At 68.6% G+C, this 86,069-nt stretch carries 75 protein-coding genes and 4 pseudogenes; 43 read left to right on the top strand and 36 right to left on the bottom strand.

Annotation, left to right across the window (positions count from 1 at the left end; genetic code table 11):
- From ACIP9H_RS39390 to ACIP9H_RS39375, 4 genes are all read right to left on the bottom strand, one after another.
- A partial coding sequence (locus ACIP9H_RS39390) for an amino acid adenylation domain-containing protein (protein ID WP_401963759.1) occupies positions 1-2,669 on the bottom strand: 2,669 nt, incomplete at its 3' end.
- Positions 2,670-2,865: 196 nt separating this feature from the next.
- Entirely contained in the window at positions 2,866-3,678 is an 813-nt protein-coding gene (locus ACIP9H_RS39385; RefSeq protein ID WP_401597874.1) for a thioesterase II family protein, read from the bottom strand.
- A complete protein-coding gene (locus ACIP9H_RS39380; RefSeq protein WP_401597871.1) occupies positions 3,675-3,881 on the bottom strand; it encodes an MbtH family protein in 207 nt (68 codons plus the stop codon). The genes ACIP9H_RS39385 and ACIP9H_RS39380 overlap by 4 nt, the downstream gene beginning before the upstream one ends.
- Positions 3,882-4,398: 517 nt before the next feature.
- Entirely contained in the window at positions 4,399-4,737 is a 339-nt protein-coding gene (locus tag ACIP9H_RS39375; RefSeq protein ID WP_401963756.1) for a LuxR C-terminal-related transcriptional regulator, read from the bottom strand.
- A gap of 406 nt (positions 4,738-5,143) precedes the next feature.
- On the opposite strand from ACIP9H_RS39375, the gene ACIP9H_RS39370 reads away from it, so the two are divergent.
- Both ACIP9H_RS39370 and ACIP9H_RS39365 read left to right on the top strand, forming a co-directional pair.
- Positions 5,144-5,899, top strand: a complete 756-nt coding sequence (locus tag ACIP9H_RS39370; RefSeq protein WP_401597866.1) for an SAM-dependent chlorinase/fluorinase — start codon at positions 5,144-5,146, stop codon at positions 5,897-5,899.
- Positions 5,900-6,027: 128 nt separating this feature from the next.
- The gene (locus ACIP9H_RS39365; protein ID WP_401597864.1) at positions 6,028-6,849 is read left to right on the top strand and encodes a class I SAM-dependent methyltransferase; all 822 of its coding nucleotides are present in this window, start codon (positions 6,028-6,030) and stop codon (positions 6,847-6,849) included.
- Between the two features lie 230 nt (positions 6,850-7,079).
- On the opposite strand, the gene ACIP9H_RS39360 is transcribed toward ACIP9H_RS39365, so the two are convergent.
- Positions 7,080-10,124, bottom strand: coding sequence for an AfsR/SARP family transcriptional regulator (locus ACIP9H_RS39360; protein ID WP_401963754.1), 3,045 nt, complete (start codon positions 10,122-10,124; stop codon positions 7,080-7,082).
- A gap of 884 nt (positions 10,125-11,008) precedes the next feature.
- Positions 11,009-11,497: a hypothetical protein gene (locus ACIP9H_RS39355; RefSeq protein ID WP_401597859.1), complete on the bottom strand. Its 489-nt coding sequence runs from the start codon at positions 11,495-11,497 to the stop codon at positions 11,009-11,011.
- A gap of 595 nt (positions 11,498-12,092) precedes the next feature.
- Between ACIP9H_RS39355 and ACIP9H_RS39350 the strand changes: the two genes are divergently transcribed.
- The 12 genes from ACIP9H_RS39350 (at position 12,093) to ACIP9H_RS39295 (ending at position 24,823) form a co-directional block, all read left to right on the top strand.
- Positions 12,093-13,310, top strand: coding sequence for a cytochrome P450 (locus ACIP9H_RS39350; protein ID WP_401963752.1), 1,218 nt, complete (start codon positions 12,093-12,095; stop codon positions 13,308-13,310).
- A 47-nt stretch (positions 13,311-13,357) separates the two neighbouring features.
- Positions 13,358-14,140, top strand: a complete 783-nt coding sequence (locus tag ACIP9H_RS39345; protein ID WP_401597853.1) for a glycosyltransferase — start codon at positions 13,358-13,360, stop codon at positions 14,138-14,140.
- Positions 14,141-14,232: 92 nt separating this feature from the next.
- A complete protein-coding gene (locus ACIP9H_RS39340) occupies positions 14,233-15,150 on the top strand; it encodes a phosphotransferase (protein ID WP_401963750.1) in 918 nt (305 codons plus the stop codon).
- Between the two features lie 41 nt (positions 15,151-15,191).
- Positions 15,192-16,217: a Gfo/Idh/MocA family protein gene (locus ACIP9H_RS39335; protein WP_401963749.1), complete on the top strand. Its 1,026-nt coding sequence runs from the start codon at positions 15,192-15,194 to the stop codon at positions 16,215-16,217.
- Positions 16,210-17,310 carry an NAD(P)-dependent oxidoreductase gene (locus tag ACIP9H_RS39330; protein WP_401963747.1) on the top strand — a complete coding sequence of 367 codons (1,101 nt, stop codon included), beginning with the start codon at positions 16,210-16,212 and terminating at the stop codon, positions 17,308-17,310. Before ACIP9H_RS39335 ends, ACIP9H_RS39330 begins: the two co-directional genes overlap by 8 nt.
- Positions 17,311-17,623: 313 nt before the next feature.
- Positions 17,624-18,430 (top strand): FkbM family methyltransferase, encoded by an 807-nt coding sequence (locus tag ACIP9H_RS39325; protein WP_401963745.1) that lies wholly within the window; start codon positions 17,624-17,626, stop codon positions 18,428-18,430.
- A 40-nt stretch (positions 18,431-18,470) separates the two neighbouring features.
- The gene (locus tag ACIP9H_RS39320) at positions 18,471-19,208 is read left to right on the top strand and encodes an SPASM domain-containing protein (protein WP_401597840.1); all 738 of its coding nucleotides are present in this window, start codon (positions 18,471-18,473) and stop codon (positions 19,206-19,208) included.
- A gap of 535 nt (positions 19,209-19,743) precedes the next feature.
- Complete coding sequence (locus ACIP9H_RS39315) at positions 19,744-20,811, top strand: hypothetical protein (protein ID WP_401963743.1); 1,068 nt, start codon at positions 19,744-19,746, stop codon at positions 20,809-20,811.
- On the top strand, positions 20,789-20,923 hold the full coding sequence (locus ACIP9H_RS39310) for a DUF3761 domain-containing protein (RefSeq protein WP_401597834.1): 135 nt from the start codon (positions 20,789-20,791) through the stop codon (positions 20,921-20,923). The genes ACIP9H_RS39315 and ACIP9H_RS39310 overlap by 23 nt, the downstream gene beginning before the upstream one ends.
- An 871-nt stretch (positions 20,924-21,794) precedes the next feature.
- On the top strand, positions 21,795-23,675 hold the full coding sequence (locus ACIP9H_RS39305) for an Ig-like domain-containing protein (RefSeq protein WP_401597831.1): 1,881 nt from the start codon (positions 21,795-21,797) through the stop codon (positions 23,673-23,675).
- 541 nt (positions 23,676-24,216) lie between these two features.
- Complete coding sequence (locus ACIP9H_RS39300; protein WP_401597829.1) at positions 24,217-24,450, top strand: hypothetical protein; 234 nt, start codon at positions 24,217-24,219, stop codon at positions 24,448-24,450.
- 1 nt (position 24,451) lies between these two features.
- A complete protein-coding gene (locus ACIP9H_RS39295) occupies positions 24,452-24,823 on the top strand; it encodes a toxin Doc (RefSeq protein ID WP_401597826.1) in 372 nt (123 codons plus the stop codon).
- A gap of 139 nt (positions 24,824-24,962) precedes the next feature.
- Here ACIP9H_RS39295 and ACIP9H_RS39290 read toward each other — a convergent pair whose 3' ends face one another.
- Positions 24,963-25,406 carry a hypothetical protein gene (locus tag ACIP9H_RS39290; RefSeq protein ID WP_401597823.1) on the bottom strand — a complete coding sequence of 148 codons (444 nt, stop codon included), beginning with the start codon at positions 25,404-25,406 and terminating at the stop codon, positions 24,963-24,965.
- Positions 25,407-26,739: 1,333 nt separating this feature from the next.
- On the opposite strand from ACIP9H_RS39290, the pseudogene tpg reads away from it, so the two are divergent.
- Positions 26,740-27,286 (top strand): annotated as a pseudogene (tpg, locus tag ACIP9H_RS39285) (telomere-protecting terminal protein Tpg).
- Between the two features lie 222 nt (positions 27,287-27,508).
- On the opposite strand, the gene ACIP9H_RS39280 reads toward tpg, so the two are convergent.
- The 3 genes from ACIP9H_RS39280 to ACIP9H_RS39270 form a co-directional block, all read right to left on the bottom strand.
- Positions 27,509-29,026, bottom strand: a complete 1,518-nt coding sequence (locus ACIP9H_RS39280; RefSeq protein ID WP_401963740.1) for a GMC family oxidoreductase — start codon at positions 29,024-29,026, stop codon at positions 27,509-27,511.
- Positions 29,027-29,131: 105 nt separating this feature from the next.
- The gene (locus tag ACIP9H_RS39275; protein WP_401963738.1) at positions 29,132-29,569 is read right to left on the bottom strand and encodes a hypothetical protein; all 438 of its coding nucleotides are present in this window, start codon (positions 29,567-29,569) and stop codon (positions 29,132-29,134) included.
- 296 nt (positions 29,570-29,865) lie between these two features.
- Positions 29,866-30,255 (bottom strand): hypothetical protein, encoded by a 390-nt coding sequence (locus ACIP9H_RS39270; RefSeq protein WP_401963736.1) that lies wholly within the window; start codon positions 30,253-30,255, stop codon positions 29,866-29,868.
- 885 nt (positions 30,256-31,140) lie between these two features.
- Here ACIP9H_RS39270 and rsgA point away from each other — a divergent pair.
- Entirely contained in the window at positions 31,141-32,379 is a 1,239-nt protein-coding gene (gene rsgA, locus ACIP9H_RS39265) for a GTPase RsgA (RefSeq protein WP_401963734.1), read from the top strand.
- Positions 32,380-33,080: 701 nt separating this feature from the next.
- Here the strand turns inward: rsgA and ACIP9H_RS39260 are convergent.
- Positions 33,081-33,254, bottom strand: coding sequence for a hypothetical protein (locus tag ACIP9H_RS39260; protein WP_401963732.1), 174 nt, complete (start codon positions 33,252-33,254; stop codon positions 33,081-33,083).
- Between the two features lie 430 nt (positions 33,255-33,684).
- Between ACIP9H_RS39260 and ACIP9H_RS39255 the strand changes: the two genes are divergently transcribed.
- Positions 33,685-34,335 (top strand): cysteine hydrolase family protein, encoded by a 651-nt coding sequence (locus tag ACIP9H_RS39255; RefSeq protein ID WP_401963730.1) that lies wholly within the window; start codon positions 33,685-33,687, stop codon positions 34,333-34,335.
- A 26-nt stretch (positions 34,336-34,361) separates the two neighbouring features.
- Here the strand turns inward: ACIP9H_RS39255 and ACIP9H_RS39250 are convergent, their stop codons facing one another.
- Positions 34,362-34,748 carry a hypothetical protein gene (locus ACIP9H_RS39250; protein ID WP_401963728.1) on the bottom strand — a complete coding sequence of 129 codons (387 nt, stop codon included), beginning with the start codon at positions 34,746-34,748 and terminating at the stop codon, positions 34,362-34,364.
- Between the two features lie 355 nt (positions 34,749-35,103).
- Here ACIP9H_RS39250 and ACIP9H_RS39245 point away from each other — a divergent pair, with 355 nt between their 5' ends.
- Positions 35,104-36,183 (top strand): hypothetical protein, encoded by a 1,080-nt coding sequence (locus ACIP9H_RS39245; protein WP_401597374.1) that lies wholly within the window; start codon positions 35,104-35,106, stop codon positions 36,181-36,183.
- A gap of 197 nt (positions 36,184-36,380) precedes the next feature.
- On the opposite strand, the pseudogene ACIP9H_RS39240 reads toward ACIP9H_RS39245, so the two are convergent.
- Positions 36,381-36,531 (bottom strand): annotated as a pseudogene (locus ACIP9H_RS39240) (transposase); the annotation flags it as partial.
- Positions 36,532-37,478: 947 nt separating this feature from the next.
- On the opposite strand from ACIP9H_RS39240, the gene ACIP9H_RS39235 reads away from it, so the two are divergent.
- A complete protein-coding gene (locus tag ACIP9H_RS39235) occupies positions 37,479-41,288 on the top strand; it encodes a S8 family serine peptidase (protein WP_401963726.1) in 3,810 nt (1,269 codons plus the stop codon).
- Positions 41,289-42,008: 720 nt separating this feature from the next.
- Here ACIP9H_RS39235 and ACIP9H_RS39230 read toward each other — a convergent pair.
- Together ACIP9H_RS39230 and ACIP9H_RS39225 are read right to left on the bottom strand one after the other, a co-directional pair.
- On the bottom strand, positions 42,009-42,506 hold the full coding sequence (locus ACIP9H_RS39230) for a hypothetical protein (protein WP_401963724.1): 498 nt from the start codon (positions 42,504-42,506) through the stop codon (positions 42,009-42,011).
- 323 nt (positions 42,507-42,829) lie between these two features.
- A complete protein-coding gene (locus ACIP9H_RS39225; RefSeq protein WP_401963722.1) occupies positions 42,830-43,264 on the bottom strand; it encodes a DMT family transporter in 435 nt (144 codons plus the stop codon).
- A gap of 66 nt (positions 43,265-43,330) precedes the next feature.
- Between ACIP9H_RS39225 and ACIP9H_RS39220 the strand changes: the two genes are divergently transcribed.
- Positions 43,331-43,867 carry a hypothetical protein gene (locus ACIP9H_RS39220; protein WP_401963720.1) on the top strand — a complete coding sequence of 179 codons (537 nt, stop codon included), beginning with the start codon at positions 43,331-43,333 and terminating at the stop codon, positions 43,865-43,867.
- 96 nt (positions 43,868-43,963) lie between these two features.
- Here the strand turns inward: ACIP9H_RS39220 and ACIP9H_RS39215 are convergent, their stop codons facing one another.
- The 3 genes and pseudogenes from ACIP9H_RS39215 to ACIP9H_RS39205 all read right to left on the bottom strand — a co-directional run.
- Positions 43,964-44,863 (bottom strand): universal stress protein, encoded by a 900-nt coding sequence (locus tag ACIP9H_RS39215; protein ID WP_401963718.1) that lies wholly within the window; start codon positions 44,861-44,863, stop codon positions 43,964-43,966.
- A gap of 235 nt (positions 44,864-45,098) precedes the next feature.
- Positions 45,099-45,716, bottom strand: coding sequence for a hypothetical protein (locus tag ACIP9H_RS39210; protein WP_401963716.1), 618 nt, complete (start codon positions 45,714-45,716; stop codon positions 45,099-45,101).
- A gap of 214 nt (positions 45,717-45,930) precedes the next feature.
- Positions 45,931-46,120 (bottom strand): annotated as a pseudogene (locus tag ACIP9H_RS39205) (hypothetical protein); the annotation flags it as partial.
- Between the two features lie 125 nt (positions 46,121-46,245).
- On the opposite strand from ACIP9H_RS39205, the gene ACIP9H_RS39200 reads away from it, so the two are divergent.
- Both ACIP9H_RS39200 and ACIP9H_RS39195 read left to right on the top strand, forming a co-directional pair.
- A complete protein-coding gene (locus tag ACIP9H_RS39200) occupies positions 46,246-47,961 on the top strand; it encodes a SulP family inorganic anion transporter (protein ID WP_401963714.1) in 1,716 nt (571 codons plus the stop codon).
- Between the two features lie 178 nt (positions 47,962-48,139).
- Positions 48,140-49,849, top strand: coding sequence for a GAF domain-containing protein (locus ACIP9H_RS39195; RefSeq protein WP_401963764.1), 1,710 nt, complete (start codon positions 48,140-48,142; stop codon positions 49,847-49,849).
- A 3-nt stretch (positions 49,850-49,852) separates the two neighbouring features.
- Here the strand turns inward: ACIP9H_RS39195 and ACIP9H_RS39190 are convergent, their stop codons facing one another.
- Complete coding sequence (locus tag ACIP9H_RS39190; RefSeq protein WP_401963712.1) at positions 49,853-50,833, bottom strand: Acg family FMN-binding oxidoreductase; 981 nt, start codon at positions 50,831-50,833, stop codon at positions 49,853-49,855.
- 101 nt (positions 50,834-50,934) lie between these two features.
- Entirely contained in the window at positions 50,935-51,636 is a 702-nt protein-coding gene (locus ACIP9H_RS39185) for a response regulator (protein ID WP_401963710.1), read from the bottom strand.
- Positions 51,637-51,825: 189 nt separating this feature from the next.
- On the opposite strand from ACIP9H_RS39185, the gene ACIP9H_RS39180 reads away from it, so the two are divergent.
- Positions 51,826-52,401 carry a hypothetical protein gene (locus tag ACIP9H_RS39180; protein ID WP_401963708.1) on the top strand — a complete coding sequence of 192 codons (576 nt, stop codon included), beginning with the start codon at positions 51,826-51,828 and terminating at the stop codon, positions 52,399-52,401.
- A 43-nt stretch (positions 52,402-52,444) separates the two neighbouring features.
- Here the strand turns inward: ACIP9H_RS39180 and ACIP9H_RS39175 are convergent, their stop codons facing one another.
- On the bottom strand, positions 52,445-53,344 hold the full coding sequence (locus ACIP9H_RS39175; RefSeq protein ID WP_401963706.1) for a universal stress protein: 900 nt from the start codon (positions 53,342-53,344) through the stop codon (positions 52,445-52,447).
- 76 nt (positions 53,345-53,420) lie between these two features.
- Positions 53,421-54,083 (bottom strand): pyridoxamine 5'-phosphate oxidase family protein, encoded by a 663-nt coding sequence (locus ACIP9H_RS39170; RefSeq protein WP_401963704.1) that lies wholly within the window; start codon positions 54,081-54,083, stop codon positions 53,421-53,423.
- A 443-nt stretch (positions 54,084-54,526) separates the two neighbouring features.
- Between ACIP9H_RS39170 and ACIP9H_RS39165 the strand changes: the two genes are divergently transcribed.
- Complete coding sequence (locus tag ACIP9H_RS39165) at positions 54,527-55,012, top strand: CBS domain-containing protein (RefSeq protein WP_401963702.1); 486 nt, start codon at positions 54,527-54,529, stop codon at positions 55,010-55,012.
- Here the strand turns inward: ACIP9H_RS39165 and ACIP9H_RS39160 are convergent.
- Genes ACIP9H_RS39160 through ACIP9H_RS39150 form a run of 3 tightly spaced genes read right to left on the bottom strand, consistent with a single transcriptional unit; the run spans position 54,993 to position 57,575 of the window.
- Complete coding sequence (locus tag ACIP9H_RS39160) at positions 54,993-55,718, bottom strand: FAD:protein FMN transferase (protein ID WP_401963763.1); 726 nt, start codon at positions 55,716-55,718, stop codon at positions 54,993-54,995. The genes ACIP9H_RS39165 and ACIP9H_RS39160 overlap by 20 nt on opposite strands.
- 34 nt (positions 55,719-55,752) lie before the next feature.
- Positions 55,753-56,199: an FMN-binding protein gene (locus tag ACIP9H_RS39155; protein WP_401963700.1), complete on the bottom strand. Its 447-nt coding sequence runs from the start codon at positions 56,197-56,199 to the stop codon at positions 55,753-55,755.
- Positions 56,200-56,210: 11 nt separating this feature from the next.
- A complete protein-coding gene (locus ACIP9H_RS39150) occupies positions 56,211-57,575 on the bottom strand; it encodes a ferric reductase-like transmembrane domain-containing protein (RefSeq protein WP_401963698.1) in 1,365 nt (454 codons plus the stop codon).
- A 155-nt stretch (positions 57,576-57,730) separates the two neighbouring features.
- Here ACIP9H_RS39150 and ACIP9H_RS39145 point away from each other — a divergent pair, with 155 nt between their 5' ends.
- Both ACIP9H_RS39145 and ACIP9H_RS39140 read left to right on the top strand, forming a co-directional pair.
- On the top strand, positions 57,731-58,468 hold the full coding sequence (locus tag ACIP9H_RS39145) for a response regulator transcription factor (RefSeq protein ID WP_401963696.1): 738 nt from the start codon (positions 57,731-57,733) through the stop codon (positions 58,466-58,468).
- Positions 58,465-59,889 carry a sensor histidine kinase gene (locus ACIP9H_RS39140; protein ID WP_401963694.1) on the top strand — a complete coding sequence of 475 codons (1,425 nt, stop codon included), beginning with the start codon at positions 58,465-58,467 and terminating at the stop codon, positions 59,887-59,889. Before ACIP9H_RS39145 ends, ACIP9H_RS39140 begins: the two co-directional genes overlap by 4 nt.
- 44 nt (positions 59,890-59,933) lie before the next feature.
- Here the strand turns inward: ACIP9H_RS39140 and ACIP9H_RS39135 are convergent, their stop codons facing one another.
- The 4 genes from ACIP9H_RS39135 to ACIP9H_RS39120 form a co-directional block, all read right to left on the bottom strand.
- A complete protein-coding gene (locus ACIP9H_RS39135; RefSeq protein WP_401963692.1) occupies positions 59,934-60,173 on the bottom strand; it encodes a TrkA C-terminal domain-containing protein in 240 nt (79 codons plus the stop codon).
- A gap of 70 nt (positions 60,174-60,243) precedes the next feature.
- Positions 60,244-60,375 (bottom strand): cation transporting ATPase C-terminal domain-containing protein, encoded by a 132-nt coding sequence (locus ACIP9H_RS39130; RefSeq protein WP_401963761.1) that lies wholly within the window; start codon positions 60,373-60,375, stop codon positions 60,244-60,246.
- A 249-nt stretch (positions 60,376-60,624) separates the two neighbouring features.
- Positions 60,625-61,320 (bottom strand): CBS domain-containing protein, encoded by a 696-nt coding sequence (locus ACIP9H_RS39125; RefSeq protein WP_401963690.1) that lies wholly within the window; start codon positions 61,318-61,320, stop codon positions 60,625-60,627.
- Positions 61,321-61,471: 151 nt separating this feature from the next.
- Positions 61,472-62,155 (bottom strand): CBS domain-containing protein, encoded by a 684-nt coding sequence (locus ACIP9H_RS39120; protein WP_401963688.1) that lies wholly within the window; start codon positions 62,153-62,155, stop codon positions 61,472-61,474.
- Between the two features lie 339 nt (positions 62,156-62,494).
- Between ACIP9H_RS39120 and ACIP9H_RS39115 the strand changes: the two are divergent.
- Both ACIP9H_RS39115 and ACIP9H_RS39110 read left to right on the top strand, forming a co-directional pair.
- Positions 62,495-63,046 (top strand): annotated as a pseudogene (locus ACIP9H_RS39115) (glycoside hydrolase family 65 protein); the annotation flags it as partial.
- 49 nt (positions 63,047-63,095) lie between these two features.
- Complete coding sequence (locus tag ACIP9H_RS39110; protein ID WP_401963686.1) at positions 63,096-63,374, top strand: glycosyl hydrolase family 65 protein; 279 nt, start codon at positions 63,096-63,098, stop codon at positions 63,372-63,374.
- A 282-nt stretch (positions 63,375-63,656) separates the two neighbouring features.
- Here ACIP9H_RS39110 and ACIP9H_RS39105 read toward each other — a convergent pair whose 3' ends face one another.
- Positions 63,657-64,541, bottom strand: a complete 885-nt coding sequence (locus tag ACIP9H_RS39105) for a universal stress protein (protein ID WP_401963684.1) — start codon at positions 64,539-64,541, stop codon at positions 63,657-63,659.
- A gap of 179 nt (positions 64,542-64,720) precedes the next feature.
- Between ACIP9H_RS39105 and ACIP9H_RS39100 the strand changes: the two genes are divergently transcribed.
- The 5 genes from ACIP9H_RS39100 (at position 64,721) to ppk2 (ending at position 68,274) form a co-directional block, all read left to right on the top strand.
- Positions 64,721-65,407: a CBS domain-containing protein gene (locus ACIP9H_RS39100; protein WP_401963682.1), complete on the top strand. Its 687-nt coding sequence runs from the start codon at positions 64,721-64,723 to the stop codon at positions 65,405-65,407.
- A gap of 62 nt (positions 65,408-65,469) precedes the next feature.
- A complete protein-coding gene (locus ACIP9H_RS39095) occupies positions 65,470-66,132 on the top strand; it encodes a helix-turn-helix domain-containing protein (protein ID WP_401963681.1) in 663 nt (220 codons plus the stop codon).
- Between the two features lie 154 nt (positions 66,133-66,286).
- Positions 66,287-66,751, top strand: a complete 465-nt coding sequence (locus ACIP9H_RS39090) for a Crp/Fnr family transcriptional regulator (RefSeq protein ID WP_401963679.1) — start codon at positions 66,287-66,289, stop codon at positions 66,749-66,751.
- Between the two features lie 39 nt (positions 66,752-66,790).
- Positions 66,791-67,423 carry a CBS domain-containing protein gene (locus tag ACIP9H_RS39085; RefSeq protein WP_401963677.1) on the top strand — a complete coding sequence of 211 codons (633 nt, stop codon included), beginning with the start codon at positions 66,791-66,793 and terminating at the stop codon, positions 67,421-67,423.
- A 38-nt stretch (positions 67,424-67,461) separates the two neighbouring features.
- Positions 67,462-68,274 (top strand): polyphosphate kinase 2, encoded by an 813-nt coding sequence (ppk2, locus tag ACIP9H_RS39080; protein WP_401963675.1) that lies wholly within the window; start codon positions 67,462-67,464, stop codon positions 68,272-68,274.
- A gap of 112 nt (positions 68,275-68,386) precedes the next feature.
- Here ppk2 and ACIP9H_RS39075 read toward each other — a convergent pair whose 3' ends face one another.
- The 3 genes from ACIP9H_RS39075 to ACIP9H_RS39065 all read right to left on the bottom strand — a co-directional run bounded on the left by ACIP9H_RS39075 (position 68,387) and on the right by ACIP9H_RS39065 (position 72,658).
- On the bottom strand, positions 68,387-68,899 hold the full coding sequence (locus tag ACIP9H_RS39075) for a universal stress protein (protein WP_401963674.1): 513 nt from the start codon (positions 68,897-68,899) through the stop codon (positions 68,387-68,389).
- Positions 68,900-69,492: 593 nt separating this feature from the next.
- On the bottom strand, positions 69,493-71,010 hold the full coding sequence (locus ACIP9H_RS39070) for a multicopper oxidase family protein (RefSeq protein ID WP_401963672.1): 1,518 nt from the start codon (positions 71,008-71,010) through the stop codon (positions 69,493-69,495).
- A 1,024-nt stretch (positions 71,011-72,034) separates the two neighbouring features.
- Complete coding sequence (locus ACIP9H_RS39065) at positions 72,035-72,658, bottom strand: hypothetical protein (RefSeq protein ID WP_401963670.1); 624 nt, start codon at positions 72,656-72,658, stop codon at positions 72,035-72,037.
- A gap of 495 nt (positions 72,659-73,153) precedes the next feature.
- Between ACIP9H_RS39065 and ACIP9H_RS39060 the strand changes: the two genes are divergently transcribed.
- The 4 genes from ACIP9H_RS39060 to ACIP9H_RS39045 all read left to right on the top strand — a co-directional run bounded on the left by ACIP9H_RS39060 (position 73,154) and on the right by ACIP9H_RS39045 (position 76,853).
- Positions 73,154-73,888, top strand: coding sequence for a hypothetical protein (locus ACIP9H_RS39060; protein ID WP_401597257.1), 735 nt, complete (start codon positions 73,154-73,156; stop codon positions 73,886-73,888).
- Positions 73,889-74,506: 618 nt separating this feature from the next.
- Positions 74,507-75,757, top strand: coding sequence for a hypothetical protein (locus ACIP9H_RS39055; RefSeq protein WP_401963668.1), 1,251 nt, complete (start codon positions 74,507-74,509; stop codon positions 75,755-75,757).
- A gap of 109 nt (positions 75,758-75,866) precedes the next feature.
- Positions 75,867-76,316, top strand: coding sequence for a transposase (locus tag ACIP9H_RS39050; RefSeq protein WP_401597266.1), 450 nt, complete (start codon positions 75,867-75,869; stop codon positions 76,314-76,316).
- 249 nt (positions 76,317-76,565) lie between these two features.
- Positions 76,566-76,853, top strand: coding sequence for a hypothetical protein (locus ACIP9H_RS39045; protein ID WP_401597251.1), 288 nt, complete (start codon positions 76,566-76,568; stop codon positions 76,851-76,853).
- A gap of 111 nt (positions 76,854-76,964) precedes the next feature.
- Here ACIP9H_RS39045 and ACIP9H_RS39040 read toward each other — a convergent pair whose 3' ends face one another.
- Positions 76,965-77,741, bottom strand: coding sequence for a hypothetical protein (locus ACIP9H_RS39040; protein ID WP_401963666.1), 777 nt, complete (start codon positions 77,739-77,741; stop codon positions 76,965-76,967).
- A 464-nt stretch (positions 77,742-78,205) separates the two neighbouring features.
- On the opposite strand from ACIP9H_RS39040, the gene ACIP9H_RS39035 reads away from it, so the two are divergent.
- Both ACIP9H_RS39035 and ACIP9H_RS39030 read left to right on the top strand, forming a co-directional pair.
- Positions 78,206-78,556, top strand: coding sequence for a hypothetical protein (locus tag ACIP9H_RS39035; protein ID WP_401597245.1), 351 nt, complete (start codon positions 78,206-78,208; stop codon positions 78,554-78,556).
- A gap of 329 nt (positions 78,557-78,885) precedes the next feature.
- Positions 78,886-79,824 carry a hypothetical protein gene (locus ACIP9H_RS39030; RefSeq protein WP_401597242.1) on the top strand — a complete coding sequence of 313 codons (939 nt, stop codon included), beginning with the start codon at positions 78,886-78,888 and terminating at the stop codon, positions 79,822-79,824.
- A gap of 34 nt (positions 79,825-79,858) precedes the next feature.
- Here the strand turns inward: ACIP9H_RS39030 and ACIP9H_RS39025 are convergent, their stop codons facing one another.
- On the bottom strand, positions 79,859-80,059 hold the full coding sequence (locus tag ACIP9H_RS39025; protein WP_401597239.1) for a hypothetical protein: 201 nt from the start codon (positions 80,057-80,059) through the stop codon (positions 79,859-79,861).
- A gap of 388 nt (positions 80,060-80,447) precedes the next feature.
- Between ACIP9H_RS39025 and ACIP9H_RS39020 the strand changes: the two genes are divergently transcribed.
- Entirely contained in the window at positions 80,448-80,846 is a 399-nt protein-coding gene (locus ACIP9H_RS39020) for a DUF4279 domain-containing protein (RefSeq protein ID WP_401963663.1), read from the top strand.
- A 263-nt stretch (positions 80,847-81,109) separates the two neighbouring features.
- On the opposite strand, the gene ACIP9H_RS39015 is transcribed toward ACIP9H_RS39020, so the two are convergent.
- Entirely contained in the window at positions 81,110-83,620 is a 2,511-nt protein-coding gene (locus ACIP9H_RS39015) for a Helicase associated domain protein (protein ID WP_401963661.1), read from the bottom strand.
- Between the two features lie 316 nt (positions 83,621-83,936).
- Here ACIP9H_RS39015 and ACIP9H_RS39010 point away from each other — a divergent pair, with 316 nt between their 5' ends.
- The 3 genes from ACIP9H_RS39010 (at position 83,937) to ACIP9H_RS39000 (ending at position 85,774) form a co-directional block, all read left to right on the top strand.
- On the top strand, positions 83,937-84,257 hold the full coding sequence (locus ACIP9H_RS39010; RefSeq protein WP_401963659.1) for a hypothetical protein: 321 nt from the start codon (positions 83,937-83,939) through the stop codon (positions 84,255-84,257).
- Between the two features lie 168 nt (positions 84,258-84,425).
- Positions 84,426-85,118 carry an SMI1/KNR4 family protein gene (locus ACIP9H_RS39005; RefSeq protein WP_401963657.1) on the top strand — a complete coding sequence of 231 codons (693 nt, stop codon included), beginning with the start codon at positions 84,426-84,428 and terminating at the stop codon, positions 85,116-85,118.
- Positions 85,119-85,600: 482 nt separating this feature from the next.
- Positions 85,601-85,774 (top strand): hypothetical protein, encoded by a 174-nt coding sequence (locus ACIP9H_RS39000; RefSeq protein ID WP_401963655.1) that lies wholly within the window; start codon positions 85,601-85,603, stop codon positions 85,772-85,774.
- Positions 85,775-86,069: the final 295 nt, after the last annotated feature.

Raw genomic sequence — 86,069 nt, 5'->3', positions numbered from 1 at the left:
TCCCGGACGACGACTGCTGCCTGGGCGACGTTGTCGAGTGCGGCGAGTGCGGTTTCGATTTCGCCGGGTTCGATGCGGAAGCCGCGGATTTTGACCTGGTCGTCGGTGCGGCCGACGAAGAGGAGTTCGCCGTCGTCGTTCCAGCGGACGAGGTCGCCGGTGCGGTACATGCGGGTGCCGGGGGGGCCGTAGGGGTTGGCGGGGAAGCGTTCGGCGGTGAGGGCGGGGCGGTTGAGGTAGCCGCGGGCGAGGCCGGTTCCGGCGATGTAGAGCTCTCCGGGTATCCCGGTCGGGACGGGTTGGAGGCCGTTGTCCAGGACGTACACCTGGGTGCCGTCCATGGGGCCGCCGATCGGTACCGTGTCGGTGGCCTCCGCGGGTGACCGCAGTGGATGGCAGGTGGCGAAGGTCGTCGTCTCCGTTGGACCGTATCCATCGGTGACCACGATGCCCGGGCAGGCCTCCAGGACCCGTCGTGCCATCGCGGGCGGTACCAAATCGCCGCCTGTCCACACCTCGCGCACGCCGGCGAAGGATGCCGGGGACTCCTGCGCCAGCAGGCGGAACAGACCTGCGGTCAGCCACAGTGCCGACACTCCGTGATCGGTGATCGTCTTCTCGAGTGCGGTGGCGTCGAGGTCGCCGGGCGGGGCGATGACGATGGTTCCGCCGGAGAGGAGAGGTGTCCAGATCTCGTAGGTGGAGGCGTCGAACGCGTGGGGGGAGTGCATCAGTACGCGGCGGTGTGCGTCGGTGTCGAAGCGCCGGTCCCCGGCGAGGGTGACCACGTTGGTGTGGGTGACGGCGACGCCCTTCGGGACGCCGGTCGATCCGGAGGTGTACATCACGTAGGCGAGCTGCCCGGGGTGTCCTGCCGGTGCCGGGTCGTGGGAGGGCATGTCCTGCGGTTCCGCGGTGTCGTCGACCACCACCACTCGTGCGGTGTGGTCGAACGTCACGTGCCGGGAGGCCCGGTCGGTCAGCAGTACCGAGGCCCCCGTGTCGGCCATCACCGCCCGCAGACGCTCGGCCGGGGACCTTCCGTCCAGCGGTACGTAGGTCCCGCCGGCCTTCAGCACCGCCAGTGTCGACACCACCAGGTCGACCGACCGCTCCTGAAGGACGGCCACCGGGTCCTCGGTGCCGATCCCGGACCTGATCAGCAGGTGCGCCAGCCGGTTCGCGCGTGCGTTGAGCTCCGCGTAGCTCAGCTCCTGCCCCTGGAAGACCACCGCGGTCGCCTCAGGACTCCGCACCACCTGCGCCTCGAACAACCCGGGGAGCAGGGCGGTCTCGTCGGCCGAAGTCGTCGCGCCGGCCGCCCGAACGGACAGAAGACGCGTTCGGTCGTCGGCGTCGAGGAGGTCGATTCGACCGATCGGTGTGTGGGGGTCGGCCGACGCGATCGATTCCAGGATCCGCAGGAAGCGTTTGTGATGGGAGGCCACTTCCGACTCGTCGTAGAGGTCCGAGTCGGCGTCGAGAATGACCGTCAGACCCTGCCCGTCGGATCGTTCCAGAACGGTGAGCGCAAGTCCGTCGACGGGGCCGTTGGAGATGTTGTGGGCGGTGACGGAGTGCGTTCCGAACCGCAGGTCGTAGTCGAACGGCATGATGTTGACGGACAGGCCGAACACACCTGCCCCATTGTCGACGAGTTTCAGGTCGCGGCGTATGTCCTCGTACCGGTATCGCTGGTGGCGCAGCGCCTGCCGGACCTCCTGCGAAACTGCCCGGGTGAGCTCGGACAGCGATGTCCCCGGGTCGATGGAGAATCGCAGCGGCACCTGGTTGGACGTCACCGCGGGAATGTTCCGCACGGCGGCCGGCTTGGCCGCGACCACCATGCCCAGGGTCAGATCGCCGGCCGCTGTCATCCGGTGCAGATACGCGGCGGCGGCGCCGATCGCCAGCGCCGACCAACTCGTGCGGGCCTGGCGTGCGCTGTCGCGCAGGGAGTCGAGGGTGTGCTGCGACACCTGTGCCGTGCTGCGCAGACGCCCTCGCGAGGACCCCCGCTCCGATCGCATGGCCAGGGTCGCGACGCTGGGCATACCCGCCAACCGGTCGCGCCAGAAATCGCGATCACGCCGGAATCGCTCCGAACCGCGGTAGGACGCGTCGTCCTCCAAGAGCGTGTGAAGCCGTCCGAACGCATTCTCCGGGTTCGGCGCATCTTCGGAGAGTGCGGTGTACTCCTCGGCCAGGCGGCGAAGAAACGCTGCTCCGCTGAAGCCGTCGATCAGAATGTGGTGGTAGCGGTAGTAGAGGAAGAACCGGTCGTCCGCTGCCTTGAGCAGCGCCATCCGCCACAAGTCGTGCTTGATGAGATCCACGGGAGTGGACGTGTCGGTCCGCATCCAATCCCAGGCGGCCGCCACCGGATCCTCTTCGTCGCTGAAGTCCAGTACGTCCAGGACGAATTCGCTCCCGTCCTCGAGCCACTGGTAGGGCCCGTCAGCGTTTTCTCCCAGCCGGACACGCAGGGTGTCGACGTCGGCCACGGACCGGCGGAGAGCGGTCCGGAGCAGGTCGGAATGCATCTGACCCTGAATTTCCACGCATTCGCTGATGTTGTAGGCGAACCCGGTCGGGTCCAGTTGGTGCGCGAACCAAATACCGGTCTGCGGTAGGGACAGCGGCCAGGAACCGTTACGCGAGAAAGACATCGTCATCAACTTTCGAGGAAGAGCTGCTGAGGAGGCGAGTGCGTGAGGCCCACGGTGCCGCCGGCGGTTGGCTCACCTGAATGCCTGCGCCTGGTGTGGCCGGTGGGGTGTGAGAAGGGGCGGTGCGAGGACCGCTGGTGCTACGGCCGGAGAGGCTCGCCGGATCTCATGCGGCGAACCTCTCCGGTCACGGGTCCTAGCAGGGAATGCGGGAGGAGATCTCCTCGGCCAGGACGGCCGAGTGGGGTATGAAATAGAAGTGGTCTCCTGGGAACCTGAGGATCTCGAAATCGCTTTCGGTAACCTGGTTCCAGGTGCACAGTTCTGTCGGTGTGCAGCCCGGATCCATGTCGCCGCCGAACGCGCTGACCGGTGCTCGCAGCGGCACGAGCCGGGACGGACGGTAGGTGTCCAGCAGGCCGAGGTCGCTCCGCAGGGACGGCAGCAGCAGGTCGCGCAGTTCCGGGTCGGCGTAGACCTCAGCTGTCGGACCGCCCAGCTCGGCCGCCCACGCCGCCAAGGCCTCGTCGTCCGCCAGGTGTCCGGTGCCGAGCGGGCCTCCGGCGGGGGCAGGGCGGCCCGAGACGAAGAGCCTGACCAGCGCGTTCGGTTTCCATTCCTCGATCCGCCGAGCCACCTCGTAGGCGACGGCGGAGCCCATGCTGTGGCCGAACACCGCCACCGGCAGATCGAGGTATTGCAGCAGCTGTTCGGCGATGTCCTCCGCGAGATCCTCAAGGCTCGTGGGGAAGGGATCATCCAGCCGTTCCTGGCGGCCGGGGTACCGGACGGCGAGCATCTCGATGGTGGGTGCCAATGATCGGGGCCAGCCGTGGAACACGCCCGCAGTGCCGCCCGCGTGAGGCAGGCAGAGCAAGCGGGCGACGGGGCGCCTGACCGGATATCTGCGGAACCACGGGTCGCTGCTGTCGACGACCGGCTGCCACGGCGTGCCGGCAGGAATGCCTGCGCCCGGCGGATCGGAGACCGGCAGGTAGGGCGCGGTCATCCCACGCCCTCTATCAGACTCTTGGGTCGCAGGTCGGTCCAGTTGGCTTCGATGTAGTCCAGGCAGGACTGCTTGGTGTCCGCCGGGTGTACCACCGTCCAGCCCGCGGGAACCTCGGCGAACTCGGGCCACAAGGAATGCTGGTTCTCGTCGTTGACCAGGACCAGAAAGGTTCCGTCAGCGTTGTCGAATGGGTTGCTCATGATGACTGGCTCCTCGGTCACCTGATGGGGGTTGTGTGCACACGGACGCGGAGAGGTGCGGACCGCGGCAGTCGACATCGGTGATTCGACTGCCGAAATCCCGAGTTGATGTCTTGATCGACAGTTCGCGCACGTCTCCGCCCGGACTTGCGATCGCGGGGCAAGCGGTTCCGTAGCCGCGACTATCAGACCGCGAGGGGCGCGAACCCAAAAGTCCCGAAGAGGCGTTACTTGACAGCGCCGGCTGTCTCGGATCCAGCCGGATCACTCTTCTGCTGCGCTCTTGGCCCGGGGGCAAGCAGGGCAGGGTCCATGGATCGCTGCGTGACCTGTGCTCCGTGAACCGGTCCCATCAGGGCCGGGACCGAGCGTGCGTGTGTGCCCGTCCCGCGGCTCGGACGGGTGCGAACGTACGAGGGCGGACCGAACGGCCGGCGCGGGCGCCTGACGCGCCGACAGCCGGGCTGCGGGGCGGCGAGATGATCCGGTTCCTTCCTCCGGGAGAGGCTGAGCAGTGTCAAGAAGGAGTGCTGCGCCGCACCCGCTGCGGCGCGGACGGCGACTGCGCCGGATCGGAAGCGCATCCCGGGAGTGCCGCGCCGTGCATGTGGGCCCCTAGTGCGACACCCAGCTGGAAGCGGTTGTCGACGCCGAGGCGGTTCATCATGCCTCGCAGGATGTTGGTCACCGTGCGGGGGCTGATCGCGAGTTCTTCTGCCGCGCTGGCATCGGTGTGCCCGGCGAGCAGGAGGAGGACGAGCCTGCGCTGCCGTTCGTCGAGAAGAAGGCGGGGCGTTGACGACTTCCCTGACCGATTGACGGCACGAGGAGTCGAATACGGGTGCAACGTGCCCATTGTCAAGCCTCCGATGCCTCTCGATCTGCCGCGACCCCGTCGGTGCTGTCGACGCCGCCGGCTTCCCGCCGTCAGGTCGCGTGCACGAGCCTTGCAGGGGACGATCTGCGGTAGATGGCAGCCGGATCAACGCCGAATGCGCACGTCCGGTCCTGCTCCGGGTCCGGGGCGGCAGCGGATTCTGCTGAATCCGGAAAACTCAGTGGCGACCGGGGTGTGCTGCTCTGCTTGAATCTGCTGTGGCGGATGCCTCGTCCGGCTGTGTGGACGACAGAGCCGGGGCCGTCGGTCGTCTTGGACCACAGGTGTGAGGGTGGGGGCCGGCACGAGCGATCCGGGCGCTTCCGCTCTGGCGGGTCGAACAGCACATCGCATGACAACTCGTGGAAGGACGCTTGAGGGAGACATGGCGTCGCGCATCGTCATTGTGTCGGACTGTAGTGACGTCGCTTTCGTGGAGATGCGTCTGGTCATCCAGAAGGCCGCGGAGGCGATCGATCCCGGAGTCGATGTGAGAATCGAGCCGCTGGTCATCGCTCAGCCCTTCTCGGAGATCAACGCGGCCTTCCTGGTGCGGCTGGTGGCGGAGAGTGCTGCTGAGGGAACTGTGATCATGTGTGTGCTCAACAGCGCACCCGTCAGATCGGAGCGGCTCGTGGGTCGCACCGAGCGAGGCGGTCTGATCTTCGTGGGGGCCAACACGGGCGCTCTGGGATGGCTGGCCGCGGACTTCGGTGTGGCGGAGTGCTTCCAGATGGCGGATCCCGGATTCGTCCCGTTCGGCGGCAAGGCGGTCCACGCGCCAGTGGTGGGGGCTCTCGCAGCCGGCCGGCGCCCTGCCGAGGTGGGCGAGCCGTTCTCCGTGGACGCCGTGCGACGCCTTCCGCTGTCACAGGGCCTTGTGGTCCATGTCGACAACTTCGGGAACGCAAAGTTCGCCTTCGATCCCGCCGGTGTGCAGGAGGGCGATCATGTGACGGTCTCATGTTGCGATCACACATTTGAGGCCGTCTACGGGGAGCGCATGATGGATCATCAGGAAGGTGTGTGGGTGGTCTATCCCGGCAGTTCCTTCGGACTGCACGAGCTCGGCCAGGTTCGCTCCAGGGGCATGCTGGACCTCGACTGCGGTGTGGGATGCGTCCTGGACGTGCACCACTGACCCACCTGCTGTTGAGCTTGGCGAAATCTATGGCAGGGGCACGTCAATAGTGCATGGTGCTGGGGCGAGGGCAGCGCGGGGGAAGGGTGTGTGCCACGTTGGACAGGTATGAGGATCCGTCAGCCACGGTGCGGGACTTTTTCGAGCGCAAGGCCTCCGGTTACGACGAGAACTGGCGGGGCGCCCACGGACGGCTCGTGGATGCCTTGCAGTGGGCGGCCTTGGAACTGTCCGTCTTCTCCCGCCTGCCTCCGGGATTCCGGTTCCTGGATGTCGGGGGCGGGGCCGGGCGGTGGACTCACCGGATCGCCACCCAGTACCCGGCCAGCAGCGGCATGCTGTACGACCTGACAGCCGGGATGATCGACCAGGCCAAGGACAGGGCCGTCCGTCATGGTTACGACCATCGGGTCGTGCATCTGTGCGCTGATGTTCACGACGCGGCGGTCCTCCTGGAAGGGCAGACCTTCGACCTCGTCTTCAACAGCCACCATCTGCTCGGCTTCGTTCCCGACCCCGGTTCGGTGATCGCGTCGCTCGCGCGACTGCTCTCGGTCGACGGGCTGATGGTGTCGTTCCTGCCCAGCCGCTGGCACGCGGCGTTCGAGGAGCTGGCACTGGGAGCGACCGAACAGATCGAACGGAGCCTCGAAGGCCGGCACTGGCCAACCAACCCAGCGCCGTACTGTCACCTGTTCACCCCCGGGGAGATTCGCGCCACGCACGCAGCGGCGAATCTCAATGTCGATCTGCTGACCGGGTTCCCCAGCCTCATCTACCCGGACGTCGGTGCAGGTCCGGGCTCGAAGTCGGAACGGCTGCTGCAGAACGAAGAATTGTTCCAGCGCGTCCTCGCAATGGAGAAGGAGATGCTCATCGATCCCGACTCGGGAGGCCGGGGAGCCAATCTCTTCGTGGTGGCCTCACATGCCAGACCCGATCTCCGGTGAGTGCGGTGTGCCGGGTCGCACACCGGGCGCCGGCCCCACCGGCAGGCCGAGGTCGGGTACGGGAGCGAAGCCGCGCGACGACCCCCGGGGCCGCCGAGGTGAGATGTGCCGAGGCGCGGTCGGGGCTCCGGCACACCGCCTGTACCCCTGCGCCGGCCGGCCCGGTGTCGTGGGAGTGATCATCACGCCCCGTCCCGTCGAGCGTGACGCCGCTCCGTACGGTCCCGGTCTCACGGACGGTTGCCGGTCTTGCCGCCGGACAGGGTGGTGGGCACGGAGGACGGCTCCGGCGAGAGCGGCAGGCTCGAGACGAGTTCATCGGCGCGGGTGAGGCACTCGTCGGCGGCGGACTCCTGGCCGAGAGTCCGGAGTGTCTGGCCCAGCACCCTCAGTGCCTGACCGAGCTGGTGCGTGTCGGCCATGTCCTCGTACAGCTCGACCGAGAGCCTGGCTTGCTCGGCGGCCCGGTCGTACAGTTGCATGGCCGCCAGTGACTCCGCCAGCCGCAGCCGGGTGTGGCTTTCGCGAACCCGCAGGCCACCAGCGGTGCACAGGGCGAGGCAATTCTCGAACCAGGTCACCGCCGATTCGTACGAGCCGAGACGGTGGTGGGCCAGACCCAGCACGTAATGGACGTAGGCGGTACCGGCGGCGTTGCTCTGCGGGACCAGTTCGGCGAGCACTCGCCGGCAGATCTGTTCGGCCTCGCCCGGCTCGCCCATGTGCACCTTCAGCAGCGCGACATTCACGGTGGTGATCAGCTCTCCCCGTGCGTGGCCGAGCCGCCGCGCCAACTCGATGGCTCTGTCGTAGCACTCGATGGCGCCTTGGAAGTCTCCCCGGTTCTGTTTGGCGAGTCCGAGGTCGTTGAGTGCCTGGCGCATGATGACAGGGTCGTCGGAGTCGTCGCACATCCTGACCGCCTCGGACGCCCGCTGTTCCGCTCGGACGTAGCGGCCCATGGCCAGGTCCACACCGGCGTACAGGAAATGGACCCTGCCCATGGCCCGCAGGTCCCGTGACTGCGTCACGGCCGCCTGTAGGACGTCGAGGGCGTCCTGGAAGAAGGAGTAATTGAGCGTTTGCCACTGTGCACCGAGGACGATCAGCAGGTCGACGCAGGAGCGCAGCCGCGACAACGCATCCTGCGGCGGCCCGTCCCACAGTGCCCCGCCCGCCGAGGCCGTTTCCATTCGGGCCAGTTGCCGCACCAGGCCGAGCGCGCACTCGCCCTCCTCCGCGGCCCAGCCACGGGCCTCTGCGGCGTTCGCGAATCGCCGGCCCACGGATCGAGTCGGGCTGAGCGCGCTCTCCATGGGGTCCGCGACCACCTGGGCGAAGGCGTTCTTCGCAGAAGCGAGGAGGAAATCCAGCAGCCGCGTGACCGCCTGCCGCTGCTCCTCCGGGTGGGTCTTGCGGCGTGCGAAGTCACGCAGCAGCGCGTGGAACCGGTAGCGTCCGGGGGCTGGTGACTCCAGCATGGCCTGGTCGACGAGGGCGTCGAGCAGTACCTCCGCGTCGTTCTCCGCCATGTCCATCAGCGCCGCTGCGCACGTCAGCGAGAGCGAGGGACTGTCCACGGTCGCTGCCCTGCGCAGCGCCTTTGCCTGGTCCTCGGGCAGATGCCGGTAGGTGAGGTCGAAGACGGTGGAGAGGGTCATGCTTCCCGACCGGAGTTCCTCGATGCGTTTGAACTCGTCGGAGAGGCGATTGCTGAGCGAACGCAGTGACCAGTGGGGCCGGGCGGCCAGCCGGGCGGCGACGATCCGAATGGCGAGCGGCAGCATCGCGCACGACTCGATCATCTCCAGGGCCGCCGTGCGCTCGGCTTCGACGCGTTCGGCACCAAGCGTCCGCTTCAGCAGGTCCAGGGCCTCGGAGGGGTAGAAGGCGGGCACTTCCACGTGCAGGGCCGCCAAGCCCGCGAGCCGGGTGCGGGTGGTGATGAGCACGCCGCACTCCGCCGAACCGGGGAGCAGGGGACGGACCTGCTCGACGTCGACCGCGTCATCCAGGACCAGCAGCACACGACGTCCGTTCAGCACCGTCCGTAGCAGCGCGGTGCGTGCCTCCAAGGTCGCCGGGACGTCGTCCGGACAGTAGCCGAGGGACACGATGAAACCCGCCAGTACGTCGTCCGGCCGTACGGGACCGCCGTCGCCGGCCCGCAGGTTGGCGTAGAGCTGGCCGTCGGGGTACGAGCTTCGGATGGTGTGGGCGACATGTACCGCAAGGGCGGACTTCCCTACACCCGCCATGCCCAGCAGCACGCTCACGGGCAAGGCGGACCGCTGCGGCGAGTTCAGCAAGGAGGCGATCGTCAGGGTGAGATGGGATCGACCGGTGAAGTCTATGAGGTCGGGCGGAAGCTGGGCCGGATGATGGCTTGGGAGGTCCTCGCGGCCCGGTGGGGTGGACGTCGGCTCGTCCGCCGTCGGAGAAGGCTCGGCGGCGGCCGGGGATGCGTGCTCGACCGTGTTTGCGATGACATGGGGCTTGCGTGAGGGCGCCGCATCCAGCAGTTCCTCGCATCCCGCCAGTACGCGCTGGTGCAACGCGTGCAGTTCGGGCCCGGGCTCCACACCCAGTTCGCCGACCAGCACATCGCGAGCCCTGCGGTAGGTGTCGAGCGCCTCGGCTCTCCGCCCGGACTGGTACTGCGCGTGCATGAGCAGCGTGTACAGCCGTTCCCGAAGCGGATAGCGGTCGATCAACCCCGGTAGCTCCGACAGGTAACGGATGCCGTGGCCGAGCGCGAGACCGGTCTCCATCAGCTCCTCCTGCAGAACGAGGCGGACTTCGTTCAGCCTGTCGCGCTGCAGAGTTGCGAACGGGCCGGGAATCGCGGCCAGGGGCTCACCACGCCATAGCGCGAGCGCCGCCTCCAGACGATCGTAGGCCCCTTCGAGGTCGTCGACCCGGCGGGCGTGATAGGCGCTGCGCGCCAAGTGTTCGGCGTCCAGAAAGTCGACGTAGTCGCCGTCCAGAACCAGTCGGTAACCGTCTCCCACCGAGACCAGCGTGCTGGGGAACCTGCTGTCTTCCTCGAGTATCTTGCGCAGGCGCCAGGCATAAGTGCGCAGCGTTCTCCTCGCCGAGGCCGGCTCGTTGTCGCCCCAGAGCGCTTCGATGAGGTTTCCGGCGGTGGCGGTCCTGCCCTCACGCATGAGCAGGGCGACGAAAAGAGATTGCTGCTGTGGGCTGCCGAGATCGACCTGTGTTCCGTTCCGGTGCAGTTGAAGGAGCCCGAGGATGGAAACCCGAAGGTTTGGCACGCTTCGTCCTTACTGCGATGGGGACTTGGCTTGGAGAACGTATAACCGGAGCCGTCTAGCGGTGGTCAGAGTAACGGATCGGACTCGTCGGCGACGCGTGAACCTTGACCCACTTTCGGTGGATGAAAGTTGACCCCCGCTGTGTCCCGTGATGTTGGTCATTCCCTGGTGTCGGCAGCGGATACCCGCCGAGGTCGCGGCCGTGCATGCAAGAGCGGTCGCTCGTGGGCGAGTTGCTTGTGGTGCGGTGGACGAGGCGGGTCGTGCCGGTCCCAGGTGGCCCGGGGATCGGGACCGGTGAGGATCCGATGGCAGGCCCGTCCGCGGGCATGGCGGGCGGCCTCGACGCCGTCGTAGGTCACCAGGACCCGGTCCAGCTCGGCGGCCACGGCGATGTGGCGGCCGACTGCCGTCCACGCCGGTCGCCACTCCTCCCGGCCCGACTCGACGACCCGAACCTCCTGAAGGGGATTCCCTCTCAAGCGCCGCCACCGGTCCCTTTTCGCCTGTCGGCGACACGGACTCGCGGCCGAATCGCGAAGGCGGCCAGTAGGCGCGGCCTCACATCAGGAGGGTGAGACGTCATGTCATCCATCGGAAGGGTCTGCCCCGCCCGGTTGCCTACCTCTGGTGGCCGCTGGACGTGTGCCTGAGCGACCACTCCGCTGACGTGGGCGATCACGGGATGCCGGCTGTGCAACGCGATGCCCTGGGGGTACGGGAACGTCGCGGAGGTGGAAACCGTCTGTCGAGAGGAGCTGACCGGGCCTTGGGCGCTCGTTCAGACAAGCGGCCGACGGCGGGCGGGACAGAGGCCCGACTTGACGACGACCGGGGCCGTTGGTGCGGCAGATTTCCGGACGGTGGGACCGGGTGTGATCGCCTCAGGTACGGCCCCACTGCTCCTGCGCCAGGTGCAGGTGCGGTGCCTGCGTGGCCCAGGACACCTGCCGAACGGGCCAGCCTGCCGCTCGGACCGATGCGACGACCGCGTCGTCGTCCTCCACTACGAGGTCGATGCGACGGATCCGCGCCAGCTCCGCCAGCCAAGCTGTCTTGAGCACACTGGCGGGACGGTCGTCCCCGTCCGGACGCATGGAGAGATGCACGACCGGCAGATTCTGTGCCCGGAGCCATTCGGTGGTCATGGAGCGGATGCGTTCCGGCCGCCCGGTGATCCATGCCACCTCATGGGTGGCCATGAGCTCCGACGCCAGGGCGACTCCCGCACGCAGAGGGGCGTCGCTGCCCGCCAGGGAGAAGAAAGCCTCCCAGTCGGGTGGCGAAGCGGTCAGATGGACCACGCGGTGAGCGACGTCAGCCACCACGCCGTCGATGTCGAAAACGGCCCAAGGGCGTCGGGTCTCGGTCACGCGGATCCTCCAGGCAGGTGTCAAGGGCAGAGTACGAAGGGGCCGGCTACCGGCGGGAGAGGGGGCGATCGAGAACGGCACGAGACCGCTGAGGGGTCCCCGGACAAGCAACGACGCAGCACGAAGTGGCGTCAGCTGTGCAAGAGGCGCGCCGCCCTGCATCCGCTGCCGCACCGACGGTGCCGGCCGCGCCGAAGCAGGGGTCTCCCACACGGGCGAATGCCGTGCTGAGCGGGCTGGTACGCCCCGCCGTGATCCGGTGAGCTCCTCGTCGGCCGTCAATATGGCAGGCGTGACGCCGCAACGCCAGTCACGAGAAGCCGGGACATCTCTCCGGCCAACCGGCGCCAGGGGGCGCGACCACGTGTCCCGCATTCGCGGTACCTGACCCTCGTGACTTGGGCGGCGCCCGCGGGCCGCCAATCATGGATGCCACGACGACTTGTGGGCCATGTCCACGGTTCCCGTTCGCGGGCAGGAGCCTGCGACCGCGGCCGCCGTGTCGCCCGCGGAAGACGGCAGCCTGCCGGGACAGCCGGGTGAGCCGTCCAGTGCCGGCCACGCCACGTCCCGTAGAGAAGGGGAACCCCGTCCCATGCCCACACAGACTGACGCGACCCGGGCTCCCCAAGCTGTGGCGCCCCATGGGCCCGAGAAGCAGCATCAGCTGTTCGTCCCTGACGACCCGCTCATCTGGTTCGACGACGCCCGCAGAACATCGCCGGTGCTCTGGCACCCCGAGACGGCGTCCTGGTACATCACGCGCTTCGACGATGTCTGGCGGCTACTGCTGGACGACCGGCTCGGTGCCCGCAGTCCCGAGCCTTTCCTGCGTGAGCTCGCCGAACCGCAGAGGGCGGCCGCCCGGCCGTTCGTCGAATTCCTCTCACGGTGGCCGATGTTCCTCGACCCGCCACGCCACACCGTCATCCGCAAGGTCATGCGGCCCGCTTTCACGCCGGACGAGGTTTCCCGCGTGGCGGGAATCGTCCAGGACAGCATCAGCCCGGCTCATGACGGGGCGGCAGGGGCCGATCTGGTGCAGACACTGTTCCAGCCGGCTTGCCGGACGGCGCTGAGCGCACTGCTCGGGATTTCGGCTGCCGACTTCCCGCGTCTGGTCGACTGGTCCGAGCGGCTGATGGAGTTCGTGGGCCGTGGCAGTATCGACCTGGCGCTGGTGGACGAGGCCGAGAAGGCATTGGACGAGCTGACGGACCTCACGCGAAGGACGCTCGCCGCCGGGGGGAGCCCTCTTGCGGCCTCCGTCGGGAGAGCCGTGGACGCCGGCGTCGTCGGTCTGGCCGACGCGGTGGCGATCTACGCTCAGATCGTCACCGGGGCCCTGGAGCCCACCGTGGCCGTTCTCGCCGTGGCCGTCGAAGCTCTCGGCGGCGGACCGGCTCATGTCCACGGGTACCGCACCGACCCCGACGGATTCGTCACCGAGGCCGTCCGCCTGGCGACACCCTTCCACCTCGCGCCCCGGCGTGCGGCACGCGACCTGGACGTGCGCGGCAAACGCATCCCCGCCGGGGACAGGGTGGTCCTGGTCCTGGTCGCGGCCAACCGCGACCCCGAGCGATTCCCGGAACCCCTGAGTTTCCGCTGGGACCGTACCGGCGCTCACGTGGCTTTCGGTCGTGGGCGGCACGCCTGCCTCGGAGCCAGAGTCGCCCATCACACCATCCGCCCGGTACTCGATGCCTACGTGTCCCGGTTCCGGCTCGCCCCGCCGCCCGTCGCTGTCCGTTGGAGCATCGGCATGGGCATGCGTACCCCGCTCGGCATCACCACCCGGATCACGGTGTGACCCGCCCCGTCGATGTGGCGGCCGCGCCACTCCCGAAAGGCAACACTATGCCCGTCTACATGTACTGGTCGGGACAGGACTTCGACTTCGGCAACTTCCTTGCCGTGGCCTCCGCGGGCCTGCATACACCCGACCGGGTCGTGCTGCTGGTCGACGAAGTTCCGGTGGACAACCACTGGTTCTCCCTGTTGGCCAAGGTACCCCGGATCAGTGTGGAGCCGGTCGACGCCGAGTCCCGCCTGACCCCCGAACACGCCGCGCTGTACCGCCGCATGACCTACGTGGCACACCGTTCGGACCTCATCAGCTTCTGGGCACTGGCCCATGGAGGCGGCCTCTACCTCGACACGGACACCCTGACCACCCGCCCTCTGGACGACCTCCCGCACCGGCTGCTGCTCGATGACGGGAAGATCGTTCACATTGGCGTCATGGGGTTCCCGCCCGGCGATCCGTTGCCCGCGGCCATGGTGGACGACCTGCTGTTGATGCCCCCGCAGGACCTCGATGTCTACCAGAGCATCGTCTACCGCTGGACCAGACTCGTACGTCAGACAGCCGAGCCCGGTGACTTCGCCGACCTGAGGAGTTTCTTCCCCCGCCATTGGAAGGAATGGGAGGAGATCTTCACCCGGCCGGCCCGCGCGGGAGAGACGGACTCCATCCGCATCCTGCACCACTACGGCTGGTTCAGCCGTCACTACACCGCCTCAATGGACGTGGCCTGGCTGCGCTCGCACCCGTGTCTGTTCAGCGAGCTCGCCCTGCCCGTCGTAGCGGCGCTCGAAGATCACCTCGGTGATCTGGACCACGTGGGAGCGCTGTCGTGAGCCGGCTCCCTGGTGCCGTCACCGAGGCCGTCTCAGCCGGTGCGGCACACCCGATTCCCGTGGCACGGGCTTCCCGCCTCCCCTGGGCCGCCATGCCCGAGGCGGTCCGCAGAGCTGTCGAGTACCGGCTGGGCTCCCCGGTGGTGGCCGCCGAGCCGCAGACCGGAGGCTTCTCCCGCGGCGTAGCGGCACGCCTACGTTGCGCCGACGGCTCGCGGGCCTTCGTCAAGGCGGTCGACCGCGAGGCGGACCCGGTCACCGTCGCACTCGCGGAGCAGGAGGCCGTGGTCGCGGCTGCCCTCACCCCTGACCTTGGACTGCCCGCCCCCGCATTTCTCGGGCGTGTGGACCACGGGACGTGGACGGCGCTCCTCTTCGAGGACGTCGCCGGTCGCATGCCCGTAGTGCCCTGGAGGCAGGACGACCTGACGAGAACCATCGATGCGCTCACCGCGCTCACCGCGCTCACCGTCCCGGCGATTGCGAACCTGCTGCCGGCGCTGCCTGTTTGGGGCGGCAGCCTGGAGGAATGGGAGGGCTGGAACTCGCTCCTCGACGCCGACGACTCCTTTGACGACGTGCCCTCATGGGCGCGCCGCAATGTGCGCAACCTGGCCGCTGCGGAGACGGAGTTCCCCGCCGCGGCGGCAGGTGGCACCCTGCTCCATTCCGACCTGCGCTCCGACAACATCCTGATCACGCGTGATCGGGTCACCTTTGTCGACTGGGCATGGGCCGCCCAGGGCCAGGACTGGATCGACCCGATGATCTTCGCTCTGTGCGCCGCGGTGCAGGGCCATCCAGACCCGCAGACGATTTTTCTGGCCCACCCTGCGGGGCGGTCCGCCCCGCCCGCCGCCGTGGACAGTGTGCTTGCCGCGCTCGCCGGCCGGTTCGTGGTTGCCGCCCGTCAGCCGGCCGTTTGGAACACCGCCTCCATCCGGGCCTTTCAGCGGGCCGAGGCGGAGACGTCGATTCGCTGGCTGCGTACGCGGACGCGCTGGAACTAGCCGGGCGTCCGGCCCAGGAGACACAGGAGACGAGGAACGTCATGACCAACCGAGTGTGGAAGCTGGCTCTGATCGGCTGCGGTGACGCCGGCGCCGCGCACGCCACGACCGTGGGCCGGCTCCCCAACGCCCGACTCGTGGCCGCTCTGGACGCCGAGGAGGAGCAGGCGAGGACACTGTGCGCGGAGCACGGTGGCCAGGCGGTCACCTCCATCGCCGAACTGGTCTCGCACAGACCGGATGTGGTGATCGTCGCCACCGGACCGCTCGGACAGCCGGGCGTAGTGGCCGAACTGGCCGCCGAAGGATTCGATGCCGGACTGCTGTGCGAGAAGCCGCTGGCCACCGGTGTGCCCGCGGCCCGGCGGCTGCTGGAGACTGCGGCAGGGGCCGGTATGACGGTGGCGGTCAACCACCAGCGTCGCTTCGGTCTCGCCGTACGCCGGGCGATCGAGACGGCCCGCGGAGGACACCTGGGCCGCCCCGTCCGCGTCGAGGGCTACGCGAAGGACGCGACCCTCTTCGACTGGGGACCGCATTGGATCGACATTGCCCACCTCGTCGCCGACGACGCACCGGTCACCTGGGTGGACGCCGCCATCGACTTCACTGATGGGCGGACCCATGCCGGTCTGCGTCTGGAAGGCCGTGGCCGCCTCGTCTGGGAGTACGCCGGCGGTCTGCGCGGCCAGTTGGAGTGCGGCGCCGACGTCGCGGGCCAGCCGCTGCTGCGCATCATCACCACCGACGCTGTGATCGAGTTCGCCAGTGTGGTGCCGGAGGGGGAGGGCTGGGCCCGCGGTCCGGTCCTTCGCGTCCTCGGCCCCTCCACCGGCTGGCAGGAGATAGAGACGGGGGAGAGCGCTCTCGCCGCCCAGCAGTGGTTGCGGTCCCTGGCCGAGCTGACCGACGCGCTCGCCGATGGCCGCGCCCCAGTCCACGACGGAGCCCGGGCCGTGCGCGCTCTGGAGGTCTGCGTCGCGGGTTACCAGGCAGCCCGCACCCGAGGTCCGGTCCGGCCGCAGGACGCCCGGGAGACAGACATCAGGGAGGTGCTTGGTGACTGATCCGGACCGTCCGCGCGCGCTCGTTGTCGTCGATGCCTTCGCAAAGCGGCATCTGGTGGACGAAGGGGCCCTCGAACGCCTCGCCCGCAGCGCGCAGGTCACCGTCCTGCCCCACACCGCGGACGAGCGTGTGATGGAGGCCGAGCTGCGTCGCAGCAGTGCGCTGTTCGTCCTGGGGTGGGCCATCGACTCGCCGGAGCTGGACGAGCAGCGCCTCGCGAGCGCTCCCTACCTGCGGTACATCGGTGCCACACAGGACGGCCGCTGGCGGTTCCTCGATGTGTCCGCCGCTGTGAGCCGCGGCATCGCGTGCTGCGACGCTTCCGGGGCCATGGGCCGCGTCGTCGCGGAGTTCGCCTTCGCCCTGTGCGTGAGCACGCTGCGCGACCTCCCCCGCAAGCACAGCCTGATGGCTGCCGGCGGATGGTGGGACGGCTGGGAGGACGGCGGAGACCCGAGCGGGGGGAAAGTCCTCCCGCGGACAAGTGTCTTCGGCAGCCGGGTCGGCATCGTCGGGTTCGGCGGCACAGGCTCGCACGCCGCGGACCTCTTCCTGGCGGCCGGTGCCGATGTCATCGTCCACTCCTCGTGGTTGTCCGAACCGGAATCCCGGAGTCGAGGGCTTTCGCTGGCGGCCTCGGTGCAGCAGCTTGCGGAGAACTCCGACATCCTCGTCGTCGCGACCCAGCCTCGCCACGACACCGTCGGCCTGGTCAGCGCCGACGTGTTGGCCGCACTGCCGTCCGGGGCGGTGGTGGTTCTCGTAGGACGCGCTTCCACGGTCGACATGGAGTCGCTGCTCGACCAGGTCGCCGTGGGGCGTCTGCGTCTTGGCATCGATGTCTACGAAGAAGAACCGCCGGCAGTCGGTCACCGGGTGCGGGGCATGCCCGGCGTGGTGCACACCCCTCACGTCGCAGGCCGGACGCTGGCGGGCCATCGTCTCATCCTCGACGAACTGGTGTCGGACTTCGAACGGGTCCTCAACGGCACGGCTCCTGCGTGGGCGACCACCATGGACCGGTGGAAGCGTGTCATCACAGGACGCGGTTCCAGGGCTGCTCGCACCGCGGTCGAGAGCAGCGACTCATGAGCGTCGGCCGAGCAGGACGATCCACAGGCAGCATCCGCCCCCGACACCGTGGCGCGCCACACGTGCGGTGGGCCCCGGCTCCGGGTGGCGATGCCGCGCGGTTTCGTGGTGAAGCCTTGCGCCCGCGCGTCGGACCCCCTCAGCAACGATCCTGCCGCGCCGGTCGCCGTCCTGGTCCTCGACCCGGCGGACCGCACGATCGAGAAGGCATCACGACCCTTCCCCCAGCTCGAAACCGTCTGATCGCACCGCCCGGCAGCACTGGCGTGTGGGAGGGGCACGGCGAACACCGACACACCGGAGGCATGCTTCCATGACCACTCACTCGACCACTCGCCTCGACGGATCCGACATGGACCCGGTGGAGTTGGAGAGCGTCGTCGGCTCGCTGCTCGAGCCGGACTGCGCACCTGCCGGCACTGTCCGGCTCGGACCCTGGACACTCGAGTACGTTGCTCCGCGTGCTTTTGCGCACACTCTTCGGCTGTTGTTCGGCGCGCGCATCTACGATGTCGACCCCCTGTCCGGTCCGGCACGGATCATCGACGGCGGCGGCTGGCTCGGGCTGAGCGTGCTGCGATTCCGGCAGCTCTTCCCGGACGCTCACATCACCGTGTTCGAGCCCGATCCGGCCATCTTCCAGTTGATGTGCCGCAACATCGAACGCAACGGTCTGCAGAATGTGACGACGGTTCAAGCGGCGCTCAGCGGCCGCGACGGCCAGCAGACCTTCACTGCAACCGGTAGCGACAGCGGAAGTCTTGTGGCGGCGGCACGAGGAGACGTCGTCGCCGTACCGACCCGCCGCCTGAGCCCTTATGTGGATGAGCCGGTCTCGTTGCTGAAACTGAATGTTGAGGGTGCGGAAGCCGACGTAATTTCTGAGTTGGGGAACCGGCTGGCCGCGGTTGACCAAGTGCTCATCGAATACCATGGTTTTGCCGAGCTCCCGCAGTCCCTGCACGCGATATTGGCTGCTCTTCACGAGGCCGGTCATACCTATGTCGTCAGCCACTTCGACGAGAGCAACAAATCCTGCGTCCCACCGCTGCGCGTGACCGAGGACTACCGGTACTTCCTGCTGATCTACTCGCGCCGGCTTCCCTCCCGCGCGAGCTGAGGCCCGCTCGTCACTTTCGGAACAATGAAGGAGTTCAGGCATGGGAACTTTCTCCGACTATCAGCCGATGTTCGTGGAGGTCGAGACGACGACCTACTGCAACCGACGGTGTGACTACTGCCCCAACAGCATCTTCGACCGTGGACTTCGGGCCAACGAGGTGCGCATGTCCGACGAGCTGTTCCACAAGATCGTGTCCGATCTCGGGCGCAACAACTTCTGCAACCAGTTCAGTCCCCACAATTACGGCGAGCCGCTGGCAGACCCCAGGATGCCGGCGTTGCTGAAACTCTCCAGGAGTGAGATGCCGTTGGCCCGCATCGCTCTCTACACGAATGGTGATTTCCTCACGCTTGACCTCTTCCATGAGCTGAGTGAGTCCGTGGACGCATTCATCGTGACACAGCACGGTGACCGCATGCCGCGTGGCGTGAAGGACATCATGAAGCGGTACGACAACAGTCCTCCGAAATTCCGGTACAAGACCAGCCAGCAGATCAAGGCGAATGCCTCGAACCGGGCCGGCCTCATTCCGCTGGAGGTCAAGGCCAGGAAGTCGTGCGGCGTCGTGATGAACGAATTGCACATCAACGCCCACGGCCAGCTCATTCTCTGTTGCGAGGACTACCTGGCCCAGAAGGTGTTCGGCAATATGAAGGAAATGACGATCGAGGAGGCGTGGACGCTGCCCGAGCGCATGGAAGTCCATCGCGCCAACGTTCGCGGCGAGTTCTCCCTCCCGGGTTGCCGCACGTGCGGATTCGGGCGCATGTTCTGACCTCCCGCGAGGTGGGTTGCCCGTCCCGGGCGCTCCCGGGGCCGGGGTCGGTCCGGCCGGGCACCCGCTTCCGGCGGGCCAGGACCGATGAGTACCGCCGTCGACCGCGTGACGCCTCCTTATGTGATCAACCGCGGAGGCGCGCACTCGCCCGGCGTACCGCGAGGCGGCATCGCGGTGAACGGTCGGGTGTTGATGTCCCGTGGGCGTCACGGTAGGGCGACCACCCGCTCGCGGGGGCGGGGCGTTGACTGCGCGCGATGCTTGATGGTGCCGGTGGGGAGACGGCCAAGGGGGTTGGGCAGCGGTGGAATTCACGGTCGAGCGGACGTTGGGAAGACGCGGGTCATGGTGGGCGGGATGGGGTCTGGAGCTGCTTGCGGGAGCAATTGTGTAGCTGGCCGGCTCCGGCAGCCCCGAGCCCGGTCAGGCGCTCCTCGCGGCTCTGTCGGTACCGGTCGCCTGTTACGGGTGGAGCCAACTGCGCAGGGCACGGCGGCCGTTCCGGCTGCGGATCGACGCGTTCGGGATCACGTTGCACGACGCCGTACTGCCGTGGTGGCAGATCAACGCGGTCTCCTTGTGGTACGAGCAGCCGGCGGACAGCGACACCACGCCCCCCAAGCCGCGGCTGCGGCTGTGGACGGCGCCGGGTGTGACGCTGCCGCGCAAGCAGGATCGCGGCCGGGACGCCCTTGACCGCTACACGCTGCTGAACTGCGCGGACCTGGACCAGCACGTCGGGCATCTGCGTGACGCGCTCGCCTCGTACGCCGGCGACCGCTTCGAGACGGCACCGCGCGCGGTGCGGCCGCCGATCCCGGTGACGGTTGCCGGGCCCGAACTGAGCGTCCCCGGAGGGGAGCGGACCTTCACCGCCGACCTGGGCGAAGGCCCGCGGACGCGTGTCTGGACGATGTGGGCGTTGCTGTTCAGCGCGGTGTTCGTGTCGGTGTACGCGTTGGTGTTCGTCTACAGCGACCGGCTCGACAGCGATTCGGGCATCGGGATCCCGGTCACGGTGTCGTTGCTCGGCATGGTTGTCTGCTGGACCCAGGTGCGCCAGTACTCCGTTCGCCGGCGCAAGCCGATGGAGCTGCGGATCGGTGCGGCCGTCATCGCCATGCGCGAGGTGGCCGACGAGGGGAGGTTCTTCCGGTGGAGTGACATAGCCACCGTCACGGTCGGGCGGCAGCCGTACAGCCTCGCCCCTCACCCCTGCCTGACGGTGCGGCCGCTGCCGGACGCGCACGTAGCGGGTCGCGATCGGGGTGGTCCGGGTGGGGGTGAAGCGCATCGTGCGCCAGGCCAGGGCGAGTTGCGCGTACTGCCCGGCCGGTTCGCTCGCCGTCCAGGCGCCGAACGCCGTTGTCGTCAGGATCCGCTGCTGACCGTCGTGCGCGAGAAGAGCTGCCGCGTGGGCGCATTCGAGGATGAGACGGACCGCAGCCGGCTTACAGCCGGAGGCCTTGGTGATCCGGGTCAGTCCGCGGGTGCCCCTCGACCTCGACCTCGCCGCTGTCCTGACCCCGATCGCCGTCGCCGGACCGGCCGCTGCTGCCGGCTGCGCCCGCCACACCGTGGGGGTGTGCAAGGCCGGTAGCGCTCACCCGCGCGGGGCGACCGCGAGATGCAAGGACGGCACCTACAGCTATTCCGCCCACTTCCAGGGCACTTGCAGCCATCACCACGGCGTCCGTTACTGGTACCGCTGACCACCGGAGTTCCTGTCGCACCGGTACCGGCAGCCCCTGATCGTCATGCCCCGACGGGTCGGCGAGCTCGTACAGGACGCCCGGATAACGCCGGGGCATGCGCTGCTGCGTCGGTCCACCGAGCACTGGTGTGGCCGTAGCGGGCTGTGCGCACGGACGAGGGCGACGGACTCCCGGCCAGGAAGGCTGCGTCGCTCCAGCTGCGAGGTGAAGTCGATGGTTGTCGGGGAGCTGCGCATCGTGATGCGGCGAATCATGAACCCTCCACCCTCCTGCGGCCGTTCGTCGGCGACTCGGTGGTTGCCGTCAAGCGATACCTGAGACCTGCTTCAGGCTGTCGGTGAGGTCGGCTATGGACCTGGCGGCATGGACCGCGTGCAGTTTGCCGTGGCCCTGGGTGGACTGGGCCGCGGCTACCGGGCGCTCGGCGACTTCAACCGCAGTTGCCGTGGCTGCTTGGCGAGAGGCGGGGTCGGAGGCCTTCGACGTGGGGCGTGTTCGAGTGGCTTCTTCGCAATCGTTGATACCGCAGAGGGTTTGTGCCCTATTCTCAACGCCTCGTTCACCCGTGAGGTGAGCAGGTCAGGAATACCGGCCCGGTGCCACGTCCGAGGTGCCGGGTGGGGGGAATCATGGGGTGGGATAGATGTCTGTTCGGTCTGTGTTGACCATGCGCAGAGGCGGGTTTCCGCGGGCGGGAGCCGCCCTCGTCGTGAGCTTGCTGTTCATTGTGCTGTTTCCGGTGCCGGCTCAGGCCCACCGGGACGGTTGTCATCGCTGGCACTCGTGTCCGTCCGACACGGGCTCCTACGTGTGCGGGGATCTGGGGTATTTCAGCGAGTGCCCCGGCCGCGGGGGCAGTGAGCCCGCGGTGGAGGAGGAGGACCTCACCGCGCCGCGGCAGCCGAAGCTCGGCAAGCCCTCGACGGGTGCGGGAGCAGGTGGCGGCAGGGTGGGCCTGACGGTCACCGCAGAGCAGGGATCCCGGATCGAGATCACGGAGACCGACGCGGACTACGACACCCGCGTCGTCGCCACGGCCACGGCGACGGGTGGCAGTCAGGTGATCACCTTCAAGGCAGCCGACGGATCGCACACCTACTCCGTCACTGCAACGGATGCCGCAGGCAATGAGAGTGACGAGTCGGACGGGATCACCGTGGAGGTCGACTCGCAAGCGCCCGAGATCGGGCTCTTCTCCCTGGGCACGCCCGATCCCGCCACCGCTGTCACACCCGTGACGGTCGAGTCCGAGGCGGACGCCGCGTACACCCTCACCATCGACGGCCGCAAGGAGCGTTTCTCCGGCGTCGTTGACGGCGGCGGCAGCGTTGACGGCCTGGGTTTCAGTCTGCCGAACGGGAGCTACACCGCCCGGCTCGCCGTGACCGACGATGCCGGCAACGTGCGCCGTACGACGCGTGCGTTCAAGGTCGATTTGAGCAAGCTGACACCGGTACTGGTCACCACCGGCAAACCGGGCTCTGCCCGCCCGACCTACACCCTGACTGTGCCGCCTCTCAGTAGGGGGACGCTCGTCGTGGGCGACGCGGTTCGTGAGACGTTCACCGCCGACAAGAACGGAAGGGCGCAGGTCGGTCTGCAGATGGCCGACGGCGTGTACCCGGCGCCGGTCGTGGAGGTGACCGACCCGTACGGCCGCACCGGACGCGCCACCGGAACCCGGACCATCGTGGACACCACCGCTCCCACACTCACGATCACCACGAGCGCGGAGCGCGCCACCCACGGAACGCTGGCACTGGCCGTCACCACTGAGCACGGCGCCGAGGTCGCCGTCACCTACGGCACCACCGCTGAGCAGCGCTTCCCCCAGTACACCGCCCGGGCCGGGGCCACCACGCTGGACAGGGAACTCGCCCCCGGCGACTACGTCGTGACCGTCGTGGCAACGGATGCCTACGGCAACGCGGTGAGCAAGAAGATCCGCGTCACCGTCGACGACCGGTGGACGACCGGCCAGTGGATCGGCCTCCTGGTGATCCTGCTCCTGGCCCTGGCGTTGGCCACCGCTGTGGTGGTCTTCCTGAACCGCTCCCGGCCTGCCCGGGAGGAACGCCGGGCCCGTCGTGCGGCAGAACGCGAGCAGCGCGAGCGCGCGGAGCGCGAACGCCAGGAAGCCGCAGCCCACGAACGGCAGCTGCGCGCCTACGAAAGCGCGCTGACGGCGTGGGAACGGCAACGCCGGCACCTCGTCGCCCTTGCCGAATTCGCCGCGGAGTTCGACGAGGCCGAATGGGGCGCCGGCCGCTGGCCTGAGGCGTGGGGCAAGCGCCGGCGGGGCGAAGTCGTGCGGTGGTCGACGGCCGGCGAGCTGGTCCAGCGCAACGCGCAAGGCGCGATCACCGGCGCCGTGAAAACGGGCTCCGTGGTGGTCACCAGCCAGCGCGTGCTGTTCGTCGGCGACAGCAAGAGAGAGTGGCTCTTCTCCCAGCTGACCTGGATCGACCTTGCCGGCGACTCCACCACCTGGATGCGGGTGTCCACCCGTACGACCGTCTCTGGTGTACGGACCTCCCAGGAGCGGGAGAAAACACGGCTGGCGATCGAGCTCGCCGTCGCCGCTGCTCCCGCGGGCGCGGCGGGCAGGGCGCCGGAACTCGGCGCCGGTGTCGGCCCCGTCCTGGTACGTCTGCGCACCGCGCTCACCGCACACGACCGTCAGCAGCCGCGCAAGCCCCAGGCACCCGACCGTGTGGGATCTGAGCAGGCCGCGATGCCCCGCGTGTGATGGCGGCCGCCGGCCACGATCTCCGCACCATCGATCTCCGTCAGAGGTTCTCTTCAGTGGACCGCCGTTCAAGGGAAGGGCGACGGCCCACTGGGCGGCGAGCCACGACTGAGCCCTCCCTGCGGGTGCGGATCTGCGCGCTGGACAGTCCCGGTCACGACCGGCGTCCGCAGACTCCGCCGACGATCCGCACCGCCGCTGGCGACCGTGAGGCGCGGCGGGCGCTGGCTCGCTACTGCCCTGGACCGCTTCCCCCTGGCGAGGCCGGCTCCCACGGCGACGGGCGACGGCGAGAGTCCTCGAGCGGCCCGGCGGAACCCGAACACGGATGTCCGGGAGAAGGCCTGTGCAGCCCTTCAGCGGCTGCACGCACGGACACCAACCGGTCATCGGCCACCGCAGGGGCAATGCCAGCGGGCGTGCGACGGGGAATTTGCCCGGCGGGCCGGATGTGAGAGCAGACGGCCCCGGACTGCTCGTGGGGACGCCTTGATGCCTGGCTCACCCCCCACTGTATAGCGGCCTGCTATACAGTGGGGGTATGGCGAAGCAGATCAACATCCGACTCGATGACGCCGTCCATGCCCGTCTCGTCGCGCGCGCCGAGGCCGAGGGCACCACGGTGACCGCTTTGATCACGCAGGCTGCCGAGCGCGACCCTCGCCTCGACGACGGGGCCGCGACCGCCGCTGCCTTCCTTGCTAAGCATGCCGCCGAGTTTGCCGAGGCCTTCCCGGAAGAGGAACCGGACAGCGCCACCGGACGGGCCGCCTGAGGTGGAGCTGCAGGTCGACATCCGCTGGCTGCTGGAACGCCAGGCCGAGGTCCTGCCCAAGGAGCCGTCGGTCCACGACTTCTCCGGCCTGGTCGCAGCGGTCGCCCGGCACCGGGTCAACGCACCGAAGCTGGACTACACCGTGGACGCCGCCTGGCGTGCGGCAGCGCTCTTCCACGAGATCGTCTCGGTGCGCCCGCTGCCGGCCCGTAACGCCATGTACGGGGCGCTGATCGCGGTGGCCTACATGGCCGCATCCGGCGAAGCCGTCGATGCCCCCTACGGTGCGCTCAGCGACCTGGCGCGACAGGTCCGGGCGGGGCGCGCGGACGTCTACGCGTGCGCGGATCAGATCCGCAGCTGGCGGCTCTGACCCCACCGGCGGCGGAACACGGAACGCAGGGTAGCGAGGACCGGTTGTCAGGCCCTGCGGCAGAAGGCTACTGAATTTGAATGGGCGATGTCGGGACGCTGCCCAGTCTGCTGGTGATGGTTCCTACGCCCGCACGGACCTAGCCAAACAGGTCGTCGGAGAAGCCTGCGGCCAGTAGCAGCGTGTCCGTAGTCATCCACAGCGACACCGCGTCAATCGCGAGCGCCCTGTCGATGAAGCAGTCGCTTGGGATCTCCAACAGATCGTCGAAGAGAACGCCCAGCCGGGTACGCTCAGGGCTTCGCGGGCCTCGCGTCACGGTCTGGAAGAACTCGCTATCGGTGTGAACGATGGCCCGGCGCGTCGGACCGATGGCGATGTTGAACGAGTTCTCCGGGATGTCGGCGCCCCGCCACAGAGAGACGCCGGCCAGATAATCGGACTCCGTGCTGTAGACCTGCGCGGCCCGGGCAGCGTGCGCGATGACCTCGGCGACGTTTGCCCCGTGGCATCCGATCTCCACCCGGTCGGTCGGCTGCCAGTACCTGAGGTAGAAGGCACCCGCGGTCCCTTGCTCGCTCATGTCACTTCCGTTCAGGGCTAGGCCTTCCGGAGCAGCGGACGGCTTCGGGTGTGCGCTGCCATTGGAGCACGGGTCTGCGCTGGCGTAACCAGGGGATCAGGCATCCGCCGAAAGATCAGCGCCCGTCAAGCAGCCGTCGATGACATCCCGACAGTGCTGCAGCCGCACCTGCTCCCTCGCGACCCTCGCAGCGTCGGACAGCCCGCAGCCCTGTGAGTACCTCACGCGAGAGTCCTACCGGACCAGCCCGGCTCCCCTCCGACCAACGAGCCCGACATCACCCATTCAAGTTCAGTAGCTGTATTGCCTTGTGAGGTCGGGGCCACCGCTGGCGGGTGGTTTGCCGTTCGGCGCGGTGTGTCCGCGCTGTTGACCGTAGGTGAGCAACCAGGCGGGAAAGTCGTCGCGGCGTTCGGTCTCTGAGCGGTAGAGCGGCAGGCCAGCCGAGCGTCGTGACCAACTCGTGCAGGGTGCGGCGGGTGGCCTCCGGCAGGTGGGGGTTGATGCCGGCGCCGACGTCGGTGATGCCGGGGTGTTCCAGGCTCTGGCCGACAACGGCGATCGCGGCGAACGGATAGTCGGGGGTGAGGTGGGGGCTGCTCGCGAGCCGCCCGGCCCAGATGTGGCCCGGCCGGATCCACGCCGCGCTGTAACGGAGATGTCCACGACCAGCAGCACGGGCCCGTCCCAAGACCTGCCCTGAGCCGCCTTCCGAGGGTCACGCCCAGCGTCGATGACCGCGTACTCCGCCGCCGTGAGAGGCGCGGTGAGCTCACTTGAAGGACACTCCCCACTCGGTGCGCCCGAAGCCGGGTCCCGGGTGCACGGTGACCGCCAACGGTCCACCGTTCTTGCGGTCCTCCACCAGCACCTCCACCTCGGCCCGGGAGCGGGCAGCGGATCAGTCCCGGCGGACATCTCCACCGAGTACGCCGAGCTCACCGAAGGCGTCCTCGGCTCAGACCTGCCTCACTGGGCCGGGCGCCACCGCGGGCGAGGGCGTCGTCAGCATCGGTATCGACGCTGGCGCCCCTACGACTCTGCCCGGCTGGGCACACCGCGCCATCGGGCCCACCTCCGGTAGAACCGCACGCCGGGAATCGCAGCTAACGGGTGGACCGCCCCCTTGGCGGACCCCGGACGTGTCGGCTTCGCTAGTGTCTGCACCGGCCCGTAGGGCCACGGCACGGATGCCATCCGGATAACCCTTCCATGCCAGGCCAGGCCCCCGAGATGCCTCGGGGGCCCGGCGGCATACGACAGCTGCTCGTCACGAGCAGCTCACCGTTGCCCGCACCGGTGATCACCCTTGCAGTGGGGAAGGAATCGGCCGATGGGGATGCTCCAGGACAGCCTCGACAAGGCTGTGCAGGGCGCGTTGACCCGCCCGGTCCCGAAGTCGGCTCCGGCCCGGATGCGGTACCTGGTCAGAGCCCTCAAGGGCCCCCGCGCCGCCGCCGAGTTGCTCGGGATCTCGCAGCGGACGGTGGAGCGTTACGTCAAGGGTCAGCTCCAGCAGCCCCGGACCGATCTCGCGGTTCGGCTGGAACGCGAAGCGCTGGCAGCCGCAGGTCCGTGCCCGCGCCCGGCAGGCCGCGGCCACCACCGGGGGAATCGTCATCGATACCCGCGCCCGGTTCGGCTTCACCGCCGCCCCCGGCACCACCGACGACGCGCGCCTGCGTTTGATCACCCAGGCCCTGCCACCCGCGTACGCGGCCCGGCTGTTCGACGTGCAGGACGCAGGGGCGAGCGAGCAGCAGTTGCGGGACATCACAGCGCAGGGCCTGCAGGAGATCTACTTCCGCGACCGCGGACGCCGCGCCGCCGGCCTGCAGGTGACCTTCCCCGACATCGACTACCTCGACTTCGAGCTGTAGAGACCATCGCCGCTGGGACAGTGAAACCGACTGTGCGGTGAGGCGCCCGCGGGAGCGTCGCAGACCCCTTGGGCAGACGAAGATCCCGCCCCCATTGCGGGGGTCGGGGCCTTCGGCGTCCGCGCGGCCGGCATCGACCGCTGCGCACAGACTGGTGTCCTGCGCCGCGGAGATCCTCGACTCATTCGGCCGCTTCTGCCGACGAATCTCCGGCGCAGGACACTAGCCCGCGGCGAGCAGTGCGCCGGCGAACTCGCCGATCATGACGGTGGTCGCGTGCGGGTACGTGCTGACGATCTCGGGCATCACCGACGCGTCGGCGATCCGCAGTCCCTCGACGCCGTGGACACGCAGCTGAGCGTCGACGACCGGCCCCATGGCACAGGTGCCGACCGGGTGGAGGTAGGGCATCGCGGCGTCGCGCAGGAAGGCCACCTTCTCGGACCGCGTCGCCCCCGGCTCGGGCACCACCTGGCGCCCGGCGATCCTTCGGAAGCCCGGCCGGGACGCCAGGTCGAGGCCGATGTCCACGCCGCGCAGCAGCGCGGTCGCATCGGCCTCGACCTCCAGCATGTTCGGCTGGACGCGGACCTCGCCGTCACAGTCCAGCCACAGCCTGCCGCGGCTGCGGGGCCTCGACAGCCCCGGAACGATACAGAAGCCGTCGGGCGGCACCGCACACCGCGCAGCGATCTCGGCTGAGACATATGGCACCTGCATCGCCACGAACATCAGGTCCGGCCGGTCCACGCCGGGGTCGCTGCGCCAGAAGGCGACGCTGCCCTCCAGGTTGTTGTTGGGGGCCGGCAGCTCCATGGCCGGCTCGAGGCACAGGCCGGCCAGCAGCGGGTGCTCCTGAAGATTTTCGCCGACACCGGGCAGGTCGGTGTGCACGCCGACACCGGCCCGGGCCAGGTCGGCGGCGGGGCCGATGCCGGACCGCAGCAGCAGCCCGGGGGTGTCGATCGCCCCGGCGCTGAGGATCACCGCGGAGTCCGCGCGCGCTTCGGCCGGTTTGCCGCCCAGGGCGTACCGCACGCCCAGGCAGCGGCCGCCGGTCAGTACGAGCTCCCGGGCGGTCGCGCCCGTCAGGACCGTCAGCCGCTCCTCATGCAGGACCGGGCCCATGTAGGCGTCCCAGGGGTTGACCCGGCGGCCGTCGCGGACGTTCATGGTGGTCGGGCCGACGCCCTCCGGCTCCTCCGGCGAGACGTCGTCCAGGTAGGGCATGCCGAGCGACATGCCGGCCTCGATCAGCGCCGAGGCGACCGGGTGCAGGTCCTTCGCGCGCTCGACACGCACGGGGCCGCCGGCGCCCCGCAGGCGGCTCTCCCCGTCCTCCCAGTCCTCGCTCCGCCGGAACAGGGGCAGCACGGACTCGAAGTCCCATCCGGTGTGCCCGGCCCCGGCCCAGGCGTCATAGTCAGCTCGGTGCCCCCGGGTCCACAGGAGCGCGTTGACGGCGCCGGAGCCGCCCAGCACCTTGCCCCGGGAGAGAAGGTGCGGTCGGTCGTGCGTGGCCGGGTGAGGCTCGTAGCGGTACCCGTAGTCGAAGGCGGAGCCGATGTTCTCCACCCAGCGCGCCGGGTCGTGCAGGCTCGGCGCGGGAACGACGGGCCCGCCGCCCTCCAGCACCAGAACGGTGGCCCCGGTGTCCTCGACCAGGCGCCGTGCCACGGCGCTGCCGGCCGAACCACCACCCACGACCACGTAGTCGAAGCTCGCCGCAGCGTGACTCATCGTGCCTCCCGTCCGGGAGTCCGGCACGCGGGGTCGAACGGGTTGCGCCGTGTTTCCCAGGGTGTTGTGTCAGCGTAGCCGCGGGCGGACCACCACGCACGAAGGTCAAGCTTGCGGGATCGACACCCCCATCATCTGCGCTATTTCAATTGATCGCGACTGGACATGTCCGGGAGTTGTATAAGGGCCTTCGTAAGTCGCAATACCTTTCGCGTTCCGCTCCCAGAGATCGTCATCCGATCCAAAAATCAGGATCGGCCAGGTCCGCCTAGCGTAAACAGAGGCTACTTTTCCGATGCCCAATATTCTACGCCCCTTCGCCAGCGCCAACTCCTTCGCGGTTAGGCCTCTCCGCCATTCATCCATCATGTAATTAAGGAGGCAGATGATAACGTGGCTGCAATTCCAGTGAGTCAAACAGTAGGCACGATCCGCCATATGGTGAGACCTGTCGAGCAGCGCTGTCGTCGGCACAGCGGGGAAATCGATCAGCCAGTCGGCCGGCCTCCCCTGAATTTGTTGATCGTCATCGGGATGGTCCACTAACAGAGGGCTAAAATGGACCGGATCTGTCAGCATGCGCTTCCCGGTAAGTATCGGGCGTTCAGATGACGCCGGGACGATCGGGGCACCTGGATACACACTTATGTACACTCCCTGCCCGAGAAGCAGGGCGGCGTGTCCTACACGCAGAAGCTCCGGATATAGATTGATCTCTATTTTCCTGACCGCTCGATAGGAACGTATCCCGTCGAGGGGCCCTTTGGCGGGATTCCCACTAACCGACGGATACCAGACCAGCACTCTCATCGTTGACTCAAATCCACCCACGCCTGCACCTAAGCCGTTATGAGGACGGTAGCGATTGCAACTATCAATGCGGCCAGTCCTGTCGCCGTGGCGATCAGCGTTAGCCGCTCCATCCGAGCTTCTCGGACGGACGCTTCTCGCCGCGTGATCTCCTCTCGATAGAAGAGAGCTATCTCGCGCTGATGCGACCATTGCAGTGTTCCCAGCAGATCTTTGACCCTGCCAGCCAATTCCGCATTGGCAGCCAACCATTCAGCACTCACCGCATCGTCGAGATTCTTCGTCAGGGCCAGGTCGTGCAATATCTTGATTTCATCGTCGGTCAGCGAATTGAGCTGGGAAAAAGTTGGATAGCCGGGAGTTCCCTTGAAGACGATCTCCTCACCGATCGCAGTCGCCTTGTCGTTACTGATTCGCACTGTTGCGTCCTTCCCGCAGATAGGCGGACCTCCCGTGGATACGTCTCTCCAGGGATTCCAGCCTCTCCCCTGAGCAGCCATCGCGTATATGCCCACATCCGAGATGTCATGCACGGGAGGCTGCCGTTCCAACTGATCGCGTACAGAAGGACATGCAACGCATGCAGCCACTCAGCGTTCGTGAAGCCGAGATGGCTGACACGCACAGGCCGTCTGGTGCGTGGTCGCCAAGCCCATCCCCTAGTCTGTGGCCCTGCAAGCGTGGACCACGGACCAGCCGTACCCGAAGCGTCCGACTGCCCGCGCATCGCGAGACGTTGACCTTCACGCACTGCCGCGCCAACCTCCCCACGGGGCGACAAGAATCCGTCAGTACGTCCATAGGTAAGCGGCGTCTACGTCGTAGGTCGTATACGCCCCCAGGCGCAGGGGTTCAAAGAGCGGGTGACAGGAGATGGGGATCGCGTCCCTGAAGACGCTTCGCGGGTCCGATTTCACCACGGCCCCGGCCTCACCATGCCTGATGGTCCAACATCACGATCAAGAATCCTCGGTCCAGTGAAATCCCCGGTGGGGTCGCCGACGGAAGGGGTCAGCCTCGTAGGTGCGGATGAACGACGGCCTTCCTCTGATGCTCCCGCTCTGTGACCGTGTTAGCCCTAAAGCCGTTGCGAACTTCCCGCGAGGTCGCAAAGCGGAATTTTATCTTCCTGTACCGAGAGGGGCCCCTCTCAGATTTGTCTACAGCAGGGCTACCTCAACCTGGCGCTTGCCATTGTCGGTGGGGAGCAATGAAGGTATCTTCCGTACCGGGAGCCACGTGCGTTCGCGGCCGGCGTCGTACTGCGACGTGCTATTGGTCGTTCGGGAGATTCTGGGGGGACAATGCCTAACGAACTGTTCGACTTCGACGAGTTTTCACGCCAGGTAGCGGAGGCTTTTGATACTGCACTCGAAACAATCGGCAAATTCAATCTTGCAGTTTTCGGCGACTCCGGCGTTGGCAAGAGTACCCTCGTCAACGCGGTCTTCGGTATCGAACTCGCGGGAACCGGGATCGGAAATCATCAGACCACGAACGTGCGTCTATACCGTAAGAATGAGGACGATCTACTGGGCATTTATGACACCCCCGGCTTCGAGATTGGCCAAGGAGACCTGTCCATGCTCATCTCAGAGGTTAAGGGTATCGTGGAGCGCTCTCGCCAGGGGCCTCTCGCCGCGCGAATACACGCAGTATGGTTCGTCGTAAATCACCACAGCACACGTTTCTTGGACTCCCACGCGGATGCGGTTCGAGCCCTACACGATCTAGGCCTCCCAGTCTTCATCGTACTAACTCGAGTATCGAAACTCGGCGACCGAATCGACCCTGCCGCTCTGACTTTGATGCAGCACATTACGGAGAGGGGACTCCCTATCGCCGGACGAAAAATATTTCTGGTCAACTCTGTCGAAACGGTCGAGCTCAGCGGAACAATATATCCCGTTCACGGACTCCAGGAACTTCTCGACGCAACTGTCGAAACCATCCCAGAAGCTGTACGAACCGCGGCCATCGCCGCACAGAGACTCGACTTCAGCCGTCAGCGCGTCCTCTCTGAACGCGCGATTAAAGTGGCAGTGGGTGCGGCCTTCGGAACTCAATTGATGCCGATCGGTGTTGACATGGCGGGATTCACACTCGCCCTCGCTGGGATGATGGCTACGATCAGCGTCCTCTACGGTGTACCCGTGGACAAAGCGGCTCTGATAAATCTGTCCTGGAAGGTATTTCTCGGCGGCAACGCAGCCAAGCAAGGAGCCGGCTGGCTTGCCGAAGAGGTGGCCAAGCGATCTGCCGAGAAAGCTGCGAAGAAGGCTGGCCAGGCTGCGGCCAAGCAGGGGGCCAAGCTCATCCCAGGCGTCAATCTTGTAGTCGCGGCCGTTAGCACGGCCGTCGCCGCGCCTATGATGTGGGCTGTGGGCCGCTCTTGGATGGAGGTTTGCGAATATATGCGGACCCATCCGGAAGAGGTCGTAAACGAGCGGGAATCGAGCTACATCGAACTATTTCTGAAGTGCTACCGGGAACGCATGACGGATCGTCGGCCGACCTGGTTGTCGCGATTCAAGCGAGACTGACATTGTCATTTTATATCGATCAGTCGAATCGGACTTCAGCAGCTTGATCCGCCGACGTGCCTCCCGCAGTTCCGCGCTCTCCCGGCTGGTCACCCCAGGCTTGGCACCTTCATCGATGTCCGCCCGGCGCATCCACTTCTACAGCTGCATCGGGACCCCGAAGTCGGTCGCCACCTGCTCGACCGTCACACCCGGAACGCGGTTCCTCGCGCCCCGCACGACATCCTCGCGGAACTCTTCGGGATAGGGCTTGGGCACAGCGACATCCTTCCCACCCGCCCCACAGGGCAAGCCAGATCAGATGACCCGCCCCATCTTGCTTCGAGCACGCGAACGTTACCAACCCGCCTTCGTGTCTCCCGCAATTGGTTGACGACCGGGCCAGCCTGAGCGTCGTCCATGGCCACAGACGCGTAGACCAGGTAGCGGTTGCCGTTGATGAGATGTTCGCCGTCCCAACCGGACTCGTCGCAGGCGACCCATCGTGCCTCATTGGTATCTGCCGTGGGGGAGGGGTGGCTGTAGGCGGTGTCAGGGAGCGACATGCTCGTGCTGCGCCTTCCTGTGCGGCTCGGCCAGCGCTGCGTATCGAATCGGACTGCCCCGGTGCGGGCCGGGGGCCGACCACCAGCCATCATCCTCACCGAGACCAGCAGTCGGCTTCGAATGAAGGACCCGCTGGTGAAATCGCTGAGGGTGGTTCAGCGCTCGCGGATCCACCAGATGACCGCGCTGGCCGCGGCCGCGCCGAGGGATCGTGCGGCGCCCTTGCTCGCTTCCAGCGCCAGCAGGCGCCGGTCGGCGGCGACCCGGGGCCGGCGGTGCACCTTGTTTCCGGGCTGCGGCGGCGTGATTGGGGCGGTGGTGCCGGACATACTTCTCCTCTTCGGGCAGCTTTCGGGCAGCGCAGGACTGACCGCGTGTGCGTGTTCTGCTGTGTTGATCGGGCAGTTGTGCCTTCATTTCGACCATAGACGCGGGTCAGTTCGTCTGGGGTGGCGGTATGCCAGGCGCCACTTGAAGGGTTCGAGTTCAGTGAAGTCGATCTCGTCCGGTTACAGACCCGCGCAGTGCAGGAACTTTAGCCCAACCCGAGGATCGTGCCGTCGACGCGGACGCGTCGGCTGCCGGCATCACACGGTGACGCGGCATGTGCGCCGGACAGAATGCCCCGGGCTGGCGAGAGGCGCATGCTGGTAATGGCCCTGTGCACTCGGCAGCACTGCTCCCTTGGGGGCAGGTCGCCCTGGTCAGTCAACTCGTTGCGCAGGTGGCGGCATCTGCACGAGACAGGAGCGTGGAGCGATGGACGTGCAAGCTAATACCTACGCCCCGGACGAGACAGCCTTGCTGATCATCGACCCGTACAACGACTTCCTGTCGGATGGCGGGAAGCTGTGGCCTGCCGCCAAAGAGGTTGCCGAAGGCATCGGCCTGCTCGACAACATGCGCGCCATGCTCGGCGCCGCACGTGACCTGGGTTTTTGCGTCTTTATCGTGCCTCACCATCAGACGACACCTGACGATTACCGCACTTGGGACCACCTGTCCCCCACTCAACAGCGCGTTGTGAAGGGGCAGACTTTCGCCGCCGGGAGTTGGGGAGCCAAGTGGCACCCCGACTTCGTGCCGCGCGACAATGAGCTGGTCATGCGGCAGCACTGGGCCTCCAGCGGCTTCGCCAACACTGACCTGGACATGCTGCTCAAACAGCACCGCGTACAGAAGATCATTATCATCGGGATGAAGGCCAACACCTGCGTCGACACCACCGCGCGCTTCGGCCAGGAACTCGGCTATCACGTCACGCTCATCCGTGACGCCATCGGTGCCTTCAACTGGGACGAGATGAAGGCGACGTTCGACATCAACGCTCCCGCCTATGCTCACGCCATTTTCACTACCGACGAATTCCTGACGATCGTGGGTAAGCTTCCTCAGACGATGGCCATGTGATCATTCGGTTGCGTCCCGACGGGTGCTTAGCGCATGACGCGGATCGCACGCGGGTTCCACCAGTAGGTGCGCCAGTACACGACCGGCCAGTCGTCGCCCTCCAGGAACGTCATCTTCACCTGCACCGCATGTCGACCGTCCCGGTAGCGGATCGTGTGCCAGACCCGGCCGTCATGCCACCGGCCTCCGACGCGCACCTGCACTCGTGGCTGCTGCCCCGGTTCGTACCCCCGGTACGTCGGCACCTGGTCCGGCGGCACGCCGCCCGGGTGGACACGGACAGCGTCGCCGTCGACCAGTGCGTGCTCGACCGGGCTGGTTGCCATCCCCGATGCCCTGATCTCGTAGAGGTCCAGGTCCCACCAGAACCACGCGGTCCGTCGGCCGTCAGACAGCGCGGGCCACAAGGTCAAGTGCACGGCCTCCCGGTCGTCGGCGTACCGGCGGAGCTCCCGCCCCCGGACGCGGCAACGTCGTACCCGCCCGAGCGGCAGTGGCGCGTGGGGCTGCGCATCGCCGGCCGCGAGCACTGCGCCCGGGGGGGGCGTCCACGCGCATGCTGCCGACCCGTAGTAATCGGTCATAAAGATCCAATTACCCGTTCGCTGCATACAGCAAGTATAGTCAGCTTGCCCGAAGAATCCGGGCTTTCTCCGCAAATCACGCATGGCTCACGCGCTCCCGCGCGCTTGCTGCCATCAGCGTTTCAATCAAGAAGTGCAGGCGATCATGCGCTCCATGGGGGCAATAGTTACACCGGGTACTCGCATGAGTACTCGCCGAGTCGTGCAGATGGTCGGCGTCGCGCTGATGGCAGCGCTCGCTCTCGTCATGGGATCCGGGGCGACCGCGTTCGCCGCGCAGCCGGGCGAAGAGACCTACCCGCACCAGCAGTACGAGAACGGTGCGCCTCTCCGGCACCGGGGCTTCACCGAGGCCCGCGACCTCCGGGATCTCGTCCAGGTGTGGCGCGGTTTCGACAACGACAACATCTGGGTCTCCATCAACAACGGCGCGCCGATGCAGTGGCCGGGCGCACAGTCGCACGCGGCGCCGCAGATCGTGTGGACGGCGTACGGATTCCGCGTCTACCACACCGGCACGGACGGCCACATCTACTATGCGGGCCTTTCCACGGACGCCTACGGCCACATCACGGCGCTGGGGAGCTGGCAGCAGGTCCCCAACAACGTCGTCACGCCCAACGACTCCCCGCCCGCGGTGACCTCGCTGTACCACGCTGGTGACGTCAACTCCGAACTCGACCACGGCGGCGAGTCGGTGTATCTGGCCTACCGCGGCGCCAACAGCACCCAGATCTACGGCGCGTTCTTCTACGGCGTGGGAAGCAACCGCTACCCCAACAACTGGCACGCGCCCACGGCCATCCCTCACGCGACCAGTGAGGTCGCTCCGTCCCTGTCCTACCACCAGTCCTGGAACCGCATCGTCATGGCGTGGGCCGGGGAGGACCTGCACACGTGGGCCGCGTCTCAGATCGTCGGTCACAGTGACTGGTCCGCTCCGGAGCAGATCGGCACGATGCAGACTGTCACCAGGCCCGCCCTTGTCCTGACCGACAATGGTGGGGGCCAGATCGCGGTGGTTCCCTACGCGAACGGCTGGAGCGGCGGCACCACGGAGCTGATCAGCATTTTCAGGGACACGTCACGTGCGTCGGGAATCGGCTATGCACTGTGGACCGGAGAGATCACCGGGAACAACTGGTCGAACCTGTTCCTGTCGGCGATCGAGGACGAGGCCTACTTGAACGCTACGGACTACCGGGGCCTGGGCTACTACAAGCACACGTTGACGTTCAACGGATCGCCTCAGAAGCGGCGGTGAGCATCGCCGGTGTCCACTCGGTGACCGATCCCCATCTTGAGCGGGGGTGCAACGCCTGATCAGTGGCCTCCTACCCTGACGGTAGGGGGCCGCTGCGGCGCCGACAGCTAGACTCATCGGGTAGCCGCTGGTTCTGGGCCGGGCCGACCAACATCGTGTTGGAGGGCCCCATGACCTGCCCGCTGAAGATCCATGAGCTGGCCCGTTGTCGATGTCGTCTTGCCGCAACCACTTCGACAACGTGACGGGATGGATACCGAGCTCCACAGCCGTCTGTGTGGCCTGCTTGCCGGCGCGGATCAGCGCGATGGCGCGCGCCCGGAACTCCGGAGGATAGGGACGAGGCATGACGGCCAGCCTTCCGTGAAGGGCTGTCAGTTAGCCACCAGAACTGGAACCTGAAAGGCGGGGCAGGTCAACCTGCCCGTGCCCCTCTGGCCTTCCGTCGCCATCGGTAACCGTGCTTGCCACGCGTGTGCTCGCGCCGTCCCCAGCCCATCAGTCGGTCATCCCCAGGCTCCGGTCCGTGCCGCGTGCGGCGAGCGGGCGGCACTGCCGGCATGACATCGGCAGGGCGGCGATGCGGCAAGGACCGGTGGTCGCTTTCGCATACGGTCGCATCAGCTACAGGCGGCGATCCGCGGACGCGGTGGCGGCGGCTGGTTGCGGCTCGCACGGCGCCGAGGACGGCGGCTGCGGGCCCTGCGGCAGCCACACCGAAGCGCCCGGTCCCGGCGGGTGCCGCGCACCAACCTGGTGGCGGTCCGCCGTCGCGACACCGAACCCCCTGCGGGTGCGGGAAACGCACTTGAGGATTTCCGCAACCCCATCATGCAGGACACGGCCCTAGACCGGGCAAGCGCTCAGAAAATATAGAATCCCAGCGTCAACCTTCTGGCATTTTTTTACCATCACTGCGAGTTGATCGCGGATGGCCGTAAGGCGACCCGTGGCGCCGATAGGACATGGCTGAAATGCGCCATGGCAAATCGGCGACAGGTTCGCTTCATACAGGGGATGATTTCAAGACCTTGCAGATGCAGGAGAGGCTCGCTCATGGCACGAACCTCCTGGTGGGGTGTTGACGCCAACAGCATGAGCGGCTTCCGCACGTTCTGCAGACGCGGTCGGAATCGTGCGAGGGGATAGCCCTGAACGATCTCGTCCCGAAGTCTTAATGCCGACAATTCGGTCGGGGTCGCGGCGGCGCGTCATGATGGTCGCTTTCGACACCCAACCCGAATGCCGGAATGTCAGAAGGGATAGAAATACCAGTGAAACGAATCCGCCTTTGGGTGGCGATATCGACGTCGGCCATCGTTGCGGCGGGTGCAGTCACGCCCGCCACGGCTCAGGTTCCGTCGGCGACCGCGGCACGTACACCGGCGCCGCAGGACCGCACGGTCACCGTGCGGCTGATCACCGGCGACCGTGTCACCCTCAGCGACGCGCCGAACGGCAAGAAGGCAGCATCGGTACAGCGCGCGCCGGGCCGTGAGCACGTCCTGTTCCAGATGACCGAGAAGGACGGCGCGCTGACGGTGCTGCCCTCCGACGCGGCGCCGCTGGTCCGCACGGGGCTGTTGGACGAGGGGTTGTTCGACGTCGCGGGCTTGGCGGCCCAGGGGTACGACGAGGGGCACAGCGGCGCCCTGCCCCTGATCGTGGCAGCTCCCAAGGGCCCGGCCCGTTTGGCGGCCGAGCGGGTGGACGCCCTCGCGGAGTTCCAGGACGACTCGGCCGAGCCGCGGCGACTGCCGAGCATCGGCGCCCAGGCGTTGCGCGTGGCCGACGAGGACCTGACCGCGTTCTGGAAGCAACTCGCCCCAGCGACGGGTGCGGACGTGGCGAGCGTCGCCGCGGTGACCCCGAAGGTCTGGCTGGACCACAAGGTGCGTCCCACGCTGGACCGCAGCACCGCACAGATCAACGCGCCTGCCGCCTGGGCAGCCGGCCTCCACGGCGAGGGCGTCAAGGTCGCCGTCCTCGACACCGGTGCCGACCGGACGCATCCGGACCTCGCGGGCCGTGTCAGCGAGGCGAAGGACTTCAGCGACAGCGGTTCCACCGACGACCACTTCGGCCACGGAACGCACGTCGCCGCCACGGCCGCCGGCAGCGGCGCCGCCTCGGCGGGCCTGCGCAAGGGCGTCGCGCCCAGCGCCGACCTGCTGATCGGCAAGGTGCTCGGGGACGACGGCTCCGGCAGCGAGTCCCAGGTCATCGCGGGAATGGAGTGGGCCGCGGCGGAGGGCGCCAGAGTCGTCAACATGAGCCTTGGCGCCGACATGCAGACCGACGGCACCGACCCCATGAGCCAGGCGGTGAACGAGATCTCCCGCAGCAGCGGCGCGCTCTTCGTCGTGGCTGCGGGCAACGCCGGCGAACTCGGCACGATGACGGTGGGCTCGCCCGGCGCGGCCGATGCCGCCCTCACCGTCGGCGCCGTCGACCGCGACGACTCGCTGGCATCCTTCTCCAGTCGTGGCCCGCGCTTCGGCGACAAGGCGGCCAAGCCGGACATCACCGCTCCGGGCGTCGGGATCGTCGCCGCGCGCGCCGCCGGTACGGCCATGGGCGACCCGGTCGACGACCTGTACACCGCGGCGAGCGGTACGTCCATGGCCACGCCCCACGTCACCGGGGCGGCTGCCCTGCTCGCCGGTCAGCACCCCGACTGGACGGGTGAGCAGCTCAAGGACGCGCTGATCAGCACCTCCCACACGGTGTCGGACCAGGTGCCCACCGAGCAGGGCGGTGGCCGCGTCGACGTCAAGGCGGCGTTCACCTCCCCGGTCACAGCCACCGGCACGATCATCCTGGGCCCGTTCGACCGTGACGCGTCCCCGGTGCAGCGGGCGGGGGTGGTCCGCTACTCCAACAACTCCGGCAACGAGGTGTCGCTGAACCTGCGTGCGGCGCTGACGACCAAGAGCGGTACGGAACTCCCGGCGCAGACGCTGACGCTGGGTTCGAGCACCGTCCGCCTCGCCCCGGGCGCAACCGTCGAGGTACCGGTCGGAATCGACCCGGCGAAGGCGGGTCGCGGCTCCTTCTACGGCTACGTCACCGCCACGTCCACCGGCGGCGTCTCGGTGCACACCACGCTCAGCCTCTGGGTCCGCGCCCCGATGCACACGATCACCACCACGTCCTACGGACGCGACGGTGAGCCCACCGTGTGGGGTTTGCTGGACGTCTTCGGCGGGGACACCGAGGTCCGGTTCACCGACATGGGGGTCGCCGAGGTGGAGGAGGGCACCTATCAGATTGCCGGCACCCTTCTGGAGGGCGGAGGCGCTGACGGCGTCCGGGTAATCCAGGTCATCAACCCCGAGGTGAAGGTCACCAAGGACACAACCGTCACCCTGGACGCGCGCGAGACCAGGCTGCTGCGCGTGCGCACGCCCAAACCCGCCGAGCGGCGCAACAACCTGACGTACCAGATGTACCGGAAGATCGACGGCGTCGAGCAGACCCAGGGCATCTACTACGAGGACGGCGGCGGGGACGTAGACCTGTACGTGAATCCCACGTCCAAGGTCAGCGAGGGCGCGTTCGAGTTCACTTCCCGCTGGGAGATGACGGCTCCCGAGCTCAGGGTCGAGGTCCGCCGCGCGGACTTCCGCATCGAGCCGTTCTACGCCAAGCAGTCACTTCCGTTCAAGTCCCAGGGTGAGCAACTGGTCGCCGTGGACGCGGGGACCAGGGACAACCCGGACCTGCGGCCCGGCACTGTGCGGGGCAAGCTCGCCGTGATCCGTGACGACTACGCGATGGAAGGGGACGACCTCGCGAAGACCGCCGCTAAGGCGGGGGCCAAGGGCATTGCGATCGTCCTGCCCGAGGGTTTCCTTGCTTGGACCCGCTGGAAGCCGATGAACACCCGCACCGCTGTGCCTGTGATCAGGATGACCGCGGGCGACGGAGCCAATCTGCTGAACCACATCAAGAAGCGCACGACCGTCGTCAATGTGACGGGGACAGTGGAGAGCCCGTACCTGTACGACATCGCGTCTATCTGGCAGCAGTCCATCCCGAAGGACGTGACGTACACCGTCACGGACCGCAACACCGCGCAGGTCAAGGCGTCCTACGCCAACAACGGGCCACTGCACTGGACCAGCGAGCAGCGCTTCAGCTGGCGCCCCTACGCCGAGTTCGCCTGGGAGACCTCACGCTGGGCGCCGACGGACAAGTCCCGCACGGAGTACGTTACTTCCGGCGACACACAGTGGATGCACGTCGTCGACTTCATGACCGGCCCCGAGCAGTACTGGAGCGGCCCCCTGGTGTCGGGTCTGTGGGACGCTCCGCGCACCTTCACGACAGGTGAAAAGGCCACCGAGCAGTGGTACAAGGCCGTGGTGCGGCCGTCCATCCCGCGCGGCTGGAACCGTCCCGCCGTCCGCAACGGTGACGTTCTCAGCCTGTCGATCCCGGAGTACACCGACGCGGTGGCCGGCCACTGGGGCCGCAAGGAGGTTCCCCCGACGGACGGTGGCATCGGCGCGAGGGCCGGGACGTCCGCGGCGGGGGACGATCCGTCCTACAGCCACGGCGACACCGTATCGGCAGTCCTCTACCGCAACGGCAAGCGGGTCAGTGAGGCCGCGGACGCCTGGAGGGACTTCTCCGTCCCTGCTGGGACGGCCGACTACCGCTTGGATCTGACGACCGCGCGCGAGACCGAGTTCTGGCGGACAGGCACAAAGACCTCCACGTCCTGGACGTTCCGCTCCGGTACCGCTGCGCGGGAGACGCTGCTGCCGCTCCTTCAGGTCGACTACGGCCTCCGCGCCGACCTGGACAACACCGTCGACGGCGGGAAGCGGCACGACGTCGACCTGACCGTCAGGAACCAGGACGGGCTCGTCGCCCCCACGGGGGTCAGGCTGAGCGTCGAGGTTTCCTTCGATGACGGCAAGAGCTGGAACGGGCGGGTCCGCGTCAAGGACCGCGGCCACAACCGGTTCACCGCCACCATCGACCGGCCCGACCACCCGCGAAAGGGCGGCGCGTTCGTGACCCTGCGCGTCACCGCCACCGACAAGGCAGGCAACACCGTCCGGCAGACCGTGGAACGCGCCTACCAACTCCGCTGAGACCGCACACCCGACCGGCACGGCGGGTGCCGGGGGCCAGTGCCCCCGGCACCCGTCGTCGTCGCACGTACCCCCCTCTTCAGCCGGCTCCCCACCACTTCGGCCGACGGGTGTCGTTGAGGTGACGGCCGGCCTTGAGGCGTTCCCACAGGTCACCTCCTTCCGGAAATCCCAGGGCACCGTACCCGGTGTCCGCTCGCGCACACGGGCCCGGGACGGGCCCGTTGGACGCGCTGCCCGCCCGCGAGGGGAAGGCCCTGGGCGCCGACACCGTCGTCCTCGTCGGGGCACCGTGCCCCGGCGCCCCCCCTCAGCCCTGTCGTGTCACCTGCTGGGAAGCCATGCCCGCCCCACAAGAGCAACAATCCCCGCACCGCCCTGATCGAGGCCCGTGGCGATGGACGTTGCTGGTGGTGGGTTGTTCTCGGAGCGGGTGAAGCAGGCTGCAGCTGGTGTTGTCGTACTTCGCACGGCCGTTGAACGGGCAAGGGGAGGTGCCCGCCGCATAGGCGACGATGCGGATCGGACGCAGACGCGCACCAGTTCGGTCTCCTTGAGCGCCTTCCCGTCGCGCGGATGCTGGCCTCAAGCGCTGTCATCAGCTCACCCCCTCCACGACCGTGAGAGCCACGCCGGACGAAGTAACTGATTAGGGGCGGTACGAGGTGAACGGGTCATTGTGGACGTGCCGTTGACGTCGGGCCCCGCGTAGGGGGCGGATCAGGGGGTCAGGGTGACGAAGGTGTCCGCGATGCGGTCGGCGTCGGTCGGGTGGGAGGCGATGGCGATGATGCGCCAGGTGCCGGAGGCGTGACGCCGGACCTCGAAGTGGACTCCGAGGCGTTCGATCTCGGTGTTGTCGGCAGTACGGCGCGACCAGATCACGTCGATCCCGGCGGAGTGCGAGCTGTAGGCGGTCACTCGGCTGTCGGGAACATCGGTGTGGGTGTATCCGGCGGCCCGCAACGGCTCCTGCTGCGCGGCAAGGTAGACCAGTACCGCGTCCGGGTCGGGGCACCAGTCGTACAGGGCGCGGGCCGGGTCGGGGTCGTCCCTTGAGACGTTGAGCGGAGGGACCCAGAAGTCCAGAACGACCCGGGGATCGGCGGACGGGTCCGCGGCCACGGCGGTCCAGGCCGGGAGGTACTGGTGGAAGAACCAGTCGCGGGCCTCCTCGGCCGCACGCGCCACGTTGTCCTTGTACTGCTCGAGGTCCACTTCGTTCCTTCGCCTTCCTCGCACCCCGGGCATGAGTGTGGCCCGGGCCTGGGATCGCCCCCGACGACATTCTGACGAAACGTCAGGCAAGAGGAACCCGACCCGCCGACCCACGCCGGGAGCGGCCGCCGCACCGGCCGCACGCCCGCGTGTTCCTCTGGACGCCATCATCCGTGCAGGCAGGCCCTCGGGGCGTGCGCGGGCATCCGGCGCGGACCTGTGCGTGACGACGAGAGAGGCGGACAGCGAAAAGGCCCGTATCCCCATCCTGATCTCCCGGCGCTGTGTACGGGGCCCGCACTGGCCAGTCGCTCCGTTGCGGGTCACCGTCGCTGGCGCGAGGCGATTCCGACGGCTGCCAGTGTGACAAGGGCTCCGAGCACGGTCAGCACAGAGGGGGATTCCTTACCGGCCGGCACCACAAGGTCGAGGGTGAGGGATCCGATGAGCTGTCCGGCGATGGAGCCCATGCCGAGGAATAGAACTCCGACCTTGCGTACGAGATGGGCGGATGCCGCGATGAACACAACCCCGCAGATCCCGCCCGCATACAGCCACGGGTCGGTGGGCAATGTCTTGGCCGGGCTGGCATCCGCGAGGGTCTTCACTGTCCAGATCGCCGCGAGGAACAGGGTTCCCACACAAAAGTTGAGCCAGGTCGCGGGCAGAGGCGAACCTGACACTGCGCCGGACGCACCGTTCATCGCCTGCTGAAAGCCAAGCAGGAAGCCTGCGACCAGTGGGGCGAGCCCTGGCAACAGAGCTGTCCATGCTGCCGCTGACACGCGCGGTCAAGCCCACCCGCGGCCTGGCGGTCCTGGCGCGTGGCCGCCGTAGTGACCTGGGCCGGAACCCGCGGCGTGATGCCACTGGCCGGAGCCCTGTCCAAACCGCTCACCACCGACAGCGGCACCGCATTGACCGGGCGCCCACTGCTCTTGGTACTGACCACCGCCGTCGTGGTCTTCACCTTCGTCGTCCAGGGCCTGAGCCTGGCCGGCGCAGTGCGCCGCTCCGGGCTGGTATTGGAGCCCGAGCACACCGCCCGCGAGGAAGCCGACATCCGGGACACACTCAACCGCGCAGGCCTTGCCCATGTCGACGAACTTGCCACTCTGGAGGTGATGCCCGAAACCGTCGTCGCCCACGTTCGCAGCGGACTCAGCGCCCGCCTCGAGCAGAGCACCGACAGCTCCGACGGCAGCAGTCTGGACGCCGCCTACCGACAATTGCGGAAGTCGGTGATCGCCGTCCAGAGCGCAGAACTGCACCGCCTCTACGACGAGCACCGCATCAGCGACACCACCCGCCGCCTCCAGCACGACCTCGACCGACAAGAAGCCGCACTCGGCAGGCAATGAACGGGGCACCGCCGAAATGCGGTGATCGGGGGTTCGTAGGCCGCCGGCGAGGTGTCCCCTACGTACTCTCGTCCCAGGTCTGGGCGTCGAACCGGGTCAGGGGTGAGCGACGACGGCCACCGGCGCGATGCTGCGATGCAGAACCGCGTGAGTGACCGGACCGATGTGGCTGCCCACCGCCGAGCGGCGGATCCTCCGGCCGACCACGACCAGGCTGGCGTCGGCGGAGGCGTCCACCAGGTGGTCCGCCGCCCGGCCGATGACCTGGTGAACATGGACGTCCACATGGGCGTACTTCAGCAGCCACGGGTGCATGGCCTCGGTGAGCGCCGCGTCGCGTTCCGACGTCGCCGCCTTGATCAGATCCCCCAGGACCGTGCCGGGGCCGTGTACGTTCGGCGGCAGGGTCCAGCCGTGGACGACCTGCAGACGGGCAGCCCGATCTGCTGCGGCATCGAAGGCGAAGGCGAGCACGTCCTCGTGGGGCCGGTCCAAGTCGAGGCCGAGGACGACGTCCCGGTACGCGGTGGTGGCCGATGCCAGCCCGTCGGCATCTGGCAGGTGCTCGTCCTGGGGGCCCTTCCCGGCCCTGACGAGGACGACCGGGCGGTGCACGGCGGCGATGACCCCCAACGCCACGGAGCCGACGAGGAAGCCGGTGATGCCGTGCAGGCCGCGGGAGCCGAGCGCCATGACCTCGGCCTGGTCGGCCGCGGCCGCGAGGACCGCCACCGGCTGCCCGGAGATCTCCTCGGACGTGATCTCCAGCCGTGGGTACCGATGGCGCAGGGCGACGGCCGCGTCCCGGGGTACAGCAGCGGCCCAGGCGCGAACGGCGACCGGCCCGGCAAGCGGTGCATTGGCGTACGGCTGCCATTCCCAGGCATGCAGCAACCGCAGGGGCAGGCCGCGCAGACCGGCCTCCCTGGCCGCCCAGTCGGCGGCCGACAGGCTCTCGGCCGAACCGTCCAGGCCGGCGATGACAGGACGGAGCATACGATGACCCCCTCACGGAGAGTGGCCAGCAGGCGCGGCCCTGATTCCAGAGTGCCCGGCGGACGCGGGGGCCGCATGGGCCGCAGGTCCCCTCGCGGGACCGACCGGCCCATGCGGCGAACAGGAGAACTCACGCGAGTTCCGACTGGTTGCCGTACACGCCAATGGCCCAATCGCCGCAAAGGCCCGGGGACGTAGGGTCCCCGGGCCCGTTGACCGGGACGTACGGGCGGGCTCAGCGGAGCCAGGCGTGGTCGTGGATGAGGGGCAGCCGGGCCCAGACCCTTCCCAGGCCCCAGGTGGCGCCCGCAGAGCCGGCGGCCAGCGCGATCAGCACCACGGCGTAGACGACGTGGTAGTCGACGAACGGGTTGCTCGACATACTCGGGGACCCGTCGGCCAGGTGCTTCGCAGGCGGCCATTCGGCGATCCACATCATGGCCATCAAGGCGGTGCCGGCGACGGCAGCGAGCCGCAGAGCCACACCGCTCAAGACGGCGATGCCTACGCCGAGCAGCCCGAGCATGAACAGCCAGTCCACCCAGCCGGCGCCGGCCCAGCTGTGGAACGTGGATTGCATCGGCCCTGCGGCGACACCGCTGAGGAATCCCTTGGTGGGAGAGCCGCCGTCGATCCAGCCCTTGCCGGAGGCGGTGGCGTAGCCGAATCCGAAGGTCTTGTCGAGGAAGGCCCACAGGAAGACGAAACCGGTCAGGACACGCAGGCCGGCGAAGACGTACGCCTGTGTCGCTGTGCCGGTGGCCTCCTCACCGGATGTCGGCACGGCTCCGGTCTCGTGCAGAGACGGAAGGCGGAGGCCGGTGTGCCGGTGGGGGTGTCCTTGGATGGCCATGATGCTGATCCCTTCGGGACGGTGCACGGACGATGGATGGTGGCGTCGTTCTTGTGTCCTCACTGTCCCGCTGTACGAAGGGCACTGCCGTGGGCCGAAGGCCCATTCCACGAGGGCCGAACAGCCCTGCCGCTTGGGCTTGTTGGGTGGACGATGTCTGGACAAGGCCGACCTCCCAGGTGACGGGCCGCCATCGGGCTGTGGGCGGCGCTCAGTACGCCAGGCGGTGGATGAGCCACGGGGAGCCGTGGTCGACGATGGATGACCGGCTTGTCGCGGGTGAACAGGGCGTTGTACTCCGGGTCGGCCATGTCGTGAGGGTGCTCGTCGTTGGGCAGCAGTCGTGCCAGGTCGACGATGTCGATGACGTGCACGGCGAGTTCCGGCCGGTGCCTGCGCGGCAGCGAGGGCGACAGAGCCGGAGCGTTGCCGAGGGAAGGCGTCGGCTCCGGTCAGCCGTGCGGGTACCGACATGCCCTGCGCCCCCGGATGTCCGCGCCGTCTCAGGTCTCCGGGCCAGGATGGGCGCATGCCGAAGTCACAGAGGTGGCACAGGACCCTGCCCGGAGTCGCGGTACTGACCGGGTACCGCAGTTCATGGCTGCGGGGTGACATCCTGGCGGGCCTGACGGTCGCTGCGTACCTGGTACCGCAGGTCATGGCTTACGCGGGCCTGGCCGGGGTCCCACCGGTTGCGGGGTTGTGGGCGGCCCTGGCACCGCTGCTGCTGTACGCGGTGCTGGGGTCGTCCCGGCAGATGTCCATCGGCCCGGAGTCGACGACCGCACTGATGACGGCAACAGTCGTGGGGCCGCTGGCCGCGGGAGACCCCGGGCGGTATGCGGTGCTGGCAGCCGCGCTCGCTGTAGTGGTCGGGCTGCTGGCGGTGGTCGCGTGGGCCGCACGGGTGGGATTCGTGGCGGACCTGCTCTCGCGGCCGGTACTGGTCGGCTATTTGGCGGGCGTAGCGATGATCATGATCGTTGATCAGCTGCCGAAGCTCACTGGGGTACTCGTTTCGGGGGCCGGCTTCTTTCCGCAGGCGGCGTCTTTCGTGACGCACCTTTCGGAGGCGGCGTTGCCCACCGTTTCTGTGGCTGCCTGCACACTCGTGTTTCTGTTCCTGGTGGAGCGCTGGATGCCGATGCTCCCCGGCCCGTTGCTGGCCGTGACGTTCGGCACGATCGCGGTCTCCGTCTTCGGACTGCGAGAGCACGGTGTCGCTGTTATCGGGGAGGTGCCGTCGGGCTTGCCGGGCCTGTCGCTGCCTACACCGGGTGACGTGCCCGACCTCCTTCTGCCTGCGGTCGGTGTGCTGCTGGTCGGCTACACCGACGTCATTCTCACGGCCCGGGCGTTCGCGGCCCGTGGGGGCCAGAGCCTCGATCCCAATCAGGAACTACTGGCGCTCGGGGCCGCCAACCTCGGTGCGGGCATGCTGCACGGCTTCCCGGTGAGCAGCAGCGCCAGCCGCACCGCGCTCGGTGCCCAGGCCGGGAGTCGCACCCAGGTGTACTCCCTGGTGGCCTTCGCGGCCGTGGTGTGCGTCCTTCTCTTCCTGGGATCACTGATGTCCGACCTGCCGGACGCGGCACTCGGAGCAATCGTCGTCTTCGCCGCCTGTCGGCTGGTCGACCTGCCGGGCTTCCGGCGACTGGCAGCTTTCCGCCGCCGAGAGTTGCTGCTCGCCCTGGCATGCCTGCTCGGCGTGCTCGCCCTCGACATCTTGTACGGCGTGCTGGTGGCCGTCGGGCTGTCGGTCGCTGAGATGCTGTCGCGGGTGGCTCGTCCGCACGACGCGATCGAGGGCTTGGTCCCGGGATTGGCCGGGATGCACGACGTGGACGACTATCCGCAGGCTCGCACGATTCCCGGCCTGCTGGTGTACCGCTACGACTCGCCGCTGTTCTTCGCCAATGCCGAGGACTTCCGTGGCAGGGCACTGGCCGCTGTCGACGCCCACGCCGGGCCCGTTCGGTGGTTCGTGCTCAACGCCGAGGCCAACGTGGAGGTGGACATCACCGCGCTCGACGCGGTGGACGCTCTCCGTCGCGAACTGATCGGCCGGGAAATCGTGTTCGCGCTCGCCCGGGTCAAGCAAGATCTGATGGACGACCTGGAGGCGTACGGTCTGGCGGAGTCGGTGGGACGGGACCGGATCTTTCCGACGCTGCCGATCACTCTGTCGGCGTATGCGGCCTGGGCGCACGACCGGCCGTCCGGCGGAGAACGAGGCACGGAGTAGAGGAACAGGGCGCCTGCCGGCGCCGCGACGGGGCCACTTCTTCTCGCGCCGTCGCGGCATCTCCGTCCACGGTCGTTACCTGCCGGGATCCGGTCGGAATGGCGTTCGAAACCTGTTCGGTGCCGCTATGTTGAGAGCTGTGGACAGTTCCCCTTGCCTGGCGGAGGAATCCATGGGGATGGAGCCCGACAAGGGTCAGGAGCGCCTGCCGCGGCTGCAGCTGGACGAACTGCTGGACGAGTTGCAGATCCGGATCGATGCCGTGCGCGGGACGCGGGACCGTGTGCACAGCCTGCTGCAGGCCGTGCTGTCGGTGGGGCGCGAGCTGGATCTGTCGCAGGTGCTGCGCCGGATCGTGGAGGCCGCGGTCGTGCTCGTGGACGCGGAGTACGGCGCGCTCGGGGTCATCGGTGACGATGCGACGCTGTCGCAGTTCTTGACGGTCGGGGTCTCCGAGGACCAGGTTGAGGCAATCGGCCCGCTGCCGTCGGGCCACGGCATCCTCGGCGAGCTGATCCGCCACCCCGAGCCGCTGCGGCTGGAGGAGATCTCCGAGCACCCCGTCTCGTACGGCTTCCCGGCCGACCACCCGCCGATGCACTCCTTCCTCGGCGTCCCGATCCGGGTCCGCGACGAGGTGTTCGGCAACCTGTACCTGACCGAGAAACGCGGCGGCAAGGAGTTCGACGGCGAGGACGAGGCCATGCTGTCGACGCTCGCGGTCGCCGCCGGCGTCGCCATCGACAACGCCCGGCTGTACGAGGAGGCCCGGTCCCGGCAGCGCTGGCTGGAGGCGAACGCGGAGATCACCGCCAGTCTGCTGTCCGGCGCGGAGGAGTCCCGGGTGCTGGAGCTGATCGTCGAGCACGCCCGGCGCATCCTGGGCGCCGACCTGGGCGTGATGGCGCTGCCCGTCGAGGGGACCGGCGACGTCCGGATGGCCATCGCCACAGGGATCGACGCGGGCGCGCACCGAGGTCTCACGCTGCCTTGTGAGGGGTCGTTCGTCGGGGCCGCGATGGGTGCCGGTGAATTGATCACCAGTTGCGATGTGGCACGAGACCCCCGTGTCACGGTGGGGCCGCCCCGGTTCGCCGGGTTGGGACCCGCGGTGGCCGTTCCCATGAGCACCCCGCACGGTGTGCGTGGTGCCCTGTTGCTGGCCCGGGCTCAGGGCGAGCCGGCCTTCACCGAGATCGAGACGGCACCGCTGACGGACTTCGCGGGGGCTGCGGCGCTCGCGATGGAACTGGCGGAGCGGCGCCGCTCCGCCGAGCAGCTGGCCCAGTTGGAGGACCGCGACCGCATCGCGCGCGATCTGCACGACCTGGCCATCCAGCGGCTGTTCGCGACGGGCATGACGCTGCAGAGCGCGGTCCGCTTCGTCGACCACCCGCAGGCGAGCGAGCGGCTGCTGCGCGCGGTGGACGACCTGGACGAGACGATCAAGATCATCCGGTCCACGATCTTCGGCCTGCGCGCGCACGACGCCGGTTCGGGCCGCAAGGGCCTGCGGGTCCGGGTCGCCGGGACCGTGGAGGAAGCCGTGCCCGTGCTCGGGTTCACCCCGGCGCTGCGGATGGAGGGACTGATCGACACCGATGTGCCGGTCCCGGTCGCCGAGAACGTGGTCGCCGTGCTGGGGGAGGCGCTGTCCAACGTGGCCCGGCACGCCAAGGCCCGGTCCGCAGATGTGGCGCTGGTGGTCGGTTCGGGGACCCTGACCCTGACGGTGGCCGACGACGGCATCGGCATCCCCGAGGGTGGACGCCGTAGCGGACTGGACAACCTGGCCCGGCGGGCCGAGGCGCTGGGCGGGTCGTTCACCACCGGCACCAGCGCCGACGGTGGCGCGCTGCTGCGGTGGCGGGTGCCGCTGGACGGGTAGAGGTCAGCGTGGTCCCTGCAGGACCTCCGTTGCCGGCCTGCGGGGGCTTGCCGGGCCCTCGGGACCGTATCCGAGCCTGAGGAGCATCTGGACGTGGACCGGCCCGCTGTCGGTGCTGCGCAGCGCCCAGCGCAGGTCGGGCCACTCCAGGGCCTGGTGCAGCAACGACGCACGCAGCTGGTGCGACGTGGCGACCAGCAGCACGTGTTCGAGGGCCTGACCGGCCCGCAGCCAGTCGGCGTGCCGGTCGTCGGCGGTGGACAGGACGGCGATGAGCGGCCGCTGTTCGAAGGCGGCGGTGGCTTTCTGGTTCTCCGGGCGAAGGCCGGAGAAGTCCCGCACCGGCAGCCGGCCTGAGGCGTCCAGCGGGCCGAGGGCCGCGTTCGGAAGTCCGTCGCGGGCTCCGTCGCGGATCCAGCTGCGGCTCTCGGTCCGGCGCGCGGTGTCGGAGGCATCTCGGCGCTCGGCTTCCGCGGTCAGTCGCAGCAGCCGCGAGGTCTCGTCCGCCTCCGGCAGGTGCAGTACCGCGCCTTCGGCGTGGGCGGCATCCATGAGTTCGGCAACGACCGGCTCGGGAGGCCGGTGGGGCGAGAAGGGGAAGCGGCTGCTGTGACGTTGCCACAAAGCCTGATACAAGTCCTTGCGGTGTTCCTTACCACCGGCTCGGGGTGGCCCGGCCAGCCGTACGGAGGCCAGGAGGTCCGGCTGTGCCGGAACCGGCAGCAGCCGAACGACCGGCTCCCAGCCGAAGTGGGCACTTGCGACGCGCAGATTGAACACCGCGGCGCCGACGGACAGGTGAAGGGCCCGGCCGAACGGGTCGGCCTCTCCCAGTCCGCGTTCACCCGCGGCCCGCACCAGGAGCGTGGTGGTGTCCGGTTCGAGTCGGAAGCGCCACGGCTGGCTGTTGTGGAACGACGGTGCGGCCACCGCGGCAGAGATCAGTTTCTCCAGGGTCGCCACGTCGAGGACCGAAGTCGTCATGGCGCTCTCCCTCCAGCCGGTACCTGTCTCCAGGTTCCGCCCGCGCCGCGGCGGGCGGGAGGGGCCGACCGGCCCGCGGGCGGGGGCCGCGTGGCCCGGTCTCAGGGGCGGGACGCGGTACTGCCGGTGCCGTGGTGCTGGGTGGCGAGGACGGCGGCCTGAATACGGCGTTCGACACCGAGCTTCCCGAGCAGCCGGGAGATGTGATTCTTCACCGTCTTTTCCGACAGGAACAGCCGGCTGCCGATCTGCCGGTTGGTCAGTCCCTCCCCGATGAGTTCGAGAATCTCCCGCTCTCGTGGGGACAGCGCGGCGAGCGTCACGTCCTGCTGACTGGTGTCCACGTCGTCCTGGTGGCGCAGACTGCTCATCAGGCGAGCGGTGGTGGCGGGGTCGAGCATCGACTGGCCGGAGGCGACGGTCCGCACGGCGGTGATCAGGTCCGCCCCCTTGATCTGCTTGAGGACATAGCCGGCCGCACCGGCCATGATGGCATCCAGCAGCGCGTCGTCGTCGTCGAACGAGGTCAGCATCAGACAGGCCAGCTCCGGTATTCGTGAACGCAGTTCGCGGCAGACCGCGATACCGTTCCCGTCCGGGAGGCGCACGTCGAGGACTGCCACATCGGGGCGCAGGGCCGGACCGCGCGCCAGCGCGTGGTCCACGGACCCCGCCTCCCCGACCACTTCGATGTCCGGCTCGGCGTCGAGCAGGTCGTGCAGACCACGCCGCACCACTTCGTGATCGTCGACCAGGAACACCCTGATCGGCGTCTGCGGTGTGAATTCCCCTGCACCGGTCATCCCGGCCCCCTGCCTTGTGCGGCGCTCCGTTCTGACGATCGTCGCTCATGAGCCATGTGGGCACCAGGGCCGAACGGACCCGACAGGTGACGGGATCGGACCGCACGGCCCCTTCGGCCGGCCTCTTCGGCCCCTGCGGAGTCGCTCGGCGCCGTGGGATGGTCGCGGTAGCGGACAAGGGGGACCGATATGAACGCAACGATGGTGCTCTGGCGCCGGCGGCGTCATCCGCTTCGACGTCGCTCGGATGTCCTCCAGGCGTGGACGGGTATTACGGCCGCCTTCCTGATAGCCCTCGGAGCACCGGCGGTAGGCGCGGTCACCGCGGTGGGAACGGAGCATTCTGCGCTCCGTCAGGGCGAAGGGATGCGGCAGGTCGACGCCGTGGTGACCAAGGATGCCGCCCCTGCTGTGGTGAACATCGACACGGGCGCCCGCAGCAAGGTGGATGCCCCCGTGCGCTGGGCCGCTCCCGATGGTTCGGTGCGCACCGGAAGCGTGCAAGTGGAGTCGGGCAGCCCGGCCGGTTCGATCACCCGTGTCTGGATCGATCAGGGCGGTCGTATCCAGCACGTCGCCCCGCTCACTGCCGCAGAGGCTCGGGTCCAGGCGGTGGTGTCGGGGATCTACGGGGCCGTCGGCACGAGTGCTGTGCTCCTGGCGGGCCGTTGGGTGGTGCGCCTGCGCATCGACCGCTGTCGCGCAGACGCTTGGGAGCGGGAATGGGCGGAGGTCGAACCCTCCTGGGCGCACCGCGAGGCTTGAGGTCCTTGCGCGAAGGGAGCCGGCACGGCTGCCACGGTGGGGCTCAGCCGAGCGGGATGAGGACAACGGGGCAGTACGCGTGATGGAGCACCGCGTGCGTGACCGGGCCCATTCGCATGCCCAGCGGGTCGCCTTCCCGGCGTCGGGCACCGACCACCACCACGTCCGCTGCCCGGCTCGCCTCGACCAGAGCGGCGGCTGCCGGCCCAGGGACGGTATGCACGCGCACTGCCACATCGGGGAAATGCTCGGCTTGCTTCGCCGTCGCGAAACGGGCCAGTTCCTCGTGCTGCCGGACCTGGGCCCGAACATCCTGCCGCGGTGGGACCGGCCACTGGCCGATCCGCATCAGCTGACGAGTCCACGTGTGCAGGACCTTGAGCCGGGCGCCCCGCCGCTCGGCCTCCTCGAAGGCGAAACGGGCGGCTCCGGCATCGCTGTCGTCCTTGAGGCCGAGGAGTACTTTGTCGTGCCGCAGCCCGCGGCGCGCGGCCGCGTCCTCACGGCCGACCACCATCAGCGGGCCCGCTGCGTGAGCTGCCACGCGCAGCCCGACCGAACCGAGGAGCAGCCCGGCGAATCCGCCGAGACCACGCGTGCCGACGACGCTCAGCGACGCTGTGCGGCTGAGACGAGCCAGGGTCGTCGCCGCCGGTTCTGCGGAAAGCTCCTGCTCGATCGGCTCGTCGGGCAGCCGGTCGGTCACGCGCAGTGCGGCCAGCTGCAACAGGCTGCGAGCCGCCTCGGCCGGCGGTCGGTCGCGATCGGCTCGCAGGCCGAAGCCGACGGTGGCCGGATCGACCCACGGCAGCCCGTGGACGATTCGGAGCACCGCCGACCGCAGGCTCGCTTCCTCCGCCGCCCGGTCCAGCGCTCGGGTCGCCGAATCCGAGCCGTCGACACCGACCACTACCTGCGCTGGTTCGTCCCTGGGCCCGGTCATCTCGCCCTCCCGTCCCTGGCGTTCGCTCCGTTCCCGAACAGGACAGTTCGGGGGACTCGCGTTCGTGTCGACAGGTTCAGCCGCCCACGATGCGCCGCCCGGTGACGGTCCCCGGGGTGATCTTGAGCCACAGATTGCGGCCGCCCCCCGCCCACGGCCCGGTGCGGGCATGTTCGACCAGATGCTGCACGCCGGCCGGGTCGGTGACGGTCCGGGCGACCCCCCGGATCAGCACGCTCCAGCCCTGGCTGAGCAAGTCGTCCACGTGGTCCACCTCAAAGGCGCACCTTGTGCCCGACACCGCCGCTGGGGTGGACCCGGGGTAGGAGCGGAACGCGATGGCCCCGTCGACGACCACGTAGTTGACCGGCAGGATCGTGAGTCCCTCGGGCATGAGCACGCCTACCCTGCCCACTCCGTGCGTGGACAGCAAAGCCCAGCACTCTTTCCGGCTCAGCATGACCAGTTCGGCGCCTTCTGCTGCCTGCGCACGACCGAGTGGCGATTCGGCACTGCCGCTCAGCTCGGAAACGCTGGTGTCCAAAGCCGCGGCGAGGTCCTGCAATTCCGCGCCCTGCGGAGCAGCGGTGGGCTCGAGTTCCACATACCGGAGGTGGTCGGGAGCCATCCTGGCGCGCGCTGCGGCCTCCTCCCGCGAGAGGCCGAGTTCCTGGCGGCGCAGTGCGATCCGCCGTCCGATGTCCCCGGGGCTTGCCGGTGGTGTGGAGTGTTCCGCCATGACAGATCACGTCCTTCGGTGCTCGGCTCGTGACAGCCGGGGTGGAATGAGCCGCGGAGCACGACCTCGAGTCTGCCCGCGGGCCCCTCAAGAGGGCGCCTGCGTTCTTCACACCGCCCCGACCGACATCCGGGACCGGCGACATGGAGGCCAGACACCCTGAACAGACGTTCCTCCGTCGGTGCAGGTGTGACCCTGTGCCAGGATCGCGGGCAGCACCGTAGTGGCGCATGGGCCTAACGGGTCCCGATTCCTGGGCCGTCCAGGGACAGCTCGCACCGGGGGAACCGCTTGACTGCCCGGCCCCCGTGCGCTCCGTCCCTGCTGTGTGGACCACTCGGTCTCGTGAACGGACCCAACGCCCTCTCCCTGCCGGTGGGCGAAACGCGGTGTGCTGAGCACAAGGACCACCGGGAGCCGCACGCCTCGTCAGGGAGGTCACCATGAAGATTTCCGCCTTCATGAACGCACCTGCCGTCACCGTGTCGCCTTCTGCCTCCGCCCGCCGGGCAGCGCTGCGCATGCGGGACGCGGCCGTGGGTTCGGCCCTGGTCACCGAGGTGGACCAGGTGCTCGGCGTTGTCACCGACCGTGATCTCACGGTGCGCTGTCTCGCGGGCGGCCGCGACCCGGATATGCCTGTGTCGGACCTGATGTCGGCCCCGGTGGTAACCGTGGACGCCACCGATGACATCGACGTCGCCTACCGGACGTTCCGCAGGTCCGGCGTTCGGCGCCGTCGCCTCGACCGTCCGGCACGCACCCGAACCCTCGCCCCGCTGCGTGCGGTGCTGGGCACCCAGCCCCTGTCCGGGACGGACCTCGCCATCGCCTGTGGCCTGTCCGCCCTCGGATACCTGGTGATGCGTCTCCAGGCGGGGCTGTTCCCGGCCTGCGTGGGTGAGGCGGTCAGGACACGAACGCGTTGAATCCTGAGGTGTGCCAAGCACGGCCGTCGGGCAGAACGGCGAATGCCTCGTACCCGGCGAGCGATTCCAGCCACGGGCGGGAGTCTTCGCCCCGTGCGAAGGCCGCTGTCGCGTAGGCGTCGGTCATCGTCAAACGGGGACCGATGACGGTGACCGAGGCGAGTCCGGCGGCGGGAGCGCCGTCATGGGGATTGACGATGTGGGCTCCGCGCTCCGCGATGCCCGACGTGGCGACGGCCAGGCCGCCGTCCGCGGTCACGACGGTGGCCAACTCCTTGCGGCGCAGCGGGTGGGCGATCCCGATGCGCCACGGTGTGCCGGGGGCCGCCTGGCCGTGAATCTGGATGTCGCCACCACCGTTCACACACGTGTGGTGTGCGCCGGCCGCGTGCAACAGCCGGGAGGCGTTTTCGGTGGCCCAGCCTTTGACCATGCCCGAAGGGTCGAGGGTGCCGGCGGCCATGGCACTGAACCAGCCGTCGGTGTCGCGGGTCGCCTGCGCGCACAGCGACAGCACTTCGTGAACCTCGGGCGGGCAGTCGGCCAGGCGGATTTCGCCGCGGGCGAGCTTGCTGACGGTGCTGTCATGCCGGTACGTCGAGAACACGGCGTCCACGGTGTGGAGGTGGCGGACCGCGTCGGCCAGGGCACGGTGGATGGTGGGCGTGGGCCTGTCGCGGATGTCGAAGGAGAAGACGGTGCCCATGACGTGCTCGACATGGCGCAGTCCGGCACCGCTTTCATGCACGGGCCTGGTCCAGAGCGCTTTGCAGGGACTGGATGTAGCCCTGACTGGTGTAGCTCGCGCCCGACACGGTGTCGATGCCGGCGCTCTGGGCGCCCAGGGCTTCCTGCGTCAGGCGCGGCAAGGCGTAGGAGGCGATCTGCTGGTCCCTGCCGTTTTCGTCCGGCGCCTGAAGGACACGGACGGCGGTGATCTTTCCCTCTCTGAGGGTGGCGGCCACCTGCACCGTCCCGTACCGCGTCTCCACGGGGGTGCCCGTGAAGGTCCCGCTGGCGTCGCCGTGCCCGCTCGAAGGCGCCTGCTGCCCGGCCGGGGGCAACGAATGTCCCGGGTGTGGTCCGCCGGGACTGTCCGCGAGAGCGGCGAGGTGGTGAGGCTTGAGGGAGAGCAGCGCGATGACCAGGGCGCTGGTTCCGGTGGTGGTGAGGACGGCTCGGCGCATGGCGGTTCTCCTCAGAACGCGAACGACTCGTGGTGGATGCGGCGGGCGAGCACGCCTGCCTCGCGCAGGGCACGGACAGCGGCTTCCGCCATGGGCGGGGGGCCGCAGAGGTAGACATCGTGGTCGGCGAGGTCGGGAACGAGACCGGTCAGGCCACGTGCCGTCAGGGGTGAGGAGAACTGCTCCGGGACGTCCACGACGTAGTGGACGGTCGCGTGGCGGCGCCGGGCTATCGCATCGAGTTCGCTGCGCAGCGCGAGGTCTTCCGGGCGGCGTGCCCGGTAGATAAGTGTCACCTGACCGGGCAGGGTTTCGAACAGGGCCCGCAGGGGAGTGATGCCGACCCCGCCTGCCAGGAGCAGCACCTTGGCCGCGGTGCGGCGGTTCGCGGTGAAGCCCCCGTAGGGGCCTTCGGCCCAGACGCGAGTGCCGGGCGCCAGCCGGGCAAGGGCACCGCTGTGGCCGCCGGCGGCTTTCACGGTGATGCGCAGGTGCTGCTGCTGGGCGGGGGCGGACAGGGAGTACGGGTTGGCGGTCCACCACATTCCGCGGGTGAGGAAACGCCAGCGCAAGAACTGCCCCGGGGCTCCCCCCAGCTCGTCCAGGTACCGACCGCTGAGGTGGACGGACACCACGCCCGGCGCTTCGGCGTGGACGGCGGCGACTTTGAGTCTGTGGCGCAGCCCGCGCCGGAGAGGGACGGCGAAGCGGTACCAGGCGACCAGGACGGCGACGCCGAGGTAGAGCGTGTACCAGGCAGCCTGTGCGGGCTGGTTGCCGACGAAGTCCGCGCCGTTGGAGAGCTGGTGGCCGAAGGCGAGGAAGACCGCCAGGTAGGTGGCGAAGTGCAGATAGTGCCAGGCCTCGTAGCTCATCCTGCGGCGGGCCGCCCGGGCGGAGATGACGCCTGTGGCGAGGAACAGCAGAAAGCCGGCGGTGCCCTTCAGCAGATCCGGGTAGTCCAGGACCAGGCTTGTGGTCTGCGCAACGAGCGAGGTGTGCGCGGCCAGGGAGTAGCCCCAGATGATCAGCAGGGTGTGGGCGAGCGCCAGGGACACGGTGCAGCGTCCACCCCAGGCGTGCCAGCGGGCGAGCCGGTCGGTGCCGACGGTGTGGTCCAGCACCGGTACCCGTGCCATCAGGGCGAGCAGGACCGCGCTGGCGTAACCGGCCAGGAGACCGGTGATGCGACCCGCTCCGGTCAGCCAGCCCGCCGGGCCCACGACGGAGGAGGTGTCGCTCCACCACAGCGCAAGGACCCCGGCGGCCCCGGCCCAGACGGCGATCGGTGCGAGCAGAGGGGCGACGCTGCGGCGCGGACGCCGGTGCTGCAGGTGGCCGCCGCCGTAGGTGGCGCTCGTCGAGGTCGTGGCCATGTGGTTCCTCAGGATCGATCGGGTGCCGGCAGCGCCCAGCATCACAACCGAACCTCTGTGTACCTTCTGAACGGGGGCCGCAGCGCAGGCTCAGAGGAAACTCAGAGGCGGTCGCTGCCGACAGGTGACCGTTCACGAGGGATGCTGGACAGACCATGGAAGAACCCCGCAGCCTGCCCCCCGCACTGCGTCGGCACGACGGCAGTCCCGTGCGCATTCTCGTCGTCGACGACGAACCCGATGTCACCGACGTGCTGTCCGCCGCCTTGGCCGGGGAGGGCTGGGAGGTCCGTACGGCCGCCGACGGGGCGTCCGCGCTGGCCACGGCCCACGGGTTCCGCCCTGACGCGGTGGTACTGGACTGGATGCTGCCCGATGCCGACGGCCTGCACGTGCTGCGCGAACTGCGACGTGGCGCGCAACGGGTGTGCGTGCTGTTCCTGACCGCCCGCGACGCGGTCGAGGACCGCATTGCCGGCATCACCGCCGGTGGCGACGACTACGTGACCAAGCCCTACAGCCTGGAGGAAGTCCTGGCCCGGCTGCGCGGTCTGCTGCGCCGGGCCGGCGTGACCGCCGAAGCCGGCGTCGACCTTCTCGTGGTCGGCGATCTCACCATGGACGAGGAGGCCAGAGAGGTCCGCCGCGCGGGGACAGCGGTCGAACTGTCCCGGACGGAGTTCGAACTCCTGCGGTTCCTCATGCGCAATCCCCGCCGCGTGCTGTCGAAGGCCCAGATCCTCGACCGGGTCTGGGCCTACGATTTCGGCGGCCGCGCCCACGTCGTGGAGTTGTACATCAGCTATCTGCGGAAGAAGGTCGACGCCGGACGCCCACCGATGATCCACACCGTCCGCGGTGTCGGATACGTCCTCAAGCCGGACTCACCGTGAAGCGGCTCCCTCCACGGACCCTGCGCGGTCAGCTCACCGCCGGCCTGCTCGTCCTGCTCGCCGCCGCGTGCCTGGCCGTCGGCATCACCACGGACCTGGCGTTGCGTGGTTTCCTGGTGGGGCGGCTCGACGAGCAGCTCTCGGTGACCGGCGGCCGCTTCGCCGCCAGCCTGGAGCACGAGCGGACGCCCGATGCGGACAACCGGCCGGACACCCGTGGACAGGCCGACGCGACCTTCGGCGCCAGGCTGCTCAACGGTGTCGTGACCCAGGCCGCAGTGGTCGACGACGCGACGGACCGGCGTCTCACCCTCCTGCCCGGCGACCGCCGTGCCCTCAACCGTGTCCCGGTCGACGGGAGGGGCCACAGCATCCGCCTCTCCCCGCTCGGGGCCTACCGGGTGGTAGCGGTGCAGGGCGACGACAACGACGTCCTCCTCACGGGCCTTCCCCTGCGCCCCGTGGAGGCGACTCTGCGCCGGCTCGAAGCCGTCGAGGCGGCCGTGTTCGGTGCCGCCCTCCTGGCCACCGGCATAGCGGGGGCGCTGTGGGTCCGTGTATCCCTGCGCCCCCTGCACAAGGTCACCGAACATGCGACGGGTGTCGCGCGACTGCCCCTGGCCGACGGTGACGTCGCCATGCCCGACCCCCTTCCGGACTCCGACCCCCGCACCGAGGTCGGGCAGGTCGCGGCCGCCCTCAACCGGATGCTCGGCCACGTCGAGGACGCCCTGGTCCGTCGCCAGGACAGTGAGGAACGCCTACGGCACTTTGCCGCCGACGCCAGCCACGAGCTGCGCACCCCCGTCGCCAACATCCGGGGTCACGCGGAGCTGGCCCTGCGCGGGCAGGGACCCGTGCCCGACGGTGTCCGCCACGCCCTGGAACGCATCCAGTCCGAGTCCCACCGCATGTCCCGCCTTGTTGACGACCTCCTGCTCCTGGCCCGACTCGACGCCGGACGTCCCCTCGAACACGAGAACGTCGACCTGACCCTGCTCGTCCTCGACGCCACGTACGACGCCCGCGCCGCAAGCCCCGGCCACCGCTGGACCCTGGACCTCCCCGAGGAACCGGTCACCGTGACCGGCGACGCCCACCGGCTGCAACAGGCGATAGGCAACCTGCTCGCCAACGCCCGCACCCACACCCCGTCCGGTACAGAAGTGTCGGTCACCCTCACCTCGGACAACGGCGGTGCCTGCCTGGTCGTCAGCGACAACGGACCGGGCATCCCCGAAGAACTGCAGTCCGAGGTCTTCACCCGTTTCGTTCGCGCCGACCAGGCGCGTTCACGGTCCACGGGGAGTACAGGACTGGGACTCGCCATCGTCCAGGCAGTCGTCAGTGCCCACCAGGGCACCGTTCAGGTCAGCAGCCGCCCTGGGCACACCTCGTTCCGCGTGACCCTCCGCACCTGAAGGAAAGGCACCGGGGGCTGCTCAAGTCCCGCACTCCGTACGCGTCACTGCGCAGCCGCCCTGATCTCCTCTTCCGTGGCAGTGTGCGACACCACGAGGAGCTCGTCCCCGGGCCGCAGCTCCATGTCCGGCGTCGGTACAGTGGGCCGGCCGTCGCGGACGACCGTGGCGACCACGGTGCCCTCGGGGTTGGACCACAGGCCGATGCGGAGGACCCCTTCGCGGTCGGTGCGTACCGCCTGGGCATTGAAGAACTGGCTGACGGCGATGCCCACTTGGACCATGGTGATCGCCTCCCGGTCGAGAACACCGCACGCAGGCCGAGAGCCTGGCTGCTTCCGATGAACCGCCGCATCACGGCCGCGGAGAAGAGCGGTTTGTGACGGGAGTGCGGGGACGGTCCATCACATCCGGCTCGGGAGATTCGGCCCCGAGCGCGAGCGCCGGCAGAACGTCCGAACTCAGGTCGATCGCCAAGAACTGCACGGCGGTGATCGGTACGAGGGGAAAGCCCACGAACGGCGCCACCAAAAGGCGCGCCAACCGATGCGGAGCGGCCACCGTGTGCACGGATACGTGCCGTCGGCGGGCCCGGGACAATGCCTGTGCGCCCCGCCCGGGCTGTTCAGGAGCGCGGGGTGTGCGAGCGGCATCTGGTCGGGGGGCAACGTCGTGGGGGTAAAGCCCGCGGACCAAGTGAGGAGGTGATGGTGCGACATGCCGTTCTCCCGATGCTCAGCTGCGAAGCCGGCCGTCGGCAGTGTGGTGCGCTGGGCGTTCGACGGAGCGCCGGTGGATGTCGTCCAGCCGGTAGGCGAGCCGGTTCACCACCGCGACGACACCGTCGCTGCGCCGGACCAGGCCCTCGGCCGCGGGGATGTCACTGAGGCGCTCCACTCGGCCTTCGAGGGTGACGACCCCGCCCTGGACGCTCACAGAGATGGCCTGCGGGGTGAGGCCCAGAACCTGGATCACCACGTCGTCGACCACTTCGTCGTGGATGTCGGCGTCGGGACGCAGGAAGATCCGAAGCACGTCTCCACGGGTGACGATGCCGATGAGGCGGTTCTCCTCATCGACCACGGGCAGGCGATTCACCTTGTGTTCGGCCAGGGCACGGGCTGTCACGGTGATGGCGTCGGTCGCGCGGACGGTGAAGGCCGGTGCGGTCATCAGCTGCCCAGCGGTGCAGTCGTGAAGCCGGGCCGTACGGGGGAGTGCGGGCCGGTTGGGTGACGGAGCCTGCTCCACCGGCCGCGTAGCCAGGTCGGTCTCGGAGACGACTCCGAGCACCTTGTCGTCGTCGTCCACGACGGGCATGCCGCTCACCCGGTGCCGGCCGAACAGCTCGGCGACGTCCTCGAATGAGGTTTCCGCCCGCACGCTGACGACATCCGGGGTCATCACGTGTCCGGTCTTGCGGAGCCTCATCGTCCTCTTCCTCCAGTTGCGACGTGCGGCCGCGGCCGCGGGCGGAGGCGGATCAGGGTCGTGCACTCATGGACGCGCACTGCCCCGTTGCGGCGGGCTGCGGGGCTGAACGGACGATGCCGAATGCGGAGCCGCCACGCGGACGCTCCCTTCACCGCCGGGCGGCCGCGGGCCTGGCGGTGTCATCGGCCTTGTAGCCCAGACGTGCATGGACGTCCACAACGCCGTCCACTCCACGGCACAGCTGCGTCACGACGGGGATGAGGCTTTTGCGGTCCACTACGCCGTCCAGCGAGACCTTGCCGTCGGTCACGGTCACGGTGACCGCGCCGAGGGGCATGCCGAGCGTCCTCACCAGCACGTCGCCGGTGATCTCCTCGGCTATCGCGTGGTCCCTGCGCAGGAACAGCTGCAGCAGGTCAGCGCGGCTCACCACGCCCACGAGCCGACCCGCCTCGTCCACCACCGGCAGCCGCTTGACGTTGCGACGCTCCATGACCCGCGCCGCCTCCACGACCGACCACTCGGGCCGTGCGAGGACCACAGGGCTGCTCATCAGCCCTTCCGCTGTCGTGGCCTCGATGCGCGCACGGTCCTGCGGCCGCGGCCGCGGGTGCGGGGGCGGCAGCAGGCCGGACGGGTCGAGCTGCCCCGCCTCCTTGCGGAGCAGATCGGCCTCCGACACCACCCCCACGGGCCGGCCGTCGTCGTCGACCACGGGTACGGCCGTGATCTCGTGCTCCGTGAGCTTCTGCGCGATGTCCTTGAACGACGTGTCCCGCCGTACCGACACGACGGCCTTGGTCATCAGGTCGCCGACATTGCGGTGATGCATCGTCCCCGCCTCCTGTCTGTACCCGGCGCCCGCCATCGGCAGGCTCTGCGTTGTTCCGCCTCCACTGTCGAACCGGGCACTCCGTGTCCGCATGGGCCGATGGGGCCACGGAGCCGGACGAGCGGCCCAACCGGTTCAGCGGTTGCCGGCAGTACGACGACAACCGCCCGGGTGGTGTGGGCCCCGAGTCTGCACCGGCGGCGGTCGGGCGGCGAGAGGGGCAGACTGAAGGAAACAGGGCGGCCGGGCCCGGGCGTCGTCTCCCGCTCGTGGACGTGGCCCGCAGGGACGGGGGGACTTCCTCGCGAACACCTGTACCTCGGCTCCAGGAGGCGGTCGATGCGGGCCTGGACCTGGTCGTACGTCGGATACGACCCCGCGCAGGAGCGCCTGCGCGAGGCGTTGTGCACCCTGGGCAACGGCTACTTCGCGACCCGCGGGGCCGCTCCGGAGGTCCGGGCAGGCCCGCACCACTACCCCGGGACGTACGTCGCCGGCTGCTACGACAGGCTTTCCTCGGTGGTCTCCGGGCGCAGTGTCCAGAACGAGGACATCGTCAATTTGCCCAACTGGCTTCCGTTGCGCTTCCGGTTCGCCGAGGGTGGTGACTGGTTCTCCCCGGACGACGGCTCGCTGCTGGATTACCGGCAGGACTTGGATCTTCGCCGTGGTGTCCTCACCCGCCGGTTCAGGATGCGCGGTCCGTGCGACCGGGTGCTGGCCGTCGAGCAGGTTCGGCTGCTCCACATGCGCGACCCCCATTTGGCCGCCCTGCGCACGGTGTTCACTGCCGAGGGGGACTGGGCGGCAGACCTGGACGTGGAGTCGGCTCTCGACGGCGACATCACCAACGCGGGAGTCCAGCGCTACCGGGACCTGAACGGGCGACATCGCCGACCTCCAAGGAGGCACCACACAGGAGGGCATTCACCTCGGCGCCATGGCGGGGACCCTCGACTTCGTGCAGCGGGGCCTGACCGGATTGCAGTCCCGCGCGGACGGACTGTGGTTCGACCCGGCCCCCCTGCCCCAGCTGTCGAGGTTCCGCTTCGCCCTGCGGCACCGCGGCCACTGGGGATTGAAGGTACGTGTCGGAGCACGGTACCTACGGGTCCGCGTGCCTGCGTCCGAGGTCTCACCGCTGCTGACACATGTCGACGGCGCGACCTTCGAGATCGGACCCGGCACGTCACGGAGGATGAAGCTGCCGAACCGGTGACATCATGCCCCGCCAGGAGCACCACAGCCATGCGGGGCGCGGTCCTTCCCCATGGCCTACGGCACGGCCGGCACCTGCCGCGCGCCCAGGGCTGCGACGCCGAGCCGCCTGCGCGGAGTTGCAGAACGAGATCGCTGCCGCGGAGTCGGGCGCGCTGGCACAGGCACTGCTTGGGTGGCGGGAGAGGCCACCGCTGGTGAAAGTGCCCGAACACTGCGTTTTTCCACACGCCGTTCTACGCGTGAGGCTCGGTGTGACTCGGGTCGCGTATCCTGGCAGCCCTCAATCGTGGTCGGGGACGACGGCCACGGGGCACGGTGCGTGGTGCAGGACAGCATGATTCACCGGACCCAGTTGCAGTCCGAGGGGATTGCGGCGGCGTCGCGCGCCGACAACCACCAGGGCGGTGCCTTGAGCTGCCTCCAGGAGTGCCGGGCGTGCGCGTCCTTCCGGCATCACTCGCTTCACGGGCACGCCCGGGAAGTCCGCCGTCGGCCGCACCAGGGCCTGGTCCAGCCGTTCCGCAGCCGCAGCGTGATCCTTGTGTGCAGCCGAGTCCTGCCATCCGTCCCAATCGGGTCCCACCCCGTGCGGCCTCCTCCAGGCATGGACCGCCAGTACGCCCCAACCGCGCGAGTTCGCCTCGGAGAAGGCGAACTCACGGGCGGCGTCCCCCGACCCGCCGACCGGCCCGACACCCAAAGCGATCCAAGGGATTTCGCCCGCTGCGCCCCCGCCACCGCGGACCACGACAATCGGGCAGGTCGCCTTCGCTGCCACCGTCAGCCCGACCGACCCCAGCAACTGGGTGGCGAACTCGCCACGTCCACGGCTGCCGACCACCACGGCGGCGGCGTGGCGGCTCAGGCGCAGCAGTGCCTCCTCGGCCTCCTCGGCAACGACCTCACCCAAGACCTTGACCTCCGGCCGGCGCAACAGAGCACGCTGTTCGGCCGACGCGAGGATGTGCTCCGCCATGATCCGTTCGGACGGACAGCCTGCCCCGGGGGACGGCCTGGCTCCCTCGTAGCGCTCCCACAGCGACGCGTACACGATGCGCAGCTCGGACCCGCGCAAGGCCGCCGCATCGGCGGCCCAGTCCACGGCGAGGAGCGAGGCGTCGGAGCCGTCGGTGCCCACGATCAGGGGAAGCGACACGATCGCCACCGCCCTTCCTCCAGGTTTTCAGCCCCTGTGTCAGCTTGATGGCCCCCATCTCCCGGGACCAGGGTCTGTCGGGATTCAGTACGGGGTCCCTCTCGGCCACGGTAGGGGCCCACCGGCCCATGTGCCGTTCCGGCGGGACGAGGGACAGTGAAAGCGATGACGAAGGACGGAGGCCAGTGATGTGGCACCGAAGCGTCAGCGACCTGATGACCGCGCCCGCAGTGAGTGTGCGGGCGGACGCACCCTTCAAGGAGATCGCAAAGCTCCTGGCAGAGCACGATGTCACGGCACTGCCGGTCGTGGACGACGGCAGTCGTCCCGTCGGGGTCGTCTCCGAGGCGGACCTGCTGCGCAAGGAGGCAGGGCAGCGCGATCCGGCCGACCTGATGCCGCCGCCGTACGCCTCGAGCGCGGACCGTGCCAAGGCCGAGGCTGTCAGCGCCGTGGAGCTCATGACGAGCCCGGCGGTCACCGCCCGGCCCGAATGGACGGTGGTCGAAGCCGCCCGCACGATGGAGCAGCATCGTGTCAAGCGTCTGCCCGTGGTCGACGAAGTCGGCTGCCTGGTCGGTGTCCTGAGCAGATCGGACCTGCTGCGGGTCTTCCTCCGGCAGGACCGTGCGATCCGTGACGAGATCACCTCCGAGGTGCTGGGCCGTACCCTGCGGCTGTCGCCCCTGGCGGTCACGGTGCACGTGGTCGACGGCCGGGTGTCCCTGGAGGGCACGATCGAGCGGCGAAGCGTGGTCCCCGTCCTGGTCGCGCTGTGCAACGGCGTCGACGGAGTGGTCGATGTCCGTGAGCACCTGCGGTACCGCGCGGACGACTCCAGCAGCCCCGCGCCGGCTCACCACCAGCCTGCCTGACCGTGGCTCCCTCCGCCGCAGGCCGCACTCCGGGCACCCCCAGTACAGAGAGGCGGACCATCATGGCCGGCAACACCACTTCCCACGCCCGCGGCGACATCGGCCGCCGGGTGGCCAGACGCCGCGAGGAACTCGGGCTGTCGCGCGACGACGTCGCCCTCAGCGCAGGCCTCTCGGCAGGCTACCTGCGGTTCCTCGAGGAGGAGGCCACGGCGGCTCCCCCCATGGGCACCTTGCGCAGCCTCGCAGGAGCCTTGCGCACCACGGTCGTCGCGCTCAACGGAGGCGCGGCAGACCTTCCCCCCGGCCTGGGACGGGCATCCGCACATCCGAGGTTCCTGGAACTCGGCCCCGAGGAGTGCTGGGCACTGCTCGGCACTCACGGCGTGGGCCGGGTCGTGGCACTCGTCGACGACGGTGCGACCGTGCTGCCGGTCAACTACACCATCGTGGACCAGGCCATCGTGTTCCGTACGGCTTCCGGCTCCGCGCCCGCCGCCATAGCGGACAGCGATGTCACCTTCGAGGTGGACAGTGTCGACGAGGCCCTCAGCCAGGGCTGGAGCGTCCTGGCACGTGGCCGCGCCCGCGCCGTAGGGGGGAAGCAGGCGGCAGAACTGGAACAAGCGGCCTACACCGGCCCCTGGCCGGGCGGGGACGAACGTGACCTGTGGATCCGGATCGACGTGGCCGGCCTCACCGGGCGCCGCATCGAAGTGCCCTGATGTCAGGACCCGGAGAGCCGGGCGGTGCCTTCCGGACCGGCGAATGGGGCCGATCGGCCCCTGATCGGAGACGGCCGGGGCGGCGGAGGCTGGGACCTGGATCAGCAACGGACCGCATGCCCGCCGGGGCGCGCACATCATTCGGAGGCAAGCCATGACCATCAGCCGGACCACCGGTCTGTTCGACGCGTTGCCTCCGACCGCCCGCGGTCGCCTTGCCGACCTCTCCCGCGAGGTCAACTTCCCCGAGCGGACCCGTATCTTCGAAGAGGGGCAGCGGGCGGACCGGTTCTGGGTCATCCGGACCGGTTCCGTCTCCCTCGACCTGCACGTACCCGGCAGGCGTGCGGCAGTCGTCGAGACGCTGGAGCCGGGCGATCTGCTCGGCTGCTCCTGGCTCTTCCCGCCCTATACCTGGCACTTGGGAGCCGAGACCCAGAGCCCCGTCCGAGCGATGGAATTCGACGCGACGATCGTCAGGGCGCTGTGCGAGGCCGACGCCGCGTTCGGCCGTGACGTGTCGCGGCGCATCGCGGAGATCGTCGCACACCGGCTGCAGGGCGCCCGTACCCGCCTCCTCGACCTCTACGCCCCGTACGGCAGCGGCCAGCGAGGATGACCAACGGGGCGACGTCCCCGCAACCGAAGGGAGGATCCCGTGCACGGAAGCCCGCACATCGTCAGCGACGTCATGACACGGACAGTGGTGGCCGTCGCCCGCGGCGCTTCGTTCAAGGAGATCGTCGAGACCATGGCGAAGTGGAAAGTGAGCGCCGTCCCGGTACTGGAGGGAGACGGCCGGGTGATCGGGGTGGTCTCGGAGGCGGACCTGCTGTCCAAGGAGGAGTACCGCGACAGCGACCCGACGCGGGCCGAGCAGATGCGCCATCTCGCCGAACTCGCCAAGGCCGGCGCGGTGACCGCCGAGGAGCTCATGAGCGCCCCCGCCGTGTGCGTCCACACCGACACCACGCTCGCCCAGGCCGCACGGGCCATGGCACAGCGCCGCGTCAAACGCCTCCCTGTCACCGACAGCGAGGGAATCCTGCGCGGTGTGGTCAGCCGGGGTGACCTGTTGAAGGTCTTCCTGCGGCCCGACGACGACATCGCGGAGGAGGTGCGCCGTGAAGTGGTGGCGTATTTGTTCCCGGGGGAGCCGTCGCCGGTACGTGCGGACGTGAAAGAAGGCGTCGTCCGCTTCACCGGCACCCCGCGCGACACCAACCCGGTGCCGGTTGCCGCCCGCCTCGCCCGCGCGGTGGAGGGCGTCGTGGACGTCGAGTGGGACTGACAGTCGTGGGCGCTCCGGGAAAGTGAGGGGACCGGGAGATGGGTGACAAGAAGCGGCCGGCCCGCCTGTCTGTAGCTACCTACGATCGGGAACTGTTGAGCCTGCAGATCGAGTTGGTCAAGCTGCAGGAGTGGGTGCGGGTCGGGGGCCACCGGCTTGTCGTTGTCTTCGAAGGCCGGGACGCGGCGGGAAAGGGCAGCACGATCAAGCGGGTCACGGCGCATCTCAATCCGCGCATCGCGCGCATCGCCGCTCTCCCAGCGCCAACCGAACGGGAAAGCACCCAGTGGTACTTCCAGCGGTACGTCGACCACCTCCCGGCAGCCGGTGAGATCGTGCTCTTCGACCGCAGTTGGTACAACCGCGCCGGCGTCGAGCACGTCATGGGCTTCTGCACACCCCAAGAGCACGCACGGTTCCTCCACCAGTGCCCGATTTTCGAGCGGCTGCTGATCGAGGACGGCATCCTGCTGCGCAAGTACTGGTTCTCCGTCAGCGACGCCGTCCAGGAGCAGCGCTTCAAGGCGAGGCTTGACGATCCGACCCGTCGCTGGAAGCTCTCCGGTATGGACATGGAGTCCATCACACGCTGGGAGGCCTACTCACGTGCCAAGGACGAGATGTTCGTGCACACCGACATCCCCGAGTCCCCCTGGTACGTCGTCGAGAGCGACGACAAGCGCGCAGCCCGCATCAACATGATCGCGCACCTCTTGTCGAGCATCCCCTACGAGGAGGTCCCGCTCTCCACGGTCGAGTTGCCGAGCCGGCCGCCTTCGACGGGCTATCAGCGGCCGCCGCGCGACCTGCAGACATTCGTGCCGGACCGCACGGCCGATCTGCGCGAGTAGGGTACAGGCCGGCGGCATGGGGTGCACCGGTGACCGCAACGGACCGCACGAGCGGCACCGTCGTACCGGCCCTCTCCGGCGCCGGGCGCCGGGGCACGGAGACGTCCGCCGGTCATCGGTCCCGTGCCGGCCGGCGGTGGTCCGCGGCCGACGGCACGGTTTCGGCCGAGTGGTCCTGCCCCCTGACGATGACGATCGGACACGGTGAGTGCTGGGTGCAGTGCTGCCCCACCGATCCCAGCAGTGCTTCGGCGAACCCGCCGTGCCCACGATTGCCGAGCACCAGCAACGACGCACCTTCGGCCGCCGCCAGCAGGACACGGGCCGGGGTGCCGTATTCGACGTGGCTACGGATGTCCACTGCCGGCTCCGCCCCGGTGACGCGGGCGATGGTGTCGTCGATGACCTGCGCTGCCGCGGCGTCGAGTCGCAGATCCTGACCCGCGGGGGGCATCCACCCGAACGAACCGTAGAACTGGGGGTACTCCCAAGCGATCACGGCGTCGATCACACCGTCCATCAGCGACGCCTGCCTCACCGCCCAGGCGAGTGCCTCCATCGAGGACGACGAACCGTCGACGCCGACGACGATCCGCGGCCTGTCGTCCCGCTGCGTGTCCACCATGCCTCCTTCGAGGTCACTTCCTCCAGCGCGCGCCCGCGACGAGCACGGGCGCCGGTCAGGCCTGCTGCCTGGTCGTGGCGGCGGGATTGCCGGACCCCGCCGCGCCCCACGTACCAGCGTGTGCGCGCACCCGCGGAGCCGCAATGGCGACGGCCTCCGGCCATGGGCCGTCCGGCCCCGGGAAAGGTACTGCCCGGCACTGACGTTCCCGGCTACATGCCGGCCTGCGTATGGGCCGTCCGGCCGCGCGGGCGGCGGACGGGAAACAGGCGTCGATGACGACAGTCCGACGGGAGTGTGTGCGGAATCTCCGGCGGACTCCCGCAACTTCGTACCTGGCGGCAACGGCACTCCCGCCGTCCCGTCACGCAGCGTCTCGATGAGGGCCCAGCCGACGCCGTCGTTGCGCCGGAACACGTTGCCGATCCCGATGATCACCCAAACGCCCGTATCCGGCGTGGCCCAGCCTCCAACCGGTGGCATTGCATCACCCCTCTCGCCGAGGGACGCCCGCGGAAGGGACGGGTCCGAGCAGGGAGGGTGTGCTGAGTGCGTACGGCTTTCCGAGCATGTCAGGCACGAACCGGGAGTTGTCAGACACGATCTTTGGGTCCGGCCGACGGGTGCTGCTGCCGTTTCCGAGCCGGTCCGACCACGTAGGGCCGCATCATCTCGTTGTCCTCGTGTTCGAGCATGTGGCAGTGCCATACAAAGCGACCGGGCCGGTCGAACGTCGCCTTGAGCCGGGTGACGGTGCCCGGATAGGCGATGGCGGTGTCCTTGTAGCCGCGTTCCCAGGCCTCCGGGGGAGTGGCGGCTTCCTGGCCGGATTTCTGCCGGTCGACGATCTGGAACTGGACCTCGTGGATGTGGATCGGATGGGCGTCGGCCGTGAAGTTGTGGATCTCCCAGATCTCGGTCGACCCCAGGGCCGGGTTCTCCGTGGTGGGCTCGTTCCAGCGCATGGGGACCGGTTTACCCCGGTCGTCCACGGTCCCGAGCAGAAGCTGCCGGGGCCCGGAGTGCGGAAGGAGATCGGAGCTCTGCTCGTTGAGGGAGAGCCGGCGTGTGCGGTCGGCCGAGCCGAGGGGCTCCAGTGCGGGCAGCGCCAGATGCTCCGGGGGCACGCTCGTGTCCGGTGAGGTGAGAGGGCGGATGTCGAATCGGAGGACCTGCCCGGTGGTCGCCGGGTCGGCTGCTGCGAAATCGGCTCCCGCCGTTCCGCCCTTGAATGCGGCATCCGGACCCTCGTTGATGAGGTACAAGGCCGTGCCGACGGGCACCGCTGTGAAGTCGACGACCACGTCGGCGCGTTCCGCGGGCGCGAGGAGCAACTGCTCGCGCTCGACAGGTGACGGGAGGAAGCCTCCTTCGCTTCCCAGCTGCCAGAAGGCGAGGGACGGGTTGGCGGGTCGGCGGGCGAGCGGGTCGGTGACGACCTTGAGGATCAGGTACCGCGAGTTGCAGCCATTGAGGACGCGGAAGCGGTACCGACGGGGTTCGACATCGAGCGCCGGCCAGGTCCTGCCGTTGGACACCATCGTGTCGCCGAAGTACTCCGGGTTCCAGATCGGTGGGATGTCGCTCTCGGGCACATAGGGTCCTTTGAATCCGTCGAAGGCAACGCGGCTACCGGGATAGAGAAGACTTCCGTCCGTGTGGAACGACCTGTCCTGGATGACGAGCGGGATCTCGTGGTAGCTGCGGCCTGGCGGGTCCCCGGGCCGGGGCCCAGGGCCGGGCAGGACGCCTTCGCGGAGGTCCGCGGGACCACCCCGCAGAAGGTAGAACCCGGCCAGGCCGGCGTAGACGTTCAGCCTCGTCACGCCCAGAGCGTGGTCGTGGAACCAGAATGTCGCCGCCCTCTCCTCGTTGGCGTACTGGAAGACGGCATCTCCCTCGGTCCATACAGCGCCGTAGGCGGCTTCGGCCTTGTGCCGGAACTCGTCGTAGAACGTTCCGACGCGGGCGTACCCCGCGGGGACGTCAACGGCGTCGGGCAGATACCAGGCCTCCGGGTACCCGTCGCTCTCCTCGGTGTTCCGGCCGCCGTGCAGGTGGGTGATGATCGGTACCGGGCCGCGGTACGGCTCCGGTGTCGTGTGGAACATCCCGTGTCCGTCCCGCCCCCTGGTTCCACCCGGCGGGTTCGCCCAGTGCAGTGCCGGGTCGACGGGCAGGAGGTGCGGGAGATAACGGCCTGTCCGGTTGTACAGCTGGTTCGCCCACCGCACTCGCACCGGCGTCCCGGATCGCGCCTCGATGGTGAACGCGGGGTAGTGGAACGTACCGGGGTGGTGCAAGGAGCCGTATCCCCACACCGTCGTCGCGGGAAGCCCGGGAGGCAGCACCTGCTGGCGGAACTGGCGAACCGCGATGGAGTAGTGATCGACCCTTGCTCCCGGGGCTCGCTCCGACTGCGGCATCACCGGGGGGATGACCAGAGGTCTCTCGTACTTCCCGATCCGCTGCGGATTCAGTGCGGTGCGGCCGGTCAGCGGCACCTGCAGTGGCGACGGCGCGCTCCCGCTCCGTTCCGGGAGGAGAGCGAAGGCCCCTCCGGCCACGACAGTCTGGATGACACGCCGCCTGGTAACCACACCGCCGCCTGCCCGTCCCGTCGACCATTGTGTGTGTCCCAGTGTGGTGTGCGTGCGGGGACCTTGCGTCGGCGAGGTGCTCCGAGCGGGTGTCGTGGCCCAGCCTCTGGGGGGTACGGACCCCGGCGGGCCCCGCATTGCTGATCTCGCCGGCGGTCGTGGATGGCTCATCTGTACCTTCATCCGCTGCCACGCCGGACCTCGGATCATCGTCACCGACGCCTTTTGGTCCTGACAGGGCGGTGAGCTGGCAGCATCGTCCCAGCTCCACAACGCAGTCGTCGTGCGGAGCCCCGTCAGGGACCTGACCGTCCTCAACGACGTAGAACCGTCCGCCCCTCCTGGATGGCGCCCGTGCTCCCGCCGTACCACCGTGCCCACCCCGGGACGCCCCGATGGCGCGGATTGCCACCGCTGTTCCGGAGCAGTGGGCCGGGCAGCCTGCCTGGGTTTCGGCCTCACCTGACTCCCGCGAAGCCGGCTCGCCCGTTCCGCTTGCACGTGGCGACCGGCAGCCCTGCGGAAGCGGGTCCGTTCAGATGATCGCAAGGGGCACGGGATCCAGGTTCAGCTTGTTCCGGCATGAGTCGACGGCCTGCGTGACCCAGGCGGTCATGGCGTCGTGATCTGCCGCGATCGCGTGGAGCTCACTGGCCTTCTCCTGGGCTTGGACCATCCACGGGGCCAGCGGGTCTTCTCTAAGGACTCGTTCGAAGTGATCGCGGGCTGTGTCCGGAACGCCGACCAGGGCGGCTGCGATCCCGGCGTCGAAGCTGTCCCAGAAGTATCCCGGTCGCACCGGCCTGGACATCAGGTACCGGGCGACGTCCGGCAGGGCCGGGAACCTCTCCCTCAGCGCGGTCACGTGCGCAGCCGCCTGCCGGTTGAGTTCGAGTGCCAGCGGCGTGAACTGGTGCGGGGTGCGAAACAGTTCGGAGCCGACACGGACTGCGTCCACGTGGAAGGCCAAGTGGTCCACGTCGTGCCACAGCCACATCGCACCGACGTGCAAACCGCTGCCGGCAATCCGCGACGGGGTGAACTCCGCAACCCCGAGCCACCACCCGTGATCGTCAATCCACAGCCGCGACCGCCCACGCCGGGTCAGGCCGAGCGGCTTCAGGGACTCCCGCGCCGCCGAGGTGATGATCCGGAGCACCGGACTGCGATCTGCCATGACCGGCATTATCGACTGGCCCACTGACAGACTGCTGGTCGTGACGGCCTGAGCCCATGTGGTGAGGGGGCGGGGTCCATGGCCCGCGCCATCCTCCCCAGGAGGCTCCGGGGGACCCCTTTGTGCTCACCCTCCTTCGACTGCGGACCTCTGGCGTTGTCCGGCCGGGCTCTCTTCGTCACGCACGTGGGCAGAGGCCACCGGCAGCGGGTCCGGTGCCAGTCGGTCACGCCGGCGGCGCCACGGCAGTGAGGTTCAGCAACCGCTGCGACTGCAGCCGACCGTCACGAACTGCCCCCGACCTGCCGACCAGCCCAGCTCTCAGTGCTCCTCAGCGACCGTCATGCCTGTGGTTCGCATCGAGGGGGCCAGGGCGACGGGACGGTCCGGCATCGGTTCTGACCGCAGTTCCGTGAAGGATCCTGGAGTCTCTCGGCCCGGTGCGGCCCGTCCGGAGTCGCCTGGTTGGATGAACGTATGACGCAGTGGTCGGAACTCACCGACGCGTGCGGTTCGGCAGAGCACGTTCCTGCTCTGCTGGATCGGTTCGAGGCCGATCCGAGTGGTGTGTGGTCCGAGTTGATGGACCATCTGTGTCCGCAATTGGACACTGCCTGCACCGCCGGCTTCGCGGCACTTGCGCGCTTGGCCGAGATCGCGACCGCCTGCAGCCGGGAGACCTTGGGCGAGGTGCTGCTGGCGGCGGGAGCCGTCGCCTCCTGTGCGCCCGGGACGTCCGATCCCGACAGCCCGCTGGCGGTGTTCTCGGCGCCGATCGCGGTCCTGCACGACCTCACCGATCGCCGCCTGAGCCAGACGGCCGGGGCCGAGGAATACGTGCACCTGCTGCAGGCCCTGCTCTCCTTCGAGGGCGTCGAGATCTGGGACCGCTCCCTGGACGGCCTGCAAGCCGGGGAGTACGAGGTCGACTGCCCCTACTGCGGCGTCAACGTATTCGTCGTCATCGGACAGGACGACTCCTTCTGCTGCACCGACGACTACGCGCTGCAAGACGTGCAGAAGTCACCCCTCCGACCGGCGCTGACGCAGCAGTTGGAAGGGCTGCCCCGAAGACTGTTCACGCGGGCCATGGCGGACGGCCAGGAGGGCCTGGCGCATGGCGTCCGCCACCTGTTCGGGCGAGCCGCCTGTCCGGACTGCGGGACCGACTTCTCGGTGGCCGAGCGTGTGGTGGCCGGCTGGATCCCGTGACGGGCCGAGGCTCTGTGTGCCCCGCGTGAACGTTCCTGCATTCACCGTCCGACCCGGGCTTTCACGGAATTGCGGTCAGAACCTCGAAGCTCACCGCGTCCACGGTCCCCACCACTTCGCAGGCGGCGGGTCCGCCGGGGCTGACGTCGGCTGGTCGGGATGCAGCCCGAGCCGCCGAAGAGTGTCGGCACGGAAGCGAACAGCGATCGTACCGTGCCAGTGCCCGTCCGAACGCACGCCGCACACCAGGTCAACCCTGACCTCGTCTTCGGCGAACGGGCACCAGTCGATACCTCGGTCCCGTAGTCAATCCGCCGTCAGCTGGCCCGGCCGCGGGCAGCCGGCAACGTTCTCGTAGCGGAAGAGAGTCACCCATTCGAAAGCCTGATCGCCCATGCCGTCATCATGCCGCAGCGCGGGAACTCACTGCTCGACCTTTACCCATCACGCGAATCCGGTCAGAGCCATGAATTTCCCCACCGGCTGCGTGGAGGTTCCTCAGACCTGCTCACTGCGCCTCCCCACCTGCGGCACGTTGTGGACCGGTGCCGCTCGGGCGGGACCAGTCGCTGCTGTGCCCCGGGAGGCTGTGTCAGTGCCTCCTGCGATCCTTCTTCGATGATCAACGAGTACGAGAAGCTGCTGGCGGGGCTGGACGATGTGAACTGGGCCGGCCTGTCCCACGCCTACGAGTCGGCGCATGACGTTCCCGGGCATATACGCACCCTGTGCGGGAGCGACGACGAGGCGCGCAAACAGGCGTTCAGCAGCCTGTTCAACAGCATTTTTCACCAGGGCAGCCGCTATTCGGCCTCTCCGGTCGCCGTGCCGTTCCTCGCGAGGATCGCCGTCGCGGGCCCCGCGGCCGCCCGCGAGGACACGATGTGGCTGCTCACCCGCCTGGCCGTGGACTGGCACGACGAGTACGACGTGACCACCGGCATCAACGTGGCCGGATGGCGTGCGGCCGCCGCGGAGGGCGGACCGCAGGAGCTCCTGCCGTGGTACGAGGAGCAGCTGGCCGCCGCAACGGATGCCGACCGGCGCGCACAGCTGCAGGAACTGCGGGACTGGGTGGCCGCCGGCAACTCGCCCGACTCCCGGTGGTCGGCACTCCAGTCGTACGACGCCGTCCTGGCCGAACTCCCCGGCCTTCTCGCCCTGCTCGACGACGATGACGCACGACTGCGGACCCGGATCGCCTACCTCCTGGCCTGGTTCCCCGAATTCTCCACCACCTCCCTGCCCCGCCTCCTCGCCCTTGCCGCACAAGACACGGACCCGGTCACCGCGGCCACCGCACTGCTCGCCGCCGGCCTCGTCGGACCTTCCTCCACGGCCGAGGACATCACCCCGTACCTGGATGCCGCAGATCCGTTGATGCGGTGGGCCGCGGCCACCGCCCTGATCCGTCTCGCCGGCCTCGACGCAACCCCGGTCGGCGCCGGCCTGCTCAGCCGGACTGTCACCGAACTCACCGCAGCTGCCCGCAGCCCGTTCGATCGCGTGACCGACTACTGCGATGGCGACCTTCACGGCCACATCGAGCGCACCCTGCACGCCCTGCCGCCCGGCTCGGACCCGGCCGCTGTGCGCGAGGCGCTCGACGTGTGCCTGCCCCGCATCGTCTGGGACTACTACGGCTCCCGCACCCGCAGGGCGATCCAGGAGCTCTTTCCCGCTCCGCAGCCGCACCCCGCACCCCGCTACGCCGACCTGACAGCGGCGCAGCAGCAGCTGTTGGGCGATCTCGCCGGCCACCGGCACGCCTGGCTCATCCGCTCGTCCGCCGACCGGCTGCGGGACCTCGGCCTTCCACACACGCAGGAAGACTTGCAGTCCTTCGTCGGAGCGCACCGCACCGCCTGAAGCACCGCAGCACCACGCAGCGAGCCAAGGAGCGCTCAGGAACGCAAGAGCGGCATGGCTGCTCGGCGCGACAGGGTTGGTTCCCGAGCACGCCCCGGTCACCTGCGGCATGGTCCGCGCCTACATCGCCACCTTCCGCGGGGCTCCGGCCGAGGCGCCGCCCCGGCCGCCGACGGTGAGGCAGGTGACAGGCCGGCTCACCCGTCACCCCGCTACCTTGACCGAGGAAGAGCGGGCCGGCCTGAAGGAGGTCCTGGCCCGCTGCCCCGAACTGGACAAGGCGGCGGAACACGTCCGCGACTTCGGCGAGATGCTCGCCGACCGGCTCGACTCCACACTCCCCACCTGGATCGACGCAGTGGACGCCAGCCGGCTTCCCGGCCTCACAGGCTCTGCACTCCACCTGCTTCGAGACCTCGACGCCGTGACGGCCGGGCTGACTCTCGACTGGAGCTCCGGCAGCATCGAGGGCGCGGTCGACCGCATCAAGAAGATCAAGCGGCAGCTCTACGGGCGAGCCGGATTCGGACTACTCCGCAAGATGGTCCTGCTCCAGTAACACTTCGAGACGCTCCCCGAGACCTGCGCGAGAATTGGGGAATAGGAACATTGGCTGCTACAGGGGTCCGTACGGATGTCCAGCCGCGGCAGTATGACCTCATGTTGATCCGAAAGGGCGATGCCGCGTAGGCGTCCCAGGGCCGTCCGTGCAGAGCGGTGGCGGCCACGATGGCGGTATCCGGTCCTGAGAGTCCGCGGTGTCTCCGCGCAGACTCGTGCAGCGATCCGCCGGGTCGAAGACCAGCACATGTGGCCCAACACGGTCGCCGATGCGCTCTCCCGCTTTGAGCGGGCCTTCAAGCAGCCTGGGCGCTGTCTGAACGCCTCCGAGGCCGTTTCGCCCGGGATGGAGGTGGAAGATGCCCGGGACGACCTGGAGTGCGCGATGCGACTCCTTCCTCCCGGAGCCAAAAGGGACTTGGGGCGACTGGTCACGCACATCGATGAGGAATTCGAGCGCCGCACCTTGCCGGAGCCCAACAACATCGAGTGGGCAATGGAAGGCTGGTGGTGGACCAGGATGCGTGAACGCTGACGAACCCCGGACCCGTGTGCCTTCAGTCGAACAGCACCGTCACCTTCTGTTACCGGTCCCCGAGATCTGTGCCAGAACCGAGAAACAACAGCGCGAGCGACGCGCGGTGCGTCATTGCCCGGCGGGTGCTCGGGTGAGTCCGATTCCGACCTTGTTCAGCATCTGTCCGAGGAGGTGGAGGGCTCGTGGCCGTGTTGGCACTGCGCGCGCTGTTCCCGTCCAGTAGGCGTCAGTGAGCTTCTCGGTCACTGTGAGGATCTGGTCCTCGTCCTGGGTGGCCAGGACGAGGACGAACCGTACGTAATCGCCGATGTCGGTGCCCTGGGGGTGCTGGTGCGTGAAGGTCCGTAGGCGCGGTGTCAGGGCGGGCAGGGTGAGGTCTGTCGGGCAGACCACGGCGAGTCCGGCGATGGCGAGGCGGACCGCTGGGCATTCGGCCGGCCAGCGTGCCAGCAGATCTGGAACGTGAGCCTGGACCACGCTGCTGGCTCGGGCCTCACTGTCGGGATCGGCATGCTGCGGGGTGGCCGGCCAGGTCGCGGCGAGATGGCGCTCAGCGACAGTGGCAGCTTTGAACAGCAGGCCAACGGCTTGGAACCGGTGTCGGGCGGGAATCCGGTCGTCGGCGGCGAGGGCCGCGAGCAGGACGAGGCCGTCAGCGGTGGCGGGTTGGCAGGTGTCCTGGTGGAGGATCTCGTTGTAGAAGTCGCCGAGGAAGCGCCGGTCGTCCCAGTCGGGGTCGACCTCGCCGTCGAACAGCATCGCCGCCTGGGGCGGCCTGCGACCGGGCAGACGGTCGGCAATGACGTCCCGGAACAGTTGCCGGATCGGCGGACCAGCACCGTTCGTGGTGTGTCGGGTCTGCTCGGGTTCGGCGTTCGTATCCATGGCCGGCGCAGCCTACTGGAGCGTCTCAGGCCGACGGCCCGTCGCCTGGGCGGGGCGGGGCGAGGCGCTGGCCTGGTGGAGACGGCCGACCGCCAAGGGCCACAGCAGCCCCGAAGACGGCTCGGCTGGCGCCGAAGAGAGGGGATTCCGTGGCCGTCCCGGCGCATGCGTCCGCACAGGCCGCCGGGCACCGCCGACACGGAGGCCGAAATGACGGGCGGGGGAGGCACGTCGACCGGGACACACAGATCATCGAACTGGTCCGATCCTGGTCCGGCTCCGCCGGACGCGGCCGACGTACGGTCACGCTGACGCGCCGGACTGCGCCCCGCTCGGCGCGCCCGCCGCGCGGCAGCAAGGTTCCGGGAGCGTGAGGTGAGAACCGCGGTGGCTGGGTCGGCCGGCCCTCCGGATTTGTCCGGCCGATCACGTTCGGAGCGGGTGGGGATGCCAGGGAGGGTGTTGTGGGGCGGGATGTTCAGCTGGTGCGGGACTTGGTGGCGGCCTCGCCGGGCTTCGAGGACCTGTTTGATGCTCACGTCGTCAACGAGGACGGTGTCCTGCCCCATGTGTTCTTCTGGGATGTCGTTCAGGAGACCGTCGCGTCGTTCCTCGGCGGGGAGGAGACGGACTGGCGTGTCACGCTGCGGTTCCTGGAAGAGCAGCTTCGGCTCGATGCCCCGGAGGTGACCCAGGTGATTGTCACCTCGTTCCTCTTCAGTCTGCCGTGGCCGGACCAGCCCGGATACGGCCTTGTCAACCACCTTGGCCTCACCATGAGCGCACGCTTTGCGGCGATTCGACCATCCGGCTAGGACCTGTCCGGTCGCGCTGATGACCACTCGGTGTCCAGCTCCTTGATGTGGACCTCGGGCGGGGTGATCTGACGGATGTCGAGTGGGAGCGGCTGCGGCCGGGCCTGCCGGTCAGCAAGAGACGCGTTGTGGCCGGTGGCGGGATCACCGGCGGGGCGCCGCTGGCGCCCAGCCTTCCACCGCTGTGGCCGGAGCCACGGCACCAAGCCCAGCCCAACCGGGAACCACCTGCTGGCGCCCTGGGCACGAAGCCGGGTCAGGCCTTCGTCGATTACGCTCACCGCGGCTCCTCAGAGGGGCGGCTGCGGGGGAACGGAAGGGGCGGAGGCATGGGCGTGGAGCGCAGCGATGTCACGCGGGACGACGGCACGTGGATCGGCCTGTCCCTGGACGTACAGGACCGTCACCAGCCGGGACTGTGCGTGTTCAGCGCCGGGCAGCGGCTGCTGGTCTCCCAACTGTCGCGGCCCCTGTTGCTCGCCGTTGTCGACGAACACCTCCACGGCGTGGACTTCTGGCGCACTGACGAATACCACTCCTTCGTCCCGCCACTACGCGCTGATGCGGGGCGCGCCCTGGCGGGCAGCCCGGACCGGTGGGCTCACCGCTTTGCCCAGCACCTCATCGAATCTCCGGACAGCCCGTTGCACGAGGGCCGGTGGCTGCTCTCGTGCGAAAGCCCGCTTCGGCGCTGGCGTCATGCCGACACTTCGCATGCCGAGTACTGGAGCTCCATGCTCGTCGACGGTCATCCGAACGGATACATCGACTGGTTCATCCACAATCATTCGTGGGAGATCCTTCCGCTGCGGCCGATGCCCGATGCCGACGACAGCCGGGTCAAGGCGTACCGCAAGCAGGCCCGTGAACGGACACTCCCGCCCGTCCTGATGTGGTGGGTCAGTGGCCTTGACTGCCATCTGATCCTGGACGGTCACGCGCGACTTGCCGCGGCGATAGCCGAGTCCGTCGATCCTCCATTGCTGCAGCTGCACCGCACGGTGCCACGCGATGACCGCACTGCGCGCATCGACGAGGCCGTGGGCTTCTACGAGAACGAACTGGCCCGCTTCGCCGAACTCCGCGCCATCCACGGCCCCACCGTCCCGGACGGCGCCACCACCGCCGGCCCACAGCTCGTCCGCCTCCTCCACGACCTGGACACCGCGGAACAGCCGACCTGGGCCTGGCCCCTACCTGGCGGGGAGGAACACTGGCGCCGCATCGCACGCGAGGTGACAGCCGGCCAGGATCGGCCCTGGACCTGAGACCGGGTCGGAGACCTGATGGTAGGAGGTCCGGTTACTTCAAGAAGTCCTGCCAGAAAGGGACAGTCGCCTTCGGGTTCCATTTCTCCTGGTCCCATTCGTGGTCCTCGTTGAACCCGTTGTCGATGTATTCGGCCAGGTCGGTGCCGTAGTAGATGATGTCGGTGCCCCAGATGGACAGGACGGGGTGTCCGTGGTTTCCGCGGCCCGCCGGAAGGAACCGGTGTGCGTACACGGGAACCAGCCGAGGCTGCGGCACACCGTCCAGCGGATCCTGGCCCGGCTTCAGCATGAGCTGGGGGCGGAGATCGCCTACTCGACCGTGTGGGACTACGTCCACCGGTGCCGGCAGGAGATCGCCGAGGCCGCCGGGGCCGCACCCTCAGCGGGGTTCGTGATCCGCCACAATCAGCCCGGCATGGAAGCGGAGGTCGGCTTCGGCGAGGCCTGGGTTGACCTGTCTTTCACCGACCCCGGCTCTGCGTGGCCATTGTCGATGCCTCACCTTCAACGGCACCATCATCGAGACCGGCACCGAGTCCTACCGCCTCCGCGAACCAAAGCCAGGCAGCAGGCGAGGAGATAGTCAGGCGGCCGTGCGGCTGCGTCGGTAGTCTCCGCGGGTGTCGTTGACTCAGTACGTCTACTTTGCGATCTCCAGCGCGGGCACCACTGCCGACGAGATTACCCAGTTGCTTGGCGTGGAACCGGACGAGGTCACGGTGCGGGGGAGTCTCACCACACCACCTCACACCATCCCGTTCTGTCACTGCTGGAAGGTTTTCTGCCGCGAGCCCGGCCTGCCAGTCGATGAGCAGATCGACCAGGTCATCGGCAGACTCCGGCCCCGCATGGAGGCGCTCACCACTCTGACAACCCGTCTCGCAACCGAGGAGGGCCCCGGGGCGCGACTCTGCAGGTCCAGCGCTACTTCAACCGGCATGAGGAGCAGCCCTCCGGCTCGCCGGACGACACGAACCTCTTCGGCTGGCACCTGGACCGCGCGGTGGTGGACTTCCTAGCCGCAACCGGCGCAGATCTGGATGTCGACGAATACGACATGACACCCAGCGACGACTGACACCGCCCCCTTCAAAGCGGGGCCACTACAGACCGGGCCCGTCGCAGCAAGCCGGGGCCAGTTCAGACCGGAAAAGTGGGGCCATACCAAACCGTTAACGCCACTCGGATAAGGCGCGGACATGACGCCGGTGACAGCACGACGGGCAGCTCTGAACTGTCTGCCGGCACCTCGATGCCGATGAGGCGGCCCTGCTTACGGCTGTCACCAGCGCATGCCGAGGGCTTCGAGTTCCTGGCGTCGTTCCTGGTTGAGTTTGTCGGCGCGGCGGCGGGTGTTGTCCAGGAACTGGCCCAGCTTGACCTCGGTGACGGTCCCGTCGGGTTCGATGAGCTCCTCGACGTGCTTCCGGGGTACCCGCAGGGCCCCCTCGCGGGCGTGGAACTGGCGGGCGGCGCGAAGGTTGACCGCCCACTTGTCGGCCTGTGTACGGCGCGCCTGCGGCCTCTCGTCGGCCTTTGCCGGGTCGAGGAGAAGCATGTTCTCCAGCATCCAGACCTGCGCCGGCAGCAACTGGTTCCACCCCAGGCGCTGCACCTGGACCCACGCGCCGAGATCCTCGCCCTGCACGCTCACCTGTCCCGGCACGGTGGGCAGCGCCTGGCCCCCCACGACCAACCTGCGACACAACCGGTAGGAGCGTTGCCAGGCCACAGGCCAGATGGGGCACCAGGACGCGTCGATCGCCTCCAGCGCATCCCGCCGCTCCTCCGTCAGCGCTCCGGCGGTGGAGCCGACCGACAGTCCTGCCGCGCGCCGCTGAGCGATGCTGTCGGCGAGCCTGCCGGCGGTCCGCTGGTTCTTCATCCAGACGCCGACGGGGTAACCGTTCCAGACCGCGGTGGCAGGCGGCAGCAGGTGCCCGTGCTCGCCCGCCCACTCCCTCGCGGCGGACAGTCCCTCGGCGAAGGCGACGTCCCAGTGCGACCACACCATGCCCAGATCGCCTAGTGCGGCCGCCCTCGCGGGCTTCATCTGGCCCGCACGGAAAAACCTGCGCTGATCCGCAATCCACGTCCCCAGCGGGAAATCGGCGGGGTCCCAGTTCCCAGGAGTCGTGAACGAATACGGGACTTTCAAATTCTCGTTCTCTTTCACGTAGCGGGTGGCGGCCTGGATTCCAGCACGCCAGTACGTGTTTTCCGGCCGGAGCACGCGCAGGCTCATGAACCGGGCCAGGATCGCCGGATCACGCGGCACCGAGAACGACAAGAGACCCTGCGCCGGAGCCGAGACACCACGCTCCGCACCCTCCCCGCCCAGGCCGCCCGCCCCGCTGGCTGATGCGCTCTCAGCAGCCGACGGCTTCGTGGCGCGGCTGTGCGCTTGCTGCTCCGCGATCTGCTCGATGGTCTCGGTGTCGTGTGAGCGCAGGGCAGCCATTACCTTGGCCAAGGCGTTGTACCCCCTGCTTGTCAGCATGGCGTCGGGGTCCTCACCGGGGGCGAGGAATACCGGCACGACCAGGCTGGCGACCTTGCCTTCGCCGGGCTGCATGCGCAGCGCCCGGCCGACGATCTGGAGAATGTCCACGGCGGATCCGCGTACGTCCCCGAAGAACACGCTGTCGCAGCCCTTGGTGTCGACGCCCTCCCCAAGGACGCGAACGCTGCTCAGCAGCCGTAGACGCATGGGCACCAGCTCTCCGGCGTCGCCTTCCCCGACGGGGTCGGCGAACGTGGCCAGGGTTTCCCGCCGGTGGGTGGGGGAGTGCTCCCCGCACAGCCAGTCGGCCCAGACCCGGTCCGGCTCCGCATACGTTTCTGGGTCGTCCTCCCACAGGCGCCGGGCGACGGCCGGCACCCCGGCTGCCATCGCCTCCGCTTCACTGGTGCGGTAGTGGAATGTCAGCATGCGGCGCAGGCCACGCACGGCGGCGGTCTTCACTGCAGCGGTCTGCAGAGCTGCAAGCCGGGATCCGCGCACGGTGTCGGAGCGGGACTCCATCCCCAGCAGCGCCGCGGCCTGGAGCTCCGGGTCGGTGACGTCCACGCATACGACTTGGTAGGCCGCGACCAGCCCCCGGTCCCGGGCCTGTGAGAGCGTCAGCTTGTAGGCGACCGCGCCGAACAACCCGTCCGGGTCGTCCTCCATTGATGCGACCAGCACCGGCCCCGCCCCGCTGTCCTCTGGCGCCTCCCACACCCGCGGCGTTGCCGTCATGTACAACCGCCGGTCAGCGGGGATTTTCGCGTTGTCGTGGACCGCAGCCCACGGCTTCGAACCCCGACCACTCGTCCGGTGTGCCTCGTCAACCACCACTAGCGACCACGGCGAAAGGCCCGCCGCATGCGCGCGTTGGAGCGTGCCCATCCCGACCGAGGCGTACGTGGCGAACACGGTGACGGTCTCCAACCCGTGCGTCCACGCCCCCAGCTCGTCCACGTCCGTCGTGCACGCGAACGGCGCCTCATCGGCCCGCAGCGAACAGATCCCGTAGAACGCCCCGTTACGCCCGCCGGCCCGCCACGCGGCCGCCATCTGCACCAGCAGATCCAAGGTCGGCACCAGCACCAGGACCCGGCCCGCGCGCAACTTCCGCGCGGTCAACACCCCGATGAACGTCTTCCCCGAACCGGTCGCCGCGATGACCTGCGTCCGCAGACCCTGCGCGGGCATTTCCCGCCCCGGAGTCAATTCCAGGGCCCGCATAGCCGAATCAGACGCCTCGACCTGATGCGGCAGCGGATCCATTTTCGGCTTCACGGATTCCATCTCCACCATAGTCACCATGGGTCTGGTCATCCCCCAACCCGGGACGGTTTCCAGCCCCGGCGCTCTGTGCTCCGGGGGTGCTGTATGACTCCAGAGCCTAGCGGCTCCATCATTTTGACGCACATACTTGCGCCGAGTAGACGAAACGACCGCACCACGCCAGCCCCGCAAACCAGAACTGGTCCCCTGCACAGTGCTCAGCGCTGCGCAAGCCACGCTCCATCTCCAGGACTCGGAAGATTCGAAACCCCCATCCGGGGCACCCCCATGAGACAGCTCAGCATCCTGCTCGAATACCGACCTCCTGGAGACTCCCGTGACCACCTACGTCATCACCGTGCCCGGCACTTTCGTTCAGGGCATCGACGACACCCAGCGCTCCGAGTTCGAGCGGAAGCTGCGGCCGCAGGACCCGAAGAACACCGACCTCGGAGAAAGCGAGGAACTGAGTCTCCTCACCGTCCAGGACGACGGTCACGCGTTCTCCGTGCGCCTCGAAGTGGAGGCCTCCGGCCGCACCGAAGCCGAGACAGAGGCCGTACGCCTGGTCACCACCGCCCTGCGTGACAGTGGCTTCACCGAGCAGACCGCGCCCCTGGGGCCGGCCGCGGTCACGGGGATCGACCGCGAATTCTGAACCGGCCGGGCAAGGCACCCCGCCCCCGCTCCTTCGAGCCAGCTCCGACCCGAAGGGCCGGCCGAATCAAGTGAGGCTCGCCCCCCCGGAGCCGCCGGTCGTCCGGAGCGTGCCGGGGCCGCAGGAATTCCATGGTGGTGTGATGGGAGGGCGTCGTAGCGTGTTGCCATGAGCGGGGACATGTGGGCGGGAGTGCGGGACCGGGTGCTGCGACTTGGCGAGCTTCCGGACAGTGAGTCGGTTTTCGGTGCCCGTGGGCATGGCTTTCGGCTGGGTCCGGTTATGGAGGAGGAGCAGCTCCAGGCGCTGGAGGAGGCCGTCGGTGTCGACTTGCCCACGCAATACCGGGGCTTCCTGCTCCAGGTGGGAGCCGGGGGCGCCGGCCCCGACTACGGTCTGGTGACGCCGGTCCTGGACGATAGTGGATGGCAGTGGCGCGGTGTTGGACTCGTGCACCCGGGGCAGTCGACCACAGCCGAACTTGCCGGGCGCCCTTTCGTGGTGGAGGCCCTGCAAAGGGAGCTTGACGCACTGGTTGCACAAGAGCCCAAGGCGGAGGCGTATGCGACCGATGACGCCTTCCATCAGGCGTTCACTGCGTGGGATACGCGCTACGAAGAGCTGTACGACGCGCAAGAGGCGGGCGTGGTCTTCCTGAGCGAGCAAGGCTGCGGCTACTCCTCACTGCTCGTCATGACAGGCCCGCATGCAGGTGCTGTCTGGGATGACGTGCGGCCGGCGGACGGCGGCATCGTGCCGACCGGACACGACTTCGGGCAGTGGTACCTGCGTTGGCTCGTGCGTACCGAGCAGCACCTCGATGGCACATCAGCTGTGCACGGAACCCACAACCGCGGCTGATGCGGCCACACCCTGCAGGGCGGTAGAACTCCAGTCGATGGTCGCGGGCGACCAGGAGATGACAACAGAGCCGGGCCGCCCTTCGTACCTTTCCGTATCCCCGGGGTTGCGTGGTTGTGTGCGACTGATGCCCGGCTGTCAGTCCTTGGCGCCAGGATGCTCGTGTCATGACAGGTGATGAGGGAGGGGCAGGCGTGAAGGGCATGAGGAGAGCCACGGTGGCCGCGGTGCTGGCGGCCATGACGGTGGCAGGGACCGGCCCAGCGATAGCGGTGGCTGCAGGAGTCGCTGGTGCGACCGATGCCGGTTCCACGGGAACACCTGCGGCGACTGGAGGCCTTCTCCCGCATCCAGGCCCGGACGGTTTGGTGTGGGTTGAGGAACGGCGAGGTGATGGGGGAATCGCATCAGGGGGAGCCTCGGACAGACTCCCGACCATTCTCACCGTTGCCTGCGAAGGCGGAGGCAACGTGGTGGTGACCATGACACAGGAGACCCAGCTGGCCGAGTTCACCGTGGACTGCCCGGCCGGCACCCCTGGCGTGGGTTCGGTGACCATGGATGCTGGCGTGGTGCAGTTCGGGTCCTTCACCGCGGGAGTCGATGCATCGAACGAGAACATCCGGTGGGCTCTGACGGTGACCCAGCCCGAATAGCCGGGCACCTCACGCTGTAGCTGGCGGGGCCCGCGTGAGCGGGCCCCAAGGCCGGAGGCGAAGCCGAAGGCCGGTCAGGGGAGCGCAGCGACCCTGACTTTGAGGGCACGTTAGTGCCCGTACGGGCTAGAGCGAAGCGGAAGCCCGCACGGCCCGAAGGGCCGGCCGAACAGAGTGAGGCAACCCCGCACGAAGTGCGGGGGTTCACTGTCGAGCGCAGCGAGGCGGCCGCCCCCTGCGAAGCAGGGGGCTCTCGCTTGCACATCGCGCAGCGATGTGCAACCCGCTCCGCGGG

This window comes from Streptomyces sp. NPDC088732 (genome assembly GCF_044751205.1).
In the GTDB taxonomy this organism is placed as follows: domain Bacteria; phylum Actinomycetota; class Actinomycetes; order Streptomycetales; family Streptomycetaceae; genus Actinacidiphila.
This window is presented reverse-complemented; position numbering and strand designations above follow the sequence as displayed.

Excerpts from the sequence above, each read along its gene's own strand:
- ACIP9H_RS39385 (WP_401597874.1), bottom strand. The coding sequence starts at position 3,678 with ATGACCGCGCCCTACCTGCCGGTCTCCGATCCGCCGGGCGCAGGCATT.
- ACIP9H_RS39380 (WP_401597871.1), bottom strand. The coding sequence starts at position 3,881 with ATGAGCAACCCATTCGACAACGCTGACGGAACCTTTCTGGTCCTGGTC.
- ACIP9H_RS39375 (WP_401963756.1), bottom strand. The coding sequence starts at position 4,737 with ATGGGCACGTTGCACCCGTATTCGACTCCTCGTGCCGTCAATCGGTCA.
- ACIP9H_RS39370 (WP_401597866.1), top strand. The coding sequence starts at position 5,144 with ATGGCGTCGCGCATCGTCATTGTGTCGGACTGTAGTGACGTCGCTTTC.
- ACIP9H_RS39350 (WP_401963752.1), top strand. The coding sequence starts at position 12,093 with ATGCCCACACAGACTGACGCGACCCGGGCTCCCCAAGCTGTGGCGCCC.
- ACIP9H_RS39345 (WP_401597853.1), top strand. The coding sequence starts at position 13,358 with ATGCCCGTCTACATGTACTGGTCGGGACAGGACTTCGACTTCGGCAAC.
- ACIP9H_RS39340 (WP_401963750.1), top strand. The coding sequence starts at position 14,233 with ATGCCCGAGGCGGTCCGCAGAGCTGTCGAGTACCGGCTGGGCTCCCCG.
- ACIP9H_RS39335 (WP_401963749.1), top strand. The coding sequence starts at position 15,192 with ATGACCAACCGAGTGTGGAAGCTGGCTCTGATCGGCTGCGGTGACGCC.
- ACIP9H_RS39325 (WP_401963745.1), top strand. The coding sequence starts at position 17,624 with ATGACCACTCACTCGACCACTCGCCTCGACGGATCCGACATGGACCCG.
- ACIP9H_RS39320 (WP_401597840.1), top strand. The coding sequence starts at position 18,471 with ATGGGAACTTTCTCCGACTATCAGCCGATGTTCGTGGAGGTCGAGACG.
- ACIP9H_RS39300 (WP_401597829.1), top strand. The coding sequence starts at position 24,217 with ATGGCGAAGCAGATCAACATCCGACTCGATGACGCCGTCCATGCCCGT.
- ACIP9H_RS39290 (WP_401597823.1), bottom strand. The coding sequence starts at position 25,406 with ATGAGCGAGCAAGGGACCGCGGGTGCCTTCTACCTCAGGTACTGGCAG.
- ACIP9H_RS39280 (WP_401963740.1), bottom strand. The coding sequence starts at position 29,026 with ATGAGTCACGCTGCGGCGAGCTTCGACTACGTGGTCGTGGGTGGTGGT.
- rsgA (WP_401963734.1), top strand. The coding sequence starts at position 31,141 with ATGCCTAACGAACTGTTCGACTTCGACGAGTTTTCACGCCAGGTAGCG.
- ACIP9H_RS39260 (WP_401963732.1), bottom strand. The coding sequence starts at position 33,254 with ATGTCCGGCACCACCGCCCCAATCACGCCGCCGCAGCCCGGAAACAAG.
- ACIP9H_RS39255 (WP_401963730.1), top strand. The coding sequence starts at position 33,685 with ATGGACGTGCAAGCTAATACCTACGCCCCGGACGAGACAGCCTTGCTG.
- ACIP9H_RS39245 (WP_401597374.1), top strand. The coding sequence starts at position 35,104 with ATGAGTACTCGCCGAGTCGTGCAGATGGTCGGCGTCGCGCTGATGGCA.
- ACIP9H_RS39215 (WP_401963718.1), bottom strand. The coding sequence starts at position 44,863 with ATGCTCCGTCCTGTCATCGCCGGCCTGGACGGTTCGGCCGAGAGCCTG.
- ACIP9H_RS39210 (WP_401963716.1), bottom strand. The coding sequence starts at position 45,716 with ATGGCCATCCAAGGACACCCCCACCGGCACACCGGCCTCCGCCTTCCG.
- ACIP9H_RS39200 (WP_401963714.1), top strand. The coding sequence starts at position 46,246 with ATGCCGAAGTCACAGAGGTGGCACAGGACCCTGCCCGGAGTCGCGGTA.
- ACIP9H_RS39195 (WP_401963764.1), top strand. The coding sequence starts at position 48,140 with ATGGAGCCCGACAAGGGTCAGGAGCGCCTGCCGCGGCTGCAGCTGGAC.
- ACIP9H_RS39190 (WP_401963712.1), bottom strand. The coding sequence starts at position 50,833 with ATGACGACTTCGGTCCTCGACGTGGCGACCCTGGAGAAACTGATCTCT.
- ACIP9H_RS39185 (WP_401963710.1), bottom strand. The coding sequence starts at position 51,636 with ATGACCGGTGCAGGGGAATTCACACCGCAGACGCCGATCAGGGTGTTC.
- ACIP9H_RS39180 (WP_401963708.1), top strand. The coding sequence starts at position 51,826 with ATGAACGCAACGATGGTGCTCTGGCGCCGGCGGCGTCATCCGCTTCGA.
- ACIP9H_RS39175 (WP_401963706.1), bottom strand. The coding sequence starts at position 53,344 with ATGACCGGGCCCAGGGACGAACCAGCGCAGGTAGTGGTCGGTGTCGAC.
- ACIP9H_RS39170 (WP_401963704.1), bottom strand. The coding sequence starts at position 54,083 with ATGGCGGAACACTCCACACCACCGGCAAGCCCCGGGGACATCGGACGG.
- ACIP9H_RS39165 (WP_401963702.1), top strand. The coding sequence starts at position 54,527 with ATGAAGATTTCCGCCTTCATGAACGCACCTGCCGTCACCGTGTCGCCT.
- ACIP9H_RS39160 (WP_401963763.1), bottom strand. The coding sequence starts at position 55,718 with ATGGGCACCGTCTTCTCCTTCGACATCCGCGACAGGCCCACGCCCACC.
- ACIP9H_RS39155 (WP_401963700.1), bottom strand. The coding sequence starts at position 56,199 with ATGCGCCGAGCCGTCCTCACCACCACCGGAACCAGCGCCCTGGTCATC.
- ACIP9H_RS39150 (WP_401963698.1), bottom strand. The coding sequence starts at position 57,575 with ATGGCCACGACCTCGACGAGCGCCACCTACGGCGGCGGCCACCTGCAG.
- ACIP9H_RS39145 (WP_401963696.1), top strand. The coding sequence starts at position 57,731 with ATGGAAGAACCCCGCAGCCTGCCCCCCGCACTGCGTCGGCACGACGGC.
- ACIP9H_RS39135 (WP_401963692.1), bottom strand. The coding sequence starts at position 60,173 with ATGGTCCAAGTGGGCATCGCCGTCAGCCAGTTCTTCAATGCCCAGGCG.
- ACIP9H_RS39125 (WP_401963690.1), bottom strand. The coding sequence starts at position 61,320 with ATGAGGCTCCGCAAGACCGGACACGTGATGACCCCGGATGTCGTCAGC.
- ACIP9H_RS39120 (WP_401963688.1), bottom strand. The coding sequence starts at position 62,155 with ATGCATCACCGCAATGTCGGCGACCTGATGACCAAGGCCGTCGTGTCG.
- ACIP9H_RS39110 (WP_401963686.1), top strand. The coding sequence starts at position 63,096 with ATGGCGGGGACCCTCGACTTCGTGCAGCGGGGCCTGACCGGATTGCAG.
- ACIP9H_RS39100 (WP_401963682.1), top strand. The coding sequence starts at position 64,721 with ATGTGGCACCGAAGCGTCAGCGACCTGATGACCGCGCCCGCAGTGAGT.
- ACIP9H_RS39095 (WP_401963681.1), top strand. The coding sequence starts at position 65,470 with ATGGCCGGCAACACCACTTCCCACGCCCGCGGCGACATCGGCCGCCGG.
- ACIP9H_RS39090 (WP_401963679.1), top strand. The coding sequence starts at position 66,287 with ATGACCATCAGCCGGACCACCGGTCTGTTCGACGCGTTGCCTCCGACC.
- ppk2 (WP_401963675.1), top strand. The coding sequence starts at position 67,462 with ATGGGTGACAAGAAGCGGCCGGCCCGCCTGTCTGTAGCTACCTACGAT.
- ACIP9H_RS39075 (WP_401963674.1), bottom strand. The coding sequence starts at position 68,899 with ATGGTGGACACGCAGCGGGACGACAGGCCGCGGATCGTCGTCGGCGTC.
- ACIP9H_RS39070 (WP_401963672.1), bottom strand. The coding sequence starts at position 71,010 with ATGTTCCACACGACACCGGAGCCGTACCGCGGCCCGGTACCGATCATC.
- ACIP9H_RS39060 (WP_401597257.1), top strand. The coding sequence starts at position 73,154 with ATGACGCAGTGGTCGGAACTCACCGACGCGTGCGGTTCGGCAGAGCAC.
- ACIP9H_RS39055 (WP_401963668.1), top strand. The coding sequence starts at position 74,507 with ATGATCAACGAGTACGAGAAGCTGCTGGCGGGGCTGGACGATGTGAAC.
- ACIP9H_RS39050 (WP_401597266.1), top strand. The coding sequence starts at position 75,867 with ATGGTCCGCGCCTACATCGCCACCTTCCGCGGGGCTCCGGCCGAGGCG.
- ACIP9H_RS39045 (WP_401597251.1), top strand. The coding sequence starts at position 76,566 with ATGTGGCCCAACACGGTCGCCGATGCGCTCTCCCGCTTTGAGCGGGCC.
- ACIP9H_RS39040 (WP_401963666.1), bottom strand. The coding sequence starts at position 77,741 with ATGGATACGAACGCCGAACCCGAGCAGACCCGACACACCACGAACGGT.
- ACIP9H_RS39030 (WP_401597242.1), top strand. The coding sequence starts at position 78,886 with ATGGGCGTGGAGCGCAGCGATGTCACGCGGGACGACGGCACGTGGATC.
- ACIP9H_RS39015 (WP_401963661.1), bottom strand. The coding sequence starts at position 83,620 with ATGGAATCCGTGAAGCCGAAAATGGATCCGCTGCCGCATCAGGTCGAG.
- ACIP9H_RS39005 (WP_401963657.1), top strand. The coding sequence starts at position 84,426 with ATGAGCGGGGACATGTGGGCGGGAGTGCGGGACCGGGTGCTGCGACTT.
- ACIP9H_RS39000 (WP_401963655.1), top strand. The coding sequence starts at position 85,601 with ATGACACAGGAGACCCAGCTGGCCGAGTTCACCGTGGACTGCCCGGCC.